The 114,337-nt window shown below is 54.0% G+C and carries 108 protein-coding genes, 1 tRNA gene, 1 other RNA gene, 2 pseudogenes and 1 riboswitch (1 of these 113 running past the window's edge); of the genes and pseudogenes, 55 read left to right on the top strand and 57 right to left on the bottom strand.

Annotated elements, in window-relative coordinates; all coding sequences use genetic code 11:
* Positions 1-307 precede the first annotated feature (307 nt).
* The 8 genes from CRO19_RS11980 (at position 308) to CRO19_RS11945 (ending at position 6,786) form a co-directional block, all read left to right on the top strand.
* Positions 308-1,870: a BglG family transcription antiterminator gene (locus tag CRO19_RS11980; protein ID WP_097095997.1), complete on the top strand. Its 1,563-nt coding sequence runs from the start codon at positions 308-310 to the stop codon at positions 1,868-1,870.
* 17 nt (positions 1,871-1,887) lie between these two features.
* Entirely contained in the window at positions 1,888-2,358 is a 471-nt protein-coding gene (locus tag CRO19_RS11975) for a PTS sugar transporter subunit IIA (protein ID WP_097095996.1), read from the top strand.
* A gap of 24 nt (positions 2,359-2,382) precedes the next feature.
* Positions 2,383-2,697, top strand: coding sequence for a PTS fructose transporter subunit IIB (locus CRO19_RS11970; protein WP_097095995.1), 315 nt, complete (start codon positions 2,383-2,385; stop codon positions 2,695-2,697).
* An 11-nt stretch (positions 2,698-2,708) separates the two neighbouring features.
* The gene (locus CRO19_RS11965) at positions 2,709-3,800 is read left to right on the top strand and encodes a PTS fructose transporter subunit IIC (RefSeq protein ID WP_097095994.1); all 1,092 of its coding nucleotides are present in this window, start codon (positions 2,709-2,711) and stop codon (positions 3,798-3,800) included.
* 9 nt (positions 3,801-3,809) lie between these two features.
* On the top strand, positions 3,810-4,658 hold the full coding sequence (locus tag CRO19_RS11960; RefSeq protein WP_097095993.1) for a class II fructose-bisphosphate aldolase: 849 nt from the start codon (positions 3,810-3,812) through the stop codon (positions 4,656-4,658).
* A 127-nt stretch (positions 4,659-4,785) separates the two neighbouring features.
* Positions 4,786-5,646, top strand: coding sequence for a ketose-bisphosphate aldolase (locus CRO19_RS11955; protein WP_097095992.1), 861 nt, complete (start codon positions 4,786-4,788; stop codon positions 5,644-5,646).
* Between the two features lie 218 nt (positions 5,647-5,864).
* Complete coding sequence (locus CRO19_RS11950; protein WP_097095991.1) at positions 5,865-6,446, top strand: NAD(P)H-dependent oxidoreductase; 582 nt, start codon at positions 5,865-5,867, stop codon at positions 6,444-6,446.
* A 31-nt stretch (positions 6,447-6,477) separates the two neighbouring features.
* Positions 6,478-6,786, top strand: coding sequence for a putative quinol monooxygenase (locus CRO19_RS11945; protein ID WP_097095990.1), 309 nt, complete (start codon positions 6,478-6,480; stop codon positions 6,784-6,786).
* A 36-nt stretch (positions 6,787-6,822) separates the two neighbouring features.
* Here CRO19_RS11945 and CRO19_RS11940 read toward each other — a convergent pair whose 3' ends face one another.
* The 6 genes from CRO19_RS11940 to nudF are packed head-to-tail and all read right to left on the bottom strand — an operon-like array spanning position 6,823 to position 12,233.
* The gene (locus CRO19_RS11940) at positions 6,823-7,722 is read right to left on the bottom strand and encodes a LysR substrate-binding domain-containing protein (protein WP_097095989.1); all 900 of its coding nucleotides are present in this window, start codon (positions 7,720-7,722) and stop codon (positions 6,823-6,825) included.
* A gap of 56 nt (positions 7,723-7,778) precedes the next feature.
* Positions 7,779-9,674 carry a DNA topoisomerase IV subunit B gene (parE, locus tag CRO19_RS11935; RefSeq protein WP_097095988.1) on the bottom strand — a complete coding sequence of 632 codons (1,896 nt, stop codon included), beginning with the start codon at positions 9,672-9,674 and terminating at the stop codon, positions 7,779-7,781.
* Positions 9,675-9,720: 46 nt separating this feature from the next.
* Positions 9,721-10,302, bottom strand: coding sequence for an esterase YqiA (yqiA, locus tag CRO19_RS11930; RefSeq protein ID WP_097095987.1), 582 nt, complete (start codon positions 10,300-10,302; stop codon positions 9,721-9,723).
* A 3-nt stretch (positions 10,303-10,305) separates the two neighbouring features.
* Positions 10,306-11,133 (bottom strand): 3',5'-cyclic-AMP phosphodiesterase, encoded by an 828-nt coding sequence (cpdA, locus tag CRO19_RS11925; RefSeq protein ID WP_097095986.1) that lies wholly within the window; start codon positions 11,131-11,133, stop codon positions 10,306-10,308.
* Between the two features lie 42 nt (positions 11,134-11,175).
* A complete protein-coding gene (locus CRO19_RS11920) occupies positions 11,176-11,601 on the bottom strand; it encodes a DUF1249 family protein (protein ID WP_008103400.1) in 426 nt (141 codons plus the stop codon).
* Complete coding sequence (gene nudF, locus CRO19_RS11915; protein ID WP_097095985.1) at positions 11,598-12,233, bottom strand: ADP-ribose diphosphatase; 636 nt, start codon at positions 12,231-12,233, stop codon at positions 11,598-11,600. The genes CRO19_RS11920 and nudF overlap by 4 nt, the downstream gene beginning before the upstream one ends.
* Positions 12,234-12,446: 213 nt before the next feature.
* Here nudF and tolC point away from each other — a divergent pair, with 213 nt between their 5' ends.
* From tolC to CRO19_RS11895, 3 genes are all read left to right on the top strand, one after another.
* Positions 12,447-13,919: an outer membrane channel protein TolC gene (gene tolC / locus CRO19_RS11905; RefSeq protein ID WP_097095984.1), complete on the top strand. Its 1,473-nt coding sequence runs from the start codon at positions 12,447-12,449 to the stop codon at positions 13,917-13,919.
* Between the two features lie 141 nt (positions 13,920-14,060).
* Positions 14,061-14,735 (top strand): DUF1190 family protein, encoded by a 675-nt coding sequence (locus tag CRO19_RS11900; protein ID WP_097095983.1) that lies wholly within the window; start codon positions 14,061-14,063, stop codon positions 14,733-14,735.
* An 8-nt stretch (positions 14,736-14,743) separates the two neighbouring features.
* A complete protein-coding gene (locus tag CRO19_RS11895) occupies positions 14,744-15,907 on the top strand; it encodes a glutathionylspermidine synthase family protein (protein ID WP_097095982.1) in 1,164 nt (387 codons plus the stop codon).
* A gap of 38 nt (positions 15,908-15,945) precedes the next feature.
* On the opposite strand, the gene ygiD is transcribed toward CRO19_RS11895, so the two are convergent.
* Positions 15,946-16,731, bottom strand: coding sequence for a 4,5-DOPA-extradiol-dioxygenase (gene ygiD, locus CRO19_RS11890; protein WP_097095981.1), 786 nt, complete (start codon positions 16,729-16,731; stop codon positions 15,946-15,948).
* Between the two features lie 332 nt (positions 16,732-17,063).
* Here ygiD and CRO19_RS11885 point away from each other — a divergent pair, with 332 nt between their 5' ends.
* Complete coding sequence (locus tag CRO19_RS11885) at positions 17,064-17,468, top strand: cell wall hydrolase (protein ID WP_097095980.1); 405 nt, start codon at positions 17,064-17,066, stop codon at positions 17,466-17,468.
* Between the two features lie 32 nt (positions 17,469-17,500).
* On the opposite strand, the gene ribB is transcribed toward CRO19_RS11885, so the two are convergent.
* The gene (ribB, locus tag CRO19_RS11880) at positions 17,501-18,157 is read right to left on the bottom strand and encodes a 3,4-dihydroxy-2-butanone-4-phosphate synthase (protein ID WP_097095979.1); all 657 of its coding nucleotides are present in this window, start codon (positions 18,155-18,157) and stop codon (positions 17,501-17,503) included.
* Positions 18,158-18,262: 105 nt separating this feature from the next.
* Positions 18,263-18,412: riboswitch (FMN riboswitch) on the bottom strand.
* A gap of 171 nt (positions 18,413-18,583) precedes the next feature.
* On the opposite strand from ribB, the gene ubiK reads away from it, so the two are divergent.
* Positions 18,584-18,889, top strand: a complete 306-nt coding sequence (gene ubiK, locus CRO19_RS11875; RefSeq protein WP_008103418.1) for a ubiquinone biosynthesis accessory factor UbiK — start codon at positions 18,584-18,586, stop codon at positions 18,887-18,889.
* 37 nt (positions 18,890-18,926) lie between these two features.
* On the opposite strand, the gene hldE is transcribed toward ubiK, so the two are convergent.
* The 3 genes from hldE to CRO19_RS11860 form a co-directional block, all read right to left on the bottom strand.
* Entirely contained in the window at positions 18,927-20,351 is a 1,425-nt protein-coding gene (gene hldE, locus CRO19_RS11870) for a bifunctional D-glycero-beta-D-manno-heptose-7-phosphate kinase/D-glycero-beta-D-manno-heptose 1-phosphate adenylyltransferase HldE (RefSeq protein WP_097095978.1), read from the bottom strand.
* Positions 20,352-20,442: 91 nt separating this feature from the next.
* Complete coding sequence (glnE, locus tag CRO19_RS11865; protein ID WP_097095977.1) at positions 20,443-23,301, bottom strand: bifunctional [glutamate--ammonia ligase]-adenylyl-L-tyrosine phosphorylase/[glutamate--ammonia-ligase] adenylyltransferase; 2,859 nt, start codon at positions 23,299-23,301, stop codon at positions 20,443-20,445.
* Between the two features lie 25 nt (positions 23,302-23,326).
* On the bottom strand, positions 23,327-24,637 hold the full coding sequence (locus CRO19_RS11860; protein WP_097095976.1) for a CYTH domain-containing protein: 1,311 nt from the start codon (positions 24,635-24,637) through the stop codon (positions 23,327-23,329).
* A gap of 204 nt (positions 24,638-24,841) precedes the next feature.
* Here CRO19_RS11860 and CRO19_RS11855 point away from each other — a divergent pair, with 204 nt between their 5' ends.
* Both CRO19_RS11855 and CRO19_RS11850 read left to right on the top strand, forming a co-directional pair.
* Positions 24,842-25,465, top strand: a complete 624-nt coding sequence (locus CRO19_RS11855) for a TIGR04211 family SH3 domain-containing protein (RefSeq protein WP_097095975.1) — start codon at positions 24,842-24,844, stop codon at positions 25,463-25,465.
* Between the two features lie 142 nt (positions 25,466-25,607).
* A complete protein-coding gene (locus CRO19_RS11850; protein WP_097095974.1) occupies positions 25,608-26,840 on the top strand; it encodes a multifunctional CCA addition/repair protein in 1,233 nt (410 codons plus the stop codon).
* A gap of 18 nt (positions 26,841-26,858) precedes the next feature.
* On the opposite strand, the gene bacA is transcribed toward CRO19_RS11850, so the two are convergent.
* A complete protein-coding gene (gene bacA / locus CRO19_RS11845) occupies positions 26,859-27,677 on the bottom strand; it encodes an undecaprenyl-diphosphate phosphatase (protein WP_097095973.1) in 819 nt (272 codons plus the stop codon).
* Positions 27,678-27,868: 191 nt separating this feature from the next.
* The gene (gene folB / locus CRO19_RS11840) at positions 27,869-28,228 is read right to left on the bottom strand and encodes a bifunctional dihydroneopterin aldolase/7,8-dihydroneopterin epimerase (RefSeq protein WP_097095972.1); all 360 of its coding nucleotides are present in this window, start codon (positions 28,226-28,228) and stop codon (positions 27,869-27,871) included.
* A gap of 107 nt (positions 28,229-28,335) precedes the next feature.
* On the opposite strand from folB, the gene plsY reads away from it, so the two are divergent.
* Positions 28,336-28,935, top strand: a complete 600-nt coding sequence (plsY, locus tag CRO19_RS11835; RefSeq protein WP_097095971.1) for a glycerol-3-phosphate 1-O-acyltransferase PlsY — start codon at positions 28,336-28,338, stop codon at positions 28,933-28,935.
* A 29-nt stretch (positions 28,936-28,964) separates the two neighbouring features.
* Here the strand turns inward: plsY and tsaD are convergent, their stop codons facing one another.
* Positions 28,965-29,978: a tRNA (adenosine(37)-N6)-threonylcarbamoyltransferase complex transferase subunit TsaD gene (gene tsaD, locus CRO19_RS11830; RefSeq protein ID WP_097095970.1), complete on the bottom strand. Its 1,014-nt coding sequence runs from the start codon at positions 29,976-29,978 to the stop codon at positions 28,965-28,967.
* A gap of 281 nt (positions 29,979-30,259) precedes the next feature.
* Here tsaD and rpsU point away from each other — a divergent pair, with 281 nt between their 5' ends.
* The 3 genes from rpsU to rpoD all read left to right on the top strand — a co-directional run bounded on the left by rpsU (position 30,260) and on the right by rpoD (position 34,557).
* The gene (rpsU, locus tag CRO19_RS11825) at positions 30,260-30,475 is read left to right on the top strand and encodes a 30S ribosomal protein S21 (protein WP_008103436.1); all 216 of its coding nucleotides are present in this window, start codon (positions 30,260-30,262) and stop codon (positions 30,473-30,475) included.
* Positions 30,476-30,593: 118 nt separating this feature from the next.
* Positions 30,594-32,339 (top strand): DNA primase, encoded by a 1,746-nt coding sequence (gene dnaG / locus CRO19_RS11820; RefSeq protein ID WP_097095969.1) that lies wholly within the window; start codon positions 30,594-30,596, stop codon positions 32,337-32,339.
* A gap of 376 nt (positions 32,340-32,715) precedes the next feature.
* Positions 32,716-34,557 carry an RNA polymerase sigma factor RpoD gene (rpoD, locus tag CRO19_RS11815; RefSeq protein WP_097095968.1) on the top strand — a complete coding sequence of 614 codons (1,842 nt, stop codon included), beginning with the start codon at positions 32,716-32,718 and terminating at the stop codon, positions 34,555-34,557.
* 48 nt (positions 34,558-34,605) lie between these two features.
* On the opposite strand, the gene CRO19_RS11810 is transcribed toward rpoD, so the two are convergent.
* The 3 genes from CRO19_RS11810 to CRO19_RS11800 form a co-directional block, all read right to left on the bottom strand.
* The gene (locus CRO19_RS11810; protein ID WP_097095967.1) at positions 34,606-35,364 is read right to left on the bottom strand and encodes a substrate-binding domain-containing protein; all 759 of its coding nucleotides are present in this window, start codon (positions 35,362-35,364) and stop codon (positions 34,606-34,608) included.
* Positions 35,365-35,453: 89 nt separating this feature from the next.
* A complete protein-coding gene (gene mug, locus CRO19_RS11805) occupies positions 35,454-35,969 on the bottom strand; it encodes a G/U mismatch-specific DNA glycosylase (RefSeq protein WP_097095966.1) in 516 nt (171 codons plus the stop codon).
* A complete protein-coding gene (locus CRO19_RS11800) occupies positions 35,966-36,553 on the bottom strand; it encodes a TetR/AcrR family transcriptional regulator (RefSeq protein WP_097095965.1) in 588 nt (195 codons plus the stop codon). The genes mug and CRO19_RS11800 overlap by 4 nt, the downstream gene beginning before the upstream one ends.
* Before the next feature lie 133 nt (positions 36,554-36,686).
* On the opposite strand from CRO19_RS11800, the gene CRO19_RS11795 reads away from it, so the two are divergent.
* From CRO19_RS11795 to CRO19_RS11785, 3 genes are all read left to right on the top strand, one after another.
* The gene (locus CRO19_RS11795) at positions 36,687-37,472 is read left to right on the top strand and encodes an SDR family NAD(P)-dependent oxidoreductase (RefSeq protein WP_097095964.1); all 786 of its coding nucleotides are present in this window, start codon (positions 36,687-36,689) and stop codon (positions 37,470-37,472) included.
* Positions 37,473-37,659: 187 nt separating this feature from the next.
* Positions 37,660-37,735: transfer RNA gene (locus CRO19_RS11790), tRNA-Ile, on the top strand.
* 179 nt (positions 37,736-37,914) lie between these two features.
* Positions 37,915-38,796, top strand: a complete 882-nt coding sequence (locus CRO19_RS11785) for a hypothetical protein (RefSeq protein WP_097095963.1) — start codon at positions 37,915-37,917, stop codon at positions 38,794-38,796.
* Between the two features lie 97 nt (positions 38,797-38,893).
* Here the strand turns inward: CRO19_RS11785 and CRO19_RS26095 are convergent, their stop codons facing one another.
* The gene (locus CRO19_RS26095; RefSeq protein ID WP_097095962.1) at positions 38,894-39,139 is read right to left on the bottom strand and encodes a hypothetical protein; all 246 of its coding nucleotides are present in this window, start codon (positions 39,137-39,139) and stop codon (positions 38,894-38,896) included.
* Here CRO19_RS26095 and CRO19_RS11775 point away from each other — a divergent pair.
* From CRO19_RS11775 to CRO19_RS11760, 4 genes and pseudogenes are all read left to right on the top strand, one after another.
* A pseudogene (locus CRO19_RS11775) lies at positions 39,082-39,534 on the top strand (tyrosine-type recombinase/integrase); the annotation flags it as partial. The gene CRO19_RS26095 and the pseudogene CRO19_RS11775 overlap by 58 nt on opposite strands.
* Positions 39,535-39,545: 11 nt before the next feature.
* Complete coding sequence (locus CRO19_RS11770) at positions 39,546-40,160, top strand: hypothetical protein (protein WP_320204477.1); 615 nt, start codon at positions 39,546-39,548, stop codon at positions 40,158-40,160.
* Entirely contained in the window at positions 40,160-40,597 is a 438-nt protein-coding gene (locus tag CRO19_RS11765) for a hypothetical protein (RefSeq protein ID WP_320204476.1), read from the top strand. The genes CRO19_RS11770 and CRO19_RS11765 overlap by 1 nt, the downstream gene beginning before the upstream one ends.
* A gap of 259 nt (positions 40,598-40,856) precedes the next feature.
* Positions 40,857-41,735: pseudogene (locus tag CRO19_RS11760) on the top strand (glycosyltransferase family 17 protein); the annotation flags it as partial.
* Between the two features lie 117 nt (positions 41,736-41,852).
* Here CRO19_RS11760 and CRO19_RS11755 read toward each other — a convergent pair.
* The 4 genes from CRO19_RS11755 to CRO19_RS11740 form a co-directional block, all read right to left on the bottom strand.
* Positions 41,853-42,557 carry an MgtC/SapB family protein gene (locus tag CRO19_RS11755; RefSeq protein WP_097095959.1) on the bottom strand — a complete coding sequence of 235 codons (705 nt, stop codon included), beginning with the start codon at positions 42,555-42,557 and terminating at the stop codon, positions 41,853-41,855.
* 334 nt (positions 42,558-42,891) lie between these two features.
* On the bottom strand, positions 42,892-44,262 hold the full coding sequence (locus tag CRO19_RS11750; protein WP_320204475.1) for a TolC family protein: 1,371 nt from the start codon (positions 44,260-44,262) through the stop codon (positions 42,892-42,894).
* Positions 44,263-44,284: 22 nt separating this feature from the next.
* Positions 44,285-45,526, bottom strand: a complete 1,242-nt coding sequence (locus CRO19_RS11745) for an HlyD family type I secretion periplasmic adaptor subunit (protein ID WP_097095957.1) — start codon at positions 45,524-45,526, stop codon at positions 44,285-44,287.
* On the bottom strand, positions 45,523-47,784 hold the full coding sequence (locus CRO19_RS11740; RefSeq protein WP_097095956.1) for a type I secretion system permease/ATPase: 2,262 nt from the start codon (positions 47,782-47,784) through the stop codon (positions 45,523-45,525). The genes CRO19_RS11745 and CRO19_RS11740 overlap by 4 nt, the downstream gene beginning before the upstream one ends.
* 244 nt (positions 47,785-48,028) lie before the next feature.
* Here CRO19_RS11740 and ddlA point away from each other — a divergent pair, with 244 nt between their 5' ends.
* Positions 48,029-49,123 (top strand): D-alanine--D-alanine ligase, encoded by a 1,095-nt coding sequence (ddlA, locus tag CRO19_RS11735; protein ID WP_097095955.1) that lies wholly within the window; start codon positions 48,029-48,031, stop codon positions 49,121-49,123.
* Positions 49,124-49,139: 16 nt separating this feature from the next.
* Here the strand turns inward: ddlA and CRO19_RS11730 are convergent, their stop codons facing one another.
* The 4 genes from CRO19_RS11730 to CRO19_RS11715 all read right to left on the bottom strand — a co-directional run bounded on the left by CRO19_RS11730 (position 49,140) and on the right by CRO19_RS11715 (position 54,355).
* Positions 49,140-50,561: a GGDEF domain-containing protein gene (locus CRO19_RS11730; protein ID WP_097095954.1), complete on the bottom strand. Its 1,422-nt coding sequence runs from the start codon at positions 50,559-50,561 to the stop codon at positions 49,140-49,142.
* Positions 50,562-50,854: 293 nt separating this feature from the next.
* Positions 50,855-52,324 (bottom strand): SulP family inorganic anion transporter, encoded by a 1,470-nt coding sequence (locus CRO19_RS11725; protein ID WP_097097646.1) that lies wholly within the window; start codon positions 52,322-52,324, stop codon positions 50,855-50,857.
* A 2-nt stretch (positions 52,325-52,326) separates the two neighbouring features.
* Positions 52,327-52,965: a carbonic anhydrase gene (locus CRO19_RS11720; protein ID WP_097095953.1), complete on the bottom strand. Its 639-nt coding sequence runs from the start codon at positions 52,963-52,965 to the stop codon at positions 52,327-52,329.
* Between the two features lie 580 nt (positions 52,966-53,545).
* Entirely contained in the window at positions 53,546-54,355 is an 810-nt protein-coding gene (locus tag CRO19_RS11715) for a 5'-nucleotidase, lipoprotein e(P4) family (protein ID WP_097095952.1), read from the bottom strand.
* Positions 54,356-54,464: 109 nt separating this feature from the next.
* On the opposite strand from CRO19_RS11715, the gene CRO19_RS11710 reads away from it, so the two are divergent.
* Positions 54,465-55,184: a purine nucleoside phosphorylase YfiH/LACC1 family protein gene (locus tag CRO19_RS11710; protein ID WP_097095951.1), complete on the top strand. Its 720-nt coding sequence runs from the start codon at positions 54,465-54,467 to the stop codon at positions 55,182-55,184.
* A gap of 29 nt (positions 55,185-55,213) precedes the next feature.
* On the opposite strand, the gene CRO19_RS11705 is transcribed toward CRO19_RS11710, so the two are convergent.
* The 4 genes from CRO19_RS11705 to CRO19_RS11690 form a co-directional block, all read right to left on the bottom strand.
* Positions 55,214-56,533, bottom strand: a complete 1,320-nt coding sequence (locus tag CRO19_RS11705; protein ID WP_064738443.1) for a gluconate:H+ symporter — start codon at positions 56,531-56,533, stop codon at positions 55,214-55,216.
* Positions 56,534-56,613: 80 nt separating this feature from the next.
* A complete protein-coding gene (gene idnO / locus CRO19_RS11700) occupies positions 56,614-57,378 on the bottom strand; it encodes a gluconate 5-dehydrogenase (RefSeq protein ID WP_097095950.1) in 765 nt (254 codons plus the stop codon).
* Between the two features lie 9 nt (positions 57,379-57,387).
* Positions 57,388-58,419: an L-idonate 5-dehydrogenase gene (gene idnD / locus CRO19_RS11695; protein ID WP_097095949.1), complete on the bottom strand. Its 1,032-nt coding sequence runs from the start codon at positions 58,417-58,419 to the stop codon at positions 57,388-57,390.
* Between the two features lie 171 nt (positions 58,420-58,590).
* Positions 58,591-59,292: a response regulator gene (locus CRO19_RS11690; RefSeq protein WP_097095948.1), complete on the bottom strand. Its 702-nt coding sequence runs from the start codon at positions 59,290-59,292 to the stop codon at positions 58,591-58,593.
* A 661-nt stretch (positions 59,293-59,953) separates the two neighbouring features.
* Here CRO19_RS11690 and CRO19_RS11685 point away from each other — a divergent pair.
* A complete protein-coding gene (locus tag CRO19_RS11685; protein ID WP_097095947.1) occupies positions 59,954-61,957 on the top strand; it encodes an NADPH-dependent 2,4-dienoyl-CoA reductase in 2,004 nt (667 codons plus the stop codon).
* On the opposite strand, the gene rlmG is transcribed toward CRO19_RS11685, so the two are convergent.
* A complete protein-coding gene (gene rlmG / locus CRO19_RS11680; RefSeq protein ID WP_097095946.1) occupies positions 61,958-63,076 on the bottom strand; it encodes a 23S rRNA (guanine(1835)-N(2))-methyltransferase RlmG in 1,119 nt (372 codons plus the stop codon).
* An 81-nt stretch (positions 63,077-63,157) separates the two neighbouring features.
* On the opposite strand from rlmG, the gene CRO19_RS11675 reads away from it, so the two are divergent.
* A complete protein-coding gene (locus tag CRO19_RS11675; RefSeq protein WP_097095945.1) occupies positions 63,158-63,658 on the top strand; it encodes a M48 metallopeptidase family protein in 501 nt (166 codons plus the stop codon).
* Here CRO19_RS11675 and CRO19_RS11670 read toward each other — a convergent pair.
* Complete coding sequence (locus CRO19_RS11670; RefSeq protein WP_097095944.1) at positions 63,655-65,343, bottom strand: chloride channel protein; 1,689 nt, start codon at positions 65,341-65,343, stop codon at positions 63,655-63,657. The genes CRO19_RS11675 and CRO19_RS11670 overlap by 4 nt on opposite strands.
* Before the next feature lie 138 nt (positions 65,344-65,481).
* On the opposite strand from CRO19_RS11670, the gene CRO19_RS11665 reads away from it, so the two are divergent.
* From CRO19_RS11665 to sstT, 3 genes are all read left to right on the top strand, one after another.
* The gene (locus CRO19_RS11665; protein ID WP_097095943.1) at positions 65,482-66,468 is read left to right on the top strand and encodes a Gfo/Idh/MocA family protein; all 987 of its coding nucleotides are present in this window, start codon (positions 65,482-65,484) and stop codon (positions 66,466-66,468) included.
* Between the two features lie 256 nt (positions 66,469-66,724).
* The gene (locus CRO19_RS11660) at positions 66,725-67,696 is read left to right on the top strand and encodes a TerC family protein (protein WP_097095942.1); all 972 of its coding nucleotides are present in this window, start codon (positions 66,725-66,727) and stop codon (positions 67,694-67,696) included.
* A gap of 229 nt (positions 67,697-67,925) precedes the next feature.
* Positions 67,926-69,167, top strand: a complete 1,242-nt coding sequence (gene sstT / locus CRO19_RS11655) for a serine/threonine transporter SstT (protein WP_097095941.1) — start codon at positions 67,926-67,928, stop codon at positions 69,165-69,167.
* A gap of 72 nt (positions 69,168-69,239) precedes the next feature.
* Here the strand turns inward: sstT and CRO19_RS11650 are convergent, their stop codons facing one another.
* The 3 genes from CRO19_RS11650 to uxaC are packed head-to-tail and all read right to left on the bottom strand — an operon-like array spanning position 69,240 to position 73,601.
* Complete coding sequence (locus tag CRO19_RS11650; RefSeq protein ID WP_097095940.1) at positions 69,240-70,730, bottom strand: UxaA family hydrolase; 1,491 nt, start codon at positions 70,728-70,730, stop codon at positions 69,240-69,242.
* Positions 70,731-70,734: 4 nt separating this feature from the next.
* Positions 70,735-72,183, bottom strand: a complete 1,449-nt coding sequence (locus CRO19_RS11645; protein ID WP_097097645.1) for a tagaturonate reductase — start codon at positions 72,181-72,183, stop codon at positions 70,735-70,737.
* 2 nt (positions 72,184-72,185) lie between these two features.
* Complete coding sequence (gene uxaC, locus CRO19_RS11640; protein ID WP_097095939.1) at positions 72,186-73,601, bottom strand: glucuronate isomerase; 1,416 nt, start codon at positions 73,599-73,601, stop codon at positions 72,186-72,188.
* A gap of 370 nt (positions 73,602-73,971) precedes the next feature.
* Here uxaC and CRO19_RS11635 point away from each other — a divergent pair, with 370 nt between their 5' ends.
* From CRO19_RS11635 to CRO19_RS11585, 11 genes are all read left to right on the top strand, one after another.
* Entirely contained in the window at positions 73,972-75,273 is a 1,302-nt protein-coding gene (locus tag CRO19_RS11635; protein ID WP_097095938.1) for an MFS transporter, read from the top strand.
* An 89-nt stretch (positions 75,274-75,362) separates the two neighbouring features.
* Complete coding sequence (gene exuR / locus CRO19_RS11630; protein ID WP_097095937.1) at positions 75,363-76,136, top strand: transcriptional regulator ExuR; 774 nt, start codon at positions 75,363-75,365, stop codon at positions 76,134-76,136.
* Between the two features lie 334 nt (positions 76,137-76,470).
* The gene (locus CRO19_RS11625; protein WP_097095936.1) at positions 76,471-77,142 is read left to right on the top strand and encodes a DedA family protein; all 672 of its coding nucleotides are present in this window, start codon (positions 76,471-76,473) and stop codon (positions 77,140-77,142) included.
* Positions 77,143-77,144: 2 nt separating this feature from the next.
* A complete protein-coding gene (gene mzrA / locus CRO19_RS11620) occupies positions 77,145-77,513 on the top strand; it encodes an EnvZ/OmpR regulon moderator MzrA (RefSeq protein WP_097095935.1) in 369 nt (122 codons plus the stop codon).
* Between the two features lie 174 nt (positions 77,514-77,687).
* Positions 77,688-78,059 (top strand): DUF1090 family protein, encoded by a 372-nt coding sequence (locus tag CRO19_RS11615; RefSeq protein ID WP_141400238.1) that lies wholly within the window; start codon positions 77,688-77,690, stop codon positions 78,057-78,059.
* A gap of 35 nt (positions 78,060-78,094) precedes the next feature.
* Positions 78,095-78,400 carry an ElaB/YgaM/YqjD family protein gene (locus tag CRO19_RS11610; RefSeq protein ID WP_008103512.1) on the top strand — a complete coding sequence of 102 codons (306 nt, stop codon included), beginning with the start codon at positions 78,095-78,097 and terminating at the stop codon, positions 78,398-78,400.
* A gap of 2 nt (positions 78,401-78,402) precedes the next feature.
* Positions 78,403-78,801 (top strand): phage holin family protein, encoded by a 399-nt coding sequence (locus CRO19_RS11605; protein WP_176519205.1) that lies wholly within the window; start codon positions 78,403-78,405, stop codon positions 78,799-78,801.
* The gene (locus CRO19_RS11600) at positions 78,798-79,082 is read left to right on the top strand and encodes a YqjK-like family protein (RefSeq protein ID WP_097095932.1); all 285 of its coding nucleotides are present in this window, start codon (positions 78,798-78,800) and stop codon (positions 79,080-79,082) included. The genes CRO19_RS11605 and CRO19_RS11600 overlap by 4 nt, the downstream gene beginning before the upstream one ends.
* A gap of 206 nt (positions 79,083-79,288) precedes the next feature.
* Positions 79,289-79,699 carry a DoxX family protein gene (locus tag CRO19_RS11595; RefSeq protein ID WP_097095931.1) on the top strand — a complete coding sequence of 137 codons (411 nt, stop codon included), beginning with the start codon at positions 79,289-79,291 and terminating at the stop codon, positions 79,697-79,699.
* A gap of 81 nt (positions 79,700-79,780) precedes the next feature.
* Positions 79,781-80,755 (top strand): glutathione S-transferase family protein, encoded by a 975-nt coding sequence (locus CRO19_RS11590; protein ID WP_097095930.1) that lies wholly within the window; start codon positions 79,781-79,783, stop codon positions 80,753-80,755.
* 163 nt (positions 80,756-80,918) lie between these two features.
* Positions 80,919-81,977, top strand: a complete 1,059-nt coding sequence (locus CRO19_RS11585) for an NAD(P)-dependent alcohol dehydrogenase (RefSeq protein ID WP_097095929.1) — start codon at positions 80,919-80,921, stop codon at positions 81,975-81,977.
* A gap of 36 nt (positions 81,978-82,013) precedes the next feature.
* Here the strand turns inward: CRO19_RS11585 and CRO19_RS11580 are convergent, their stop codons facing one another.
* The 5 genes from CRO19_RS11580 to rsmI all read right to left on the bottom strand — a co-directional run bounded on the left by CRO19_RS11580 (position 82,014) and on the right by rsmI (position 85,466).
* Entirely contained in the window at positions 82,014-82,973 is a 960-nt protein-coding gene (locus CRO19_RS11580) for an AraC family transcriptional regulator (RefSeq protein WP_097095928.1), read from the bottom strand.
* 93 nt (positions 82,974-83,066) lie between these two features.
* The gene (mdtI, locus tag CRO19_RS11575; RefSeq protein ID WP_097095927.1) at positions 83,067-83,396 is read right to left on the bottom strand and encodes a multidrug/spermidine efflux SMR transporter subunit MdtI; all 330 of its coding nucleotides are present in this window, start codon (positions 83,394-83,396) and stop codon (positions 83,067-83,069) included.
* Entirely contained in the window at positions 83,383-83,733 is a 351-nt protein-coding gene (mdtJ, locus tag CRO19_RS11570) for a multidrug/spermidine efflux SMR transporter subunit MdtJ (protein ID WP_097095926.1), read from the bottom strand. Before mdtJ ends, mdtI begins: the two co-directional genes overlap by 14 nt.
* A 457-nt stretch (positions 83,734-84,190) precedes the next feature.
* Positions 84,191-84,569, bottom strand: an RNA gene (rnpB, locus tag CRO19_RS11565) — RNase P RNA component class A.
* A 33-nt stretch (positions 84,570-84,602) separates the two neighbouring features.
* Positions 84,603-85,466 carry a 16S rRNA (cytidine(1402)-2'-O)-methyltransferase gene (gene rsmI, locus CRO19_RS11560; protein ID WP_097095925.1) on the bottom strand — a complete coding sequence of 288 codons (864 nt, stop codon included), beginning with the start codon at positions 85,464-85,466 and terminating at the stop codon, positions 84,603-84,605.
* A gap of 62 nt (positions 85,467-85,528) precedes the next feature.
* Here rsmI and CRO19_RS11555 point away from each other — a divergent pair, with 62 nt between their 5' ends.
* From CRO19_RS11555 to dolP, 4 genes are read left to right on the top strand one after another with little or no spacing between them, the layout of a single operon-like run.
* Positions 85,529-87,559, top strand: a complete 2,031-nt coding sequence (locus tag CRO19_RS11555) for a penicillin-binding protein activator (protein ID WP_097095924.1) — start codon at positions 85,529-85,531, stop codon at positions 87,557-87,559.
* Positions 87,517-87,912, top strand: a complete 396-nt coding sequence (locus CRO19_RS11550) for a YraN family protein (protein WP_097095923.1) — start codon at positions 87,517-87,519, stop codon at positions 87,910-87,912. Before CRO19_RS11555 ends, CRO19_RS11550 begins: the two co-directional genes overlap by 43 nt.
* A 14-nt stretch (positions 87,913-87,926) precedes the next feature.
* Positions 87,927-88,514 carry a DnaA initiator-associating protein DiaA gene (gene diaA, locus CRO19_RS11545; RefSeq protein ID WP_007890352.1) on the top strand — a complete coding sequence of 196 codons (588 nt, stop codon included), beginning with the start codon at positions 87,927-87,929 and terminating at the stop codon, positions 88,512-88,514.
* A 14-nt stretch (positions 88,515-88,528) separates the two neighbouring features.
* Entirely contained in the window at positions 88,529-89,101 is a 573-nt protein-coding gene (dolP, locus tag CRO19_RS11540) for a division/outer membrane stress-associated lipid-binding lipoprotein (RefSeq protein WP_097095922.1), read from the top strand.
* Between the two features lie 41 nt (positions 89,102-89,142).
* On the opposite strand, the gene CRO19_RS11535 is transcribed toward dolP, so the two are convergent.
* On the bottom strand, positions 89,143-89,844 hold the full coding sequence (locus tag CRO19_RS11535) for a pirin family protein (RefSeq protein WP_097095921.1): 702 nt from the start codon (positions 89,842-89,844) through the stop codon (positions 89,143-89,145).
* Positions 89,845-89,973: 129 nt separating this feature from the next.
* Here CRO19_RS11535 and CRO19_RS11530 point away from each other — a divergent pair, with 129 nt between their 5' ends.
* A complete protein-coding gene (locus CRO19_RS11530) occupies positions 89,974-90,873 on the top strand; it encodes a LysR family transcriptional regulator (RefSeq protein WP_097095920.1) in 900 nt (299 codons plus the stop codon).
* A gap of 66 nt (positions 90,874-90,939) precedes the next feature.
* On the opposite strand, the gene CRO19_RS11525 is transcribed toward CRO19_RS11530, so the two are convergent.
* From CRO19_RS11525 to pmbA, 11 genes are all read right to left on the bottom strand, one after another.
* Complete coding sequence (locus tag CRO19_RS11525; RefSeq protein ID WP_097097644.1) at positions 90,940-92,850, bottom strand: BglG family transcription antiterminator; 1,911 nt, start codon at positions 92,848-92,850, stop codon at positions 90,940-90,942.
* 23 nt (positions 92,851-92,873) lie between these two features.
* Positions 92,874-93,611: a 2-dehydro-3-deoxy-phosphogluconate aldolase gene (gene dagF, locus CRO19_RS11520; RefSeq protein WP_097095919.1), complete on the bottom strand. Its 738-nt coding sequence runs from the start codon at positions 93,609-93,611 to the stop codon at positions 92,874-92,876.
* Entirely contained in the window at positions 93,608-94,729 is a 1,122-nt protein-coding gene (locus CRO19_RS11515) for a DgaE family pyridoxal phosphate-dependent ammonia lyase (RefSeq protein WP_097095918.1), read from the bottom strand. The genes dagF and CRO19_RS11515 overlap by 4 nt, the downstream gene beginning before the upstream one ends.
* Positions 94,713-95,846: an amidohydrolase/deacetylase family metallohydrolase gene (locus CRO19_RS11510; RefSeq protein ID WP_097095917.1), complete on the bottom strand. Its 1,134-nt coding sequence runs from the start codon at positions 95,844-95,846 to the stop codon at positions 94,713-94,715. The genes CRO19_RS11515 and CRO19_RS11510 overlap by 17 nt, the downstream gene beginning before the upstream one ends.
* A gap of 91 nt (positions 95,847-95,937) precedes the next feature.
* Positions 95,938-96,585 (bottom strand): DUF4310 family protein, encoded by a 648-nt coding sequence (locus CRO19_RS11505; RefSeq protein ID WP_097095916.1) that lies wholly within the window; start codon positions 96,583-96,585, stop codon positions 95,938-95,940.
* Positions 96,586-96,597: 12 nt separating this feature from the next.
* Positions 96,598-97,374: a DUF4311 domain-containing protein gene (locus tag CRO19_RS11500; protein ID WP_007892190.1), complete on the bottom strand. Its 777-nt coding sequence runs from the start codon at positions 97,372-97,374 to the stop codon at positions 96,598-96,600.
* A 59-nt stretch (positions 97,375-97,433) separates the two neighbouring features.
* Positions 97,434-97,730: a DUF4312 family protein gene (locus CRO19_RS11495; RefSeq protein WP_097095915.1), complete on the bottom strand. Its 297-nt coding sequence runs from the start codon at positions 97,728-97,730 to the stop codon at positions 97,434-97,436.
* A 2-nt stretch (positions 97,731-97,732) separates the two neighbouring features.
* A complete protein-coding gene (locus CRO19_RS11490; RefSeq protein ID WP_009087404.1) occupies positions 97,733-98,089 on the bottom strand; it encodes an SFCGS family glycine-rich protein in 357 nt (118 codons plus the stop codon).
* 17 nt (positions 98,090-98,106) lie between these two features.
* Positions 98,107-98,445, bottom strand: coding sequence for a glycine dehydrogenase (locus CRO19_RS11485; protein WP_097095914.1), 339 nt, complete (start codon positions 98,443-98,445; stop codon positions 98,107-98,109).
* A gap of 254 nt (positions 98,446-98,699) precedes the next feature.
* Positions 98,700-99,089, bottom strand: coding sequence for a cytochrome b562 (gene cybC, locus CRO19_RS11480; RefSeq protein WP_097095913.1), 390 nt, complete (start codon positions 99,087-99,089; stop codon positions 98,700-98,702).
* 72 nt (positions 99,090-99,161) lie between these two features.
* Positions 99,162-100,502 (bottom strand): metalloprotease PmbA, encoded by a 1,341-nt coding sequence (pmbA, locus tag CRO19_RS11475; protein ID WP_008103558.1) that lies wholly within the window; start codon positions 100,500-100,502, stop codon positions 99,162-99,164.
* A 116-nt stretch (positions 100,503-100,618) separates the two neighbouring features.
* Here pmbA and yjgA point away from each other — a divergent pair, with 116 nt between their 5' ends.
* A complete protein-coding gene (gene yjgA / locus CRO19_RS11470) occupies positions 100,619-101,161 on the top strand; it encodes a ribosome biogenesis factor YjgA (protein ID WP_097095912.1) in 543 nt (180 codons plus the stop codon).
* A gap of 86 nt (positions 101,162-101,247) precedes the next feature.
* Here the strand turns inward: yjgA and mpl are convergent, their stop codons facing one another.
* A complete protein-coding gene (gene mpl, locus CRO19_RS11465; RefSeq protein ID WP_097095911.1) occupies positions 101,248-102,603 on the bottom strand; it encodes a UDP-N-acetylmuramate:L-alanyl-gamma-D-glutamyl-meso-diaminopimelate ligase in 1,356 nt (451 codons plus the stop codon).
* A 166-nt stretch (positions 102,604-102,769) separates the two neighbouring features.
* On the opposite strand from mpl, the gene fbp reads away from it, so the two are divergent.
* Positions 102,770-103,777: a class 1 fructose-bisphosphatase gene (fbp, locus tag CRO19_RS11460; RefSeq protein WP_097095910.1), complete on the top strand. Its 1,008-nt coding sequence runs from the start codon at positions 102,770-102,772 to the stop codon at positions 103,775-103,777.
* Positions 103,778-103,846: 69 nt separating this feature from the next.
* On the opposite strand, the gene CRO19_RS11455 is transcribed toward fbp, so the two are convergent.
* Positions 103,847-105,415, bottom strand: a complete 1,569-nt coding sequence (locus CRO19_RS11455; RefSeq protein ID WP_097097643.1) for a methyl-accepting chemotaxis protein — start codon at positions 105,413-105,415, stop codon at positions 103,847-103,849.
* A 170-nt stretch (positions 105,416-105,585) separates the two neighbouring features.
* Between CRO19_RS11455 and CRO19_RS11450 the strand changes: the two genes are divergently transcribed.
* The 3 genes from CRO19_RS11450 (at position 105,586) to ppa (ending at position 107,156) form a co-directional block, all read left to right on the top strand.
* The gene (locus CRO19_RS11450; protein ID WP_097095909.1) at positions 105,586-106,002 is read left to right on the top strand and encodes a lysozyme inhibitor LprI family protein; all 417 of its coding nucleotides are present in this window, start codon (positions 105,586-105,588) and stop codon (positions 106,000-106,002) included.
* 73 nt (positions 106,003-106,075) lie between these two features.
* Positions 106,076-106,525, top strand: coding sequence for a DUF441 domain-containing protein (locus tag CRO19_RS11445; RefSeq protein ID WP_007892168.1), 450 nt, complete (start codon positions 106,076-106,078; stop codon positions 106,523-106,525).
* A gap of 100 nt (positions 106,526-106,625) precedes the next feature.
* Positions 106,626-107,156 (top strand): inorganic diphosphatase, encoded by a 531-nt coding sequence (ppa, locus tag CRO19_RS11440; protein ID WP_007892166.1) that lies wholly within the window; start codon positions 106,626-106,628, stop codon positions 107,154-107,156.
* Between the two features lie 107 nt (positions 107,157-107,263).
* Here ppa and CRO19_RS11435 read toward each other — a convergent pair whose 3' ends face one another.
* From CRO19_RS11435 to tamA, 3 genes are read right to left on the bottom strand one after another with little or no spacing between them, the layout of a single operon-like run.
* Positions 107,264-107,617: a gamma-glutamylcyclotransferase family protein gene (locus CRO19_RS11435; RefSeq protein WP_097095908.1), complete on the bottom strand. Its 354-nt coding sequence runs from the start codon at positions 107,615-107,617 to the stop codon at positions 107,264-107,266.
* 2 nt (positions 107,618-107,619) lie between these two features.
* Complete coding sequence (gene tamB / locus CRO19_RS11430) at positions 107,620-111,390, bottom strand: autotransporter assembly complex protein TamB (protein ID WP_097095907.1); 3,771 nt, start codon at positions 111,388-111,390, stop codon at positions 107,620-107,622.
* The gene (tamA, locus tag CRO19_RS11425; protein ID WP_097095906.1) at positions 111,387-113,126 is read right to left on the bottom strand and encodes an autotransporter assembly complex protein TamA; all 1,740 of its coding nucleotides are present in this window, start codon (positions 113,124-113,126) and stop codon (positions 111,387-111,389) included. Before tamA ends, tamB begins: the two co-directional genes overlap by 4 nt.
* Positions 113,127-113,566: 440 nt before the next feature.
* Between tamA and paeA the strand changes: the two genes are divergently transcribed.
* Positions 113,567-114,337, top strand: the 5' portion of a protein-coding gene (paeA, locus tag CRO19_RS11420) for a polyamine export protein PaeA (protein WP_097095905.1). Its footprint extends 567 nt past the window's final position; only the first 771 of its 1,338 coding nucleotides appear in the window; its start codon is at positions 113,567-113,569; its stop codon lies off the right edge, out of view.

The raw sequence follows: 114,337 nt of genomic DNA, 5'->3' as shown, positions 1-114,337 counted from the left end.
GGTGCAGCGAAAAGATTCCTGCGGCGCTAAATAACGTGATATCGCTTAGAAAAATAAAAGGGGATGCGAGCGACATCACACTTAATATCGCCAATGTTATGTGAGCAAGCTCGCAATTAATTTCCTTTTTCGTTTTGCATATTAATTATGTCCTGTCACGCGGACAACATTTAGTATTGTTGCTTACGCCTGACTCTCCTAAATTCATACTCCACAAGACCCACACTTTTGCGCTTCTGATTTCTGGCATGGAATAAATATAAACATCACGTCGCCATTAACGTATTGCCAAAATAAGGGTGAACGCATGCAAATACTGACTTCACGACAACACCGATTAGTAAAATTGCTGCTGCATCATGCCGCTCCGCAGCCCAGTAAAGCGTTAGCGTTACAGCTTGGCGTGTCTGAGAAAACCATTCAGCGCGATTTGCAGTGGCTTGAGAGCTGGCTCAGCAACTGGTCGCTGCAGCTGGAAAAAATGCCGGGACGCGGCGTACGCCTGCGGGTGGATGATATCCAACTGCGCTTGCAGCTTGAGCAGCAGCTTACCGGCGATGAGAGCAGCGCCGAAGCGCTCAGCCACAATAGCCGAAGAGTGAAGATTGCCTCGCAGTTATTGAGTGATGCGCCGCGCGCCACCTCGATCAGCAAGCTTTCGGAACGCTACTTTATTAGCCATGCGTCTATCGTGAACGATCTGAAGGTGATTGAAGAGTGGCTGCAACCGCTGGGGTTAACTTTACAGCGCGGCCCCAGCGGCACCCATATTGAAGGCAATGAGCAGATGCTACGCCAGGCGATGGTGTCGCTGATTAATGATGTGATGCAGCAAAATGTCGCTGGCACACCGCTGCTGCCGCGGCTCGATCCCGGTAGTCAGCAGGCGCTGGTGCACTATTTTGGTGATGAAGATGTGGCGTTTGTGCAGCGGCTCCTAAAGCACATGGAGCAGCAGCTGAGTTATCCGCTGGGCGATGCGTGGTATCTCAACCTGTGCACTCATATTCTGATCATGATGCATCGAATGGCGCAGGGTAATGCACTGGCACTGGAAACGCTAACCAGCGCGCACGATCTCGATCAGCGCATTCTCACTATTGCGCAGCACATGGTGACGCAGATTGAGCAACGGATGTGCTGCGCGCTGCCAGCGGATGAAGTGGGCTTTATTTATCAATATATCGTTTCGTCCGGCATTGTCGTGGAAGAACGCGGTGACAATACACTGCTGCATAATCAATTTTCCACTGCAGAATCAGTAAAAATCACCTGTGAATTGATCGATCGCTTTTCATCTTTTATTCAGCAGGACTTAGCGCAAGACCGTTTATTATTTGAAGGATTATTGGTCCATATAAAGCCCTTATTAAATCGACTCAAATACCATATTCATATTCGTAATCCGCTGCTGGAGGATATTCAGCAGGAAATGAAAGAAATATTTTTCCTGACTAAACAGGCAATGCAATTAACCGCGCGCAGCCAGGGACTTTCATCGGTGGCGGATGACGAAATAGGCTATTTGTGTGTGCATTTCCAGGCCGCGCTGGAGCGGCAAATCGCCCATAAACGCATCCTGGTGGTGTGCTCCAGCGGGGTGGGTACATCGCATTTGCTCAAGAGCCGCATCCTGCGCGCCTTCCCGGATTGGGAAATTGTTGGCGTGGTATCGGCCAGCAATCACGCGGCTTTCTGCCAGCACCAAACGGTGGATCTGGTGATTACCACCATTCACCTCAACGCCGCGGCAATTCCGTCGGTGTATGTCAGTGCCTTCTTTAACGATGACGATATTCGGCGGGTGACTGACGCCATGATTGGCAGCCAGCTACCTGACGGCGCGTCCTGCGCGTTGGCTGAACATTAATTGAATGAGGATTCACCATGGATATTTCCCGCATTCTCACGCCACGCCGCGTTAACCTGGCGCTAACCGCCACCAGCAAAGAAGAAGCGATTCATGAGCTGACCGATTTGCTCTACCACGATGGTGCCATCAGCGATCGCGCCGCATTTATCGAAGATGTCTGGCTGCGCGAGGCCGAAGGTTCCACCGGCTTCGAAAATCACATCGCCATCCCGCACGGTAAATCTGCGGCGGTGAAGCACACCACGCTTGCCATCGGCCGCACCCAGCACGACATTCCGTGGGAAACGCTGGATGGCAGCCAGGTGCGCTGCATCATCCTGTTCGCCGTGCGGCTGGAAGATCAGAACACCACCCATATTCGCCTATTGTCGCAGGTGGCCAGCGCGCTGGCCGATGATGAGGTGATAGCCCAACTGCTGGTAGAAAACGATCCCAGCAATATCATCCGGCTGTTTAGTCAGTACGCCGAAACCGATCTCTGTTAACACCCTAACGCTTTGAGGTGACACATGAATATCGTCTGTGTAGCAGCCTGCACGGCAGGCATCGCGCATACCTATATTGCGCGCGAGAAACTGATCAAAGGCGCGCACGCGCTGGGCCACACCATCCACGTGGAAACGCAGGGCACTATTGGCACCGAAACCGCGCTGAAGCAGGAGGACATTGCCGCCGCTGACGTGGTGATCCTTGCGGTCGACGTGAAGATCAAAGGCGAAGAGCGCTTCCAGGGCAAACCCATTGTGCGAGTGAAAACCGAAGTGGTGATTAAGTCACCGGTGAAATTCCTCGAAAAAGTGGCGGATTCACTGGCGCGCGCCTGAGGAGATCCATCATGAGTGATAACAAACGTCAGTACGGTCAGGAGATCAAAGGCCATCTGCTCACCGGTATTTCCTGGATGATCCCGCTGATCGTCGCCGCCGGGATCTGTATCGCCCTTGGCCAGGTGATCGGTGGGCCGGACGTCGGCAAACATACCGGCACCCTCGCCTGGATGCTTAATCAGATCGGCGGCTGGGGCATGGGCCTGATCGTACCGCTGATTAGCGCGGCGATCGCCTATTCGATCGCCGATCGTCCCGGCTTTGCGCCCGGCCTGATCGTCGGCTTTATCTGCGGCCAGATCGGCACCGGTTTTATTGGCGGCATTTTCGGGGGTTTCCTCGTCGGTTACACGGTGCTGCTGCTGCGCCGCACCATCAGGCTGCCGAAATCAATGCAGGGATTAATGCCGATTATGGTGCTGCCGGTGCTCAGCACCGTTATTGCCGGACTACTGATGATGACCTTTATCGGCCAGCCGATTGTCTGGCTGCAAAAGGCGCTGATTGCGCTGCTGGAATCGATGCAGGGCGGCTCAAAGTTTGTGATGGGCGCGATTCTAGGCGCGATGGCCACCTTCGACTTCGGCGGACCGGTGAACAAAACCATGTCACTGTTCGCCGACGGCATGCTGGTTGACGGCATTTACGGGCCGGAAGCGGTGAAGTTTGTCGGCTCAATGATTCCGCCATTCGGTATCACGCTGTCGTATCTGCTGAGCCGCAACAAGTACACCAAAGCGGAAAAAGAGGCGCTGAAAGCCGCCTTCCCGATGGGCATCTGCATGATTACCGAAGGAGTGATTCCGATTGCAGCACGTGACCTGTTCCGCGTGGTCGGCAGCTGTGTTGTGGCCTCGGCCATCGCCGGTGGGTTGATTATGGTGTGGGGCGTGGGCGCGCCGGTGCCGCACGGCGGGATGTTTGTGGTGCCGCTGTTCAATAAACCCTGGCTGTTCTGCTTAGCGCTCGGCATCGGCACCACGGTGTGCGGCGTGATGCTGTCGGTGCTGAAAAAACCGGTTACCCAGGCGGATGAAGAGTTCGATGACGTGGAAGCACCCGGCGTCCGCGATGAAGAGATCAAATTCACTCTGGAATAAGGAGCCACTATGTTTGCCATGATGAATGACCTGATTCAGGCCGCTGCCCAACAGCGCTACGCGGTGCTGGCGATCAACTGCTTCAACCTTGAAACCGCGCGTGCCGCCATTCAGGCCGCTGAGCAGCAGCGCGCCCCGCTAATTCTGAATGTTTACCAGGGACATAGCACACACTTTCCGCCGGCGGTGGCGGTGCCATTGGTAAAAGCGCTGGCCGAATCGGCTCGCGTGCCGGTGGCGCTGGCGCTCGATCACGGCAAAGCGTTTCCGCTGATTGGCCAGGCATTTCGCGCCGGCTTTACCGGACTGATGATTGATGCTTCATCTGAACCGCTGGCAGAAAACATTTGCCAGACTGCCGCCGTGGTGAAGATGGCACATACTGCGGGCGTTTGCGTGGAAGGCGAGCTCGGACATATCGCTGATGCGCCGACCTATGAGCTGGCCGATGCCTCGGTGAAGATGACGCAGGTGGCGGACGTGCTGCCGTTTATCGAACAAACCCATATCGATCTGCTGGCGATTTCGGTCGGCACGGCGCACGGACTTTATCCGGCAGGGGTGAAGCCGAAGATCGATTTCCAGCGCTTAGAGGAGTTGCACGCGGTCTCCACTCGGCCGCTGGCGCTGCATGGCGGTTCAGGCACGCCCGCGGAGGATATTCGTCGCGTGAGCGAGTTTGGCGTCGCCAAGATCAACGTCGGTGCGGCGGTGTTTGAAGGCGGAAAAAGGGCCGTCGAACAGGCGCTAAAGCATCCCCACGCCGAGTTAGCCGATCTGCTTGGGCTCATGGAATCTGCCTGCCGTGAGGTGGTGGCTGAGTATCTGAGCTGGTCGGGATCGGCGGGCAAGGTTTAGCCATCAGTTGATTGGCGGTCGCCATGAATGGCGACCCTACATCGCATAATCAATTTCACATTCATATCCATCATCGGGTCGGCGCGCGCGTCGGCTCCGGTAAACATCACGCTGAGGAAAAATTAACATGTTGATTTCAATGAAAGAAATGTTGGCACCGACTCGTGAACACCGCTACGCGATTGGCGCATTTAACGTGGCGGACAGCTGCTTTATTCGCGCGGTAGTCGAAGAAGCCGAAGCCACGCATACGCCAGCCATCATCTCTATCCACCCGAGCGAGCTGGAGTTTGTCACTGACGAATTCTTTGGCTATGTGCGTGAACGTACGCTCAAGAGCAAGGTGCCTTTCACTATCCACCTCGATCACGGCGCCTCCATCGCTCAGGTGCTGCGCGCCATTCAGTGCGGTTTCACCTCGGTGATGATCGATGGTTCCCTGCTGCCTTATGAAGAGAACGTGGCGCTGACTAAAGAGGTGGTGAAGCTGGCGCATTCTGTAGGCGTTTCGGTGGAAGGTGAACTGGGCACCATCGGCGATACCGGAACGTCGGTAGAAGGCGGCGTGAGTAAGGTGATCTACACCGAACCGGCGCAGGCGGAAGATTTTGTACAGCGCACCGGCGTGGATACGCTGGCGGTGGCGATCGGCACCGCGCACGGCATCTACCCGAAAAATATGAAGCCAGAATTGCAGATGCATATCCTGAAAGACATTTCGCAGCGCCTCACCATCCCGCTGGTGCTACACGGCGGTTCGGCCAATCCAGATGCAGAGATCGCCGAAGCGGTGACGTTGGGCGTAGGTAAAATCAATATCTCTAGCGACATGAAATACGCCTACTTCGCTAAGCTGCGTGAGATTCTGGCGCGCGAAACCTGGTGGGATCCCAACGTGATTTACCCCGATGCCATCACTGCGGCGAAGGAAGTCATTCGCTACAAAATGAATCTGTTTGGTGGGTTGGGTAAGGCGAGTTTGTACTGATCGTTCTGCTACCTTGCGCAATAAATTGCGCCGCTACAGAAAATGCGAGTGTAGCGGCGCGGTTTATCGCGCATTTTTTTGCCATTCCGCTTGCTCGGATTGTTTCATAACCTGCCGCATTATTGCTTTTTTGGCAAAAGTGTTGTGATCAATCACGCATTTTTCTCTTTCCTGCGCGCGCGTAGAGTGTGCGCCATCAACGAGAAACGGAGCGAGTTATGAGCAATATTTTAATTATCGACGGCGGCAAAACCTTCGCCCATTCGAAAGGCGAGCTGAACCACACTTTGACAGAAGTTGCTGCCAGCCAGCTGCGCGACCTTGGCCACAAGGTGCAAGTGACCATTGCCGACAGCGATTATAACGTGGCAGAAGAAGTGCAAAAGTACCTCGATAGCGATGTGGTGATCTACCAGATGCCGGGTTGGTGGATGGGTGAGCCGTGGACCGTAAAAAAATACATCGATGATGTCTTCACCGAAGGTCACGGTTCGCTGTATGCCAGCGATGGTCGTACGCGCAGCGATGCCGGTAAAAAATACGGTTCTGGCGGGTTAATCCAGGGCAAAAAATATATGCTGTCATTGACCTGGAATGCGCCGCTGGAAGCCTTTAACGATCCAGAGCAGTTCTTCGAAGGCGTTGGCGTGGATGGTTTGTATCTGCACTTCCACAAAGCCAATCAGTTCCTGGGGATGGACGCTTTGCCGACCTTTATCTGTAATGATGTGATTAAAATGCCGGACGTGCCGCGCGATATTGAACGTTATCGGACTCATCTCAGCCAGATTTTTGCTTAACTGTAAGCACCCAGGGAAAAGAGGAAGCACTATGTTAACCGTCGTTGCAGAAATTTGTGTGAAACCAGGCCGCCGCAAGGTCGTGCTGGATGCCATCAACAAACTGATTCCTACCGTGCTGGAAGAAGAGGGGTGCCATCAATACGATGCACTCGTCGACCACCAGGCGCAGGTGCCGTGGAAACAGAATTCGCCTGACTCTATTTTTATGCTGGAACAGTGGGAATCACTGCGTCATCTCGAGCAGCATCAGCAGATGCCGCACATGGATGCCCATCGCTCAGTGATTAAAGACGACGTGGTGGATGTGAAAATCCTCGTGCTGGAACCCGTGGGCTAATGCGCTTAGGCCTCTGCCCGGTGCAGAGGCTTTTTACTAAAGTAGCTGATTTTCTTCAATTTTCTCACGCAGAAAATCGAGAAAGCAGGTAATGCGCGACGTCAGAGATTGATTGCGGTAATAGACAGCATGAATCGGTAGACGAAGCTCACGCGTCTCCTGCTCCAGTACCTGCACCAGCTTTCCTCGCTCACGATCCTCACGACTGACAAAATCCGATAATCGTGCAATGCCCTGCCCGGCCAACGCCAGCTGACGTAACGTTTCGCCGCTTGACGCCGAGAGCGTCGGTTTTATCTGCAAAAACTCGCCTTCGCGCTGCCATACCGGCCAGATGTTATGTGCATCCAGCTGGCTAAAACCGAGCAGCTGGTGGCTGGACAAAGCGGCAACGCTCTCCGGTGCGCCATGCTGTTGCAAATAAGCCGGGCTGGCCACTAAACGCGTGGCGCTGCTGCCCAGCACGCGAGCGCGTAGCGTTGAATCACGCAGTTCCCCCACACGAATGGCAATATCGGTTTGCTGCTCCAGCAGATCGATCATGATGTCGTCGGTATTCAGTTCCAGCAGGATTTGCGGATAACGCTGACGGAATTCAGCCACCAGCGGCACAATCACATGCAGCATAAACGGCGCGTTGGCGTTTACCCGTAATCTTCCGGATGGGATCTCACGGCGCTGGGCGATCTGCTCTTCGGCTAGCTCGACGGCGGAGAGGATCTGGCGCGCATGATCGAGAAAAATCAGGCCTTCTTCCGTGAGCGCAAGGCGACGGGTAGTACGATGTAAAAGCGTGGTTTGTAACTTACCTTCGAGGCGGCTCAGCGCCCGACTGATACCTGAACTGGTTTGATCAAGCTGATCGGCGGCAGCGGTAATCGATCCGCTATCCACTACCGCGACCCAGGCGCGTAACTCTTCCAGTGTGATTTTCACGTTCCCTTCCCCGGCGAATAGCAAAATAATAAAGGACGCCGCAGCGCCCCTTATTGTTAGACTTCGAGGTCGGCTAAATCGCCTTTCTCTTGCAGCCAGTTGCGGCGGTCTTCCGAACGTTTCTTCGCCAGCAACATATCCATAACGCGTAGCGTTTGCTCCACATCATCATCGCTCACCGTCAGCTGGACCAGACGACGCGTGTTAGGGTCGAGCGTGGTTTCACGCAGTTGCAGCGGGTTCATTTCACCGAGGCCTTTAAAGCGCTGCACATTTGGCTTGCCTTTCTTGCGCTTCAGCTGCTCAAGCACGCCCTCTTTCTCATCCTCGTCCAGCGCGTAATAGACTTCCTTGCCGAGATCGATGCGATAGAGCGGTGGCATCGCCACATACACGTGGCCGTGCTGCACCAGCGAGCGGAAATGCTTCACAAACAGCGCACACAGCAAGGTCGCAATGTGTAAACCATCCGAGTCCGCATCCGCAAGGATACAGATCTTGCCGTAACGCAGCTGGCTCAGATCGTCACTGTCGGGATCGATACCGATCGCCACAGAGATATCATGCACTTCCTGCGAGGCCAGCACTTCATCTGAAGAGACTTCCCAGGTATTGAGGATCTTACCTTTCAGCGGCATGATCGCCTGATATTCACGATCGCGCGCCTGTTTGGCCGATCCGCCGGCGGAATCCCCTTCCACGAGGAACAATTCCGTCTTGTTCAGATCCTGCGCGGTGCAGTCCGCTAGTTTGCCGGGCAATGCCGGCCCGCTGGTGAGTTTTTTACGCACGACCTTCTTCGCTGCACGCATACGGCGCTGGGCGCTGGAGATCGCCAGCTCGGCCAGCATTTCAGCTGCCTGCACGTTCTGGTTCAGCCACAGGCTAAAGGCATCTTTCACTACGGCTGAGACAAACGCCGCACACTGACGTGACGACAAGCGTTCTTTAGTCTGACCGGCAAATTGTGGATCCTGCATCTTCACCGACAGCACGTAAGCGCAGCGATCCCAGATATCTTCCGCTGAGAGCTTTACGCCGCGCGGCAGAATATTGCGGAATTCACAAAACTCGCGCATCGCATCCAGCAAACCCTGACGTAAGCCGTTGACGTGCGTGCCGCCTTGCATGGTCGGGATCAGGTTAACGTAGCTTTCTGTCAGCAGTTCACCGCCTTCCGGCAGCCACAGCAGCGCCCAATCTACCGCTTCAACATCGCCAGCAAAGCTGCCGACGAACGGTTTTTCCGGCAGCGTTGGCAGGCCATCGACCGCTTCGCGGAGGTAGTCAGTCAAACCATCCTGATACATCCACGTCTGTTCGGTGTCGTTAACCTTGTCTTTAAAGACAATCTCCACGCCTGGGCACAACACGGCTTTGGCTTTTAACAGATGCGATAAGCGGGAAACTGAGAAGCGCGGGCTATCGAAGAAGCTGGCATCTGGCCAGAAATGCACGCTGGTGCCGGTGTTACGTTTGCCAACGGTGCCGGTAACCGTAAGATCCTGTACTTTGTCGCCATTTTCAAAGGCGATCTGGTAGATTTCGCCGTTGCGGCGCACGGTGACTTCGACCCGCTTAGATAAGGCGTTAACCACCGAGATCCCCACGCCGTGTAGACCGCCGGAGAACTGATAGTTTTTATTGGAGAATTTGCCGCCCGCATGCAGCCGACAAAGAATCAGCTCAACCGCAGGCACGCCCTCTTCGGGATGGATATCCACCGGCATGCCACGCCCGTCATCAATCACTTCCAGCGACTGATCAGCATGAAGAATCACTTCCACGCGTTTAGCATGACCCGCCAGCGCCTCATCGACGCTGTTATCGATCACTTCCTGGCCTAGATGGTTCGGGCGCGTGGTATCGGTGTACATCCCCGGACGACGACGCACCGGTTCAAGGCCGGTCAGGACCTCAATGGCATCGGCATTATAGCTTGATTGGCTCATCGTAAATGTCTGATTAGCAATAAGAAAATGGCCCCACTCCGCGAAATTACTGAGCGTTTAATCCCAGAAAATCAATAATTTGTGCGAAATGGCGTTCGAATCCGATATAGGCATGATTGCCGCCCTCTTCAACCGTCTGGCGGCATGCGCTGTAATACTCTAGCGCCTGGCGATAGTCGAGTATTTCATCGCCGGTTTGTTGCAGCAACCAAAGTAAATCGGGCGCTTCAAGAGGGTCAATCTGCATGACTTTCAGATCGTAAATGTGGCGAGACTCTAACACATATTGCTGGCCGGTGTAGGGATTACGATTTTCGCCCAGATAATCCACCAGCAGCTCAAACGGGCGCACGGCGGGATTGACCACCACCGCGGGCAACATAAAACACTGCGACAGCCAGGTAGCAAAATAACCGCCGAGCGACGATCCTACCAACCCCAGCGGTTCACCCGCATATTGCATCACCAGATCTTCCAGCATACTGGCTGCTTCCGCCGGGAAAGCCGGCAGCTGTGGCACCATAACCTGAAGCTGCGGATGCCGCTCGCTGAGCCATTGTTGCAGCTGGGTGGCTTTCGCCGATTGCGGTGAACTGTTGAATCCATGCAGATAGATCAGCGCCGCCATCGCTTAGTAGCCCTCAGAATCAAGATCGGGGCGGAACATGTCACTTTGCAAGCGGTTCACTTCGGTTTCCAGCGTGCCGTCCGGTTGCAAGGTCAACCAGCGCCAGCCAGGGGCGAGCGTATCAATGGTGAAGTTGGTGCAGTGAGGTTTGAACTGTACGCAGGTTGACGGCGAAGCCAGCACGCGACGGCCATGCCAATCGAGATCGAGTTCCTGATGAATATGACCGCACACCAGATTTCGCGCAAGGGGGAAGTGTTGCAACACCGCTTCCAGCTGATGAGGATTGCGTAAACTGTGCTGATCTAACCAGGTACAGCCGGAAGCGAGTGGATGATGGTGCAGCAGCACCAGCGTATGACGCTCCGGATATTTGCGCAGAGCGCTATCCAGCCACTCCAGTTGATATTCACTCAACATGCCGTGCGGCACGCCAAACACCTGGCTATCCAGCAGTACCAGCTGCCAGTGATCGCCTAATAAGACATGCTTGTCTGACTTAATGCCGGCATCAGCTAAGGTATCCACCATCGCTGGCTGAAAATCGTGATTACCCGGCAGCCAGACGCAAGGCTTTGGCAGACGTGAAATGCCCGCTACAAAGTGTTGGTAAGCTTCAACGGTGTGATCCTGAGCGAGATCGCCTGTGGCGATAATCAGATCATAGTTATGCTGCTGTGCCTCAATGGCGTCCAGCACGGCATCAAAACTCGACCAGGTATTCACCCCAAGTAGCGATTGATGTTTTCCAGCAAAAAGATGGGTATCCGTGATTTGTAAAATCCTGATATCAGACCCATCTACCGCAGGAAGAGTTAGCAGGCTATCCAAAGCGTTTCCTTAATCTCCACGCCATCGTTGCTTTTTACGCTATCAGCAGACCGGTACGGCCACAGCGCCGTGCGCCAGGCAGTAGCGCAGCCAATCCGCAAGGAACTGGTTAATCTGATGTTTTTCATCGCGCTGATGCAGTTTTTTATTAGGATAATCATAGCGCGCTTTAAAACGGTAGATCTGTTTAGTGGAACACACTTCAGCGACCATCGCATCATGATAGAGCCGCACGGACATGGATGGCAGGCTCCAGTAGCTCACCGCCGGCGCCACCTGGCGCACTTCAACCAGCGTGGTGTAGCGCGTTGATTCTTCGATGGTGAGCTGATAACTGGCGCCGTTCACCTGATAAATCACCGATGCGCCTGCTTCGTCATTACGCGGCAGCAGGCGGCGCAGCTGAGCGAAATTGGTTTCGCACAGACGCATCATTTCGGGAAAGTCAGGGGTGTAGCGCTGTTTCATTTTAGCTTCCACTCTTCTCGTAGTTTTTCATGGTGCAACGCCAGCCATTGCAAGGCGATGACAGATGCTGCGTTATCAATAATCCCCTCTTCCACCCAGCGATAGGCCTGTTCACGGCTTACCACATGGACAAGAATATCCTCATTCTCTTCCTCCAGCCCGTGATTTCCCTCTGCCAGGCTGGCATCCACTTCGCCCACCAGCACCGACAAACGTTCAGACGTTCCGCCCGGGCTGGCTAAGTAATTCACTATCGGTTTGACGCGACCAACCTTGAGGCCGGCCTCTTCTACCGCCTCACGGCGCGCGACATCTTCCGGTGTTTCACCGGTTTCGATAATGCCGGCCACCATTTCCAGCAGCCAGGGCGTTGGGCTGGAATCATAAGCCGGGATGCGGATTTGTTCGATTAGCACCACTTCGTCACGTAAGGGATCATAGGGTAGCAGCACGGCAGCGTGACCGCGCTCAAAAACTTCGCGTACCACTTCACCACTCATTTCGCCATTAAAACGGCGGTGACGAAAACGATAACTCACGATGGAAAAAAAACCATCGTAACGCGTTTCGCGTGCAATAATTTCTACATCGTTTTTTGTGAAAGTCACAGGGGATTTTTTTTCACTTACCATCGTCTGATTCCTTATGCAGATTGGGGTGGAGCAAAGAAAAGCCAAGCCCGCCGCTCCGTCCGAGTGGTTCTTTTTGAATTAATTGCGTAAATTAGGGGAAGAAGGCACGTTCAGCCAACTTATCTCTGACGCCGCCTCTGTAGAATCGGCGATTATTTTTTTGGCTTACCTGCAGCGCTACCAGTGCAATTTGCTGCAACAAAAGGAATGCAAATGAAAAAACTGCTCCCACTTTTTATTGGACTGAGCCTAGGCGGATTCAGCCTGGCCAGCCAGGCAGAAAACCTGTTGCAGGTCTATCAGCAGGCGCGCCTTAGCAACCCCGATCTGCGTGCTTCCGCTGCGGATCGCGACGCTGCATTTGAAAAGATCAATGAAGCGCGTAGTCCTTTATTGCCGCAGCTAGGCTTGGGCGCAGATTATACTTATAACAATGGCTACCGCGACAGCAGCGGACTTCATTCCAACACGACCAGCGCGTCTCTGCAATTAACTCAAACTATTTTCGACATGTCGAAATGGCGCGCGCTGTCACTGCAGGAAAAAGCGGCTGGTATCCAGGACGTCACTTATCAGGTTGCCCAGCAAGACCTGATTCTGAACAGTGCAACTGCCTATTTCAACGTGTTGAAGGCGATCGATACGCTTTCTTACACTGAAGCACAGAAACAATCGATCTACCGCGAATTGGATCAAACCACCCAGCGCTTCAACGTTGGGCTGGTGGCGATCACTGACGTTCAAAACGCCCGCGCGCAATATGACAGCGTACTGGCTAACGAAGTCACTGCCCGCAACAACCTCGATAACGCCGTGGAATCGCTGCGCCAGATTACCGGCATGGATTATCTGTCGCTGGCTTCACTGAATATCGATCGTTTTAAAACGGCGCGTCCCGATGCCGTTGCTGCGCTGCTGAAACAAGCTGAAAGCCGTAACCTGAACTTGCTTTCTGCACGTCTGAGCCAGGATCTGGCACGTGAGCAGATTCGTTCAGCGGAAACCGGCCACATGCCAACGCTGGATTTGACGGCCTCAACCGGTATGTCTAACAGCAAATATGGCGGCAGCCGCGCGAATCAGAGCGCAAGCAGCACCGACTCAATTACCGGTTCTAACCAGGTTGGCCTGAGCTTCACCATGCCGCTGTACAGCGGTGGTTCTGTGACTTCACAGGTGAAACAGGCGCAGTACAATTATGTTGCCGCTAGCGAGCAGCTGGAAGGCGCGCACCGTAGCGCGGTGCAAACCGTCCGTTCCTCATTCAACAACGTGAATGCGTCTATCAGCAGCATCGATGCCTACAAGCAGGCGGTTGTCTCTGCGCAGAGTTCACTTGATGCGATGGAAGCCGGTTATCAGGTGGGTACGCGGACGATCGTGGATGTGTTGGATGCCACCACCACGCTGTTCAACGCTAAACAGCAGCTTTCTGACGCACGTTACAGCTACCTCATTAACCAGCTGAATATTAAATATGCGCTGGGTACGCTGAACGAGCAGGATCTGCAACAGCTGAACAGTTCACTCGGCAAAGAGGTGACGACAGCACCCGAAGTTGTTGCACCGGAAAACAACCAGCAAGCCGCCCGCGTGGATAACGGTCCGCAGACGACAGCGCCTTCAAGCGCCGCACGAGCGCGTCCCGCTGCCGCCCGCAGCAGTGGAAATCCCTTCGGTAATTGATTTATAAAGGGGTCGCTTGCGGCCCCTTTCGCATTCAATCGTATAACAACGTAAAGATCCCCTCTCCCTCTGGCGTCACGCTTCATTTTCCACCACTCATCCCCTATCCTAACCCCCACCTTTGGGCACAGGATAAAGATAATGAAACGGACGAAAAATATTCGCCACGCCGCTTTCCGTAAAAGCTGGCAGGCACGCCACTTAACGCCGGTTGCATTTGCCGTTAGCGCAGTGTTTATGCTGGCAGGCTGCGAACAGAGTGACGAAACGGTTTCCCTCTACCAAAACGCGGATGATTGTGCAAAAGCCAATCCAGGCGAGAGCGCGCAATGTACCACTGCGTACAATAACGCCTTGAAAGAAGCCGAACGTACCGCGCCAAAATATGCCACGCGTGAGGATTGCGTTGCAGAGTTTGGTGAAAATCAGTGCCAGCAAACGCCGGCGCAGGCAGGCGTTGGTACCACCGCGAATAACGCGGAAGCACAGCAAAGCGGCAGCTTCTGGATGCCGTTGATGGCCGGTTACATGATGGGCCGGATGATGAGCGGCGGCGCAGGCTTTGCCCAGCAACCGCTCTTCTCACCGAAGAATCCAAATAGCCCAGCAAACGGCAAATTTGTTGATGCAGCGGGTAAAAATTACGGTAATGCCACCTCAGGCCGCACAATGAACGTGCCAAAAACCGCCATGGCACCTAAACCGGCAACCACCTCCACCATTACCCGTGGCGGTTTCGGTGACAGCGTGGCAAAGCAAAACACCATGCAGCGCAGCAGTGCCTCCGGCACCAGCAGCCGTTCGCTGGGAGGCTAAGCCGCAGCATGCAACGTATTGCAATCAGCGAGCGCCCAGACTGGCGTGAAAAAGCAGCGGAGTATGGCTTCCAGTTTCACACCATGTATGGCGAGCCGTACTGGTGTGAAGATGCTTACTATCAGTTCACGCTAGCGCAGGTTGAACAGCTGGAAGAGACCACCGCCGAACTGCATCAGATGTGTTTACAGGCCGTGGAAAAAGTGGTGAATAGCGAGGCGCTACTCACCCGTTTCTGCATTCCTAAGCACACATGGGATTTTGTGCGTGAGTCCTGGAAGCTACGTCAGCCTTCACTTTATTCGCGCCTCGATCTGGCATGGGATGGTAAAGGTGATGCCAAACTCCTGGAAAATAATGCCGATACGCCAACCTCGCTGTATGAAGCGGCATTCTTTCAGTGGATCTGGCTAGAAGATCAAGTTAAAGCGGGCAATCTGCCGCACGGCAGTGACCAATTCAACAGCCTGCAAGAGAAGTTGATTGATCGCTTTGCCACACTGCATCAGCAACACGGTTTTAACTGGCTGCACTTTTCTTGCTGCCGTGACACCGAAGAAGATCGCGCTACGGTGCAATATCTGCAGGACTGCGCTACCGAAGCCGGGCTGCCGAGTGAATTTCTCTATATTGATGAAATTGGGTTAGGCGAAAGAGGCCAGTTTACCGATGTAAACGATCAGGTTATCAGCAACCTATTTAAACTCTATCCGTGGGAATTCATGCTGCGCGAAGTGTTCTCTACCAAGCTCGCGGATGCCGGTGTCCGTTGGCTGGAGCCTGCGTGGAAAAGCATTATTTCCAATAAGGCGCTGCTGCCGCTGCTGTGGGAGATGTTCCCTAACCATCCTAACCTGCTGCCCGCCTATTTTGCAGATGACAAAAACGCGCCGCAGATGGATAAATATGTGGTGAAACCGCTGTTTTCGCGCGAAGGGGCCAATATTCGCATCATTGAAAATGGTCAGGAGATCGCGCGTGCCGACGGCCCGTATGGCGAAGAAGGCATGATTATTCAGCAGTTCTATCCGTTACCTAAATTTGGTGATAGCTACACGCTGATTGGTAGCTGGCTGATTGACGATCAACCTGCCGGCATTGGCCTGCGTGAAGATCGTGCCTTGATCACTCAGGATCTGTCTCGCTTTTATCCGCACACTTTTATTGAGTAAACGCTGCGCCGCCCGCAATCCTCGGGCGGCCAGAATAGTTAACCAACCTGCACTGACATCATACTGATCGCGCCCATCTCCATCCCTTCCACCGGGAGCGTAATCGCTTCATCAGCGGCGCGTGCGCCCAGAATATACAGCAGCGGCAGATAGTGTTCCGGCGTTGGGTTTGACTGCTGCGCATCTGGATGTTGCATAAAATTCACCAGAGGATGATCCGCCACCTCGCCCTGGAAGCTCAGGTTCTCACGTACGAACTGATTAAAACTCTCTGCCCAGGGATAAGCGGTTTCTGCTCCCTGCCAGCGCAGCATACGCAGATTATGTACCACGTTACCGCTAGCAACGATCATCACACCTTCGTCGCGTAACGAGGCTAGCCTTTGCCCCACTTCGTAGTGCCATGCGGCGGGTTTAGTGCCGTCGATACTCAGCTGCACAACGGGAATATCGGCAGCTGGATACATTTTTGCCAGCACGCCCCAGGATCCATGATCAAATCCCCACTCCTGATCGGCCTTGACTGCAATCGGCGCCAGTAAATCAATCACCTGCTGCGCTAAATCGGGCGATCCAGGCGCCGGGTAGCGCACATCAAACAGCGCTTGTGGGAAACCGCCAAAGTCATGGATGGTGCGTGGATTCTTCATCGCCGTCACGGCCGTACCCCGCGTATACCAATGTGCCGAAACGGCGAGAATAGCGCGCGGCCGCGGCAATGTGGCACCTAAATGCTGCCAGGCTTGGGTATAACGGTTATCTTCCAGGACGTTCATTGGGCTGCCATGACCAAGGAACAGCGCGGGCATACGGGTGTGGCTCATGATTAATCCTCTGGCGAATTGTAGCTTTGTTAACCGCTACGATACGCGCTTTCATGGCCGGATTAACGCTGATAAGCATGATGTTCTTCATCAGTTAATTTGAACAAATTTTCCATTGAAACGCCCATGGCTTTTCCCCTGACGTCAACACACCGGCTTAACCACTTTCCCTTTTCTTTTTGAAGCAAGATTCGTCGCAATCTTAACAATGACATCTTCAGTTATCAGGCACATAGCTTGCAGGCAGCGGCGAGCCAGACAGGTCTTGTTACATCGCCGAAATCTGATTCTTACACTCCACTCGGTTTAACAAACATGAAGGGTGGAACATTATGTTAATTGAGGCAGCAATATTGTGCCTGGCGATGAATATCTACCATGAAGCGCGTGGTGAACCGATTAAAGGACAAATAGCCATAGGTACGTTGACCATGAACCGGGCAAAAGGGGAGATCAAAGAGATCTGCCCTGTGGTGTACGCACCGAAGCAGTTCTCCTGGACGTCTCTCAGGAAAAAACCTTATCGTTCTCCGCCCAAAGAAGACAAGAACTGGCAGCAAGCCAGAAAGCTGGCGAAAAAGATCGTAAAGGGGGAATTAAAAGACGTGACGAAAGGAGCGACCTTTTTTCACGCACACGGTGCTAAACCGGCATGGCGTCATACGTTCCAACGCACAGTGGTGATTGGTAATCATGTGTTTTACGCCAAACGAGCACGCATAAAAAAAGCCGGATAGTGTCTCCGGCCCTTTCTATTATCATCATCCAGTTAGCTGGCCTGACGCGTCTCGCGCTGACGGCGATATGCAACCAGATCTTCGATGGTAACAACCGGCATATCATGTTGCTTAGCAAACACAATCGCTTCTGGCGCATGCGCCATGCTGCCATCATCGTTGGTCAATTCACACAGCACGCCTGCAGGCTTGAATCCTGCCAACGTCACCAGATCGATGGTGGCTTCAGTATGCCCACCACGTGTCAGCACACCGCCTTCACGCGCACGCAGCGGGAAAACATGGCCCGGACGATTTAAGTCAGAAGGCTTAGCGCCATCCGCTACCGCAGCACGAATAGTGGTGATGCGATCGGCTGCAGAAACGCCTGTTGTTACGCCGGCTGCAGCTTCGATTGTTACAGTAAAACCGGTGCCATAAGCGCTGGTGTTATCTTCAACCATCATCGGCAGTTCAAGCTGTTTGCGATGCTCTTCAGTGATACAGAGACAAACAATGCCGCTACCGTGGCGGATAGTTAACGCCATCTGTTCAACGGTCATGGTCTCTGCAGCGAAAATCATATCGCCTTCGTTTTCACGATTTTCATCGTCAAGCACCATCACACCGCGACCATTACGCAGCGCATCAATGGCGCGTTCTACACGCTGTTCAGGCGTGCCAAATTCAGAAAGAAGCGTCTGATTCATGGTAAAAAACCTTATAAAAATATGAGTTACCAGAACCAGGGCGTGCTTAGGAGTGCGTACAAAACACATGGCAATAACGTGATGCGGGCAAAGCCCGGCAGATGTCGTTACCCTCTCCCATCCGGACTCTAACCGTCGGCTCCGGAATCACACCGGATCTGCTGACCTATCACTTTGCAGTGATAGCGCTCGCGGGCTTTCAGCAGACGCTGATTTACCGCCGGTGGGGAATTTCGCCCCGCCCTGAGAATAAGCGGATAAACTATAACGCCAATCATCTGGTCGGGCAATCGACAAAAGTGCAAATGCTTTTGCATTTCCTGCGTTGCGGAATTCAGGTTTAACCTTTTCGTTTCAGGCATTACACTTAATAGCTATTAAGTCCGAACACGCACTGCTATCGGCCACCGTAATCAGGAAATCATCATGATCGACACGAAAAAAATTGAACAACTGGCTCGCCAGGTACATGAAGCTATGCCGAAAGGTATTCGTGATTTTGGCGACGATGTCGAAAAGAAAATCCGTCAGGTTTTGCAGGCGCAATTGACGCGCATGGATTTGGTCAATCGTGAAGAGTTCGACGTACAGACGCAGGTTTTACTGCGCACACGTGAGAAACTTGCCGCACTGGAACAGCGTTTGGCGAAGTTGGAAAGTGAGAGCCCAGCGGCACCGGCTCCAGCGATCATCACGCCCGATCCGGCTGGCAAAATCGATACTCCGCAGTAATGTATTTGGCGGGAGAGATTCTCCCGCCAGCTCAAGCTTAATGGCTGCGAATGGTTTTGATGATGTTGCTGGTTGAAATACCATCTTCAAAGTTGAGCACACGCACGTCGCCGCCGTTCGCCCACACTTCTTTGCTTCCCGCGATATCTTCCGGCTTGTAATCGCCGCCTTTCACCAGCAGATCGGGCAGGACTTCAGCGATGAGACGCTGTGGCGTATCTTCTTCAAACAATACCACCCAATCAACGGCTTCCAGCGCACCCAGCACAATCATGCGGTTTTCCTGCGGATTCACCGGACGCGTTTCGCCTTTCAGCCGCCTGGTAGAAGCATCGCTATTTACCGCCACAATCAGACGATCGCCTAACTTACGCGCATTGGCCAGATAGGAAACATGGCCCGCATGCAGGATATCGAATACTCCGTTGGTCATAACCACTTTTTCACCGCGCTGGCGCGCCTGCGCCACAGCGGCTTTCAGCTCTGACTCATTCATCACGCCAAAACCGCTTTCCGGACGAGCATGAATGGCGTTCTCCAACTCAACGGTGCTGACGGTGGAAGTACCCAATTTGCCTACCACCACACCCGCCGCCGCATTGGCGAGGAAACAGGCTTCCTCCAGGCTATCACCCGCCGCCAATACCGCCGCCAGCACACCAATCACCGTATCACCGGCACCGGTGACGTCATACACTTCCTGCGCCTGCGTGGGCAAATGCAGCGGCGCTTTGCCGGGTTGGAGCAGCGTCATTCCGTTTTCTGAGCGGGTAACCAGCAGCGCGGAGAGTTCGAAATCGGCAATCAGCTGCATACCACGGCTGACAATCTCATCAACGGTTTTGCATTTACCCACCACGGCTTCAAACTCAGACAAATTAGGTGTCAGCAGCGTCGCACCACGATAACGTTGGAAATCCGTGCCTTTTGGATCGATCAGCACGGGCACATTGGCTTCACGCGCCAGCTGAATCATGGTCTGTACGCTATTCAGCGCGCCTTTAGCGTAGTCTGACAGTACCAGCGCACCCGCCTGCTTCAGCGATTGACGCATGCGATCGTGAATCGGCTGCGGATCCACTTCCTCAAACCCTTCTTCGAAGTCGAGGCGAATAAGTTGCTGATTACGGGATAACACGCGCAGTTTGGTAATGGTCGGATGGCTTTTTACTGCTACAAAATCGCAGTCAACCTTCACTTTCTGCAGCGTTTCGCTTAACACTCGCGCGGCATCGTCAGCACCGGTCAGACCAATCAGGCGAGATGCAGCACCGAGCGCGGCAATGTTCATCGCAACGTTAGCCGCACCGCCCGGACGCTCTTCAATGGTATCCACTTTTACCACCGGTACCGGCGCTTCCGGCGAAATACGGCTGGTTGGGCCATACCAATAGCGGTCCAACATCACGTCGCCGACGACCAACACGGTGGCCTTGCCAAAGGTGGGCAGTGTTACTTTCATTCCAAAGACTCCAGACTACGGTCAAAATTATGCGCGGATAATACCATATACCCTTCCTACGTTAAGTTGCAGGGTTTCGAAGCCCTATGGCTTACTGTCCCGCGCGATCTGATTCGGCAACGTTCAACCAACGCTGCCAGCTGCTGTTTACCACCGCTCGCTCAGCGGCAAAGGCGTCGGGCGCAACATGTCCCGGTAATTCCTGTAGCGCAAGATGATGTAGCGCATCACGCAGCGTTACGTAGGCGTGCGTCAGTGCCTGTGCCTCATCTTCCGGCATGATGTTATGCCGGGCCATCAGCTCAAATATGCGCACGTTATCCGACCAGCGCGTCAATGCGGGCTGTGCAGCGGCGTAGCCTAAGACAAAGTATTGTGCGATGAATTCAATATCGGTGATACCGCCCTCATCGGTCTTAATCTCCCAGCGGCCTTTATGTTTATTGCTGAGATGCGCGCGCATTTTTTCGCGCATTTCGCGCACTTCTTTCTGCAACGTATCGCGCTCTCGCGGCAGGCAGAGAATACCGCGCCGGATATCATCAAAACGTTCGCAGAGCGCCGGCTCACCGAACACAATGCGCGCGCGCACTAATGCTTGATGTTCCCAGGTCCAGGCTTCGCTACGCTGATACTCGTTGAAGGCGGCAAAGGTGCTCACCAGCATCCCCGCGGCGCCAGAAGGACGCAGACGCGCATCCACCTCATACAAAATGCCGGAGGAGGTACGCGTGCTGAACAGATGCATCACGCGCTGTGCCAGGCGTAGATAGAACTGGCGGCCATCAATGACGCGTTCACCATCCGTTTCTGCATCATCAGGGCAATCGTGCAGGAAGACCAAATCGAGATCGGAGCTATAACCCAGTTCCCAGCCACCGAGCTTGCCATAGCCCACCACCGCGAAACCCCGTTCGCTATCGCTGGTGAGATGTGATGGACGCCCATAACGTTGCACCATCATTTGCCAGGCTTGCTGCACCACCGATTCAATTATCGCCTCCGCCAGCCAGGTTAAGTGATCGCTCACTTTCATGACCGGCAGCGTTTCAGCAATATCAGCAGCGGCAATGCGCAGATGCTGCGCCTGCTTAAATTGGCGCAGCGCTTCCAACTGTTGCTCTTCGTCATCGGTGGGGATGCGCAGCAGATACTGACGTAACTCATCGCGGTACGCATCGGTAGCGGTAGGTTGATAAAGGGTTGCCGGATCGAGCAGCTCATCCAGCAGCAGCGGATAACGCGCCAGCTGGCTGGCAATCATCGGTGATGCGGCGCAGAGGCGAATCAGATGGCGCAGCGCGCCATGATATTCGGTTAACAACTCGAGATAGGTACTGCGCGTCAACACGCCCAACAGCAGCGGCGTCAGGCGGTTCAGCAGCACATCCGCATCCTCGCGTGGGCAAACCTCACTGAGCAGACGCGGCATCAGCTGATCAAGCGCCAAACGCCCGCGCGGGCCAATAGTACGGCGACTCACATCCTGGCGAAAATTGTTTAGCGCATTGTAAAGCGCGTGACGCTGCGCATCATTCAGCTGCGGCACTACCGGAATAAGGTCGTTCTCTTCCAACGTGTCTTGCCATAGCCCGGCAAATTCAGCCAGCTGTGGCTGATCGTCAACGTCAGGCGCATCGTCACCAATCAACTCATCAAAGATGGCGCGCACGCCAGCCATGTGCTCTTCAAGCTGTACCATCAGCGCATGCCAGTCCACCGCGCCCATTGCCCAGGCTAAGCGCTGGCGATCGAGTTCATTTTCCGGCAGCGTTTGCGTCTGCTCGTCATTAATACTTTGCAGAAGGTTTTCCAGGCGACGCAGGAACAGATAGGCTTCACGCAGATGTTCAACCTGCTGCTGGCTAAGTAAAGTCAGTTCGCCAATCGCTTCAAGCGTAGGCAGCAAGGATCGTAATTGTAGTGAGCGCTCACGTCCTCCTCGAATCAGCTGGAATACCTGAACGATGAATTCTGTTTCACGGATACCGCCCGCACCGAGTTTGATGTTGTCTTTCAAGCCCCTTCGGCGCACTTCGCGGGCAATCATACCTTTCATGTTACGCAGCGACTGGATCACGCTGAAATCGATGTAACGCCGATAGACAAACGGGCGCAGCATTTGCTGCAATTCCTGGCTCCAGTGGCCACGGTCATCGCCCATCAGCCGGGCTTTAACCATCGCGTAGCGTTCCCAGTCGCGCCCCTGTTCCTGGTAATAATCCTCCAGTGCAGCAAAGCTCAGCACCAGCGGACCGCTGTCACCAAACGGGCGCAGGCGCATATCCACGCGATAGACAAATCCATCTACCGTCGGCTGATCGAGCACTTTGATCAGACGCTGGCCCATGCGCGTAAAGAACTGTGCATTGTCGAGTTCGCGCCGTCCGCCGTGCGTGACACCGTTTTCCGGCCAGGCAAAAATCAGGTCGATATCAGAAGAGAAGTTAAGCTCGCAGCCACCCAGTTTGCCCATACCCAGGATCAGCATCGGTTGGGCTTCTCCGGCGTCATTGCAGGGGGTGCCGAAATCACGGCTGCAATCCTGCCATACCCAATCGCGCGCTGCCGCAATCAGAATTTCCGCCAGCGTGCTGAGCTGCTGCAAGCTCTGTTCCGTGCTGGAGTGCTGCAGCGCCTGCATCCAGGCAATACGCACCAGCATATGCCGGCGGAACAGACGAAGTTCGCGCATCAGGGAGGATTCGTTATCAACCGCTTGCAGCGCGTCATTCAGCCAGCGGGCATAGTGCTGCCACTCATCTGGCGCGGGCGCTTGCTGCTGCAAATGCTGCCACCATTCCGGATGCTGCTGCAGGTTATCGAGGATAAAGTCACTAAAGGTCAGCGCACCAGCCTGTTCTGGCGTGAACGCTGAGAGTGGCAAACCAAGTCGCTCTGCCACATTAGCCAACTGCGCCTGCATCAGCGCTGGTAACGGTAACAACATCGTCTCTCCCTGATTGGATTTTTCGTTAGCGTTTGATTCCGCTATTGAGCCAGAACGGCGCGGGCCGAATAGCGAGATTAGCCAGATGAATTAAGCCTCGCTCCTGCTTTTCCCGAATGGCATGCTGCAATTCCTGCCACCCTTCCAGCCAGCTATTAACATCCTCGGCCGGATAGGCGCCCGCCAGCAAATTAACCGCCAGCAGCTGACGATTTAGGCGCGTCGCCTTATCCTGAAACTCATTGAACAGCTGAACGCCATCGAAGGTTTCTCTGAGGTCGGCTGCAATACGGCTCAGCATAATATCGCTGAAGCGTTTGAAGGATCCCTGCAATTTGCTGCGACTCTTATCGTCGAGCCAATTCTGCCACTGAGACTCAACCAGCCAGTGAGTAAGCGCTAACTGGGCTTCGACGGAGGTGAGTGAGAAGCAGGCTGCTTCCGCATTGTTCTCTTCATCAGCCAGCATCTCTTCAAGACGGGTCAACTTCTGACGCAGATCGCTGCTGGCCTTACGTGGAACCAAAGCACCAAACAGTGAAAAGGCCTGGCGCAGCGTTTCCAGCGCTTCAATCACCGACGCTTTGGCATTTTTATTGCCGCGCAGCCAAACTTCTTCATGATATTGCCAATGCGTCAGCGCGGCGGTCATGGCGTTGATCATGCCCTGCTCCACCGACGCTTTGGCGGCGATTTTCTGCAACGGCAGTGCACGCACTGGACGAGGCAGATTGCCTTGCGCCAGCTGATAGCCGCGCGCCGCTTTGCTCAGGCTGCCGAGGCGTAATCCACCCAGCGCAATCAAAGCATCAGCAAACTTCAGCAGGTCATCGCGCTGCCCGCTTTTAAGCTCAAGCTCAACTTCATACAACGGCTCACTGAGCTCACCCGCCGTCACCTCACCGCGATCAAACGCCACTTCAATTTCACTGCCGCCAAACTCCACCAGCCATGTTTCACGCTGGAAGTGGGTGCTAAACAGCGGTTGCAGTTGCGATTGCAGCGCAGTGATATCGGTGCCTGCTGGCCAGATTTCAGTGGGAAGACGCGCAATATCCAGCTGTGGCTCCGTGAGATCAACGTTGTACTCCGGACGCTGATGCAAGCCACCCACGGTTTTACCGGCGGCTTTCAGCGTCATTTCATAACGTTGATCAACGCCGCGAATGCGCAGGCCCATATCCCAGCGACGCAGCTGGTTGTCGTCGGTTTCATAATAGATGTTAGTCAGATCGCGCGCGGCGAAATGCTGATGTGGCCAGGCGGCAAGCTTTTCAGCCAGTTTTTCGGCGGCTTGCGGAGTGGCAATGAACTTTAATTCGATTTCAATGGTCATAATTTTTTATTCAATACGCTGCTGGCACTTACGAGTTTAATCTGGCGAAGAGTAATGCACCGGAAGCCCGCTGTCTCCGCTTTCTTGTGCTTTTACGACCCTTTTCGCACCAGATTGAGACCAGGATAGTTCTCATTCAGATTTATGAGAAGCGTCTCCAGACTGTGCCGGTAATTTTACGCCATTAAGAAAAAACGATATCGAATGAAAAAAATCACACTCGCTGCTCTTTCTTTGCTGGCTTTCAGCGCCATCACACCTGCCCATGCTGCTGACGAAAAGCGTTATATCTCCGATGAATTATCCACTTGGGTGCGCAGCGGCCCAGGCGATCAATATCGCCTGATTGGCAAGCTGAACGCCGGAGAGGAAGTCACCTTACTGCAAACCAACAGTGATTCCCAATATGGCCAAATCCGTGATGCAGAAGGTAAAACTAACTGGATTCCACTGTCGCAGCTGAGCGCCAATCCCAGCCTGCGCACTCGCGTGCCGCAGCTGGAGCAGCAGGTTAAAGACCTGACTGCGAAGCTGGCGAACATCGATAACAGCTGGAACCAACGCACCTCCGAGATGCAAAACAAAGTCGCCAACAGCGACGGCACCATTGACGGCCTTAAAGCTGAGAATCAGAAGCTGAAGAACGAGCTGATCGTCGCGCAGAAGAAAGTCAGCGCCGCGAATGTGCAGCTGGATGACAAACAGCGCACCATCATCATGCAGTGGTTTATGTATGGCGGCGGCGTGCTGGGCGTGGGCTTACTGCTGGGTCTGCTGCTGCCGCACATGGTGCCGCGCCGCAAGAAAAACGATCGCTGGATGAATTAACGCGCCATGTAGATTTGTTCTTTTATTCAAGGGGATCGTAAGATGCCCTTTTTGTCGTGCCCGATTTTTAGCCAAAGTATGCAACAATAAAGCAACAAGCGTGTTGTGCACGCAATTTCTGATTTGCTTCTGGAGTGGTTGAGTGAAGACGTTTCTGGTCGGTGGCGCAGTGCGCGATGCCTTGCTGCGTTTACCGGTAAAAGATAGAGATTGGGTGGTAGTCGGCGCTACAGCCGATACCATGCTGGCGGAAGGGTATCAGCAGGTAGGCCGGGATTTTCCGGTTTTTTTGCATCCGCGTAGCCGTGAAGAGTACGCGCTGGCACGAACAGAGCGTAAAAGCGGCAATGGTTACACCGGTTTTGTGACGCAATTCGCGCCTGACGTCACGCTGGAGCAGGATCTGCAGCGCCGCGATCTTACCATCAATGCCATCGCACAAGATGAAAGTGGTGAGCTAATCGATCCTTACGGTGGCCAGCGCGATCTGGCTCAGCGCCAGCTTCGCCATGTTTCTGCCGCTTTTAATGAAGATCCGCTGCGAGTGCTGCGCGTGGCGCGTTTCGCCGCCCGCTTTGCCCACCTTAATTTCCGGATTGCGGATGAAACCCTGGCGCTGATGCGTGAAATGGCCGCCAGCGGTGAACTGGCTCATCTCACGGCAGAACGCGTGTGGAAAGAGACGGAAAAAGCGTTGCTGACGCATAATCCGCAGGTCTATTTCCAGGTACTGCGTGATTGTGGCGCGCTGCACGTCTTGTTCCCGGAAATTGATAACCTTTACGGCATCCCTGCGCCAATCAAATGGCACCCAGAAATTGATACCGGCATACACGCGTTGATGACGCTGACGTTATCCGCCGCGCTCTCGGATCAGCTTGATGTCCGTTTCGCCACGCTCTTTCACGATGTCGGCAAAGCGCTAACGCCAGCGGACAAATGGCCTAGCCATCATGGTCACGGCCTGGCGGGAGTGCCCATCGTTGAAGCGCTGTGCCAACGCCTGCGCGTGCCGAATCACGTGCGTGATTTGGCGTTGGTCGTCACAGAATTCCACGACGTGGTGCACACCATTGAACGTCAGCCGGCCGATGCGCTCATCGCGTTGTTTGATCGCATAGATGCCTGGCGCAAACCCGATCGCGTAGAGAAAATGGCACTGACCAGCGAAGCCGATGCGCGCGGCCGAAGCGGCCTGGAAAGCATGGCTTATCCGCAAGGCGATTATTTGCGCCTGGCATTTACGCTAGCGCAAGCGGTGCCCACTAAAGAAGTGGTTGCGGCAGGTTTTAAAGGGGCTGAAGTACGGGAAGAGTTAACGCGTCGACGTATTGCGGTACTGCAGGCGGAATTGATTAACGCGCGGCCAGCGTAACCGGCCGCGCGGGATAACTTACATAAAGATGGCGTAAACCACGGCCGCGATAATGAAGCGGTAGATGGCGAAAGAGACGAACGAGATACGCTTAATCAGCTCCAGGAACACTTTGATTGCCAGCAGCGCCACAATGAAAGCGGTCACGAAACCTACCGCAAACATCGGGAGATCCTGCATCGTCAGGAATCCCAGACTCTTATAGAGATCAAGGCCGGTTGCACCAATCATCATCGGCACCGCCAGAATGAACGAGAATTCCGACGCCGCATAACGGCTTACGCCCATCAGCATACCGCCCGAAATTGTCGCTCCCGAGCGAGAGAAGCCCGGCCACAGCGCCAGACACTGGAAGCAGCCAATCATAAATGCCTGGCGATAGGTAATGTCATCCACGCCAACGGCTTTGGGTTGTTTTGGTTTGAAATACTCGGCCACCAACAGCAGCACACCGCCGACAACCAGCGCGTACATCACGTTAATCGGGTTAAACAACGTTTTGATTTGATCGTGCAGCAGCAAACCAATTACCACCGCTGGCACCATACCCAGCAGAATATGAATCAGCGTTAACCTTCCGGTCCCTACACCTTCGTGTTTGACCTCACCAAAGTGAATGCCGATTAAACCAAACAGTCGGCGCCAAAACATCACCACCACAGCCAGAATCGATCCCAGCTGGATCACCACTTCGAAGGTTTCGGCGGTCTCGCCTTCAAAACCCAGCAGGTGGCCAACAATAATCATGTGGCCCGTGGAAGAGACCGGCAGGAATTCCGTGAGGCCTTCTACAATCCCCAGGATTGCAGCTACCCAAAGCTGATGAATGTCTGCCATCAAAATTTATCCTCTATCCGTTTTAAACAGTAAAAAGGCGGTCGCAAAGGGCTACCGCCTGAAATTATGCCTGCGCTACGCTGAAGGAAACCTTAAGAAATTCAGGCACGATCGATTGGTCAGCGCAGCGGCCTCAAGTGAGACACACCATAATTTGGTTTGGTTTCATTGTGATGGCAATCACGGAAGATTTATTTCGGAATAGTCCCGCGCTCAATACGCACGCCAACGCTCGCAGCCTGGGCGATAGCCCCCGGTTTACCTACCTTTATGCGTACTCCCGGCGTTTTGAAACGATTCATCAACAGATCGGCGATTTCTTCCGCCACCCTTTCGACGAGGGCAAAACGCCGGCCTTGTAGGTGATTGAGGATCGCTTCGGTGACATCGGCATAGCTCAGACAATCATTCACATCATCGCTGGCCGCGGCCTGACGGTTGTCCCATGCCATTTCGACATCGAGCACCAATTTCAGTAGCATGCCTTGCTCCCAGTCGTAAACGCCAATGTGGGTGAACACGGTGAGTTGCTCGATAAATACGATATCCATGATGTCAGTCTCTGTTTTTGGCTAAGCCGGATACCACTTCCGGCGGATTATGCGTATTATCCACGCTTATCGAGAACAAAACGACCCAAAAGGAACGGTACGAAGCTATGAGTGCTATCGCGCTTGGTATGATTATTTTCGCGTATCTTTGCGGTTCGATTTCCAGTGCGATACTGGTTTGTAAACTGGCTGGTTTACCCGATCCGCGCACGCAGGGCTCAGGCAATCCTGGCGCTACCAATGTTTTACGCATTGGTGGTAAGGCTGCCGCGGCGGCGGTGCTGATTTTCGACGTGGCGAAAGGCATGATTCCGGTGTGGATAGCTTATCTGCTGCACGTTGCGCCACTCTATCTTGGCCTAACGGCAATTGCCGCCTGCCTTGGCCACATCTATCCGGTATTCTTCCGTTTTCGCGGCGGTAAAGGCGTGGCAACCGCCTTCGGTGCCATCGCACCGATCGGCTGGGATTTGACGGGTTTGATGACCGGCACCTGGCTGCTGACGGTGCTGCTGAGCGGTTATTCGTCACTGGGTGCGATTGTTAGCGCGCTGATCGCCCCGTTTTATGTCTGGTGGTTCAAGCCGCAGTTTACCTTTCCGGTGTCCATGCTCTCCTGCCTGATTCTGTTGCGGCATCACGACAACATCCAGCGCCTGTGGCGCGGCCAGGAAAATAAGATCTGGAAGCGGAAAAAGAAGAAATAAAAAAACCGGCGCGATGCCGGTTTTTCGTTTTAGATGGCGGGCAGTTCTGACAGCGGCCAGCGCGGTCGCACGCTGACGCCAAGCTCTCCACGCGTGCCACCTTTCAGTCGCACCATACCGGCATAGGCGATCATTGCGCCGTTATCGGTGCAGAATTCAGGACGCGCGTAAAACACTTCGCCGCTGCGCTTTTGCATCATCTCAGCCATGCGCTCACGCAGCGTGCGGTTGGCGCTGACGCCACCGGCAATCACTAAACGTTTAAAACCGGTTTGCTCCAGCGCGCGTTTGCACTTGATCATTAAGGTATCGACCACCGCATCTTCAAACGCGCGAGCAATATCAGCACGCGCTTGCTCGTCATCCTGATGCTCGCGAATGGTATTCGCCGCAAAGGTTTTCAGGCCGGAGAAGCTGAAGTCCAGCCCCGGACGATCGGTCATCGGACGCGGGAACCTGAAGCGGTTTGGCGTACCCTGCTGTGCCATACGCGATAACATCGGCCCGCCGGGGTAATCCAGACCGAGCAATTTGGCGGTTTTATCAAAGGCTTCACCGGCTGCATCGTCAATCGATTCACCAAGCAAAGTGTATTCACCAATACCGGTCACGCTGATCAATTGCGTGTGACCGCCGGAAACCAGCAGCGCGACAAACGGGAATTGCGGCGGATGCTCTTCCAGCATCGGCGCCAGGAGATGCCCTTCCATGTGATGCACCGGTACCGCCGGCACATTCCAGGCGAAGGCCAACGCACGCCCAATAGTCGCCCCAACCAGCAGCGCGCCAACCAATCCTGGCCCCGCCGTATAGGCAACGCCGTCAATTTGTTGCGGCTCAAGACCGGCTTCTTTCAGCGCGGCCTGAATCAGCGGCACGGTTTTGCGCACGTGGTCGCGCGATGCCAGTTCTGGCACCACACCACCGTAATCGGCATGCAGTTTCACCTGGCTATATAATTGATTTGCCAGCAGACCGGACGCATCGTCATAAATCGCGATGCCGGTTTCATCGCAGGACGTTTCAATACCCAGAACTCGCATAGCTTTTATCACCCTCTTCTTGCGGCGCGCAGTGTAGCACAGCCAAATCACAGCCCAGACACTTTGGCCAGGAAAAAGTGTTTTTCTGTCGCATAAAGAGTGCGCTATACTCCACGGCCTGAAAAAACCGGCAGCCGCGAAGGCATATGCCCCTGTTGGTTCTAAATTATACATGGTGCTTTACAAGTCGGCCGCGGCTGGAGTAAAATGCTGCACCATTTTGAAATGTGCTGGCGCCGCAGTCAGCAGCAAAAACCGAATTTTATCGAGGTAAGAGTTACATGCCGGTAATTAAAGTACGTGAAAACGAGCCGTTCGACGTAGCACTGCGTCGCTTCAAGCGTTCATGCGAGAAAGCAGGTGTTCTGGCAGAAGTTCGTAGCCGTGAGTTCTACGAAAAGCCTACCACCGAGCGTAAGCGCGCTAAAGCATCTGCAGTTAAGCGTCACGCCAAGAAACTGGCTCGCGAAAACGCACGCCGCACTCGTCTGTACTAATTTCTTGCGGAAGTTCGCTTCCGCCGCGTGATAAACGCAGACAGAGTCAAGTAAAAGGCCGTGCTTTCCGAAAGGAAGCGCGGCTTGTTGTCGTTTATGAGCTGAAAAATCGGGGCTTATGGCAGGACGAATTCCACGCGTATTTATCAACGACTTACTTGCCCGCACGGACATCGTGGATCTTATCGATGCCCGCGTTAAGCTGAAAAAGCAGGGTAAGAATTATCACGCGTGCTGTCCTTTTCATAACGAGAAAACCCCCTCTTTCACCGTCAGCGGTGAGAAGCAGTTTTATTACTGCTTCGGTTGCGGAGCCAAGGGCAACGCCATCGACTTCCTGATGAATCACGATCGTCTGGAATTTGTTGAGAGCGTTGAGGAGCTGGCTACGCTTCACGGCTTAGAAGTGCCGTATGAAGCGGGCAACGGCCCCAGCCAAATGGAACGCCATCAGCGTCAAAGTCTTTATCAGTTGCTGGAAGGCCTGAACGGCTTTTATCAACAGAGCCTGCGGAATCCGCAAGCGCAATCTGCTCAGAATTATCTCGCCACGCGCGGACTCAGCCAGGAAGTGATCGATCACTTCGCTATCGGCTATGCGCCCGCCGGTTGGGATAATGTACTGAAGCGCTTTGGCCAGCAAAAAGACGATCGCGAATCACTGATGGAAGCCGGCATGTTGGTCAGCAATGACTCAGGCCGCACCTACGATCGTTTCCGCGATCGCGTGATGTTCCCTATTCGCGATAAGCGTGGCCGCGTAATAGGTTTTGGTGGTCGCGTGCTGGGCAATGATACGCCGAAGTATCTGAACTCACCTGAAACACCCATTTTTCATAAAGGCCGCCAGCTGTACGGGCTTTATGAAGCACAAAAAAATCATCCTCAACCCGCGCGTTTGCTGGTGGTTGAAGGTTACATGGACGTGGTGGCGCTGGCGCAATTTGGCATCGATTATGCCGTTGCTTCGCTGGGCACCTCGACCACTGCGGAACACGTTCAGCTGCTGTATCGTTCAACCGATACCGTGATTTGCTGTTACGACGGCGACCGCGCCGGACGTGAGGCCGCGTGGCGTACGCTCGAAACCGCATTGCCATACATGAATGATGGTCGTCAGCTACGCTTTATGTTTTTGCCCGATGGCGAGGATCCAGACACGCTGGTACGCAAAGAGGGCAAAGAAGCCTTCGAAGCGCGGATGGAGCAGGCAACACCGCTCTCCACGTTTTTGTTCGATAGCTTAATGCCGCAGGTGGATTTGAGTACCCGTGACGGTAAGACCAAGCTGGCGACACTGGCGCTGCCGCTGATTAGTCAGATTCCTGGTGAAACCTTACGCATTTATATGCGTCAAACTCTGGGTAACAAACTCGGCATTCTTGACGATAACCAGTTAGACAAGCTGATGCCGAAGCTGGCCGAAAGCGGAGTGCTACCAACGGCGCCACCGTTGAAACGCACCACCATGCGCGTGTTGATTGCGTTATTGGTGCAGAATCCGCAATTTGCTTCCATCGTGCCTACACTGGATGGACTGGAGCAGTCGAAAATGGCGGGTTTACCGCTATTTGTGGAGTTAGTCAGTCGTTGTACAGAGAATCCTGGCCTGACTACCGGACAGCTACTAGAGTTATATCGCGGGACAAATTTTAGCCAGACCCTTGAAACACTGGCCACCTGGAACCACATGATAGTGGATGAAGAGGCGGAAGAAGTGTTTCAGGATTCACTGGCAAGTATTTATGATTCCGCGCTCGAACAGCGCCTTGAAGCATTAATCGCACGTGAGCGAACGGAAGGCCTAAGCGCCATCGAACGTCGCGAGTTCTGGGCTTTAAGCCAGGCATTAGCGAAAAAATAAGATTTTTACTGGGTCAGAACTGCAAGCACGTTAAAAACCGCATTTTGGCTCAGTCATTTCCGGATTATTAGACGCGATAAGCGAAGCCGGAAACATCACCCTATTAGGGCCGTAGGCGTCGAAGCCAGTTTCGTTACCGCCAGCGCGCAGCACCCGGAGCGTACTAAAGTACGTGAGGAGTGCGAGCACTGCCGGGGACGAAAATGGCAAGTAAGCCAGGCCCGGAAAGAACAAAAGCGGCTTAAGTGCCGAATATAGAAGGGCAAAAGCCCTGGCCGCGATGTAGGCAGCGGCAAAAACACAACGCCTTCACTGTTATAGTTGGCTCGCCGCCGACCGACACCAATCTAATTAACAGAAGTGTGGATACCGTCTTATGGAGCAAAACCCGCAGTCACAGCTTAAGCTACTTGTCACCCGTGGTAAGGAGCAAGGCTATCTGACCTATGCTGAGGTCAATGACCATCTGCCGGAAGATATCGTCGACTCCGATCAGATCGAAGACATCATTCAGATGATTAATGACATGGGTATTCAGGTCGTAGAAGAAGCGCCTGATGCCGATGATCTGATCCTGAATGAGAACAGCTCCGACACTGACGAAGATGCCGCAGAAGCCGCCGCTCAGGTTTTATCCAGTGTTGAATCTGAAATTGGCCGTACCACCGACCCGGTGCGCATGTATATGCGTGAAATGGGTACCGTTGAACTGCTGACGCGCGAAGGCGAAATTGACATCGCTAAGCGCATCGAAGACGGTATCAACCAGGTTCAATGCTCTGTTGCCGAATATCCGGAAGCGATCACCTATCTGCTCGATCAGTACGATCGCGTAGAAGCGGGCGACTCTCGCCTGTCCGATTTAATCATCGGCTTCATCGATCCTAACGCGGAAGAAGATATTGCGCCGACCGCAACTCACGTTGGTTCTGAGTTATCGCAGGAAGATCGCGATGATGATGAAGAAGAAGACGAAGAGGATGATGACAGCTCTGACGATGACAACTCCATCGATCCAGAACTGGCTCGCGAGAAGTTTGGCGACCTGCGTACGCAGTATGAAACCACGCGTACCGTCATCAAAGCCAAAGGCCGCAGCCACGCGGACGCCGTTGCTGAAATCCAAAATCTGTCTGAAGTGTTTAAACAGTTCCGCCTGGTACCGAAGCAATTCGATTACCTGGTAAACAATATGCGTGAAATGATGGAGCGCGTGCGTACGCAAGAGCGCCTGATCATGAAGCTGTGTATTGAACTGTGCAAAATGCCGAAGAAAAACTTCATCACGCTGTTTACCGGCAACGAGACCAGCCCAAGCTGGTTTAAAGCCGCACTGGCCATGAACAAACCATGGTCAGAGAAACTGCTGGAAGTCGAAGATGATGTGATGCGTTCGCTGTACAAACTGCAGCAGATCGAAGAAGAAACCGGCTTGACCATCGAGCAGGTGAAAGACATTAACCGTCGTATGTCTATCGGCGAGGCGAAAGCGCGTCGTGCGAAGAAAGAGATGGTTGAAGCAAACTTACGTCTGGTTATTTCTATCGCGAAGAAATACACCAACCGTGGTCTGCAGTTCCTCGATTTGATTCAGGAAGGCAACATCGGCCTGATGAAAGCGGTTGATAAGTTTGAATACCGTCGTGGTTATAAGTTCTCAACTTACGCCACCTGGTGGATTCGTCAGGCGATTACCCGTTCTATCGCTGACCAGGCGCGCACCATCCGTATTCCGGTGCATATGATTGAGACCATCAACAAACTCAACCGTATTTCGCGTCAGATGCTGCAAGAGATGGGCCGCGAACCGACGCCAGAAGAGCTGGCTGAACGTATGCTGATGCCAGAAGATAAGATCCGCAAAGTGCTGAAAATCGCTAAAGAGCCCATCTCCATGGAGACGCCGATTGGTGACGATGAAGATTCGCATCTGGGCGATTTTATCGAAGACACCACGCTGGAGCTGCCGCTGGATTCCGCTACCTCGGAAAGCCTGCGCTCAGCCACCCACGATGTGTTGGCTGGTTTGACAGCGCGTGAAGCGAAAGTTCTGCGTATGCGTTTCGGTATCGATATGAACACCGACCATACGCTGGAAGAGGTCGGCAAACAGTTTGACGTTACGCGTGAGCGTATTCGTCAGATCGAAGCCAAGGCGCTGCGTAAGCTGCGTCATCCAAGCCGCTCTGAAGTGCTGCGTAGCTTCCTCGACGATTAATCGATGTCGAGACGAAAAACCCCGGCTTGCCGGGGTTTTTTATTGCCATCAGTACGGCGTTAAACCTTTTTCCTGCATCATCTGGCGCGCTTTATCGCTTTGTAAATACTTCACAAACTGCGCCGCCGCTCGCTTTTGCTGCGTGTCACGCGTGATCACCGCGCCATACAGCGTATCCTGCTGCACAGCCTGCGGAATCAGTCCCACTATAGTAATGCCCTGCACCGCTTTTAATTCACTGTTCTGCTGAAAACCCAGTTCCGCTTTGCCCTGAGCGACAGCTTCACCGACCGGCGTTGCCGGGATCACCGCTATTTTTTTTGCGGTTTCAGCACCCAATGCCAGCTTACCCAGCATTTTGGTTTGGATATATTTGCCGCTAGCGCTATCGGACACCGCAATACTCGATGCCTCAGTCAGCGCCTGTTTGAATTTAGCGACGCTGCTGATATCCGGCTGCCCGCTGCCCAGCTTCACCGCCATGGCAATATACGAATGCGCCAGAACCTGATGGCTGTGGCTATCCACCCAATTGGCCTGCTCGAGCGGTTTGATAGCGTAATCAACCATCACTAACACATCGGCGCTATCGTGGCGTTTAAGACGATTGGGAATGGCTTGTGGCGTATCTCCCATGGAAGGCGCCGCTTCCAGCTGAATACTGTTACCGGTTTTTTGCTGATAATCCTGTTTCAGGCTTTCAATCACCGGATACATTCCGCCGGAACTGAACACCTTAAGCGTTGCGGCCTGCACACCGCTTTGTGTCGCCAGCAGTAGCGTTGCCAGCGCAATCATGTGTTTCATCTGCCCTCACCTTTTATTGCCATAAAGGATTGGGTTTAGACAGGTTCGCGGAGGGATACAACGCTCGGACCACACTTAATGGAGCGAGCTCACGCTTTTTTCTGTAACCAATCATGCAGTTGACGATAGGATGCAACCATCTCCTCTAGCGTTGCGCGGTTTAAGCCGCTCGGATTTGGCAGCACCCATAAACGCGTTGCGCCGAAAGTTTGCGGCTGCTCACCCCACTCCACTTTGCGCTGTCGAAACGCTTTCTGGAAAGCCTCTTTCCCCAGTACCGCCAACGCACGCGGCTGATAATGCAGGATCTTTTGCTGTAGCCGCGTGCCGCCGTCGCGCAGCTCATGACCATCAAGCTCATTCGCCTGCACCGTGGGACGCTCAACCAGCATTGTGATACCACAGCCCGTTTCCAGTAGCCGCTGCTCCTGCTCAGGCTTGAGTAGCTCACGCGTAAAACCGGCCTGATAAATCACTTTCCAGAAGCGGTTGCCTGGATGGGCAAAGTGAAAACCGGTGTGCGCCGAAGATTTGCCCGGATTGATGCCGCAAAACAGCACCTGTAAATCGGGGGCGACAATATCGCGAATATCATGCTCGCTCATATCGTCTCCAGACCAGCGCGTTGTTTCACCGAACGGCGGCTCATTGCCAGCAAAGTGCGCGCTTCATCGTCATCGGCGCAGGCTCGTGCCAGCGCCACAGCGCCAACCATTTCTGCCAGCATACTGGTGGCGACCTCATCCGCTTGCGGGTGATGCAACTCCTGCAGCGTCTGTACTAAACGCTGGCGCACCGCTTCACGTCGCTGGGAAAAAAGCGCGCGCGTATCCTCTGGCAAATGTGCCATTTCACTCACCAGCGCGGGCATCGGACAGCCTTCACCCGGCGTGCGGCAATGATGATCCGACAGATAGTTATCTACCAGCTGATTAAGCCGCTGTGCCGGATCCTGAAGCGCGGTGATATCCGCGAAGCGTCGCGCTGAGTCTGTAAACATCTCAGTGATGACGGCTTTCACCAGCTCCTCACGCGAGGCGAAGTGGGCATAAAATCCGCCGTGGGTTAACCCTGCGCGCTTCATCAGGGCCGCCACACCAATGCCTTCCGTCCCGCTCTCGCGCATCGCCACAGAGGCCTCATCCAAAATGCGCTGCCGCGTACGCGCTTTATGGCTCAGCTTTTCCATCTCATTTATCCGCTCATCGTTAGTGACAATCAGTGTAATTATTACGAGCATCATATTCTAGCTTGACGCCGAATATGATGGGCGTCATATTTAACCACGTAAATATGATAACCATCATTTCAAGGAAACCACTATGTCACACCAACTGGCTTTGATCACCGGCGCCTCAAGCGGTATTGGCGCAACCTATGCAAAACAACTGGCAGCACGCGGCGCAAACCTGATCCTGGTGGCGCGCGATGCGGCCAGGCTCAATGCGCTGGCCCAGTCTCTGCGCGATGAGCATGGCGTGGAAGTTAACGTATTGGCCGCAGACCTCACCCATCACGCTGACTTGCAGAAAGTTGACCGTGAAATCCATGAAAATACGCGGATTACGATGCTGGTGAACAATGCCGGTATGACGGTAGAAGGCGAATTTATTGAAGGTGACATTGCCCAGATCCAGACGATGCTGACATTAAATATCACGGCACTGACCCAACTCGCGCACAGTGCTGCGCAGGTATTTCGTGCTCGCCGCAGCGGCACCATTGTGAATATCGCTTCGGTATTAGCGCTGGTGAGTGAATCCGCGAACAGCGCCTATAACGCCAGCAAAGCTTACGTGCTTTCTCTGACGCGCAATATGAACCGTGAGCTTGTCGACAGCGGCGTGCGAGTGCAGGCGGTGCTGCCAGGCTTAACGCGTACCGAAATCTTCGAACGTGCAGGCAAATCTATCAACGATCTTCCGGCGGAGATGCTGATGGAAGTGGATGATTTGGTATCCGCAGCGCTCAGCGGATTAGATGCGGGTGAGTTGGTTACGATTCCGTCAGTAGAGGATATCAGCCTGTGGCAGCGCTACGACGAAGCACGCATTGCCATTTTACCGTATATCTCGCTGAACAAGCCTGCATCGCGCTATTTATCGTAATGGCGGCCTTTTTGCACCAGTTTGGTCTCAAAAAGCGATCAGGGCTGAGTGCTTAATGATCGATAGCGTGTGGGATAATGGATTTTTCTTTTTGAGATCAAAGAGTCAGCCATTGCTGTAATTTTCACCATCCAAATGGCGAACTCTGGATCACCCCATCAAGATACTCTATAATCCCCGCTCCGCTGGCCCCTTAGCTCAGTGGTTAGAGCAGGCGACTCATAATCGCTTGGTCGCTGGTTCAAACCCAGCAGGGGCCACCAAATTTCCCTCTTTTAATCAAGTAGTTACTCAAGAATAACCAAGATTTATTAATTAGATAAACCCCTTGGTGTCGCAAAAGTGTCGCACTGTTTTTAGCATCCTCTTTTGACAGATGCCCCTGCCCCACTCTCAAAGTGCATTTTGGCGTCACGTTTCTAACGGCTAGCAAGGAGAATTTATGGCAGATCCCTTTTCAACTATTTTGACTCAAATCACTAACCTTGTTTCGTTTAAATCATCAATAAGATTACTCATTATAGCGGCCTCAATAATCTTCTGTTGGGTTTACATACAACCGTTAATACTACCATTCAATATTCAAAGTGAACTCAGCACTGCCCTTATTTCGGTTATTGGCTTTGCAATTGGTGCTTTACTTTCATCAGCTTTATTCTTTGTTTACGACTACATTGCAGGAAGCATAAAAAATAAAATCGAAAATAACAAAAAGACAAGAGAGCGCATTCAAGAGGAGTTTAAAAAAGCAGAAGATGATTTTCGTAAAAATGAAATCCTAAAGAGTTCTTTTAATGATTACTCTGCGCAAGCTAAAAAAATATTACTTACTTTGTTAAAAAAAGATTCCACCATACAAATTGATGATTTGTACTCTGATGTTCACAAAAAAGCATTTTTAGGTTTACTGGAAAACAAGCTTGTTATCCCCTTAAACAGAATTGATAAATCAATGACTTTTTGCACTTTAAATCCAACTTTTAGGGAGACAATAAAAACGTTATTTGACAACAAGCATAATGCGGAAGTAGAAGAATTAATATCCTCTCAGGCAGAGGGGTTCGATAAATTGACATCAAAATTCAAAGATGATTCAAACGAAGATAATTTTATATTTGATATTGAGCACTCAGTTTATATAAATAGATATACCTACAGCCCCGTCATTCGTTTTGAAGAGTATGACGAGCATGAGTTTATTGATGATTGTAATATTCAATTCTATATTGAAGAACATTACCTTGAACAACTTATTAAAAATTTAGGGTTTAATTTGCGTGGATATATATTAGGTAAACATAACCCTGAAGGAGTCGCTAAGTAATTAGATAGAAGGTCTCTATCATTCGACTTTTAATTGAAAGCTAATATTCTTTCTAAGAGTGGGATGGCGAAAGTAAAAGTCGCCATTTGCAGCCACCTTAATCACGGTTGTAAAGTCGCGTGTATTTCGGCAGGCTGTCCCAGTGGTTTAGTGCGGCTTTCATGGCTTCATCCTCATTAGAAAAAAGTGCATCGGCCACGGGCAACCAGTTCAGTTTTCCATCCTCCACAGTTTTGTAGCGCACATCCCAGAACTCAGCGCGCAGCCATATTACATAGCGCTGGGATGGCCAGATGTTTTGATTCCAGATCGCGTCATAGGTCAGCTTTTCACCGCGCTCCATGGAGTGAAGCCGAAGGCTTGAAGGGCAACCAAATCCGCGCCGGTCAGATCATCTACGTGAAAACTAAAGGCAAGAAAAACCGCGCGGTGCCGATAACTGAAAAATTACAGGCTGATCTGCCATCAAGCAGGAAAGCACAGGTGCTCTTTGAACCATGCTATTCAGCTTTTAGAAAGGCCATGCAACGAGCTGGCATAGAGACACCTGCTGGGCAGCTTACGCATATTTTGCGCCACACCTTCGCGTCTCATTTCACGATGAATGGCGGCAATATTCTCGTACTTCAGCAGATACTGGGGCATACAGATATAAAGGATACAATGCGGTATGCGCACTTTGCACCGGATCACTTGCCTGAGGCTTTGAGATTTAATCCACTAAGTATTATGGACTGAAGAAGATGTTAATGGATAAAACAAAGTACAAATACAGTTTGCATGAAATTCTTTGTCTAAAGACTTATGCAGAAGCATTTGAAGCTTATCGAGTTGATGACTATGACAAAGAAATTACAGAATGGGCTGAGAGAGAAATAATAGAGGGGAATGGTTCAGAAACCATTTTGATTCTCGCCTCTCTTAATTTAGATAAAAAACCGGATCCTTATGAGGTAAAACATTACCTTTCAGCTTATATGCGCCAAGAGGGTATTTTCTTGCCTAATCTTAACGAAAGCTCTGTTGTATGGTTAAGAATTAAAACTTGGTTTTTACTTCATATTGAATCTATTGACGAAATCGAACTCAGATTACACCAAATACCTTCGTTCCCATTGGGTCCTGATTCTCTTTTGTCCAGCAAAATAACTTGGCGATACTATCATTTATACGAAGAATTGTTTGAAGATTGGGGACCAGATTATCCCTCCAAAGCGTCTAAAATGAGCGAGCCAGAAATAATTAACTACGTAAGGGACAGATTAAAACCGTTTTATCGAATCCTTACCAATAAAGATTGGATTGACTTATTATCTGGTAACTATCGTAATTCTCCTAAGATACGTAAACAGGAAATAAATTGATGGGCGTTGAATTTCATATAACAAGAGCAGAGTTTTGGGCTGAGAACGATGATAATCAAATCAGTTCTGATGAATGGTTCAATATCATAAATAGCGATCCCGAACTTAGTCTTTCCCCAAGAAATGGAGAGTTTAATGCCATATGGAATGGGGGTGGTTCGGACGGAGAAGACTGGCTTGATTGGTCTGAAGGTAACATTTATACCAAATGGCCACCAACTCCCCTCTACCGGAAAATGCTCCAAATATCTCACAAGCTGAACGCGAAAGTAATGGATGACGATGGCACGATATATGAAACTCCAGACGCTTGGCAATACAATCCAAAAAGCTGTGTAGCCACGGCTTCAGTTGATACTACAAATGGGAGAAAAATGGCAGAAGAGCGTAACGCTATTCAATGCTTCCTATCGCTGTTCGGACTAAAGAAAAGATAAAAAAGAGTGATTTACTGTTCTCACTCGCGTCGAATTGGGGTTGATAATCGCTTGGTCGCTGGTTCAAACCCAGCAGGGGCCACCAAATTTTACCTTTAAAATCATATCAATAAGCCACCTTGCATGAGGTGGCTTTTTTGTTTTTAAGCATCAGCGGCGCTCGAGATTTTCATCTTAAGCGCTGGAAAGTGTACGCAATTCCTCACTTAATCATTAAGAACTAGACAACAGATGTGTCATTTTGTAAACATGTAGATTCAGATGTTGGGACAACTACAGGGAATGCACTGTGATTTACGACTGTTTCTTATATTATGATGAAGATATGCTATTAGATATTAGGCTCAATACTCTTAATGATGTCGTAGATCGCTTTGTGATTGTGGAATCAACCCATACATTCACCGGGAAGCCTAAAAAGTTAAATTTTGATATTAATAAGTTTGAAAAATTTAAAGATAAAATAATTTATGTGATCTTTAATGAACGGCCTATATTTAAGCAGGAACACGCAGACCAATATGATGCATGGGCGAATGAAGCCGCGACTAGAAATGCAATCATGCGGGGTTTAAAAGATGCTGGTGACACTGATCTTATTTTAATTTCTGATGTTGATGAAATATTCAAGCCAGAAATTATTAAGGAAATAAATCCTAAGCAGCTATGTACAATACTGCATATGCCTTTTTATAATTATCAATTTAACCTTCAGGTTTTCAATCCTGATGGTTCTGCACGTCAATGCAGACTGCCACGCGCAACCAGCATGCGCAACTTACGAGATCATTTTGATAGCAAGCCAGAAACCTTCAGGAACATCAAAAAATCAGGTTTATTTGACGATTTTATTGCCAGAAATTGGTTTAAATTTCGTAGCAAGGTTATCAAAGATGCTGGCTGGCACTTTTCATGGATTATGACACCAGAAAGAATTTCTGAGAAAATGTCGTCAATTTCACATACCGAATATGATCTGCCGCATTTAAACAATAAAGAGCACATCATTAAATCTTTAATCGATGGAAAGGATTTGTGGAATAGAGATAGAAATCTCGTCAAACAAAACCTATCAGATGACAAGTTTCCAGCGTATTTGGTTTCGAATAAAGATAAATATAAAGAGTTTATTCTATAATGGTTTTAGATAATTCATAACACCAAAAAATAATAATATTAAAATCATATCAAAAAGCCACCTCGCTCAAGGTGGCTTTTTGTTTACTCAATCCAAAATAAACTGGCGTGCAATGATTCAATCGCGCTCCATCTCACTCACCTGCCACCTTACAGAGCTCACGCCTTTCTCGAGGCTGATGCGGCTTACCAGACTTTCCAGCTGATCGGTCAGTGTGGGATTCCCCATCACCTCCGCATTGACTTCCATGCGATGCGGCGGATCCAGGTCTTCGCTGTGCAGCGATTGCAGGCGCAGACCGCTGCCGCCCAATGTATGCAGCATCAGGCTGCGTACCTGTACTTCATCCTGCGCGAGACAGATGATTTGTACTTTGTAGTGCTGGATAGCCTCGGCAGCGGAGACAATGGTTTGGCGATTGATGCCAAGCGCCAACTCACGCAACAGGATATTGGCGCAAAGGATCACCATGCAGCCAATCGCGGCTTCGAGCAGTAATCCCATGCTGCACAGTACGCCAATCGCGGCGGTGCACCACAAGGTCGCGGCGGTATTCAACCCGCGAATGTTTAGGCCATCACGCATGATCACGCCGCCGCCCAGGAAGCCGATACCTGAGACCACATAAGCGGCAACGCGTGAGGCATCGCTAGCAATGCCTGGCACGCTTTGCGTCATCAAAACAAACAGGCAAGCGCCGGTGCTCACCAGCGCATTAGTGCGTAAACCGGTCATGCGCTGGCGGAGCTGGCGCTCACAGCCAATTAATGCGCCCAACACCAGCGCGACGGTAACGCGCAGTAAAAAGATTTTCCAATCCATAATAGACCTCACTCCGCCGTGCTTTTGCCTGCGGAACAACGGGGTTAATAATTGGATTACAGCTAGAGCCGTTACCGCTGTGGATCAGCAGCAAAACGCTAATGAGAAAGGGAGATTCTGGAAGGAAGTCCGCTGTCTTAACGCGCGGTTAAGACAGCGTGATAGCTATCTTACCGCAAAGGCCTGTTGTAATCGTTCGGGACAAGTGTCCAATGTCGTGATCCTCTTGGGTAAAAATTCGCCGCGATTTTAAAGCGCTCGCCGCCGCGTTGCCAACCGCAAAATCCACTTTGTTTAAGTTGGGTTATGAAAATGCCAGCCCGCCACGGCTAATTTAGCGTCCCGTCATCAACCAGTGGCTTAGCGTGCCGGCGTTGGCATAACCGTTAATAATGGCGGCATAGCTATCGAAACGGTTACTGACTTCATTAACCTGATTGTTATAGAGATCGCTTTCTGCAGTCAACACATCCAGTAATGAACGACGACCTAAGTGATACCACTGATCAAAAAAGTCTTTACGGATGCGATCGGATTCCACAATCAGGTTTTTATACAGTGCGGCACGTTCTGCGGTGGAATGTGCGTTCTGATTGGCCGTCCGCACGCGGTTTTCCAACTCACGCCGCTGTTCCTGCACCTGCTCGCGATTCGCTTCGGCACGCTTAATGGCGGCAATTTCCTGTGCGGTGGTTGAGCCGCCACGGAATAAACCCCAGCTAACGTTCAAACCGGTTTGCCAGGCTTGCTGACGGCCTAACTGATCTTCACGCGTGTTTTTACTGACCGTCCAGTTGAGCTTCGGCAAGCCCGAGGCTTTGATGGCTTCGGCTTCCTTAAAAGCCGCACGTTCTTCAGCGCTGGCGCGCAAGATCAGCGGATGCCCATCCAGACTCGAAAGCTGGCGATTTACGTCCGCAAAGGGAAGCGCCCACTTGTCGCTGGCCGGCAGAATTACCCGGCTATCGCCCAATAGACGATGCAGAGTGATCTCTACATCACGCGCGCGTGATTCCGCGTTTTCCAGATAGCTCTGCGCCTGCAGTAGCCGTCCTTTTGCCTGTGTGAGTTCACTGCGGCGGCCCGCATCCAACTGAACAATGCCGTTGAGCATTTTGGTCAGTTCTGCCATGCGCGCCAGATATTGCTTGCTGATGGCGATAACGTGCTGCTGTTTATCCCATTCAATCAATGCATTACTTACCTGCATGGCGAGCTCTTCGCGCTGAGCCTGAACCGTTTGCCGCGCAGACGTAACACGTTCCTGACGGCTTTCAATGGTGCTGCGGGTTTGGCCAAAATCGTACAAATTGGTTGCGACTGACAAGCCTAAAGAGGGGGTACTGTCCTGATATTGATAGTTTTTAACGCCGTTACCAAACTCTTTAGTGGCTGATGAGGCCGTAACGTCCACCTGCGGCCAACGCTGCCCCTTCGCATCTTCGACGTTGGCTTCGGCCGCCTCGCCCTGCGCCATATACGCCTTCAACGTCGGACTCATGCTCCAGCTAATACGCGCAGCGGCAAGGAATTTTTGGCGCAGCTCACTCGCTGCGACCGTTTCATTCTCCGGTCCGCTCAGGCTCACCCGAGCCCCCTCCTGCGAGATATCGCTGGATTCCGCCATCACATTCACTGCGGGAGTCAATAAGGCGGCGATACAAACCGCGCACACGGAGAAGTAACGCACTATTGCACGGTGCATCGTATTCTTTATTTTCATCATTTTAACGCTCGCGGAATGCTTCTTTAGCCTTCAGAACTGGCTTCAACAGATAATCGAGAATGGTTTTCTCACCGGTGCGGATCTCGACGGTGGCGATCATGCCTGGAATGATCGGCAGATCTTTATTGCCGGCGTGCAGCGTGCTTTTATCCGTCAGGATCAGAACGCGATAGTAGGTATCATCCGGGCGGCCACTGGCGGCTTTTTGCTCGTCTTTCAACGTATCAGGGCTGATGTACTCCACATGCCCATCAAGCCCGCCGTAAATGGCAAAGTCGTAGGCGGTAATCTTCACCTTGGCCGGTAAACCGGGATGGAGAAATGCCACGTCAGACGGACGGATTTTTCCTTCAACCAGCAGCTGTTCTTCCAATGGAACGATTTCGAGGATGTGTTCGCCCGGCTGGATCACGCCGCCGATGGTGTTAACGCGCACATTTTTCACCGTGCCGCGCACGGGCGCAGTCAGGGTGGTTCGCTCTACCACATCGGCGCGCCCCACCAGGTTTTCACTGACCTGGCTCAGCTCTAGCTCCAGCCGCGTCAGCTCTGCATGCGCTTCAGATTGATAGCGATTGCGACGCTCAACGATTTGCGCCTGGATGTCATTCGCCTGGCGCTGCATGCGCAGCAGCTCGACTTCAGACAACAGCCCTTTTGCAGCCAGCGGCTCCGCCAGGTGAATCTCGCGCAGAGATAAGGCGTAACTACGCTGCAGCGAGGTAATGCTGTCATTAAGCGCGCGCTTGCGCGATTCGTAGGCCTGGGTCTCTTGCGCAACGATGGCAGGATCGCTCTTCACCTGCTCATCAAACGCCAGCGGCAGCGAATAAGCCTCGGCGCGCAAACGCGCAATGCTGCCCTTCAGACCCACCACTTTACTCAGGACTTCGCGGTAGCTGGACTGCGCGCGAGTGGGATCGATCTTCAGTAATACATCACCGCGATTTACCACCGAACCTTCATGTACGTTCATCTCCGCCAGAATGCCGCCTTCAAGGCTTTGAATCACCTGTTCGCGGCTGCGCGAGATGACTTTGCCATCGCCTTTGGTAATCTCTTCAACCCGGGCGAAGTTGGCCCAGAGAAGCCCTATACCTAACACCGCAATAATCAGCCACATCACCAGCCTGGAACCGGGTGTGGTTTGCGACAGCAGTGAAGCCTGCACATCGTTCATAAACTCAGCGTCAGCAGCAGACAGAGGCTTGACGCGGTTACGCCATGGCAGCAACTTGCTCATACGGCTGCCTCCTGCCCGGCGGCCACCGGCGTGGAAGGCGTTAGCGCCTGGCGCGGCTGCGCTTTATTTTTCCCCTCCAGCGTGGCCAGCACCCGATCTTTGGGACCGTCCGCGACCACTTTTCCCTCTTCCACCACGATGATGCGATCGACCAGCGCCAAAATGGAGGGACGATGTGTCACCACAATCAACGTATGTCCTTCGCTGGCGTGGCGGAGATGCGTAAGAAACTGATTTTCAGTCATGCTATCCATGGCGCTGGTTGGCTCATCCATCAGCACAATTTTGGGACGCGTTAACAAGGTGCGCGCTAGCGAAACCAGCTGTCGCTGCCCGCCGGATAATCCTTCTCCGCCCTCGCCCACCATCAGGTTGATACCGCTCGGATGGCGCGCAGCCACCTGATCCAGGCCGGTAAGTTTTAGTACGCGCAGCAGCTCATTGGCGGTGGCATCCGGGCGGCCAATCATCACATTTTCACGCAGCGTGCCGTAAAACAGACGCGCATCCTGGCTAACAAACCCGACGGCTTTGCGCCAGTCCGCCGGATCGATCTGGTTAACGTCCAGGCCATCCGCCGCCAGCTGGCCTTTAATCGGCTGATAAAGCCGCGCCATCACACGTAACAAGGTAGATTTACCGCTGCCAATACGGCCAAGAATGGCGACGCGTTCACCCGCGTTAATGCTCAGCGAGATGTCCTGCAAAATCTCTGGATTGGGCTTCATTGGCGGAGCCGGATAAGAGAAGCTCACATTGCGCAGTGAGATCGCACCGCTCAGAGGGGGATCGGTCAGATAGGTTTTGCTGCTGTCGCGATCGACAGGCATCTCCATTAATTTGTTCAAGGACATCATCGCGGCTTTCGCCTGTTGATAGCGCACCGCCAGACCCACCACCTGCCCCAGCGGACCGGTTGCACGGCTGGCTAGCATCACGGTGGCGATCATGGCCCCCATGGTAAACGTGCCGGCATTAATCAGATAGACGCCCGCCACCACCAGCATCACCGTCTGAAACTGTTGCAGGAACGTCACCACGCCGGTTGCCAGCGTCGAATAGCGTTTAGATCTCATGGCGTTGGCTGATTGCAGCGCGCTGAAATTTTCCCAGCGACGCTGCATATGCGCTTCGCCGCCCACCGCTTTAAGCGTCTCCATGCCCTCGATCGATTCGATCAGCACGCCCTGCTTCAATGAGGCATCGCGCAAGTTCTCTTTCATGATGCGCGCCAGCGGCCACTGGATCGCAGCGCTGACGATGATGATCATCGGGATCATCATCAGCGGAATGATGGCCAGCGGACCGCTAATAAAGAAGATCACGCCAACAAACATCAGGATGAAGGGTAAATCGGAGATAGCCGCGAGTGTTGCTGAGGCCACAAAATCGCGTACGGATTCATATTCGCGAATCTGGTTAGCAAAGGTGCCCGACGATGCCGGCTTATGCTCCATCTGAATCGACAGAGCCTGACGAAACAGCATACTGCCCAGCACCAAATCGGCCTTCTTACCGGCCATATCCAGCAGGTGCGCGCGCACAAAGCGCGTTATCGCTTCGAAGATCATCGCAATCGTGACGCCAATCGCCAGCGACCACAGCGTAACGAACGCCTGGTTGGGGACTACGCGATCGTAGACATTCATGGTGAAGAAAATACTGGAGAGCGCCAGCACATTGATTAATACCGCGGCGATCGCGGCACTGCGATAGTAGCGGCGATAGCGCCACAGCGTGGTAAACAGCCAATGTCCTTTGACCTCCGGCAGCATGGCACTGGCGCGCTCGTCCAGTACCGCTGCCGGTTTGGCCAGCACGGCAAAGCCGGCATAGATCTCATTGAGCTCCGCGAGTGTCATCTCCACGGCTTTTTCGCTGACATCTGGCATCACCAGCTGGAAGCGCAGCTCGCGTTGATTCTCCGCATTGGTCTGTATTCGGCGCGAAAGCACAATGCAGCCGCCGTAGCCTTTGCGCAGCAAAATCATCGGCATTAACGGCTCTGGCAGCTCTTGCAGGCGGCGTTCGACCATGCCGCCCGTGATGCCGGCGTTTTCCAGCGCAGTCATGGCCTGCGAGGGGCTAAGAAATGTCGCTTTGGGCAAACCCGCCACCAGCGCATCTTCACTTTTTTCACGGTTGTAATGTTTGCAGATCCACGCCACGCTTTTTAACAGCGTGTCATCTACGGTGGTTTCTATTCGAGCAACAGAACGCGCATCCCGCTCCACAGCATCCTGCTTCTGGTCGACCATTTCCCGACTCCTGTAAACCTGACAAAAAAACGGCGGGCACATTGCCCACCGTTTCATCTGTTTGAAGGGGCAAAATTTTGACAGATGTCAGGTTTCAGAAAGTCTAAGGCTTGTCTCAAAGGGATATAACGATTTGTTTAACATTGGGAAGATGGCGTTTTGCAGGGTGAAAACCGGGGGCTGTTGATGCTCCTCATCTGCGTGTTATCTTACTGACTCGCTTGATAGCAATCGGAAAATAGCAATGGCAAAACAGCGCGTAGGTATCGTATTTGGTGGCAAATCGGCCGAACATGAAGTGTCGTTACAATCAGCCAAAAATATCCTTGAAGCCATTGATAAGAATAAATATGAAGTGGTGTTACTGGGGATTGATAAACAGGGCGAATGGCATCTGAATGATGCGTCGGGTTTTTTACTCAACGCTGAAAATCCGGCGTTGATTGCCCTCAATCGGTCTGGCGAAAATATCGCGCTGGTACCCGGCAGCGCCTCGCAGCAGCTGATAACACGCCAGCAGGCGCAGCCGCTGTCACAGCTGGATGTGATTTTCCCCATCGTACACGGCACGCTGGGTGAAGATGGCTCGCTGCAAGGTCTACTGCGCATGGCTAATCTGCCGTTTGTCGGTTCAGATGTACTGGGTTCCGCCGTGAGCATGGATAAAGATTTTACCAAACGTCTGTTGCGCGATGCCGGACTCAATGTCGCGCCGTGGCTGAGCGTTACGCAGGCACAGCGCGCCAAGGTCGATGCTCAAGCGGTGATCGCGCGCTTTGGCCTGCCGCTGTTTATCAAACCCGCTAACCAGGGCTCGTCGGTGGGCGTGAGTAAAGTTGATAGCCTGGAACAGTTTGATGCAGCGCTGGATCTCGCCTTTACTTTCGATCGCAAGGTGTTGATTGAGCAAGGCATTAAAGGTCGTGAGATTGAGTGTGCGGTGCTGGGTAATGATACGCCGGAAGCCAGTCCGTGCGGCGAAGTGGTGGTACACGATGCATTCTACTCGTATGACACCAAGTACATCAGTGAAAGCGGTGCCCACGTGGAGGTGCCGGCGGCAATCAGCGATCAAGAAAGTGATGCCATTCGCGCAGTGGCGATAACTGCTTTCCAGGCGCTGGAGTGTTTCGGTATGGCGCGCGTCGATGTGTTCCTGACGGATGCCGGGGAGATTATTGTCAATGAGGTGAATACGTTACCGGGTTTCACCAATATCAGCATGTATCCGAAGCTCTGGCAGGCAGCAGGCTTGAGCTACAGCGATTTAATATCGCGTCTGATCGTGCTGGCGCAGCAGCGCCATCAGCTCACCAGCCAGCTTAAAAGCAGCGTGTAACCGGCATGGACGTGGCTCAGGCCACGTCCATGATATTGCGCGGCTCCGTCGCCGGTGAGGTTTGATTGCGGCCGTTGCGCTTGGCGAGGTAGAGATTCTTATCCGCTGCCGATACTAAGCGGTTGATAACCGCCGGCCATTCCCGTTCGCTCTGGGCGCTGCCGCGCGCCAGACCTAAACTGGCCGTCACCGTTACCGTGTTGCCCTGAATCCAGAACTTCTCCTTCACCATAGCCTGACGCACGGTTTCGGCCAGCTGATACAGCTGGCTGTGATTGCAGTCAAATACCACCACCACAAATTCTTCGCCGCCGAAACGACACACCAGACCACGATTGCCAACCACCTGCTGAATACGGCGCGCAATCTCCTCCAGCACACTGTCGCCAGCATCGTGGCCGAAGTTGTCATTAATCGCTTTGAAATAGTCGACATCCAGCAACACGACCCCCGCTTCGCGCTGCAGTGAAAAGGGTTCATTCTTCAGGCTTTCATACAGGCCGGAACGGGAGAGCAATTGGGTGAGGAAATCATAATTAGCGCGCAGTGAAAGACGGTGATTGAGCTGCCTGATCGCATCCATACTCACCGCCACCAGCAACGGGCTGATCGCAACGGTGGCAACGCCAAGGCGTGCTGAGGTGAGATGGCTAATGGGCAGCAGCGCATCGTCGCCCTGAATATTCATAACGCCATGCGAAACCAAGACGATCTCGGTGATCCCTGTGATCAGAATAACCAGGCTGGTCAGCGGAATCGGCAACACAATGGCGCACCAGATCAGCGCCGGTACCGGAAAGGTCAGGCTGCCGGCACCACCAATTAATGCCCCAACGATCAACGACACAATGACCGCCGCCAGCGGCAGCAGTTTGCCGGGATGCAGTAAGGTGCGCGGCGCTACCGTGCGCAGCGGGCGCGCCAGCATCACCGGGAGCAACATCAGTGAAGTCGAAAACTGCTCGCTAAACCAGTCGCCCCACGCCACGATAAAGCGCGCGTTGAAGTCGACATCCTGCGCCCAGGCACCCCAGGTGGCGCAGGCCGCCGCGCCGAGGAAACAGGCAGGAAAAATGCGCATGGCATTAAACACCTGGCTATGCGCCGAAGGGCGCTGCAGATGTTTGATCAGCATGCTGACCGCCACGAGAATAAACAAAATATTGGCGAAATTGACGGTGAACGCTGGCAACGCCCAGCCGGAAAATACCATGTCGTTAAAGACCATGGCACTGAAACACACCAGATAACTCGAGGTGGTGTGCAAAAACGGGTTACGCACCATTAAACCGGCCACCAACGCATTTACCGGCCAGAACAGTGAAAACTCTTCGGGGATGCGTAAATGGCTACCGATAAAACAGAAAAACAACGTAATGAAGAACAGCGTGAGAGCATTCTTTTTTAAATTATTCTCTTCAAACAGCATAACGCGCATACGTCTGAATCCTGTAACCTGGAAATCGCTGCCATCAGCCATGGGCATCAGCAAGCATTAAACCTGAAATAACCGTGCGATGATTCGGTAATTAAGCAAGTGTTCGTCATCCTACTCTGCGGCTGGATGGCGCTCAATCTGCCATGAAAGCAGGATAGGGGCCAGGTGGTATTGCGGTAACGTCAGAGAAAAAGGATGCAACTGTGGCAATTATGCCCTGTAAATAAAAAAATCGGATATCCGAGATATCCGATTTTAGGGTGAAAAAATGACTTTCCCGCCGAGGATTGTTGCTATTTAACCGCAACGGGCCACTGGCTTAGCCGAATGCCACGTTCAGGGGCGCTTTCACCAAAATCCTGTAATACCGCTTTTACATCCGGATCCATATATTCGGCATTATCGTGTTCGACAATCACTACGCTATTTTCCGGAATCTCCGCCAGTAATCCCTGCAATTTGGGATTATGCATAAAAGTGAGGTTTTGCTGGAAGCGCAATACATAGTGATCGTCATAACGCGTGAGCTGCAAAGCATTACGATGACTTTTATAGATGCTGCAAAGGACCTGGGTGGCGATGCCAATCCCAATCCCCGCGAGCATGCCAAATACGATAATGCCGCCGATGGTGGCAAGGAAAGGCACATATTGCTGCGCGCCCATGCGCATCTGTTCAATGAACAGACGCGGCGTCGCCAGCTTATAACCGGTGTAAAGCAACACGGCTGCCAGGCTGGCAAGAGGGATGGCGTTTAGCAGATGGCTAAACCACAGGCCGCAAATCAGCAGCAGCACACCATGAATCAGAATGGAGAGCTTGGTTTGTGCGCCCGAGCTGACGTTCACCGAGCTACGCACAATCACCGCGGTAATGGGCATCGCACCAAGAAAACCGGCAGTGAGATTACCAATGCCCTGCGCAAACATCTCTTTATTCGGTGACGGCGCAGGATGCTGTGGGCGCAGCTTTTTCAGTGCTTCCTGACTCAGCAAGGTTTCAAGGCTCGCCACTAATGCCAGCGTTAGCGCCACCATCCACACGGAAGAATTTTGCCATGCCTGCCAGTCTGGCGTTTCAAGCTCTGCCGCCAGCGCGGATAGGCTATCGAATGCGGGCAGCGCAATACGCGGTAAATCTTCGGCCAGTGCGGGAAAAAGGCGATCGCCAAACACCGTCGCGACACAACCTATCAGCACGGCGACCAGCGGCCCGGGGATCCAGTTCAGCGCTTTAACTGATTTGATCAGCGGCGTGGTCCACAGCCATAAAATAGTCAGACCCGTGCCAGCCACCAGCATTGCACTGGCTGAGAACGCAAACTCGCCATTCACCAGCGAGATCAGCTCCACATCACCCTTTGCGCCAAAGGCCACAGGGATTTGCTGCATGATCAGTAAAATACCAATCGCTGCCAGCATGCCTTTAATCACACTTCCCGGAACCAATGAGATGAAGCGCCCGGCACGTAACACCCCCAACACACACTGCAGCACGCCCGCTAAAATCAGCGCGGTGAGAAAGGCAGAAAAGCTGCCCAGCGTGGCGATGGATGCTACCACAATGGTGACTAATCCAGCGGCAGGTCCACTCACCGCAAAGCGGGATGGGCTGAGCGCAGTGACCAGCAATCCACCGATTACGCCGGTAAGTAAACCCGCAAACGGCGGCAGTCCGCTGGCTTGCGCGATACCAAGACAGAGCGGCAGCGCAACCAGAAATACCACTAAACCCGCGGGAATATCCTGACGAAGGGTGCTCAGATTCATGGCGTAAATTCCTCTGCAGATTGCTGGATTAACTCTTTCAAATGGCCGGATTGCAAATCGTAGACGCAGCCAAAAACGTCCAACGCTTGTCCGGCTTGCCACGCCTGCCGAACCGGCTCGCTGGCCACGAGCTGCGCATATTGTGCCAGCACATTGGCTTCCACCAACCTGTTGAGCCTGGTACCCTCTTCTCCGGCATCGCTGGCGTGATACTCCACCAGCCCTTGCTGTAAACTCCTGCGCAGTGCAGCGATACGCCGCGCCAATGCCGAGTTCTCTGTGGCCAGCGGGCTGGCAGGTAAGCCCAGGGCAGCCTGCACGCCGCCACAGCCGTAATGGCCACATAGCACGATGCGCTGCACGCCCAGATAGAAAATGGCGTACTGCATAACACTCATCAGATTATCGTCATCCGGTACCACCATATTGGCGATATTACGGTGCACAAACAGTTCGCCCGGGTGCGAACCGGTGAGCACTTCCGCCGGCACGCGACTATCTGAACAGCCAATCCACAACGAGTGTGGTTTTTGCTGATGCAGGTATTTTTCGAAGTAATCGGGATTGCGCTCGCGGCGCTGCAAAGCCCAACTGCGATTTTTCGCTAATAAGGGTTTCAGTGTCGTCACAATAATCTTCTCTCTACGTTTAAAATATCGCTTTCAGGCAAATAGCGTCGCTATTAAACGCGGCTATGGAGAATAATTGAGGACGAAAGCAGAACTTCCTCACAGAAATTGTTTATAGACGCTTAAGCATGGCGTTGCATCATGAATATTTTCATGGATGACAAATCCAGACTATTTGTAAAATAAAATTCAGCAAACGTATGTAGAGAGTAAATTTACGCAAGCATCAGGAAAAAGAGAGCGTGAAGTAAAAACGCGGCACAACAAAGCATTAAGCACCTAACTTATTAATATATTCTTAATACCATTACAAAAATATACACGCAATTGCGGCAAGCCTTTAGCCGAGGTGGGAAATTTAAACCATTCGGGCTGGGAAGATTCCTAATTATAAAATTTATGATTAGAACGATTCACTGCTTTTATATTAATTCAGCGCTATTTTTCACTCAGTTCATACGAATAATTAAGCAAGAGATCAGGAATATAATGAGGAGAATAATAGTTTCGCAGAAAAGTAAATAAAGGTGGATCTAAAAAAGACGTTAACGCGCCTGCATTAGCAGGCGCTATTTCGCTTGACGAATTATTTACCGTTCCAGGCTTTCATACGCGCATCGCGCACCTGTAACTGCTGTTCCGGGGAGAGTTTGTTGTAATTCTCTGCCATACCGCTTTCCCAATCGCCATACAGTGGATTCGGCAGCACGATAAATTGCGTACCAAAATGCTGATGGTTAAGGCTGACGAATTGCTGACGCTGGGCATTCCCCTGATGCCAGGTGGCACCACCGAAGTCGTTCAGGTTGTCACCCACATACAACACCACGTTGTAACCCGCATTTTTCACCGCGTCGAAGCGCTCTTGCTTATTAGAATTACCGCTGCTTAAGCGCACGGTTTTGTCGTTCACGCCGGAAAAGCCCAACCTGGTGAGGTTCTCAACGGTCGCGGCATAATCCTTCCGATCGCGATTAGAGATATAAAACATGGTGCCGCCATGGCTGTTCACGTAATTGGCAAATTCCACCGCGCCCGGCACCGCCGTAGCCTGGCGCGCCTGGGTCCACGCTGACCAGGTTTTAGCGGAGAAGGGCTGCCCATTTTTCGCCTGCCACGCGCTATAAGCGCTGTTATCGATCATCGTTTCATCCAGATCGACGATCACCGCTTTCGGTTTTCCTGCCAGGGAGGGCGCCTGATCAAACGCCATGCGCGCGGTGTTAAATGCTTGCCAGCTCAATGCCTGATATTCGCCGGATTGCTGGAACCAGTTCACCGCCAGCACGGATTGCTGGCCGAGCTGCTGTTGGGCCTGCTGTTTTGACGGCTGGGCACAGCCCGCCAGGGCCAGCACGATGAAGCCAGACGCGGCCAGCCAGGTGGTGTTTTTCATCATTTCATCCTTAAGTGATTATGGTCAGTTTTTGTAAAGCTTTAAAAATGTAGCAGTTAACGTAAGCTGTGGGCAGCAGAATACGGCATTCAGGTTATAGGAGACACTTATGGTTCAGCACCTGCACCGCGGTCCACGTTCAGCGCTGTTAGAGGGCCTTACGTGGCTGGAATATGCGTTCCAGCCGGCGGGCCAACCGGCTCCGGCCAATGCGGCGTACGGTCAGCAGCGTCACAGCGCCAACGTGGTGCTGGCGAGTCAAAACCAGCCGCCGAAAAGTTGTGAATCTGATGGAGTGATTGGCGAACATCATCTGCCGGTCGCGGTATATACCGCCGATTGTTTACCGGTATTGTTTGCCGATCCGCAACAGCAGCAGGTTGCAGCGGTGCATGCAGGGCTGAAAGGTACGCTAGGTGGCGTATTAAATAACGCCGTGGATCGTTTGCTGGAACGGGGTGCCAGCCGCGAAACACTGCGTGTCGCTATCGGCCCAGCCATTGGTCCCTGCTGTTATGAACTGGGCAACGATCTTGTCACACAGATGCGGGATCGTAGCGATCTGCCACCGCTACAGTGGTCTACGCAGCAGCCACACAACGCGCAGGCAATTCGCCCACAGGCGCGTGCGCAGCAGCAAGGGATTTGGTTTGATCTGCCACATCTGGCTCGGAGTTTACTGTTACAGCGCGGTATTCAGGCGGAACATATTGAGGTCGTGAAGGTTTGTACTTACTGTATGGCGGAGCCGGGATCCAGCTATCGCTATAACACCCATTTTGCCAGCGGCTATCAGTCGCGCTTCTCGTGGATCCGTACCCGCGGCTAGCGGCTTCACGTCCTTGTGAAGCCGGTCGGTCAGTGAATCACTGCATTAAGGGCCAGCACGCCCGCCAAACCGAGAATCGAGATCAGCGTTTCCATTACCGTCCAGGTCTTCAGGGTTTCCACCACGCTCAGGTTGAAGTAGCCCTTAAACAGCCAGAAGCCGGGATCGTTAACGTGCGATGCGATAACACTGCCGGAGCCCACAGCCAGCACCATCAGTGCGGGATCGGCATGTGTCGCAGCGATAATCGGCGTGACGATACCAGCGGTGGTGATAGCAGCCACCGTGGCCGAGCCCAGCGCCACGCGCAGCATGGCGGCCACCGTCCAGCACATCAACAGCGGCGACAGTGATGATCCCTTCATCATATCGGCAATATAGTTACCCACGCCGCTGTCCACCAACACCTGTTTGAATGCGCCACCGCCGGCGATGATAAAGATGATCATGGCGATGGCAGCAATCGACTCGCCGCACATATCCATCACTTCTTCCATCTTCCGGCCATTACGCAAACCGAGGGTCAGCACCGCAATCACCACCGCAATAAACAGCGCCACCGCCGGGTTGCCGATGAACTCGAAGAACTGGCGCAACGCGTTTTCTTTTGGCGTGGTCAATTCAAAAACAGCGGCAATCGCCATCAGCACCACCGGAATAACGGCGGCAAAGATGCTGATACCGAAGCCCGGCATCTCCTCTTCGGTGAAGATTTTCGGGTTATACAGACCTTCTGGCGGCGACTTCTCAAAGCTCTTGAGGAATTTGGAGAACACCGGCCCGGCAATGATCACCGTCGGAATGGTGATGATCATGCCGTACAGCAGGGTGGTACCGAGATTGGCGCCAAAGATGGTGGCTATCGCCGTTGGACCCGGATGCGGTGGCAGGAAGCAGTGAGTCACCGACAACGCTGCAACCATCGGCACGCCGACGTACAACAGCGGTAAGCCCGCCGCCGCCACAATGGTGAACACCAGCGGCAGCAGCAGCACGAAGCCGACTTCATAGAACATGGCTAAACCGACAATCAGTCCGGTGACCACCAGCGCCCATTGCAGCCGCTCTTTACCGAAGGCAGCGATGAGCGTGGTGGCAACGCGCTGTGCCGCACCGGTATCGGAAACCAGCCGGCCGAGCATGGCACCAAAGCCGAGAATCATCGCTAATCCGCCCAGCGTCGAACCGATACCTTTTTGAATGGAGGCCATCACATTGAGTGGCGTCATGCCTTCGGCAATACCCACCACCGCCGACACAAACACCAACGCAATGAAGCCGTTGACCTTAAATACAATCATCAACACCAGCAGCAGTATCACACCCAGCACAATGATAGTGATTGGCATTTTTTATTATCCTTAGGAATACAGAGGGGTGATTAAGGTTTAGGCGCGAGCTGACGATAATGCCAGCCGCGCCCCCGGCATCACACGGCGACGCGCATGCCACCATCAACGAACAGCAGATGTCCATTAACGAAGTTTGATGCCCCCGAAGCCAGGAACACCGCCGCGCCAATCAGCTCTTCTGGCTTGCCCCAGCGCGCAGCAGGCGTACGCTTGGTTAGCCAGCCGGTAAAGGCGGGATCGTCCGCCAGCGCCTGCGTCATCTCGGTAACGAAATAACCCGGCGCGATGGCGTTTACCTGAATGTTGTGACGCGCTAACTCCACGCACATTCCACGCGTCAGCATGGTGACCGCCCCTTTTGAGGCCGCATAAGGCGTGATGGTGTCGCGTCCTAATTCGCTCTGCATCGAACCAATGTTGATGATTTTACCCTGCTGACGCGCCACCATTTTTTTTGCCACGGTTTGCGAAACCAGAAAGACCGCTGTCTGATTTACGGCGATGACGTCATTCCAGTCCTGCTCCGGGAATTCGAGGAAGGGGCGACGGCGCTGGATGCCCGCATTGTTTACCAGTACATCAATTGCACCCCACTCGGCTTCAATCTCCTCAACCGCCTGCTTAACCTGCGCTGATTGCGTCACGTCGAACGCTTTGGCATGCGCACGCAGTCCGCGCTCACGCAGCTGTGCCGCGCCCTTCTCAGCACCTTCACGGGTTGTGGCATTGATGATCACTTCGGCACCGGCTTCCGCCAGGCCTTGCGCCAGTAAAAATCCAATGCCACGCGCCGAACCGGTGAGCAGCACACGCTTACCTTCCAGGGAAAATAACTGACTCATCACAACTCCTTAAAAGGTTAACTGGACTTTAGCGGCGCGGGTTTTATCGCCGGCAAACTGCAATGCAGCATCAATGTCCTGCAAGGCATACTCCGCGCTGAACAGCGGCAATGGATCGACCACGCCGTTAGCCAGCCACTCAACGGCGGTGTTGAATTCATGGGTAAAGCGGAAAGAGCCAACCAAATTAATCTCTTTGGCAATCAACGCCATGATCGGGAAATCGGGGATGGTGCCGCCCATGCCAACCTGCACCAGCGTGCCTTTGGCGCACACCACATCCAGGCAACGCTGCAGCGAGGCAGGATGACCAGAGGCTTCAAACGCCACGTCGAAATAACCTTTATCGGCGAGATAAGGTGCAAAATCACCTTCGGCGGCATGAATGACCTGCGTCGCGCCCATTTGTTGCGCCATTTGAAGTGAACGCTCGCTGATATCACTGCAGACGATTGAGGCTGCACCGCGCGCTTTCGCAGCTGCCGCAATCAGGCAGCCAATCGGTCCTACGCCAGAGATAAACACGTTTTTACCGCTAAGGTCGCCGGCCTGCTGCGTCGCATGAATGCATACCGCCAGCGGCTCGGCAAACACCATCACCGTTTCATCCGCCGTTTGCGGGAAAGGTACGCATTGCGCGCTATCCACCACTTTGTACTGGGTAAAACCGCCGTCAACGTGTGGAACATACATGGCGCTGCCGAAAAAGCGCATTGAGGTGCACTGATTGCTCTGGTCGCGCTGGCAATATTTACATTCGCCGCAGGGTCTGGAGGGATTAACGGCCACTTTTTGCCTGGGCTGCAATGCCGGATCATCACTCTCAACGACATAGCCAATGACTTCATGGCCAAGCACCATCGGCATTTTGATGGCAAAACTGCCGACTTTACCTTCCTGATAGTAATGCAGATCGGAGCCGCAAATGCCGCCGCGCGTAATGCGTACCAGCGTGCCCTTTCCGTCCCATTTCACCTGCTGCTGTGCCACGCTGACTTGTTTTTTTCCGGTGATCACGCAGGATTGCGTTTCAATATCCATAACATCCCCCTAAGTGCTGTAACAATGGGGGTCATCAGACCGGGTTCTGCGGGTTAGAACTGTGATAAAGATCACTCTAAAACATGTTACGGCAGAGCTGTTACCGAGAACGTGATGTACACGCAGCGAAAGTGGGAAAAGGCGGTCATGGAGTGCCGCCCGGCGAGAAAATCAGTAACCTGACAACAGATCCTGGCTGTACTTGAATAGCTCTGAATCTGAGCGCAAACCGAGTTTTTTCAGCGCAGATTGTTTTTGCCCGCTGACGGTTTTACGACTGCGTTTAAATTTTACCGCGATTTGCGACACGCTGAGGCCATCAAGAAAACAGCGCACCACTTCCATTTCGCGTGGGCTGAGGGTCTTAACCCGTTCATAGATATTGCCTTTGCTACACGTTTCGAGGCTAGTATCCAGCGCGTCTTCACTCATTACATAAAGATTTTCGACTTCGTAAGCCACTTCCTTAGATAAAAACAATCGTCCCAGCGCGACCTGACGAATCGCATGAACAATCTCCGGCATATTGTGGCTCTTGCCGATAAAACCTTTTACGCCTGCGCTCAACACCATTTTGATAATGGCTGGACTTTCCATTGAAGAGGAGATCAAAATCTTTTGCTGAGGATAGTGATTACGCAGTTGCTTAACTAACGCCAGACCATCCAGTTCCCGCTCGCCCAAGAGAAAATCCAGTACCAACACATCAACAACGGTACTTTTTAACTGATTAAAGAGCTCATTACTCGAAGCCCAGGCGCCCACTAGTTGAATGTCGGGCTCATGTTTTAAACATAACTCGAAAACAGTACGGACCATCGGGTGGTCATCAAGGACAGCGACACGCACCTGTTTATTATGTGCATATACCATTTATTCGTTCCTTTATTACTGCATTAACTTTGTCCAATTCTGACTACCTCCTTATTTCAGATGAGCGGGTGAGATTTATAAATCAAAACCGTCATAGCTTTTTATTACCTGCTCACGTAAAAATGCGAAAAGTCTGACGTAACTCATCCAGAAGACCACACAAGAATCGTCTCAAAAAGGCATGATGAAGGTAACCAATTTAATAAGTTAAGTAATCACCTTACGGGTTTCTGACTCATCACTTTAGCTTCCTGTGCATTAATTAATGGCAAGTAAAAAAACACGTAAAGTATTAGCGCGTTATGATATTGCGCATTCCGTCTGGTAATGATGCGCAGGGAAAGAAAAATCAAGACCGTTCTTGGGGATTAATCAGGTTTGTACATGGCATGATGTGCTTCGTCCTCACCCGGGACTGTGTTTAAAAAGGTTGAGTTTTACGAAATTAATAACCATAGAGCTAATTAATTAGCCCCCAACTTCATGCTATTACAGGGCGAGCAAGTTTCTTCCCGTGCCTGGCGAGAGAAATCCACACTTTCGTCTGCGACTTGCCGCCCTGCTTTTTTTGATGTTTCTCACAGGCTGAACGCCGCACACTTTCTTCCCCGCAAAATCCCGCTAGAGTTCACTCATCCGACCACTTTCAGAGTATGTGATCATGTCTGAGCATTATGCCCATCTCTTCGCCCCGCTCGATCTGGGCTTTACCCAACTCAAAAACCGTTTCCTGATGGGTTCTATGCATACCGGACTAGAAGAACATGCTGATGGCGCAGAGCGTCTGGCTGCCTTCTACGCTGAGCGCGCACGTGAAGGCGTGGCGCTCATCGTTACCGGCGGCATCGCGCCTAACCCACAAGGCGTGGTGGCGCAGGGCGGCGCGATACTCAATCAGGAAAGCCAGTGCGAGTGGCATCGCATCATTACCGATGCCGTGCACGCGGAGGGAGGGAAAATTGCGCTGCAGATCCTGCATGCCGGACGCTACAGCTATCAGCGGGATCTGGTTGCACCTTCGGCATTGCAGGCCCCCATCAATCCCTTTACCCCGCAAGCGCTCAGCGATGCCGATATCCGACAAACCATTCAGGACTTTGCGCGCTGCGCCAAACTGGCGCAGCAGGCCGGCTATGATGGCGTCGAGATCATGGGCTCGGAAGGTTATCTGATTAACCAGTTCCTGGTCGCGCATACCAATCAGCGTGACGATGATTGGGGCGGCGACGTGGCACGACGCCAACGCTTTGCACTGGAGATCACTCAGGCGGTGCGTGACGCCGTGGGTGGCGATTTCATCATTATTTTCCGTCTTTCGATGCTCGATCTGGTCAACAACGGTAGCTCACTGGAAGAGACGCTAACGCTGGCAGAAGCTCTGGCGCAGCGCGGCGTTACGCTGTTTAACAGCGGTATTGGCTGGCATGAAGCGCGTATTCCGACCATTGCAACCTGTGTGCCGCGCGCCGGTTTTGCCTGGGTCACCCAACATCTACGCGATCGCGTATCGGTACCGGTTATCGCCACCAATCGCATTAACCATCCCGAAGTTGCGGAGCAGCTGTTGCGCGATGGCATTGCCGACATGGTCTCGATGGCGCGCCCCTTTCTTGCCGATGCCGCTTTCGTCACTAAAACAATGCGCGGCCAGCCCGATGCAATTAACACCTGTATTGCCTGCAATCAGGCGTGTCTCGACCAGATTTTTCTCGGCAAAGTCACCTCGTGCCTGGTGAATCCGCGCGCCTGCCACGAAACGCAGATGCCGGTGATCCCGACCGAACAGCCGAAAAAACTGGCGGTAGTGGGCGCTGGACCCGCAGGTATGGCATTTGCCCTTCAGGCGGCACAGCGCGGTCATCAGGTCACGCTCTACGAAGCGGATGCGCAGATTGGCGGACAGTTTACTATCGCCCGGCAGATCCCCGGCAAAGCCGAATTTAGCGAAACGCTGCGCTATTTCCGTCACCAGCTCGCCGCAGCAGGGGTGACGATAAAAACTGAACATCGGGTGAGCGCCGATGAGTTAATCACGGCGGACGACGTGATCATCGCCACCGGCATCGTACCGCGCCAGCTGGCAATCCCCGGCATCGACCATCCCAGCGTGCTGAGCTACCTCGACGTGATACGCGATAAAAAACCGGTGGGAAAACGCGTAGCGATTATCGGTGCTGGCGGCATTGGTTTTGATACCGCGGAGTATCTGCTGCATCAATCCGACCACGAGGATTTTTATCAAAGCTGGGGCATCGATCGCAGCTTGCAGGCACGCGGCGGTTTGATTGCACCGCAGCCGCTGCCTGCCGACCGGCAAATCTGGCTGCTGCAACGTAAATCAGGCAAACCGGGCGCAGGTCTGGCAAAAACCACCGGCTGGATCCACCGCGCCAGTTTGCAGGCGCACGGCGTGCAGTTGTGGGGTGACGTTGAGTATCTGAAGATTGACGATGCTGGGCTGCATTTGCGTCATCAGGGCGAAGATATGACGTTGGCGGTAGATAATGTGGTGATTTGTGCCGGTCAGGAGCCGCTGCGTCAGCTAGCGGACGAGCTTAGCGCGCGAGGTAAAGCGGTGCGGGTGATTGGTGGGGCGGATGTGGCGCAGGAGCTGGATGCTCGCCGCGCCATTGCTCAGGCAACAGAACTGGCGCTGAGCGTATGATCAGCGCAGTTTGACCGAACGCAACACCACAAACTTGGCATTGGACGCCACCAGTTCACAGTTGCCAAACAGCTTTTTCATTTTGACGTGATAACCGAGGTGGCGGTTGCCGACAATGCGCAATTCGCCACCGTACTGCAGGCAGCGCTTGGCATCACGCAGCATTTGCCATGCCAGATGATCGGTCACCGCGTGCTGCTGGTGGAACGGCGGATTACACAGTACCGCATGCAGGCGATCCGACGGGAAACCGCTCAACACGTTGTTAACGCGGAACTGGCAGCGCGCCATATCCTGCGGGCGGTTGACTTCCACATTCAGCTTGCTCGATGCCACTGCCATGTAAGATTCGTCATAAAACAGCACATCGGCGTTAGGATTTTGTTCCAGCGCCAGTAAGCCAATCACGCCATTACCGCAGCCCAAATCAAGAATCTCACCTTCAATATCATGAGGCAGATGCTGCATAAAGAAGCGCGCGCCCACATCCAGCGAGGCGCGAGAGAAGACGTTGGCGTGGTTATGGATCTGATATGGCGAGTCGTCGAGCGGCCAAACGGTGGTCGCCGCCTGTTCCGCTAACGCAGGTGCGCTGTAATGGCTATAAATCAGACGCGCCTTTTTCCACGCCAGCGAGGTTTTACTTTCACCAAGGATGCGCTCAAACAGTTGCAGCGTGGAGTTATGAATATCTTTGGCTTTCGCTGCCGCTAAAATCAGCGTCTCCGGCGTCACCACTTCGCGCAGGGCGCGCAGTTGATGCTCAAGCAGCGCCAGCGCTTTCGGGATTTTGATCATCACCACCGCTGGCGCAGCGGGTAATGGTGCCAGGCTGTCGATAAAGTGCACCTGATCTTCATCCATGTCGTTGAGACGCAGGTTCTGCTTTGCCGCCTGTTCGCTCAGCAGCGAATCGCTCACGTGCCATACCGGACGCGCGCCCAGACCGCAGGTCAGCGCACCAAAGCTGTCGTTGAACACCAGCACCGGTCCCTCTGGCAGTTCTTGCTGCAACAGGTATTCATCGGCGGAATCCCACGCCTGTAGCGGGCTTTCCTCGCGCATAGGCGGGAAGCGGTGCAGCGTCAGCGTGCGATTGGTCAGTTCAAGTTGGCTCATGGAATCTCCGGCGTGGTACACTTTGCGCGATTTTCGCCCTAAAAAGGGGGCGCAGTATACTGTCTTTCGTCGGGAATCCCAATGTCATTAATCTATCTGCAGGGTTACCCTGAAAACATCCTCGAACAGGTGCAGACGCTGATCGATCATCAGCGATTAGGCACCTTTCTCCAGCAGCGCTATCCCGATACCCATAATATCGTCAGCGACCGCGCGCTTTATGACTACACGCAAGCGCTTAAAAACCGCTATATGCGCAGCGCGCCGCCGGTAAGCAAAGTGATTTGGGATAATAAAATCAAGGTGATGAAGCACGCACTTGGGCTACACACCGCGATTTCACGCGTGCAGGGCGGTAATCTAAAAGCCAAAGCCGAGATCCGCATCTCGACCTTTTTCCGTCTCGCACCGGAAGCCTTTTTGCGCATGATCGTGGTGCACGAGCTGGCGCATCTTAAAGAGAAAGAGCACGACAAAGCCTTTTATCAACTCTGCTGCCACATGGAGCCGGATTACCACCAGCTGGAGTTCGATGCCCGCTTATGGATGACCGACCAGGCGATGCGCGGCAACGCGGCTTAAAGAAACTCCTGCGCTTTTTGAATCAGGCTGGTTTTCGTCAGTGCGCCCATAAAACGGCGCTCCTGCGGATTATTCAGCACCGGCAAGCGCTCAAGCGTGACGCGGGCAAAAGCCTCCCATCCTTCACGCATGCTTTGATTCTGATAAATACAGGGAAAGTTGTTGTCCATCACCTGACTTACCGGTGAATGCAGGGTGATCTCCTGTGCCAGCACCTTGCGCGAGATGTCATGAATCGACACCACGCCGAGAAATTGCCCTTCACTATTTATGACGTAGACATAACGCTCACGTTTGAGTGAACTCACCGCCAGCGCCTGCCCTACCGACTCTTCCGGCTGCAGCGCCGCGCCGGGAATGATCAGCTGATCAACCCGCATATTATCGAAATCATATTTGGCTTCGGCGCGGCTGAAATGCGTGCTCACCACCGGATAAGTGCTGGAAGACTGCAGGCGATACACCACCATTGATGCCAGCACCGAGGCAATCATCACCGGGAACAAGAGACTACTGTTGAGCGTCATCTCCAGCACCATCAGCATCGCCATCAACGGTGCCTGGCTCACCGCCGCCAGCACGGCCGCCATGCCGATGGCCGCATACAGCAGGGTATCGCCTACCGGTAAATGCAGCATCGCGCCAATCTGGGCTAGCGCCACGCCAAGCAGTGCACCTATCAATAATGAAGGGGTAAACAGCCCGCCGACCGCGCTTGAGCCGACCGAAAGCGTCGTTGCCAGCGTTTTCAGCACCAGCAATCCTAACAACCCCATTAAGACATAGTGACCATCAATGATGTTAACGATCACTTCATAACCGTTACCGAGAATATCGGTGGAAATAAGCGCCAGAAAACCCACGGCTAACCCACCCGCGCCTAAACGCAGCGGCAGCGATCGCACGCGACTAAACAACACCTTGCTGCGCGCAATCAGTTTGATCAGTATCCAACCGGCAAATCCGGCAACCAGACCAATCAGCAGCGTCATCAGCAAGCTGCTGATATCCATCTGGAACAGCGCTTCAGATAAGGGATAAAGCGCGCTGCGGAATCCCAGTGACCACATGGTCATTACCGCGACCGCCGAGGAGACAATCAACGGGATCAGCCGTTGCAGCGCCGAGATGCCGAAGGCGATTTCGGCAACAAAAATCGCCGATGCGAGTGGCGCGTGATACACCGAAGAGAGGCCTGCGGCGGCGGCCATCGCCACGATATCGCTATTGCGTAAATTGAGCGATGCGGGCAACCAGCGTCCGATTAAACTGCCGCTTAGCGCCGACAGCTGCACCATCGGCCCCTCTTTACCAATCGACGCCCCGCTGCCGATACTGGCAATTGAGGAAAGCGCACGAAACAGTGAGGTTTTGGTCGGCACCGCATCGAGGCGCGCATTGATCACTTCCAGATAATCGGTTTTTACCGTTTCCTGCTGCTCTATCGCCACCGCATAGCGCAGAAACCAGCCGGCCAGCACGCCGCCTGATCCCACCAGCAGTGGCCAGAAGATCCACGGCCAAACGTGCATCGCCACGGTGATTTCATTATCACTGTTGAACAGCAGGTGGTTGATCAACTCAATCACACCGCGAAATGCCAGCGTGACCAGCGACGCGACGAATCCCACGGGAATGGCGATCAGCAATGTGGTCCAGTTCAGAGCATGTTTACTTCCACTCACCGCGCGTCCCCGCTTAGTCGGTTAAAAAATTGTGCGACATCATCATATTGGAATGCGGATCTCAGGATCAAATTTCGCCTGCCTGCCGATTCGCTGAACATGCTACTCTGCCGCTTTACTTTAGCAGGAGAACAGCTCGTGATTCGTTTCGCTATTGTGGGAACCAATTGGATTACCTGTCAGTTTATCGATGCCGCACATGAAACCGGCAAGATGAAGCTGAGCGGCGTCTATTCGCGTAACCAGCAGCAGGCCGAGGCTTTTGCAGAGGATTATCCCTGCAAGCTCACCTTCACTTCCCTTGAAGCGCTCGCTAGCAGCCGTGAAATCGATGCGGTGTATATCGCCAGCCCCAATGCGTTGCACAGCGAGCAGGCAATACTGTTCATGTCGCACGGCAAGCATGTGATTTGCGAGAAGCCGATGGCGTCCAATCTGCGTGAAGCCGAGGCGATGATTGCCTGCGCACGCCAGCATCAGGTGGTGCTGTTCGAGGCCTTTAAAACCGCCAGCTTGCCCACCTTTCTGCAACTGCAAAGCACCTTGCCGCAGCTGGGTAAACTGCGCAAAGCGCTGTTTAACTATTGCCAGTATTCGTCGCGTTATCAGCGCTATCTTGATGGTGAGAACCCTAACACCTTCAATCCGCGCTGGTCGAACGGTTCCATCATGGACATTGGGTATTACTGCCTCGCCGCAGCGGTTACGTTATGGGGCGCGCCGCAGCAGGTTAAAGCGCAGGCTTCGCTGCTGGAAAGCGGCGTTGATGCGCATGGCGTGGTGGTGCTGGGCTATGGTGATTTTGATGTCACCCTGCTGCACTCCAAAGTGAGTGATTCAGTGATCCCGAGTGAGATTCAGGGCGAAGCGGGCGCGCTTGTCGTGGAAAAGATCTCCGAATGCCAGCAGCTGCGCTTTATCCCGCGCGGTGGTGAAAGCCAAAATCTGACGCAGCCCCAGCACATCAACACCATGCTGTACGAAGCAGAGACCTTTGCCAGCCTGGTGGAGGCCGGTGAAGTAGACCATCCGGCGTTAGAAACCTCGCGCATCACCGCCCAGCTGCTCACCGAAATTCGCCGCCAGACGGGCGTCGTGTTTCCGGCAGACCAGGCTGGTGTGTAAATATTGCAGAATATTTCACGTTGCCTCTTGAAACCGCACGCCATACTCCGTATGTTTGCCGCTGCAAAGGGGAGTAACTTGTAAGCTGATTGATCGTCATTACGATGCGTAACGCATCCGGTCGTCAGGCAACCCGGAATCTATTCTGAGTTGTAAGTGAGACCTTGCCGGAAGGCGAGGTTTGCTTGCAGCACGATCAAAGCGGCTGACGTCTTCTGACTTCAGCCGTTTTTTTATGTTCAGAAAAGGATACGCCATGCACTCTGTAGGCACACCGTTACTTTGGGGCAGCTTCGCTGTCGTTGTGCTCGTCATGCTCGCGATCGACCTGCTATTACAGGGCCGACGCGGCGCGCAAACCATGTCATTCAAACAAGCGGCTGTGTGGTCGCTGGTTTGGGTTTCCGTTTCGCTGCTATTCAGTGCGGCCTTTTGGTGGTATCTCGAAGGCACGGCTGGACGTGAAGTCGCTACCGCACAAACCCTCGCTTTCCTCACCGGCTACGTATTAGAGAAAGCGCTGGCGGTCGATAACGTCTTCGTCTGGTTAATGCTGTTTAGCTACTTCGCCGTTCCGGCCAATCTGCAACGTCGCGTGCTGGTTTATGGGGTATTAGGCGCGATTGTGTTACGTACTATCATGATCTTCGCCGGTAGCTGGCTGGTGGTACAGTTCAGCTGGATTTTGTATATCTTTGGCGCTTTCCTGCTGTTCACCGGTATCAAAATGGCGCTGGCCAAAGAAGAAGAGGATAGTGCGGTAGGCGATAAGCCGGTGGTGCGCTGGCTGCGCAAGCATCTGCGCATGACGGATAGCCTTGAAGGCGAGAAGTTTTTTACCCGTAAAAATGGGGTACTGTTTGCGACACCGCTGCTGCTGGTGCTGATTATGGTGGAGCTAAGCGATGTGATTTTCGCCGTGGATAGCATTCCCGCCATCTTCGCGGTCACCACCGATCCGTTCATCGTATTAACTTCCAACCTGTTTGCCATTCTCGGCCTGCGCGCCATGTACTTCCTGCTGGCAAATGTGGCGGAGCGTTTCTCAATGTTGAAATACGGTTTGGCTATCGTGCTGGTGTTTATCGGTATCAAGATGCTGATCGTCGAGTTTTACCATATTCCGGTGGCGATCTCGCTGGCCGTTGTCGGTGTGATTCTTGGCGGTACGCTGCTGATCAATGCCTGGGTGAACCACAGAAACGACCAGAAGAAGATCTCACAATAATCGTCTGCAGGGGCGCTAATCGCCCCTGCTTTGTTTCGCCAGTCGCAATCTTCGCCTTTTATATGTCTGTCACACTTCCCATCATCAGCAGATCAAAAAACCGATCTGCTGCGCACGCACAGAATTATCTCTTTCCTCGATAGCTCTTTTCCTTATACTCCGCCGGGCAAACCGTTATGCGCGGCAGAACCGCGCACAACACTCATGACCACAATAAAAAGACCGTACTATGCAAAACAACGTTATTGGACGTCTGGGCGCGCTGTTCGCAGGAAGCCTGGTAAAACAAATCATGATCGGCCTGGTGGCCGGCGTCGCGCTGGCGTGGTTCTCACCCGATGCCGCGCTAGCCGTTGGCCTGCTGGGCGAGCTGTTCGTTCGCGCGCTAAAAGCCGTCGCGCCGCTGCTGGTTCTGGTGCTGGTGATCTCCTCCATCGCTAATCATCAGCAAGGGCAGAAAACCAACATTCGCCCAATTATCATGCTCTATCTGCTCAGCACCTTCTTTGCGGCGGTCGTTGCGGTGATCTTCAGCCATCTGTTCCCACAGACGCTGTCGATGAACGTGGGCGCCACACAGATCACCCCGCCGTCGGGCATTGGCGAAGTGCTGCACGGCTTGCTGATCAGCATGGTATCGAATCCGATTGAGGCACTGATAAATGCCAACTACATCGGTATTCTGGTGTGGGCATTGGGCTTAGGGTTGGCGTTTCGTCATGCCAGCCCAGGCAGCAAAGCGTTTCTCAATGATGCATCCAGTGCCGCAACCTGGGTGGTGCGCTGTGTGATTCGCTGTGCGCCGCTGGGGATTTTTGGTCTGGTGGCGTCGATCCTCGCTTCCACCGGTTTTGATGCCATTTGGGAGTACGCCAATCTGCTGACGCTGCTGCTCGGCTGCATGCTGATTATGGCGCTGGTGATCAACCCCATGCTGGTGTTGCTGAGGATCCGTCGTAATCCTTATCCGCTGGTGTTTACCTGCCTGCGTGAAAGCGGCGTTACTGCGTTCTTCACCCGCAGTTCGGCGGCCAATATTCCAGTGAATATGGCGCTGGCTAAGCGTCTCAATCTTGATGAAGATACCTATTCCGTGTCGATTCCGCTGGGCGCCACCATCAGCATGGCCGGTGCATCGATCACCATTACCGTACTGACGCTGGCCGCGGTGCATACGCTGGGCATTTCGGTGGATGTGCCAACCGCTATTCTGCTGAGCCTGGTCGCATCGCTATGCGCCTGCGGTGCATCAGGCGTCGCCGGCGGTTCGCTGCTGCTGATTCCGGTAGCCTGTAATATGTTTGGTATTCCAAACGATCTGGCGATGCAGGTAGTTGCGGTGGGCTTTATTATCGGCGTACTGCAGGATTCCGCCGAGACCGCGCTGAACTCATCGACAGATATTCTGTTTACTGCGGCCGTTTGCCAGGCGGAAGCCGAGCGCGCGCCGCGTCGTACGGTTTCAGAATAACTATCGCTCCAGGTCGCCATACATGGCGACCTCACGTGAATCCGTAGGGTGCGCATTCATGCGCACCGGGTTTTATAGCGTTACACCACTTTTAAAAATCGCCAACTCGCGAAAATCATTGGTTTCATTCCGCGCCGGTTGGCCATTGGCAATCGCCACAATCATATCGACGAAATCCGCCAGCATCTCCGCCATGCTCATGCCTTCAATTAAACGTCCGGCATTAAAATCGATCCAGTGCGGTTTTTTCTCGGCCAACTGCGTATTGGTGGCAATCTTCACCGTGGGTACAAACCCGCCATAGGGCGTGCCGCGCCCGGTAGTAAACAGCACCATATGACAACCTGCGCCCGCCAGCGCGCTGGTCGCCACCGCATCGTTACCCGGCGCACTCAACAGATTGAGTCCCGGCGTGTGCAAACGTTCGCCGTACTTCAACACATCCACCACCTGGCTTTGGCCGGCTTTCTGCGTACAGCCGAGCGACTTCTCTTCCAGCGTCGTGATGCCGCCCGCTTTGTTGCCGGGCGATGGATTTTCGTAAATCGGTTGCTGATGATCGATAAAGTAACGCTTAAAGTCGTTGATCATCGCCACGGTTTTTTCGAAGGTGGCCTCATCGCGGCAGCGGCTCATCAGAATGCGCTCCGCACCAAACATTTCAGGCACTTCCGTCAGCACGGTCGTACCGCCGTTGGCAATCATCTGATCGGAGAAACAGCCCAGCATCGGATTGGCGGTGATGCCGGAAAAACCATCGGAACCGCCGCACTCCAGACCAAACTTCAGCTCGCTGAGTTTGCCTGGCTGACGTCGATCTGCACGCATCACCTGGTAGAGCGCGTGCAGACGTTCCAGCCCCGCTTCCACTTCATCATCCTGCTTCTGACACTCCATAAACTGCACGCGATCGCTGTCGAAACCGCCAAGCGTGTCGCGGAATACATCAACCTGATTGTTCTCACAGCCAAGGCCAATCACCAGCACCGCACCGGCATTCGGATGGCGCACCATATTTTGCAGCATGGTGCGGGTGTTTTCATGATCCTGACCGAGCTGCGAGCAGCCGAACGGATGGCTGAACAGGTGTACGCCGTCAATACCTTCGGCATCATTGCTCTCTTTCATAAAGCGCGCGAGGATTTGCCGCGCGATTCCATTGACGCAACCAACGGTAGGCAGGATCCACAGCTCATTTCGTATCCCCACTTCGCCGCTGGCGCGACGGTAGATCTGTACCTCACGATCGCCCGCTTGTGGCGGCAATTCGAGGAACTCGGGCCGATAGTCGTACTCATCCACATCGCTCAGATTGGTGCGCGCATTGCTGGAGTGAATCATCTCTCCAGCAGCAATCGGCTGCGTAGCATGGGCAATCGGCAAGCCGTATTTGATCACCAGCGCCTCGTTGGGCAACGGCTGCAGAGCAAACTTATGGCCACGCCCAACGTCCTGTTGCAGGGTAATCAGTTGGTGATTGATTTCGACCTGGGTATTGGCGGGCAAATCGCGCAGCGCCACGGCAACGTTGTCGCGTGAATGTATTCTTATCGCATCTTGCATAGCGTTATCTCAGTTGGGTCAACGCCGTCCGCATCCCGTGGACGATGATGTTTTGCAGGTGTTGGCTTACTGCGGCCACTAATCCTGGCCGCTGGGTGAGATCTTCGCCCCAGTGATGAGCATCGCTAAGTACCGCGCGCACCAATTGTTCCGGGGTCTGTTTATCGTGCTGCACGGCGGGCCACAGCTCAGCGAAACGCTGCAGCCAGTGTTCGTCGTCCTGAAGCGGCCAGTGACGATCGCCCTCTTCACCGCGGTAAAACGCCAGCAGCGCGGCAAAGGCGAAGGTCAGGCGTGCAGGCCACTGCCCATTTTGCTGCTGCGCCAGCAACAGCTGCGGCAGTAAACGGGTGCGGAATTTGGTCATGCCGTTGAGTGCGATAGAGAGCAGCGCATGACGAATAAAGGGATTGCGGAAACGCCGCTGCACCGCATCAGCGAAGGCGTGCAGCTCATCGCGCGGCAGATCCAGCGTTGGGATCACCTCGTCACGCAGCAGGTCATCCACAAAGCCAGCAATCTGCGCGTCTTCCATCGCGTCACCCACGCTTTCCAGCCCGCACTGAAACGCCACCGGCACCAGCGCAGTATGTGCGCCGTTGAGGATCGCCACCTTCTGCGCTTTGTACGGCGTGATGTCATCCACCCGCTTCACTTCCGGCGCCAGCGTGTTGAGCTTCAGCTCCTGCGCTAATGCGGCTGGCCCCTGAATCACAAATTGGTAATAGACTTCGCCCGCCACCAGATAGCGATCCTCATAGCCAAGCTGCGCCTCGATCGCCGCGCTGTCGGCGGGATAACCGGTAACAATGCGATCCACCAGCGTGTTGTAGAAAGCGCAGTGATCCAACACCCAGCGCGCAAACTCCGGCGGCAGCTGCCAATGTTTGATGTAGTGCAGCACCAACTCACGCAGCGTGTCGCCGTTATAGTCAATCAGCTCGCACGGCACGATAAGCCAGCCTTTATCGCTGGCACCGGCAAAGTGGTTAAAGCGCGTCCACAGCAGCTGCGTCAGCTTTCCGGGAAACGAGGATGCTGGCGCATCGTCCAGCCGATCCTGCTCAACAAAAACAATGCCGGCTTCGGTGGTATTAGAGAACACAAAACGCATCTGCGGCGCGCGGGCCAGCGCAAGGAAATCGTCAAACTGTTGATACGGCTGAATTTCACGATTCAGGCTGCGGATCAGGCGGGTTTCACTCACCTGTTCACCTGCCGCGTTGAGACCACGTATCAGCGTAGTGTATAAGCCATCTTGCTGATTCAACGTCTCTTTCACCACGCGGTTGCGGGGCCGTACCACCACTACGCCAGCATCCGTACCTTGATGCTGATTAAGCCAGTCGAGCTGCCAATCGATAAAGGCGCGCAGAAAGTTGCCTTCACCAAACTGAATAACGCGATCGCTATACTGCGCGCCCGGAAAATTGTGACGATTGAGTCGCTGCATCATCAGGCTCCCAGCTCAATGCCGAAGTAATCGCGCGCATTGTTAAAGCTGATGTTCTGTACCATCTGGCCTAATAACGCCTCGTCAGCGGGCGCTTCACCCCGCGCTACCCAGTTGCCGATCATTTGACACAGCAGGCGGCGGAAATATTCGTGGCGGGTGTAGGAGAGGAAACTGCGGCTGTCGGTTAACATGCCAACAAAGCGGCTCAGCAAACCAATTTGTGCCAGCTGCGTCATCTGACGCTGCATGCCATCCAGCTGATCGTTGAACCACCATGCCGAACCGAACTGCATCTTGCCCGGTTCGCCTTCGCCCTGGAAATTGCCCGCCATGGTGGCCAGTACTTCGTTGTCGCGCGGGTTGAGGCAATAGAGGATGGTTTTGGGCAGGGCATTCTGACGGTTTTGCGCATCCAGCAGGCGTGCCAGCGGCATCGCTAGCGGCGCATCATTAATCGAATCGAAGCCAACATCCGGACCGAGGATATCGAACTGGCGGCGATTGGCATTGCGCAGCGCGCCAATGTGATACTGCTGCGCCCAGCCACGGCGTGCGTATTCGCTGCCAAGCCATACCAGCACCGCGGTTTTAAATTGCGCCGTTTCTTCTGCTGAAGGTGCAGCACCTTGCAGGCGACGTGCCAGAATGCCGTCCAGCGTGGCGTCATCGGCCTCGGCAAACACCACCACATCCAGCGCGTGATCGGAGATTTTGCAGCCATGGGCAGCGAAATGATCGAGCCGCTGACTCAGGGCGCGTCGTAAATCTTCAAAGCGTTGCACGCTAACATCCGCCACTTGTTCAAGGCGCTGAATCCATGGCAGGAAGCTCTCCAGCTCAATGTTGAACGCCTTGTCCGGACGCCAGCTCGGCAGCACTTTCACGTTAAAACGGCTGTCTTCAGCCACCGTGCGGTGATGCTGCAAGTCATCAAGCGGGTCATCCGTGGTGCCGACCATCTTTACGTTCATCTGCTGCATGATGCCGCGCGCGCTAAACGCGTCCTGCGCCAGCAATTCATTGCACTGCTGCCAGATACGCTCGGCGCTCTGTTCATTTAGCAGTACATCGGTAATGCCAAAAGGCCGACGCAGTTCGAGGTGCGTCCAGTGATAAAGCGGGTTGCCGATGGTATGCGGCACGGTGCGCGCCCAGGCAGCAAATTTATCCCGGTCGCTGGCATCACCGGTACAGAGCGCTTCCGCGACGCCGTTGGCTCGCATCGCACGCCATTTGTAGTGATCGCCTTTTAACCAGATGTCATAGAGGTTGCTGAAGCGGTAATTTTCGGCAATTTGCTGCGGCGGCAAGTGGCAGTGATAGTCAAAAATCGGCTGATCTTTTGCGTAGTCATGGTACAGACGACGGGCGAACTCGGTGTCGAGAAGGAAATCTTCACTCATAAAACGCGACATACCTGCTTCCTCATTTTGGAGCCATCCGGCTTTTACTAAAAGTTATCATACCAATTTAAGCGACCGGAAAAATTGTTTGCGATCTCACTCACAATAATCACAGTTTTACTGTGGACATATGGACATTCTTGTTGCGGATATTGTGTTAAATGGCTGTTTTATCGATCTTTAACGCTAACACACACTACGGACATGGTTTATGTGATGGCATTCAACTTTTCAAGATGTATAACAAGTTAACCTCTCGCTCCGTTGTAAACGAACTTATGGCACAGGCAAGGAAATGCGGGGGTGAGAAGTACGTTTCACACTATCCCGCTCCAGATAACTACAGCGGCAAACCGCAACGACAAACTGGACGAGGTTAATAATGCGTAAGATCAAAGGGCTACGCTGGTACATGATTGGGCTGGTGACGCTGGGCACCGTGCTCGGTTACCTGACGCGCAATACCATTGCCGTTGCGGCGCCGACGCTGGAAACCCAGCTAGGCATTACCACCCAGCAATATTCCTACATCGTGGCCGCCTATTCGGCGTGCTACACCATCATGCAGCCGGTGGCCGGTTATGTGCTGGACATGCTCGGCACCAAAATCGGCTATGCAGTCTTTGCCATACTTTGGGCGATCTTCTGTGCCGCGACGGCGATGGCCGGCAGCTGGGGCGGTTTTGCCCTGGCGCGCGGTGCCGTGGGCGCAGCCGAAGCCGCAATGATTCCCGCAGGCCTGAAAGCCAGTAGCGAATGGTTCCCCGCCAAAGAGCGTTCGGTCGCGGTGGGCTATTTCAACGTAGGATCGTCAATTGGTGCGATGCTGGCGCCCCCGCTCGTGGTGTGGGCGATCGTGGCACACAGCTGGCAAATGGCATTTATCATCACCGGCGTGCTGAGTATGGTGTGGGCGATCTGCTGGCTGGTGTTTTACAAACATCCTAAGCAGCAAACCAAGCTGAGCGATGAGGAGCGCCACTACATCATTGCAGGACAAGAGTTGCAGCATCAAACCGGCAACAACAAGAAAATGTCGGCCCGCCAGATCTTGCGCAACCGTCAGTTTTGGGGCATCGCGTTGCCGCGTTTCCTCGCCGAACCGGCCTGGGGAACGTTTAACGCGTGGATTCCGCTGTTTATGTTCAAAGTTTATGGCTTCAACCTGAAAGAGATCGCCATGTTTGCGTGGATGCCGATGCTGTTCGCCGATCTTGGCTGCATCGTTGGCGGTTATCTGCCGCCGCTGTTCCAGCGCTGGTTTGGCGTCAATCTGATCGTTTCGCGCAAGCTGGTGGTCACGATGGGCGCGGTATTGATGATTGCGCCAGGCACCATCGGTTTATTCACCAGTCCATATGTAGCAATTGCGCTGCTGTGCGTGGGTGGCTTCGCTCACCAGGCGCTCTCTGGCGCATTGATCACCCTCTCTTCTGATGTATTTGGCCGTAACGAAGTCGCCACTGCCAACGGATTGACCGGCATGGCGGCATGGACGGCGAGCACCATGTTTGCCCTGGTGGTGGGCGCGCTTGCCGATACGCTGGGCTTCAGCCCACTGTTCGCGGCGCTGGCGGTGTTTGATCTGTTAGGTGCGGTTGTCATTTGGACGGTACTGAAAAACCAACCGGTTTCCGAGCTGGATGAGCAACCTGCCGGACAGGCAGCTCCGGCACGCTCCTGATCTCTTCGGGCTGGCGCAGGCCAGCCCATTTCCACTACGCGGCTGAAGTGGTATAACAACTCAACTTTGATCCCACAGCGGACCCCGTAATGGACCTGACCGAATCTCGTCGCCTGTATCAACAGCTCGCCAGTGAACTCAAACGCCGCATAGAAGCCGGTGACTACGCCGTTGGCGATAAGCTGCCTGCTGAACGTCTGATCGCCGAAGAGATGCAGGTAAGCCGTACCGTGGTGCGTGAAGCGATCATCATGCTGGAAGTGGAAGGTTACGTGGAGGTGCGCAAAGGCTCCGGCATTCATGTCATGAGCAACCAGCAGCAGAACCGCGTGATGACATCCAGCCAGCTGGAGTTTGCCAATTTCGGTCCGTTCGAGTTATTACAGGCGCGCCAGCTGATTGAGAGCAACGTTGCCGAGTTTGCCGCCACCCAGGTGACGCGTCAGGATATTGTGGCGCTGATGGCGATTCAGGAAAAAGCGCGTCAGGAAGATCATTCACGTGACTCAGCATGGGATATGGAATTCCACGTGCGCATTGCGCAATCGACGCAGAATAGCGCGCTTGCCGCCATCGTCGAGAAGATGTGGCTACATCGTTTACACAACCCCTACTGGCTCAAGCTGCACGAACACATTGATGCCAAAAATATCACCAGCTGGTGTGACGATCACGACCAGATTCTAAAAGCACTGATTCGCAAAGATCCCGCCGCCAGCAAGCTGGCAATGTGGCAACATCTGGAAAATACTAAACAGATGCTGTTTAACGCGACGACCGACGATTTTGAATTTAATGTCGACCGTTACATGTTTGCGGAAAATCCGGTCATCCTGCCTGAAGCTAGCGATACGCCGCGCTAAATCTGCTGGTTTTTCCGGCATTTCGCCGCTGAAAAGTCAGTTAGTCTGCAATAGTGTCAGCTCATGTAAAGCTCCTTTGGACCCTCTGCGTGTAAAGGTAAAACTCCTGTGCGGCAGGCACTTTCCCCTGTCTGCATAACGTTATTTTTGTTACAGTTATCGCCCTTTTATTACCCTTTGCGACAGGGCTTTTAAAAGTCGCTGATTTAACAATCAATTCTGGAAGGATCCGGAAACTCCTGCTCAGGCTGCTTATCTAACAATGTATAAACAATGCCAGTCTGCGCCTAAGCCCCTTAAGGGCACGATTAACAATGATGTTCAGGAATGATTGATGGATATTTTGCAAGCATTGCTGCATGCCTTATGGCAGCAGGATTACGAAATGCTCTCCGACCCAACATTGGTTTGGGCCATTTATGGCGTGCTGTTTATGATTCTGTTTCTGGAAAATGGGCTGCTACCCGCCGCCTTTCTACCCGGCGACAGTTTGCTCATTCTGGTTGGGGTGCTGATTGCTAAAGGCACCATGGGCTTCCCGCTTACCATTCTGATTTTAACTACCGGCGCTAGCCTCGGATGCTGGGTGAGCTACATTCAGGGCCGATGGCTGGGCAATACGCCCACCGTGCAAAACTGGCTTTCGCATCTGCCGGCGCAATACCACCAACGCGCACATAGCCTGTTCCATCGCCACGGTTTATCGGCTTTGCTGATTGGTCGCTTTATCGCCTTCGTGCGCACATTGCTGCCGACCATCGCCGGGCTCTCAGGCCTGAGCAATGCACGCTTCCAGTTTTTTAACTGGGTGAGCGGATTCTTGTGGGTGCTGATTCTTACCGTATTAGGCTTCGCGCTGGGTAAAACCCCGATCTTCCGGCGTTATGAAGATGAATTGATGTTGTGCCTGATGCTGCTGCCGCTAGTGCTACTGGTCGTTGGTCTGGTCGGTTCGTTAGTGGTGCTTTGGCGCAAACGTCAGTCAACTCGTAACGGGAATCCATAATCATGTTCAAATTTAATGGATTCCCAAGGCGCTTCCTGCCTTGGGCGCTGGGTGGCGCGCTGGCGCTGCTGGTTGTCTGTTCTGTCCCGACGCTGATGCAGCACGAAACCGTGGTTAAAATCCGCGTGGCAAACAACGGCACCAATCTGCCAGATGGTTTCTATCTTTATCAGCAACTTTCGGCACAAGGCGTGCGTATCAAAAGTATTACGCCTTCTGGCGATGCGTTGGTCATTCATTTTGAGAATGAAGAGCAGAGCCTGGCAGCGCAGAAAGTGCTGAAACGCCTGTTGCCACAAGGGTTCGTCGTGGCTGCTGGGCCGCAGGCTTCGCAGCAATACCCTGACGCAAATCGGCCAACGTACAGTTAATCGTCACCGCCTGACAATAAGCCAGGCGGTGAGTCAATCCTCGCTATCCCCGCGTCTTCTTTGAATTTTTTCGTCTGCTGTCTATCCTTAGAGGTAGCGTAAGCCTAAGACATGCTGGGAAGCTTCTCCTGTCTGCTCTCAGGCAGGTCATCAACAATGGAAGGTCACTACCTGATGAAACATCAATTACTGCTAGGTGCTATTCTTTTCTCACTCTCGGGTTCGCTGCTGGCGGCTGAATCGCTCTGTCAGCAAAAAGAGCAGGATATCCAGCACGAAATCGATATGGCGAAGCAGCATAACAACCAGCGCCGTGTCACCGGCCTGGAACGCGCTTTAACCGAAGTGCGTGCAGGCTGCACCGACGAGAAACTGAAATCTGCGCATAGCGAACGCATCACGGCGCAGAAACACAAGGTTGCTGAGCGTGAACGTGAGCTTAAGGAAGAGCGTCAGGACGGCGACAAAGACAAAATTGAGAAGCGCGAGCGTAAGCTTGAAGAAGCCCAGCACGAATTGAAAAAGCTTGAAGCAGAACCTTATTAATCGGACTTAACTCAATGCTGTAAAAGGAGATTTCCATGGCTAAAGAATCAACATCTGAACATCTGCGCGCTGAATTGAAAAATCTGGCTGATACCCTGGAAGAAGTGCTGAGCAGCTCAGCGGACAAATCCAAAGGTGAGCTGGATAAACTGCGTCACAAAGCGCGCGGCGCTATCGAAAGCTCCCGTGAACGCCTTGGCGATTCTGGCGAACGTATTGCACAAACCACGCGTGAAGCGGCGGAAAAGGCGGATGAATACGTACGCGATAATCCATGGCACGGCGTCGGTATCGGCGCGGCGGTAGGTATTTTAATCGGCATTTTAATCTCACGGCGTTAATGATGAGTGATAGTCAGCAAAGCCACGGCCCCGGCAAAGGGGTCTTTAACATTGGGCAGCGGATAGTTACCACACTGGTGAGCATGGCCGAGACACGCGTCCGTCTCGCCATCGTGGAACTGGAAGAGGAAAAGGCAAACCTGATTCAGATGCTGATGATGGTGGGCCTTACCATGCTGTTTACTGCTTTCGGACTTATGAGCCTGATGGTGCTGATCATCTGGGCGGTGGACGCACAATATCGCCTGATGGCGATTGCCATCACCACCGGCGTGCTGTTTGCGTTGGCGCTGATTTTCGGCTTATGGACGCTCTACAAATCGCGACAGTCAACGCTGTTGCGCCATACGCGTAAAGAGCTGGATACCGATCGTAAATTGCTGGAGGAGCATCGCTCATGAGCCGCCGCGAACGTGAAGCTCGCATTCACGAGCTGCTAAATCAGGTGCAGCAGCAGCGGCTCGACCTCAGTGCCGATAGCCGCGACTGGCTAACCAGTACCGCACAGTACGATCGCGGCTGGCTCACGCTTATCGGCATGCGCCGCTATCTGGCGATTGGCAGCAGTGCATTGGCGATTTGGTCGATTCGCAGCCCCAACCGTCTCCTGCGCTGGGCCAAACGTGGCTTCGGCGTCTGGAGCACGTGGCGCATGATTAAATCGACGTTAAATACACGCTAATTCCTCTCTCTAAAACCGGATCGGATTGATTCGGTTTCGTTCCCTCAAATTTCCTGAATAACACTGACAGTTTATCTCGCTTACAACTCTTTCAAGCTGCGATTATCATCTCCCTCCATCAACCCAGTGAACTGAAATAAGCGGTTCAACGGGATTCAAAACCCGCAGGCCAACAACCTGCAACAAAAACCTTGTTGGAGTAGATGATGAAAAAATTCGAAGACTCAGGCCTGCTGGTAGCACGCGTATTAATGACCATTCTGTTTATCACCGCAGGCTGGGGCAAAATCACCGGTTACGCCGGTACCGCGCAGTATATGCAATCCATGGGCGTCCCGAGCTTCATGCTGCCGCTGGTTATTTTGCTTGAGTTCGGTGGCGGCCTGGCAATCCTGTTCGGTTTCCTGACGCGCTTTACCGCGCTGTTCACCGCAGGCTTCACTCTGCTGACCGCGTTCCTGTTCCACAGCAACTTCGCTGAAGGTGTTAACCAGCTGATGTTCATGAAGAACCTCTCCATCGCTGGTGGTTTCCTGGTGTTGGGTCTGGTAGGTCCAGGCGCTTACAGCATTGACCGTCTGATTCGTCAGCGCGTCCAACCGGCGACCGCACGCTAAGCAGCACAAGCGTCACAGAGCACATATACTCAATTGCAGGGGCGGGGATTTTCCTCGCCCTCTTTTTTTTATGGAGGGCTTATGGGACAGCTGATTGACGGTGTCTGGCATGACACCTGGTACGACACGAAGTCAACCGGAGGCCGCTTCAAACGCACAGAAGCCGTTTGGCGCAACTGGATTACAGCCGATGGCAGCGCCGGCCCAACCGGTAAAGCGGGCTTCGCCGCCGAACGCGATCGCTATCATCTCTATGTCTCACTCGCCTGTCCGTGGGCGCACCGCACGCTGTTGATGCGCCAGCTTAAAGGATTGGAAGAGATGATTTCGGTTTCAGTGGTGCATCCGCTGATGCTGGAAAACGGCTGGACTTTCGACGATGACTTCCCCGACGCCACCGGCGACTCGCTGTATCAAAATGAGTTTCTCTATCAGCTTTATCTGCACGCCGACGCGCAATACACCGGACGCGTCACCGTACCAGTGCTGTGGGACAAAACGCAGCACACCATCGTTAGCAATGAATCCGCCGATATCATACGCATGCTGAATAGCGCGTTTGATGCGCAAGGCGCACGCGCCGGTGATTACTATCCACCGGCACTGCGCGACAAGATCGATGAACTGAACGGCTGGATTTACGATACCGTGAACAACGGCGTGTACAAGAGCGGCTTTGCCACTTCGCAGGCGGCCTACGATGAGTCGGTGACATCACTGTTCCACTCACTGGCGCGCCTGGAGCAAATTCTTGGCCAGCATCGTTATCTCACCGGCGACAAGCTTACCGAAGCCGATCTGCGACTCTGGACCACGTTAGTGCGCTTCGATCCGGTGTACGTTACCCATTTCAAGTGTGACCGCCATCGCATCAGCGATTACCGTAATCTCAGCGGTTTCCTGCGAGACATTTACCAAATGCCTGGCATTGCCGATACGGTCAATCTGCCGCATATCCGCCATCACTACTATTGCAGCCACAAAACCATCAACCCAAGCGGCGTGATTTCGCTGGGCCCAGCGTTTGACTGGGACGAGCCGCACGGGCGTGGCTGATGCCCTTTTCCTTCTCCCGCTTGCGGGAGAAGTTTCGGATGAGCGGAACGGCTTCACCGATTTCCCCCAAGAGAAACAGGCAATCATCAGGCAGAATCAGACTCACTCCTTCATCCCTTCACTGGCTACAGTTAAACGACTCTCACCGTAAACTGGAGCGACTATGAAAACCTACGGTTATGCTGCACTGAGCGCTGATGCGCCGTTAACCCCGTTCGCCTTTGAACGCCGCGCGCTGCGCAATAACGATGTGGCCATCGAAATCGTCTACTCGGGCGTCTGCCACAGCGATCTACATCAGGCAAGGAATGACTGGCAAGAGTGGGGACCGACCGTTTACCCACTGGTACCAGGACATGAAATCATTGGGCGCGTTATTGATGTCGGCAGCGACGTTCAACGCTACACAACAGGACAATGGGTGGCGGTGGGTACTATTGTCGATAGCTGCCAGATATGCGATCAGTGTCGCCGTCATGAAGAGCAGATGTGCCGCGAATTCCCGACGGTGACCTATAACGGTCGCGATCGCCTCACTGGCGACATCACTTATGGCGGCTATGCCAAACATGTGGTGGTGCGAGAGGAATTTGTCCTCAATCTGCCGGAGGGACTCGATCCTGCTCGCGCCGCGCCGTTATTGTGCGCCGGTATCACCGTATACTCGCCATTACGTACCTGGAACGTCGGGCCGGGATCGCGCGTCGGCGTAGTGGGCATTGGCGGATTGGGGCATCTGGCGGTGCGACTTGCCGCCGGCCTTGGTGCGGAGGTGACAGTAATCACCCGCAGCGCGGGCAAGGCCGAAGAAGCACATCAACTCGGTGCTGAACATGTGTTGCTTTCAACCTCGGACGAGGCAATGCAGCAGGCAGCATCCTCATTTGACGTGATCATCGATACCATTCCGACCCGCCACGATGTCTCGCCTTATGTACAGCTGCTGGATGTGGAAGGCGCATTGGTGATTGTTGGTGCGCTCGGCAATATGGAGGCATTCAGCTCGTTGCCGCTGATTATGGGGCGTCGCCGCATTACCGGTTCGCCGTCCGGTGGCATTGCCGAAACGCAGGAGATGCTGGATTTCTGTGCGCGTAAAAACATCCATCCGGATTGCGAAATCATTAATATGCAGCAGATTAATGATGCGTTTGAACGCATGGAACGCGGTGATGTGAAGTATCGCTTTGTGATTGATATGGCCTCATTAACCGCGGCCTGATAAGCGTCTACTATCAGCCGGTGCATCCGGCTGGTATTAGCGCACCGCCATCGCCAGATTCCCTGTCCCCGCCAGCAGCTGCGCTTTGTCCTTAATCGGGGTGGCGCCAAACATGCGCTTATATTCACGATGAAATTGCGTCACGCTCTCATAGCCGACGCGAATCGCCGCGCTTGATGCATCGATCTCTTCCGCAATCAGCAAACGGCGCGCTTCATACAGCCGTAAATGCTTCTGAAATTGCAGCGGGCTCATGGTGGTCATGCGTCGGAAATGGTGATGGAGCGTCGATACCCCCATTCCTGCCCGCTGTGCCAGCGCCTCGACGCTCAACGGTTGCACATAATTTTCTCGTAACCAGTTAATGGCAATCGAGACGCGCTGGCTACTGGTTCCGGTTAAAACGGTCTCACGAAATACGCTGCCCGCTTCACTGGTTAAGATGCGATAAAGAATTTCGCGCTGAATGAGATCGCTGACATAACTGCTGTTGTGTGATGAATCATGATTAGCGAGATAGCGCAGCACCGCATTCAGCAAAGAACAATCTGCCGCGCCCAACGACATGCCGCTATTCTGCGGATTCACACGGCTGCCGTGCTGCTCCATATCGGCGATCACTTCGAGCGCCAGTGGCAAATCCAGCGTGATGAGTAGCGACAGAAACGGTTCTTCCGCACTCGCCTGCGGCACTTCGGCAATGGTAGGCAAATTAACGGCGGTAAGAAAAAAGCGCGACTCATTATAAGTGTAAGTTGTATCACCAAGTGACACGCGCTTTTCACCCTGAATAATTAGCGAAAGACTGGGTTCATAAATATAGGACATTGGTGGAGTGGGCTCATGCAACTCCGCCATCATCATCCCAGGAAAAGGCTTCACAATATTGGGCCGGCTACCGGTGTACGTCTGCAAGCGAGCGGCAATCTCGCGACGCAACGCTGCGGTTTGCTGGCGCAGGGCGTTTGGCCAGCGATCAATCGGCTGAAGATGCATGCTATTTTCACCTGTGACGAAACAGAGCGGAATGATCGCTAGCCTAAACTATCCCGCCCCGTATGTTGAGGTGGATTGTGCGCCGGTAAGTTATTATGCGAACTTAATTAGCACCATACCGATTAATAACAGTGCCACACCCAGCCAACCCGTGCGGCTCAGTCGCTGGCCGAATAAAATCCAACCCGCCGCTACCGTAGCAACTAATCCCAACCCGCCCCACAGCGCGTAGGCGACGGTCAGGTCGATGCCTTTCACCGCCTGCGCCAGCGCGCTAAACGCCGCCAGCACGGCAACCAGCGATAACACGCCATAAAGGGGACGGCGGAAGCCATTGGAGTATTTCAGAAAGATATTGGCGACAATCTCCAGCCCAATCGCCAGCGCCAACCATGCGATATGCAGCCCATTAAACGTTGCCATGGCGCAGCTCCTTACGACTCAGCGTGCCCGTTTTAATCAAGACGATGCCAGCGATTAATGTCAAAAGCCCGACGACTTTCACCGCAGATAAAGCTTCCTCGAATAGCAGCACGCTAAACAGCGTAATGAACAGAATACCTACGCCTTCCCACATGGCATACGCCACGCCAAGCGCAATACGCTTAATGGCAAAAGAGAGGAGAATATATGAGAGTGCAATCATCACCAGCATAAAAATATAACCGGCATTGCCACCGTTAACGCTGGCCCATTTCATTGAGACAGTACCGATAATTTCCGCGGCGATCGCCAGCGCTAATAAAATCCAATACAACATGATTTCTCTCCTGAACGAGAAATAAACGCCGTCCACGCCAAAAATAAGCGTGTTAGCAAAGTTAAATTAAAAAATCAGAAAAGGAGAGAACGGAACTATAGCGCGAAGCGCCAGTGCTGATCGCAGATTGGGCAGTTTGACTCAGGAAAAGAAGAAGAGATAAAAGTGTTAATTGGCGCAAACATTTTGTCCATAAAATTACAACTTATCCACGTTGTTGCTTCTCGTCAGTGTGGATTAAATTTGTCCTCAGTAGTTAAACACCCGCATATTCTGGCATAGCCGTAATAATGTTTTGCGAGATTTTCATTTCTTTACGTGGGCGAGACTACGTAATTTTTCGCGCATTAATACCCTCACCCATTGGGAGAGGGAACCGTTGGTGGCAGTTTGACAGCTCGCGCGATCGGTCCCCAGAAAACACAAAACCCGCCGAAGCGGGTTTTGTGTTGAAAAAAGTCGAAACTGACCGATAAGCCGGGTTCTGTCGTGGACAGTCATTCATCTAGGCCAGCAATCGCTCACTGGCTCAAGCAGCCTACCCGGGTTCAGTACGGGCCGTACCTTGTGAACCCCTATTTGGCCTTGCTCCGGGTGGAGTTTACCGTGCCACGAACTGTTGCCAGCCGCGCGGTGCGCTCTTACCGCACCCTTTCACCCTTACCTGATCCCATTACTGGGCCATCGGCGGTTTGCTCTCTGTTGCACTGGTCGTAGGCTTGCGCCCCCCAGGCGTTACCTGGCACCCTGCCCTATGGAGCCCGGACTTTCCTCCCCTTTGCCCGTCTCCCCCCGAAAGAGGACGACGACAAAGCGGCGACTGTCTGGTCAGCTTCGGCGCGGGATAATAGGCGATCCGCCGCCGTTTGTCACGCCTCTTGCTGATCCAGCGCGTACTTATAGAGCGCGTTCTTCTTAACGCCATGAATTTCCGCCGTCAGCGCAGCAGCTTTCTTTAACGGCAGCTCTTTTTGCAGCAGCGCCAGAGTACGCAGCGCTTCAGCGGGTAGCGCTTCTTCATCCGCTTTATGGCCTTCAACAATCAGCACCATCTCGCCCTTGCGACGGTTTTCATCTTCCAGCACCCACGCCAACAGCTCGCCCACCGGCGCACCGTGCAATGACTCCCAGGTTTTGGTCAACTCGCGCGCCAGCACCACGTAACGTTCGGCACCCCACACGCTGACCATATCCTGCAGGCTATCAATCAGGCGATGGGTGGATTCGTAGAAAATCAGCGTACGCGTCTCTTCACCCAGCGCGTGCAGCACATCACAGCGCCCTTTGCTTTTGGCCGGCAGAAACCCTTCGTAACAGAAACGATCGGACGGTAATCCCGCCGCGCTTAATGCTGTGATCGCCGCGCAGGCGCCTGGCAACGGCACCACGCGCACGCCGGCTTCTCGGCAGCGACGCACCAAATGGTAGCCCGGATCGTTGATCAACGGCGTGCCCGCATCGGAGACCAGCGCAATGCTCTGGCCCTCTTGCAGCCTGGCTAACAGCACCTCGGCTTTCTGCTGTTCGTTGTGGTCGTGAAGTGCGAAGAGTCGCGCATTGATGGCGAAATGTTGTAGCAACAGCCCGGTATGACGTGTATCTTCCGCTGCGACTAGATCGACGCTTGAGAGCACCGTCAACGCTCGTTGAGTGATATCACCCAGGTTACCGATCGGGGTAGGAACGATATAGAGCGTGCTGGCAGAAATCTCTGCCCGATCGAGTTGTTTCATTGTTTCATCCGAATTGCCGATTTAATATTGAGCATCTTGAAAAAAACATCACTGGATACAGTATGCTTCCTTCAAAAGTCGTACGTCATAAAGCAGGACGCTTAGTACCTGTTCTTCTCGCTGGGCTGATTTTAGCCGCTTGTAGTGGTCAGGGACCGCAACAAACCTCTAACGTCAATATTCAGGGTCCTGCGACTGGCCGGTCTGACTATTATCTGCAACAGGTGCAGCAAAGCAGCGATGATAGCAAGACCGACTGGCAATTACTTGCCATCCGTGCCCTGTTGAAGGAAGGAAAATATCCACAGGCCGCCGATCAGCTGAAACAACTACCGCAACAGCTCAGTGATGTGCAACAGCAAGAACTGCTGCTGCTGCGTGCGCAGATGCAGATTGGTCAGCAGGATTTCGGTGGCGCGCAACAGTTACTTGGCCAGGTGAAAACCGGCGATCTGTCGCAGGATCAACAAGTGCGCTACTACGCGCTGCAAATTGCCGCAGCGCAGAATCGTCCATCGCTCGCGCTGCTGCGCGCCTATATTGCACAGGAACCGCTGCTCAAAGCGGCCGATCATCAAAGCAATATCGATGCCACCTGGCAAGCGCTGACGCAGATGACCCAAGATCAGATCAACAGTCTGGTGATCAATGCGGATGAAAATACGCTGCAAGGCTGGCTGGATCTGCTGAACACCTGGCGGGCCAATAGCCAGGATCCGCAAATGCTGAAAGCCGCAATAAAGGACTGGCAGACGCGATATCCGCAGAACCCAGGCGCAAAAACGCTGCCAACCCAGCTGAGCCAGGTGCAGAATTTCACCAAAGCCTCCACCAACACCATTGCGTTGCTGCTGCCACTTAACGGCCAGGCGCAGGTATTTGCGAGCGCGATTCAGAAAGGCTTTACGGATGCGCGTAACGGCGTGCTGAATGCTCCGGCACCACAAGCAGCGCCCGCGCCTGCTGCGGCCGATAATAATGCCCAACCGGCTACAGACGCGAATGCCGAGGCGAATAGCGTGGTGAGCCCGGCGATGGCGGGTAACACACCGCAGCAAACGGAACAGCCGCAACCCGCCGCTCAACCGGCAGCAGCCCAGGGCGACAGCAGCGCGCAGGTGAAAGTGTATGACACCAGCAGCCAGCCCATTGCCCAGGTCATGCAGCAGGCCCAGCAGGATGGCGCCACGTTGGTGGTTGGCCCCCTGCTCAAAAACGATGTGGAACAAGTGGTGAACAGCCAAACAGCGCTTAACGTATTGGCGCTGAATGAGCCGGAACAGATCCAGAACCATCCGAATATTTGTTATTTTGCGCTTTCTCCTGAAGACGAAGCGCGCGATGCCGCGCACCATATCTACGAGCAGGGCAAACGTCAGCCCTTGCTGTTGGTACCGCGCAGCAGTTATGGCGATCGCATCAGCAAAGCCTTTGCGCAAGAGTGGCAAAAGCTGGGGGGGTCAACCGTGCTGCAGCAGCGTTTTGGCGGCGTCGCGGAGTTGAAGCAAGGCATCAACAGCGGTGCGGGTATTGCGTTAAGCGGCACTCCGCTGAACGTCGAGCCTGATCAATCACAGAGCGTAGCGATTGCCGGCCTGACGATTCCTGCGCCACAAACCAGCACACCGGCGCCTGTGGCGGATACCAGCGGCGGCAGCGTTGATGCTGTCTATATTGTCGCCAGTCAGGATGAGCTGCAGCTGATCAAGCCAATGATTGCGATGCGCACCAGCAGCCGCAGCAATACTGCACTTTACGCCAGCTCGCGCAGTGCCCAGGCTGGCGCTGGCCCGGACTTCCGTCTGGAGATGGATGGCCTGCAGTTCAGTGATATTCCGCTGCTGTCTGGCAATAATCCTGGCCTGATGCAGCAGGCGGCAAAGTCGTTTAACAACGACTATTCGCTGGTTCGTCTTTACGCGATGGGCATTGATGCCTGGACGCTGGCGAATCACTTTAACCAGATGCGTCAGGTGCCGGGCTTTGCCATTGATGGCAACACCGGCAAGCTGAACGCCGACACGGATTGCGTGATCAACAGGAAGTTGGCATGGAACCAGTATCGTCAGGGACAGATCGTTCCGGTGCAGTAAATCGTCAGCGCATTGGCGCTGAGCAGGAACAACTGGCGCGCCGCTATCTGGAGCGCGCCGGGCTGCAGTGGTTCGCCAGCAATGTGCGCTGTCGCGGCGGGGAAATTGACCTGATTATGCGCGATGCCGATTGCTGGGTATTTGTTGAAGTGCGCTATCGGCGCGATGCGCGCTACGGCGGAGCCGCCGCCAGCGTGACGCGCCAGAAACAACAAAAGTTGCTGCGTGCTGCCGCGCTCTGGTTGCTGGCAGGCGGCGGCAGTTTTGATACGGTGAATTGCCGTTTTGACATCATTGCCATTACCGGGCGTGAGCTGGAGTGGCTACCCGATGCCTTTAATGCCGATGGATAGAACCAGGTGGTCTTGTGCAGGACAGAATTAAAGCGTGTTTTACCGAGAGTATTCAGACACAAATCGCCGCAGCCGAAGCGCTGCCCGATGCGATTTCTCGTGCGGCGATGACGCTGGTGCAGTCGCTGCTGAACGGTAACAAAATCCTGAGCTGCGGTAACGGTGCGTCATCCGCCAACGCGCAGCATTTTGCCGCCAGCATGATTAACCGTTTTGAGACGGAGCGCCCAAGCCTGCCTGCGCTGGCGCTGAGTGCGGATAATGTCATGCTGACAGCGATTGGTAACGATCGCCTGCATGACGAAATTTACGCCAAGCAGGTTCGAGCGCTTGGGCAGGCTGGCGATGTGCTGCTGGCCATTTCTACCCGTGGTAACACCCGCGATATTGTCAAAGCGGTTGAAGCTGCGGTTACTCGCGATATGACCATCGTTGCGCTAACCGGCCATGACGGCGGCGAGCTGGCGGGCCTGCTCGGTCCGCATGATGTGGAAATTCGCATTCCATCACATCGCAGTGCTCGCATTCAGGAAATGCATATGCTGACCCTGAACTGCCTGTGCGATTTGATTGATAACACTTTATTCCCACACCAGGAATGACTGAAGGAGCTCAAATGAAAGCATTGAACGCTGTCGCCATTCTATTAACCGCCATGCTGCTGCAGGGCTGTGTCGCCGTGGTTGCTGGCAGTGCCGCCGTGGCCACGAAAACCGCCACCGACCCGCGCACCGTGGGCACGCAGGTGGATGACGGGACGCTGGAGCTGCGCGTAACTAACGCGCTGGCAAAAGATGAACAAATCAAAAACCAGGCGCGCGTAGTAGTGACAGCCTATCAGGGCAAAGTGCTGCTGACGGGTCAGTCTCCAACACCGGATCTGGCAAGCCGAGCTAAACAGATTGCAATGGGCGTGGATGGCGCCACCGAGGTGTATAACGAAATCCGTAGCGGCCAGAAAGTCAGCTTCGGCACCTCGTCGTCAGATACCTGGATCACCACCAAAATTCGCTCGCAGCTGCTGGGCAGCGATCAGGTGAAATCCTCTAACGTGAAAGTGACCACAGAGAACGGTGAAGTGTTCCTGCTGGGTCTGGTAACGCCAGAAGAAGCGAAGGCGGCGGCCGATGTTGCCAGCCGTGTGAGCGGCGTGAAGCACGTCACTACGGCGTTCACGATTCTCAAATAAGCGTTAAAGCACATCATCAGGGCGACTTCGGTCGCCCTTTTTTATGCCGGAAGATCAATCACCAGCGCGCGCAGCGGCGTTCTGGCTTGCAGGCTGATGTGGTGTTCATCACTGAGAAACGCGCCATCACCGCAGCTGAGCGGCTGCTGCTGCGCGCTACTCGCCTGCACATCCAGCGAACCATGAATCGACTGCAAATAAGCGCGCGGCCCGTGCAATTTCACCGTATGCTGCTCGCCCGGCGCTAATGTCACCTGATGCACCCACACTTGCTGGCGTAGCTGCAGGCTGCCATCCACGCCATCGGGCGACGCAATCAGCACGCTGGTTTTTTGCGGTAACTCGCGCTTTTGTAACAGCGGATTCTCACGTTCTGGACATGCCGCTAACCACAGCTGCATGCGGGTTAACGGGCGATCTTTACTGATGTTGATTTCACTGTAATTCACGCCTGGCCGCGTAGAGAGCAGCATCGCTTCGCCTTCCCGGGCGATAAGATGATTGCCTTCGCTATCGCGATACTCTGCTTCACCCTGCAACACCAGATTGAGCACATCAACCTGCGGGTAGCTGCGCGGCTGGAAGGCGGCGCCCGGTGCCAGGATTTCCTGGTTAAGCACGCGCAACGAAGCATAGCCCATCAGTTTTGGGTCAAAATAGTGGCCAAACGAGAAGCTGTAACGCGCCTGCAACCAACCGAAATCGGCCTGGCCACATGCGGACGCGCAGCGGGTTGTCATCATGATAATCCTCCGAGGCGCTGCGGTGAGATTCGACCGCAGGCTTAATAGGATCATGGTAAAAGTCTGGACGCCGGATTGTAAGCCAGTTAATCTGCCTGGCATGTTCAAATTTACTGACAGAGAATCGGGATGGCAAAAGACCGCGCGTTAACCCTGGAAGCTTTACGTGTGATGGATGCTATTGACCGTCGTGGCAGTTTTGCCGCCGCGGCCGATGAACTGGGTCGCGTCCCTTCCGCGCTGAGCTACACCATGCAGAAGCTGGAAGAGGAGCTGGATGTGGTGCTGTTTGACCGCTCCGGCCACCGCACCAAGTTCACCAACGTGGGACGTATGCTGCTGGAGCGCGGTCGCGTACTGCTGGAAGCGGCCGATAAACTCACCACCGATGCTGAAGCGCTGGCGCGCGGTTGGGAGACGCATCTCACCATCGTTGCCGAAGCGTTGGTTCCTACCGAACGTCTGTTTCCGCTGGTGGATAAGCTGTCAGAAAAAGCCAATACCCAGATTTCGCTAATCACCGAAGTATTAGCGGGTGCCTGGGAGCGCCTGGAACAGGGGCGCGCAGATATTGTTATCGCCCCGGATATGCATTTTCGCGCTTCTACCGAGATCAACACCCGCAAGCTCTACAGCGTTATGAGTGTGTATGTTGCCAGCCCGGATCACCCGATTCATCAGGAAGCCGAGCCGCTGTCAGAAGTGACGCGCGTGAAATACCGCGGCATTGCGGTGGCAGACACTGCGCGTGAACGCCCGGTACTCACGGTACAGCTGCTGGATAAACAGCAGCGTCTAACGGTAAGCAACATGGATGACAAACGCCGCGCGCTGTTGGCAGGTTTGGGCGTTGCAACCATGCCGTATCCGATGGTGGAACAAGATATCGCAGAAGGCCGTTTACGCGTGGTGAGCGCGGAATATACGCGCGAAGTAGACATCATTATGGCGTGGCGCCGCGACAGCATGGGCGAGGCGAAATCATGGTGTTTGCGTGAGATTCCGAGATTGTTGGCGAAGCGCGGGTAGGATTGCACGTCGCGCGGTTTTGTAGGGTCGGCATTTATGCCGACCGGGTCAAACGCCGCATAACCATCACAGCCGGCTCAAACAATCGATCGCCACCGCTTTAAAGCTGATAAAATCCGCGCAATCGCGTAGCCGCGTTGTCGCTCTTTCACGCAGGAAAGTGACGAACAGATCGTAAATCGCCATCGCCTCTTCGTATTCACTCTTGCTGATGGCCAGCAGGAAAATCACTGACGCCGTCTCCTCGCCCCAGCTAACGCCGTGCGGCGCCAGCACCGTATACACCACGGTTTTCTTTGCCAGCAACCCCAGTGAGTGCGGCAGCGCGATGCCTTCGCCAAGCAGCGTGCTGACAATCGCTTCACGCTCCTCAACCGACGGATTGAAATCCGCATCAACATAGCCTTCGCTCTCCAGCTGCTGACACAGTAAACGGAACAGATCCGCCTGCGCCATGGGCTTATCCAGCACCATAAAGTGCTGCGCGTCGAAGTACTTCTCCAGCATGTAGGGCCGCGTACGATCCACCAGCACCAGCTTGCCTACCTGCTCCAGCTGGAATTCGGTGGGGAAAGGCGACATCACGGCAATCGGCTTGTTCTTCTCGGTTAACCGCGCGGTAGAAATCACGAAATCTTCGTCGATTTGCTCTCGTAGCTCGTAATCACGCTGCGACAGCCGCGCCGTTACCACCAGCTGGGGGTATTTACGTAGCAACAGCGCTTCAATCATGCGCAGCGTCGAGTTACCGCTGTCACACACCAGCAGCACCTGCGGATGGCGCTGGTAGCCAACGTCATAATGCCTCTCCAGCCCGACGCCGATGTGCAGCACCAGAAAACCGATCTCGTTCTCACTGATGGTGTAAGGCGTGTATTTGCCCCAGCTGGTAACTGCCGCCAGCGTCACATCGTAGGCCATGGGATAGTGCTGTTTGATGTTACTCAACAGCGGATTAGGTATGTGGATTTGGTAGCGCACCCGGGTGATCATGGTTTTGATATGGGTGAGCAGATCGGCGCGCAGCTGCTCATCGTGCTGCAGCCGATAGTTGTAATGGGTGTTGATGTAATTCAGCAGGTAATCGACCAGCGCATCAGCATCATCGGCGTTGATGGTGCTGGGTGCCAGCGCCTGAATTTGACGCGCGGCGATGTTAACGCGCAGCCAGTTCTCTTCCGCCTGCGAAATTGGCTTGCCGACCAGCGGACGCATCAGATTAACCAGATCGTGAGCCGCCTCGCGCACCTCATCGCCCACATCTTCCGCACCCGGATCGTTGAGGGGAAAGCCTTCGCTGATACGTCGCACCGCCACCGCGCAGTAAATTTGCAGATAGCGATCGCCTTCATCGCTGAGACGAATCGCGTGCTGGGCAAAGCACTGTTGCAGCAAGGGCTCGAGCTGCGCCAGAATGCCGCTGTGTAGCGCCTCCACCGTCAGCAGCGGGCTGTCCGGCGTTTCCTGATCAATCTGCCACAGCAAATCGGTTAAGCAGGTGCGGATCGCCGCCTCGCTGCCAAACAGCTTCATGCCGTAATGCGGTTTGGTTTCGATATTGAGGTGATAGCGGCCGAGCCATTCGCGAACGATCGCCATATCGCTTTGCAGCGTGGCGCGACTGACAAACCACTCCTCCGACAGATCTTCCAGCTTGATGGAATAAGCGGCGGTGAGAAACCGCGTCAGCAGGTAGCGCACGCGTTCCTGCGAGGTGCGCGGCACGCGCAGCGGCGTGGCGCTCTCTTCCTGCAGCCGGCCAAAGCGCGCCGCATCATCAATTTTGAGTTGATATCCCGCGCCGCGCGCCAGCACAAACTGCGCGCCGTGCTGCTCCAGCAGCGCGTTCAGCGCGGTGATATCGGTGCGCACCGTGCGCGTCGAAACGGAAAAGCGGCGTGCCAGCTCATCCTGCGGCAGCGTTTCATTTTGCAGCGCAGCGAAAAGCTGGGTCAGACGCTGATTGGGAAATCTCACGGAGCTCACCTGTTACTCATTTGTTACAGCAGTTTCTTGCACGTTGCCAGAAGCTGACGCACGTCGTCAATGCGCGTGTCGCCGCTTGCGCTATCAATAATCGAACTGTAGACGTGCGGGATCACTTTGCTTACGCCTGCATCAAGCGCAATACGTACAATCTCTTCGAAGTTGTTAAGATCGATGCCGCCGGTTGGCTCCAGCCAGAAGTCGTGATGCGCACAGGCTTCCGCCACCGCGCGATACTCATTCACCGCCTTCAGGCCGCCCATTGGGAAGTATTTCACCGAGCTGCCGCCCATGTCCTGCAGCATGGCGATGGCGCTGTCGATCGGCACAATCGCGTCGGCGCTCTTTGAGCTGCGCGGTCCGGTGGAGATTTTCACCATACCAGGCGTGCCGGTAGGTGAAATCAATCCATTCACCACGGTTTGGCTCTGGCCGAGCAGTGCGCGGCTGGTCGCCACGCCGGTGAACACCTGATTAACGTGCTGCGGCTGCAGCACCGCCGAGATTTCGCTCACCATCGTCGACTGATTGGGATCGCCCGCGCCCAGCCCAACTGACAGCGCGTTGTCGATCAGCGCCGCATACTCACGCATATCGGCAATCGCGTCTTCATTACTGGCATAGTTTTTCGATAACACGCCGACCAAAACATGGCCTTCGGCCGCCTGCCAGATTTCTTTGGCATTCTGTTTGGAACCGGCCAGTACGTTAAGGCACAGGCGATCCTGATAAAAATTCGGGTTCAGACTCATGCGCGTTTTCCTCCGCTGATCAACGCCTGGATAGCGCTAAAGATGATGTGCAGCTGTTCGGCGCTGACGCTGCGCACATCGGCTTCGATAATGCCTTCGTTGGCTTTGTAGCCACGGAAATAGATGGCGATGTCGCCGGTTTTCAGCGCCTGTACCAGCTCGCCGGTCGGCCAGCCGGTGACCGCTTCATCGAACTTGATTTCGGCACGCGCAATATCGCGCCCTGCCGCATCCCACACCACGCGCGCGCTCACGCCGTTCAGCGTGTTGAGGTTGTCGATAAACGGCGTCATGTTAGCCACCATCTCGGCACCGCTGGTTTTTGGCTGTACCAGATAGTTTTCAATTGCCTGCGTCAGGCCGAGGATGCCCTCTTTGCCGACTTTCATCGCGCGGCCAATGCCGTTGCTTTGACGTTTCACCCACTCAACGTACTGCGTGCGGCCAATCACCAGACCGCTGGTTGGCCCTTCAATCGCCTTGGCACCGCTGTAAATCACTAAATCAGCGCCCATTTTGTAATAGCACTGCAAATCTTCTTCAGCTGCGGCATCCACAATCAGGGGAATACTGTGTTTGCGCGCCACGACGGCCGCCTGCTCAACGCTCAGATGGCTTTTCTGTACGCAGTGGTGCGATTTGATATACATCAGTGCCGCGGTGGTGGGCGTGATCGCCGCCGCCAGCTGCTCTGGCGAACATTCGTTGCTGTAGCCCGCTTCGATCAGGCGACCACCACCCAGCGCCACCATGGTGCCGACCGGTGCGCCGAAGTTCACGTTGTGCCCTTTTGGCACCACGATATCGTGCGGTACGTTAAGCGGCGCGGCGTGCAGATTTTCCAGCAGCCAGTCGTTGTCTTTAACGATCACCGCCGCCACGCTCTGCGCGATGCCCGCCGAGGCGCAGGACACCACTACTGCGCTTTCCACGTCCAGCAATGTGGCGATGTAAGCGCCGGTCTTGTTGACCAGATCTTTCATCTCGAAATAGTGATTCAGACCGTAGCCTACGGTGTCTACCACATCCGCGGACGGCGTGGACACGCCTAAAATCGTCATGCGGCCCGAGGCGTTGATGACCTGTTTCAGGTCATATTTTTCATAAATCGAAGACATGATTGGCTTTCCCTTCATCAGTCAGATGCCAGTGACCGCCGATAACTACGGCCTGCGGCAGCAAATGTTGTTCACCCAAAACCTGGTCGCCTTCAGCATCGACGAACGAGCGGGTTTCCTCTTTGACGGTAAAAATGGTCAGGTCGGCGTCATAACCTTCGGTTAAGCGCCCTTTGCCCGCCAGACGCAGGCCAGCGGCGGCATTGGCGGTGACGCATGCAATAATTTGCGGCAGCGTCATGCCAATACTGAAGAATTTCGACATCACGTGCGCCAGGCTATGCACCGGTCCGTTGAGGCGGTTGCGGCAATAAATGTCGGAGCTGATGGTGTCAGGCAGAATGCCCTGCGCGATCGCCTCGCGTGCCACTGCAAAACTGAAGCTGGCGCTGCCGTGACCGATATCCAGCTTCACGCCGCGCGCGATGGCATTTTTCACTGCGGCTTTGAGCTCGCCCTGCGGAGACAAGATACGGTTCGGTTTGCCGTTGAAGCAGTGCGTGATGATGTCGCCGGAGGTCAGCAGATCGGCAATCTCCTCCAGCACCGGCGGATTGTTACCGATGTGTACCATCAGCGGCAGATTACCTGCTGCCTGCTGAATGGCTTTGGCGCGCACCAGCGGCTGAATGCCGTTTTCGCCCACTACGCTGCTGCTCATGCGCGCTTTCAGGCCAACGATAAAGTCGGGACGGCGTTTTACCGCCTGCACCACCGCATCGCCATCGATCTGCGCCATATCGGCCAGCTCGTTTTGCGTCACAATACCGGTGCGTGAAATGTTAATCAGCGCGCGAACTTCGGTGGTTGCCGTACGCGTGAGCTGATAGAAGTCGTCGATGTCATCCGCGCCGGTGCTGCCCGCATCAACCACCGTGGTGACGCCTTGCGCCATGCCAATGCTATCGGCTTCATCGTGATAAATCGGGGATTTGGGATAACAGTGCACGTGGCTATCAATCCAGCCAGCGCTCACGTAGAAGCGCCCCGCCAAATCGCGCTCCTGCTGCGCCGTGCCATTCACTTCACCGACGGCGACAATTTTGCCGTGCTGGATGGCGATATCCACCAGCTGTTCGTCGCACAGACGTGCGCGGCGCAGAATCAGATCAAACATGCTCACTCCTTTACTGCGATTTTTCAGGTGCGCATGAATGCGCCCCCAACATGTAGGGTCGCCATTAATGGCGACCGTCCAATCAGCCGCATTACAGCGAAATCGGGAACAGCGCGCCCAGCACCATGGCACCCAGAATTGCGCCGCCGGTAATCGGCTTGTTCCACAGGTAGAACAGCAGCGCGCCCACCAATGAACCCAGGCCGATAGGAATGGATGCGGCCATCGCAGACAGGATAATCAACGGCCCCAGGAAGCGACCTGAAGCGTTACCCGCGCCCATCATCACGTCCGCACCGTAGGTGGAGTCGCTTTGGTTAATGGTGAACTTACGCGCCAGAATAATCAGATATCCAATCGCTAAACCCACCACCAAACCGGTTGCCAACGACGCGGCGAAGTTCGCCACCGGGAAAACAATACCGGCACCCAGCAGCAGCGCAGGCACACCGAGGCCGACGCCAGTCTGGATCGCACCGCCAATATCGAGAATCCCCACCAGCGAACCTTCGATAATGCGTGCGAACAGGAAGCTGGCGCCAAACGCCGCTACCGCGCCATACACGCCGGTTTCCATACCGGAACGCAGCATCGAAACGAACGCCACTTCGTTGAAGGCACCAATGCCATACAGGTAATACATGTGCGTACCGGCAAATACGCCGGAAGAGAGCAAACCGACAAAAATCGGGAAAGACCAGTCGGCGTACCAGAACCCTTTGTTTACGTTCTCGTTCATGCTGATGGCTCCTTATTTGCCGCTGACGCTGTTGTGGATCATATCCAGCCAGCCCGGAATACCCAGCTGGAAGGATTGCAGCAGTTTCATGTCGAATCCGCGGAAGAAGCCGCTTAACGCAAACAGCAGCACGATGGCGAACATCATCACTTTAGTGACCTTATTCCAGCCGCTCTCTTCCACGCCTTTACCAATCAGAATACCGAGCACCAAACCTGGCACCGCGTTCCCCATAATCAACTGCGCCAGACCGCCAAAAATGGTGGCCCAGAAGCCTGATTTCTTACCGGCATCAATCGCCGCCAGCCAGAAGATCACCGGCATTACGGTGTTCACCAACAGATTCGCTGCCGGTACCAGCACTTTCACTGCCGTAACCTGCAGTGCCGCAGGAACCGCTGAGGCGGTGCTATTGAGGAAGGCCACCACGATCATGCCGATGATGCCGCAGGCAATCGCCATGCGTTTCGGGTTGTGCAACGTTTCCGCTACGTTGCGATTTTTCACCATCAAGGCGGCCGCGCCCCAGTTCGGCAGAATGCGGTGATCGACGTCCTGCGTGAAAGAACCTGCTGCGACGGATGATGCCCAGGCGTTAAAGAAGAAGCCGAGACCAAAGGAGAAGTGCGATGCCGGATCGCCTTCGCAGGAATTGAGTTCACCCAGGGTACGGAACGCGCCCATACCTTGGGTGGTTGGTGCGTGGAACATGCGCGCTGCGCCCGCTCCTACCCCAACGCCAACCAATCCGCCAATGATTAACGACTTAAACAAAATGATTAAAAACATGTTGTTGACCCTTTGTTGTCGTTTTTTTACCCAACACAGTGCGATGCCGGGCAGTTCTTTTAGGTCGCCGTAAATTCAACTTTCTCGGTGTCGATCACGGTGACGCTAACGGTAATTTCCAGCTCAACGCTGTAACTCCGTCGCTCGCGCGCGAGGAAAAAGAATAGAAACTTCTCCCTTCGCACGCTCTCCTGCGCGCGCAGCACCCGCACATCTATGGGTTCAATGCGCAACAGAATCTTTTGGCTGGTGCGCAGCACTTGCTGCTGCACCCTGCTCAGCGCATCGGCAAAGGCTTTTGCTTTACTCTCGCCTTTGCCCTGCACCTTTACCTGCATCTCGTATTGCTGTTTCATACTTAGCTGCCGTGTTTTTTATTCCAGGCCTGTACCAGCCGCTCACCCAGCTCTTCTTTATCCATAAAGCCGAAGCCCAGCACGGTGGCACCTTCGTTGATGGCGGTAACGCCTTCATCGATAGAGCGCATGCCGTGTTTGGCTTTGTAACCATATTTGTTCTGCGCGGTGATGGCGCCAGCGCCGCCGCTGCCGCAGAAGGAGATGCCGAAGTCGGCATTTTCCGCTTTCATCACGTCGCCCAGCTTCATGTCAGCAGCCACGCCCGGCACCACCACCGCACGGCCACCGGCTTTCTCGATGCCCGCTGCCACTTTCTGACCTTTACCCAGACGATCGCCAATCACTACAGTTACCATGTTCATTTCCTCGCAATTCATGCTTCGTTCGATTTCGCCACTTCGATATGGACGGATAACAGCCAGGCTTCTTCTTTTGGCAGATTGCCAAACAGATCAACGACCTGCTGCGCCAGCGCCATGGTTTCTGGCGAGATATCTTCAAACAATTCAGCTTCAACATCCGGCAACGCTTCGCCAGTAAGCGATCGCGATGCCATCGCCCGTACATGTGACGCCAACATCTGCTGCTGAACGGCATTGGCCTCAATATGGTGCGCGGCGTAAATCGCCGCTATTTGGCTCATCACCTTATCCGCCAGTGCCTGAATTGCCTCCGGCGTGCTCTGTTTCAGTGGGACAGCTTCACTCCTCACCTTGTTACTCCTGTTTACAGCGGACAATTACAGATAATTCTTGTTGTTAAGAAAGTTACGCGTTCCTCTTAAAGCTGTTGAGACGCTTCTTTTCCACCTGGAAGTGGAAATAGCGCGGGCGAGTGTGCGCCAGATCTCAGGACGCACGAAGTGTGCGAAATGGGTCACAAAATGCGAAAAATGATGGATTTATGCGGGATAAAACGGAGAGGCGACAGGAAACAATAAGGCCAGCCGCAGGGCTGGCCGGTTTATCAGCGGAATTTCTTATGGTTGGCGTTGCGAATATCTTCCAGTTTCTTCGCTTCGGTTTTGGCTTCGTCCAGTTTGTTGGCTTGCGCCAGCTGATCAACCACATCGATCTGTGCAATCAGTGAATCCAGACCGGCGTGAAAATCCTTAATCTGCGCGCTATCGGCCGGCTGCCCCTGCAGTTTTTCCGGCGTGGATTGCTTCGCATCCGTTGCCGCCTGACGCATCTTGCCCAGCGCGGTGTGCATTTCCTGCGCGTCAGAGGTTTTTTTCACCACGCTCAGACCATCCTTAAGCGTATCCATATCTTTTTCCAGATCGGCCGCAAATACGCTAGCCGAGGAGAACAACAGCGACAAAGACAACATTGCGATCAAATGCTTATTACGCATTGGTATTTCCTTTTATTATTGTCGGGCGAAAAAAAAGCAGCCTCATGGGCTGCTTTCAGAAAGCGATGACTCTTATTGTCCGGCGATTTTCATCTCCGGCAGCAGCACCGAACCGCATTGTATATTGCTGCGCGTTTCAATGTCGTTACCGACAGTTACCATATTGAGCCACATATCCTTGAGGTTTCCGGCGATTGTGATCTCGCTCACAGGATATTGAATCTCACCGTTTTCGACCCAAAAACCTGACGCACCGCGTGAATAGTCCCCGGTCATGCCGTTGATGCTGGAACCCATCATCTCGGTTACCACTAAACCGGTGCCCATCTGCTTCAACATGTCGTCAAAGCTGTGGCCCTGTCCGGCGATGCGCCAGTTGTGGATGCCGCCCGCATGGCCGGTGCTCTGCAAGCCCAGCTTACGCGCCGAGTAGCTGGTCAATAACCAGTTTTGCAACACGCCGTCTTTGATGATGTCTCGCGACTGGGTGCGCACGCCTTCGCTGTCGAACGGCGTGGAGGCCAGGCCTTTCAGCAGATGCGGATGTTCTTCAATCGTCAGCCACTCCGGCAGAATTTGCTTGCCGAGTGAATCCAGCAGGAAGGTGGATTTACGATAGACGCTGCTGCCGCTGATCATGCCAACCAGATGGCCAAACAGGCCGGTGGCGACTTCCGGCGCGAAGATAACAGGCGCTTTCATGGTGGAGAGCTTGCGCGGTGCCAAACGTGCCAGCACGCGACGCGCGCACTCTGCACCGACCCAATCCGCGCTTTTCAGATCGTCAAATGAACGGCCAATGGTGTACGCGTAATCGCGCTCCATATTGCCGTCCTGCTCCGCAATGACGCAGCTGGAGAGCGAATGGCGGCTCGAGCAATAGCTCTGCAACATGCCGTGGCTGTTACCGAAAACTTTAATGCCGACGTGGCTATTAAAACTGCCGCCTTCGGTATTGGTGATGCGCTTGTCGGCCTGCAATGAAGCCTGTTCCGCCTGCGCCGCCAGTTCGATCGCGCGATCGGCATCGATCTCCCATGGGTGGTAGAGATCGAGATCCGGCGCTTCAAATGCCAGCAGTTCGGGATCGGCAGGGGCGCCAAAAGGATCAACCGAGGTGTAACGCGCAATATCGATCGCCGCCTGCACCGTGCGTTTAATCGCATCCGGGCTAAGATCGGTTGATGAAGCGCTGCCTTTGCGGTTTTGATGGTAGACGGTGATGCCGAGCGCACCATCGCTGTTGAATTCGACGTTTTCCACTTCGCCATAGCGGGTGCTGACGCCGATGCCGGTGGTTTTCGTGACCGCCACTTCAGCGCCATCGGTGCTGGCTTTTGCCAATTCCAACGCCTGCGCGACAGCCTGTTCCAACACTTTACGTTGTTCTGCAACCTGAGTAGATACGTTCATCGACCTGCCGTCTAATCTTAAGTATGAATGAATTGAGTCTATCAGACTCAGAGAACAATTTCGCAGTCGCCCGATAAACTGGTAGGATTAGCCTCTTTTTTTTAGGGAGCCAAGAGATGACCAAGCAGCCCGAAGACTGGCTCGACGATGTGCCGGATAATAATGACGAAGAAGATGAAGAGATTATCTGGGTCAGCAAAAGCGAAATTAAACGCGATGCCGAAGAGCTGAAACGCCTTGGTGCCGAGTTAGTTGACCTGGGGAAAAACTCCCTCGACAAAATCCCCCTCGACGAACAGCTGCGCGACGCGATTGAACTGGCGCAGCGCATCAAGAAAGAAGGCCGTCGCCGTCAGCTGCAGCTGATTGGTAAGATGCTACGCGCACGTGATGAAGATCCGATTCGTCAGGCGCTGGATAAGCTGAAGAACCGTCACAACCAGCAGGTTGCGCTGTTCCACAAGCTTGAGATTTTGCGCGATCGTTTGATCGAGCAGGGTGATGACGCGGTAGCCGAAGTGTTTAACCTCTACCCGCACGCCGATCGCCAGCAGCTGCGCAGCATGATCCGTAACGCGCAGAAAGAGAAAGCCACCAATAAGCCACCAAAATCTGCACGCCAGATTTTCCAGTATTTGCGCGAGCTGGCAGAAGCGTAAGTTTTCAGCGGACATGAAAAAGGCCGGCATGAATGCCGACCTTACGATGTACCGTTGTAGGGTGGCCATTGATGGCCACCGCTAAATCAGCGCCCTAACCGCTCCAGCAGTTTCTGGTGAATGCCACCAAACCCGCCGTTACTCATTACCAGAATCGAATCGCCTGGCTGGGCTTTTTTCGCCACCATCTCGACCAGCGTATCAATATCCGCGCTCCACTGCGCCGGTTGGATGCACGCTTCCGCCACATCAGAAACCTGCCACGGAATATGGTGCGGCTGGAACAGGAACACTTCATCTGCGCGCCCTAAAGAAGGCGCCAGCTCATTCTTACTCACGCCCATTTTCATGGTGTTGGAACGCGGCTCCAGTACCGCCAGAATGCGCGCCGTGCCGCCCACTTTGCTGCGCAGCGCCGCCAGCGTGGCCAGAATCGCCGTAGGGTGATGAGCAAAATCGTCATACACTTTGATGGCATTCACTTCACCGCGCAGTTCAAGACGACGACGGGCATTAATGAAGCTGCTCAGCGCTTCACCGGCATCCACCGGTTTCACACCGACATGGCGGGCAGCTGCAATCGCCATCAGGCCATTATGCATGTTGTGTTCGCCAACCAGCGCCCAGTTCACTTCGCCCACTTTCTCGCCATCGAGCCAGATTTCCCAATGTGAGGAGTCAGGCGTGAGCTTTTTCGCCTGCCAGTGACCGTTATCACCCACGCTTTCCTGCTCACTCCAGCAGCCCATCGCCATCACCTGCTTGAGGTTGTTGTCGTGTTCCGGCAGCAGGATCTTGCCCTGGCCCGGCACGATGCGGATCAAGTGATGGAACTGCTTCTGGATCGCACGCAGATCGTCAAAGATATCGGCGTGATCGAATTCGAGGTTGTTGAGGATCAGCGTGCGCGGGCAGTAATGCACAAATTTGGAACGCTTGTCGAAGAACGCGCTGTCGTACTCATCCGCTTCGATGACGAAGAATGGACTTTTTCCTAATTTTGCCGAAACCTCAAAGTTTCCTGGCACACCACCGATGATGAAGCCTGGTTCAAGGCCGCAAGCCTCGAGAATCCACGCTGCCATGCCGGCTGTGGTGGTTTTACCGTGCGTTCCGGCAACGGCCAGCACCCAACGATCGCGCAGCACGAAATCGTGAAGCCACTGCGGTCCAGAGAGGTAAGGAATGTTACGTTCCAGTACCGCTTCCACACACGGATTACCGCGCGTCATTGCGTTGCCAATGATCACAAGATCCGGCTGCGGATTAAGCTGACTAACATCGTAACCTTCAGTTAATTCAATGCCTTGCTGTTCCAGTAACGTGCTCATCGGCGGATAGACATTGGCGTCTGAGCCGGTAACTTCATGTCCCAGCGCGCGAGCGAGCATCGCCAGGCCACCCATGAAAGTGCCACAAATCCCGAGGATGTGAATACGCATAAAGAGATCCATTACTCAAAAGTTCGGCGCACAGTGTAACGCCGAGTTGAGAGGGAAGAAACGGATTAGGACTATGGTTTTTAAAGTTCAATCGGCTAAACTGCGCTCATACGTTGGTAGCTTGTTACAGCTGCTGCCACTCCATCGTAGATTCAGGGAATGTGTTATGAAAACGTTAGGCGAATTCATCGTCGAGAAGCAACACGACTTTCCACACGCCACAGGTGAACTGACGGCGCTGATTTCTTCCATTAAGCTTGGCGCTAAAATTATCCACCGCGATATCAATAAAGCGGGTCTGGTGGATATTCTGGGTGCCAGCGGCGTGGAAAACGTGCAGGGTGAGCAGCAGATGAAGCTCGATCTGTTCGCTAACGAAAAGCTGAAAGCCGCTTTGAAAGCGCGTGGCGTGGTGGCCGGTATCGCCTCGGAAGAAGAAGATGAGTTTGTCATCTTTGAAGGTTCAGAGAATGGCAAATACGTGGTGTTGATGGATCCGCTGGATGGTTCTTCGAATATCGATGTTAACGTCTCCGTGGGTACCATTTTCTCCATCTATCACCGTATCAGCGAGCCTGGCACGCCGATTACCGAAGCCGATTTTATGCAGCCGGGCAACAAGCAGGTTGCGGCCGGTTACGTGGTGTACGGCTCCTCGACCATGATGGTGTATACCACTGGCGTGGGCGTGCATGCGTTTACTTACGATCCGTCACTCGGCGTGTTCTGCCTGAGCCACGAGCGCATGACCTTCCCAGAGAAGGGTTACACCTATTCGATTAACGAAGGTAACTACATTCGCTTCCCACAGGGCGTGAAGAAATACCTGAAGTTCTGTCAGGAAGAAGATATCGCCACCAAGCGTCCGTATACCTCGCGCTATATTGGTTCACTAGTGGCCGATTTCCATCGTAACCTGCTGAAAGGCGGCATCTATCTTTATCCAAGCACCGCCAGCCATCCGCAAGGCAAGCTGCGTCTGCTGTACGAATGCAACCCAATGGCCTTCCTCGCTGAGCAAGCGGGCGGTAAAGCCAGCGACGGTGCCAATCGCATCCTTGATATCCAGCCAGAAACGCTGCACCAGCGCTGCCCGTTCTTCTGCGGCAACGATGCGATGGTAGGCGACGTTGAACGCTTTATCCGTGAGTACCCGGACGACCATTCAGCGTAAGTTGCGAGCCTGATGCAATGAAGCCCGCCTCCGTGCGGGCTTTTTATTGCTGCGTATGAATGCGCCTCCTTACGAAGGCAGAGCAGCAACCACGCGGAAATGCGCCATCGAATCCTGCAACTGCTGCGACTGCGCTTCCAGCGATTGCGTAGCGGCGCTGGCTTCTTCCACCAGTGCGGCGTTTTGCTGGGCGGCTTCATCCATCTGCGTCACCGCCTGATTCACCTGCTCAATGCCGCGACTCTGCTCTTGCGAGGCGATGGAAATCTCTTTCATCAGCGAGGTCACGCGCATCACTTCGCTAGAGATTTCATCCATGGTTTCACCCGCGCGCGTAGCCATGTCGCTGCCCTCTTTTACGCGCGATTGCGATTCCGCGATCAGCTCACGAATCTCTTTGGCCGCAGTAGCGCTGCGACCCGCCAGCGTGCGCACTTCATTAGCGACCACGGCAAAACCGCGCCCTTGCTCACCAGCCCGTGCCGCTTCGACCGACGCGTTCAGGGCGAGGATGTTGGTCTGGAAGGCAATGCCATCAATCACGCTGAGGATGTCGCCAATACGGTTAGAGCTTTGCGTGATTTCCTGCATTTTCTCCATCACATAGCCCACCACTTCGGCACCGCGATCGGCGCTGTCGGATACATTGCTGGCAAGCTGATTGGCCTCTTTGGCATTGCTGGCGTTGAGGCGCACGGTGGCCGTCAGCTGCTCCATGCTGGCGGCGGTTTGCTCCAGCGAGGCGGCGGACTCTTCAGTACGCTGGGAAAGATGCACGGTGCCCGCCGCTAACTCGCGACTGCCCACGTCAATTTGCAAGCTGGCTTCACGCACCGAGCTCACCGAGCTGCTCAGGGCCTGCTGCATGTTGGCCAGCGCCTGATTAAGACGACCCAGCTCATTTTTCCCGGCTTCAGGCAGCGGCTGCGATAAATCGCCCGCGGCAATCTGCTCAAGATGCTGAATCGCACCATCGAGCGGCCGTAGCAGTGAACGACGCAACAGTTCCCAGGCCAATGCGATCAGCAGCAATGTCAGCGCCATCGCTACACCAATCATGATCTTCATCTGCGTTTCATTGCGCGCCGCCTGCGCCAGACGGGCAGCGGAGATGCCGTCGGCGTAGAGGCTAAAGTCATTGACGGCTTTGGCATAGTTGCCCGCTAGCATCGAAAGATTGCCCTCCAGCACCTGGTAATACTCATCGGTGTACTGTTTTTCCAGCGCATCCATCATCGGCATAATCGCGCCCTTGTGATACGCCGCAAACGTCGCCGCTACAGCATCGGCGAGGGTTTTTCCCTGCGCCGTCACCGTTCCCGCGTCAATAAAGGCGTTGAGATGGCGCTGAGAGCTTGCCACATCCGCCTGCGCCTGTTTGGTGACGCTGCTGCCTTCATCCAGTAAGCCAATTTCAATTTTGCGCACCGCCAATGCTGCGCTCGCGCGCGCGCGCATCAGATCGGCATTGCTTTGGTACAAACTGTTCAACTCAATCCCCTGAATACGATTAATGGTATCAAGTGATTGATTGCCAGAGTTAATAGCAGAAATGCCCATGGCGCTTACCACCAATAACAGTAGCGTCATAAAAGCCAGGAGCGTGAGTAATGCAGTACGAATTGATAGCTTTTTGATCATGATTGTCCCCGTTTGCACGAAAAGGCAGAAATCCGCTGGCCCTAAAACGGAGAGATTATCGGCAGTGTCGCTGTGAAACTTTATCCTTTGTTGATGGTCAATCTGCTCACTAACGCCTACGCTTCACTTTTGTTGAAGTCCGCTGCAGAAAATTAAGGAAGGAAATGATGAAAAAATGGCTCCCGGTCGCGTTGTTACTGGTGAGTGGTTTTGCCTCGGCGCAGCAGCAAAACCCCATCGATCAGCAGCTCGACCAGTGTATGAACAAGGAATCTACCACCCTCGGTATGTCGAAGTGCTACGACACTGCCAGTAAGGCGTGGGACAAAGAGATGAACGTGCAGTACACGCAAGCGATGAAAAAATTAACCGGCGACCCTAAAGACAAATTGCGCAGCGCCCAGCGCGCCTGGCTGGCGTATCGCGACAGCTGGCTTGATGCCAGCCGCAGTTATTTCCTGAGCAGCCAGGGCAGCATGGCAGCGCTATCGGTGGGTGCCCAAGGCGTGAGCCTGGTTCGGAATCAGGCGCTGATGTTGCAATCAATTAACAAAGGCAGTTGCGCCAACCCCGGCGATTGTTGATTAATGGAGGCGTTAAAATAACGCTGAGCGCTGGCCACTTGTCAGCGCGCCCATCACTCGTCAGGGAGAAACCATGGCTGCTTATGCCTCCACCATCATTCTTGTTTGCCTCGCCGTCCTCAGTTACTTCGTCCATAACAGCGCCGTTACCATTTCTATTCTGATTTTGCTGGCGATTAAGCTCACGCCGCTGTCGCAGTTCTTTCCCTATGTGGAAAAACAGGGCATTCAGATTGGCATTATTATCCTGACCGTTGCCGTGATGGCGCCGCTGGCTAGCGGTACGCTGCCGGCCTCTTCGCTGCTGAAATCGTTCGCGAATTGGCAATCGATTGTGGCCATTGTGGTGGGCATTTTTGTCGCCTGGCTGGGTGGCCGCGGCGTTAACTTTATGAGCGTGCAGCCGTCGGTAATTGGTGGATTGTTAATTGGCACCGTGATTGGCGTGGCCTTCTTCCGCGGCGTGCCGGTCGGACCACTGATTGCTGCCGGTATCGTCTCGCTGTTTGTCACCGCGAAGTAGCAGGTTGGAGCATTCTGAAACGCCAAAAAGGGGGCATACTTTCAGAGTCAGTTGGCTATAATAGCCGTCACTCAACATATGACTAATGAAGGAAAGCCAGATGAGTTTGAACCAGGTGCCTGCAGGTAAAGAGTTGCCAGAAGATATCTATGTTGTCATCGAGATCCCGGCTAACGCCGATCCGATCAAATATGAAGTCGACAAAGAGTCTGGTGCCCTGTTTGTAGACCGTTTCATGTCTACCGCCATGTTCTATCCGTGCAACTACGGTTACATCAACCACACGCTGTCTCTGGATGGTGACCCGGTTGACGTACTGGTGCCGACCCCGTATCCGCTGGTGCCGGGCTCAGTGATTCGCTGCCGCCCAGTTGGCGTGCTGAAAATGACCGACGAGTCTGGCGAAGATGCCAAGCTGGTTGCGGTTCCGCACACCAAGCTGAGCAAAGAGTACGATCACATCAAAGATGTGAACGACCTGCCAGAACTGCTGAAAGCCCAGATCACCCACTTCTTTGAGCACTACAAAGATCTGGAAAAAGGCAAATGGGTGAAGGTTGACGGCTGGGATAACGCGGAAGCGGCCAAAGCTGAAATCATCGCTTCGTACGAGCGCGCACAGAAGAAATAAGCAAGCCTGGTGCGCATGAATGCGCGCCCTGCTTTCCCTGTAAGGTCGTCATTCATGGTGACCGGTTTGCAGATAAAAAAACACCGTCCAATGGACGGTGTTTTTATTTATGCTTCTGTTTCGTCATCACGCCGTAGCCAGTCGCCGCTCGCGATGCGCGTACGCCCCGCGATTGAGCGTTGATAGACATACAGCCAGGCACTGCCGTAAGGCGTCTGGATGAGTTGGCGTTTGTATTCGCCATTTTTAGTGCGCAAGGCATCAAGCTCGCCGAGCGTGCTGACGTCGATGCGATAAACCTCGCAAGAGACGTTTCCTTCGCCTGCAACCACGCCCGGATAGTGACCCAGATTGTAGAGATCAAACCCAACAATCTGATGGTCACCTAACCATTGCGCATTCGTCATCCAATGACTGTTTCCCTGTTTGCGCCGTAAACTACCATAGACAATTATTCGCATTGCTAAAACTCAAACTGATAGAGCAAATCCAATGCCTGGTCGAGACCCGACACGGCTTCTAAATAGAGTTTGGGCATCAGGCGATAACGCAAGGTTAAAGTCGCCAGTGAATCAAATATGCCAACACCGTATTTTACTTGTAGACCTGGCAGCACATAACCACTGACCTGCACTTGCTGGCTGTCGCCCACGCCTGCGGTGTCAACTGCGAGGTTACTGACGCCGAATGTCTCGCCGATTTTACCCACAACCTGACCACTTTGTGCAACCCCCAAACCTACCAGCGCTGAAGTTAATGCATTACTGTCACCATCGCTGCCCAGTCCCTGACCGCGTAATAAGTAAGAAAGTGCTTCCTGCTGAGACATAGCCGGATCGGAGAACACTTCCACTTTCGGCTCATCCGCCAGCCCCGTCACGCGCAGGCCCGCTGTCACGTCATCCTCAGTGGCTTCCGGATTACGGATCGCTTCCAGGTTGACGTAAGGTTGATCCGGCGGCCCCGCAAATTGCAGCTCACCTTTACGCACCACCAGATCCTGACCATAGGCGTGGAAACGGCCGGATGGAATATTGATTTGCCCGTTCAGACCAAGGCCATTTTTATCCTGCACCAGCTTCAGATCGCCATTCAGCTTGGCTTTCAGGCCAAATGCTGAAAGGCGTACATCGTTGCCCACGTGGATAATCAGATTGCTGTTGATCGGAATAGCAGCCGTTTTTGGCTGAATCGGTTTGAGATTTTCATCCAGCATCACTTCATCCGAGGAGACGCCGGTGGCGCTTTCTGGCACTTCCTGCACGGTGATGCGCGCCCACGGAATATCCACTTTACCGTCCAGATTGAACGCGGCTGGCGTGGCTTCAAACACCAAATCTGGCGATACATCCATGCGCACCATCGGCGGGACGGTGACGCGTACGCGACTGCCCTGCGCCGCCACGCGGGCTCGCCAGTTATCCAACTGGCTCCAGTCAGCGTCACCGCTCAGATTGATATTGCCCTGCGCCGTCTGGATCAGGCCGTTGAGCGTTGAGCTCATACCGTTGAACACCATATTGAGGTTGGCAGCGGTGAGATCGACCGGCATAAAGCTGCCGTCGACATCCACATCCCTGAGCCCCAGCTGGCCAAACACCTGCGGCTGCTGCAGCGTACCGCCAAGGCGCAGATTGCTGTTCAGGTTGCCTTTGATCTTCTCACCTGACATCAGCGCGGGATTGAGCATCGCCAGCGAAATATTGCTGATGCCGATGTTGCCCGACAGCTGCCGGCGGTTCTGCGGATCGGCAATTTGTACGTTACCGCTTAGCTGCCCGTTATTAACGATATGGATCAGCCAATCCAGCTGCGCACGACCGTTACGCAGCGCCGCATTCAGATTCAGCGTATCGAAGGCGATGGGTAAGCTGTTGCCTTGAACATCCTGCTCCACCTTAACGCCATTACCTTTCAGCGAAACGGAACCGGTTGGCAACGCGCCGTCAGCCGTCCAGTTGACGCGCGCATCACCGCTGAACACCCCGTTCAGTTTGGTGGCATCAGTGAGGAACGGTTTGATCATCGCCAGATCGAAGCGATTAAGCACGACGTGTGCATGTCCACTGGCGCCTGCTTCAATCGGTTCCGGCACGCACAGCTGCGCATTAGGATTCTGCCAGCAGTGCGGCCCAATGGTCGCCGTCTGTTTACTGTTGAGGTAATCAATGGCCATTGCGCGCGTCAGGCGCCATTCGCCTACCGGCGTGTCAAAGCGGGTGTTGTTAAGATTGCCCTGCCAGCGCTCAGTTTTGCGATCGAAACTGCCGTTAAGCGCCAGCTGACCGGAAACCGGTTCGCCCTCAACATTGAGCTTCAGCTGATGCTGATGCTCATTACCATCGGCATTCAGCGTCAGCAGATTCACTTTCAATGCATCTTGCTGCAGCTGTTCCACGCGTAATTGCAGCTTCCCGGCCACCTGATCGCTGGATTTCACATCTCCCAGCAAGGCGATGCGCCGGATTTGCAGCTGCTGCCAGCGCAAGCCGGTTGCCGTGAGATCGGCCAGCAGCTGCGGTGCCTGCAGAGTGCCACGCGCTTTAAGGGTGCCTTTCGCTACGCCGCCAAGGCCAGGTAGCGCGTTGTTCAACTGCGGCGCATCAAGCGTGGCATCAAGGTTGAGGCTATCACCCAGCTCGCCCTTCACGTCCAGATGGTTACGTCCCAGCGCCAGATTCAGGCCGGGAATTTTCCACTGGTTGTAGCTGTTGCCGGTTAACGTGCCGTTGGCACTCAGCGCGTTCTGTTTCACGTTACCTTTCAGCGCTAGCTGCGGCACGCTGAGCTGCCAGCTTCCGCCGTACAGACTCCCGCGCGTGGCTATTTTGCCATCCAATTTCGCTGGCCAATCCGGATACTGTTTGGCGGTGTTAATACCTGACAGCGTCAGCTCGCTGCGCCAGCTGATGGCTTTACTCCAGTCCACCAGCGCGGTCAGATCGATATTGCCCTGCAGCGCCGCGACGCGCAGTTTATCGAGATTGAACTGCTGCTCGTTGCCTTTGCCGTCCAGTGCAATCGTCGCCGGTGGCACTCCTTCGCCTTTCACTGCGGTGCGCAGCGACATCACGTAGTCGGTGGCTTTGCCCTTGAACTGATAATCCAGATTATCGGCCTGATACTGCACCGGGCCGGTTAGCGGCCAGCGCAGCTGCGGACTGGTGAGATGCAACGCCAGCGGTAAACCGGCGACCGCAGGTTGGGCACTGGCATCAAGCTGCGCGCGCACCGGGCCAGAGAGATTGAGCCCCAGCTTCAGCTCCTCGCGCATTGCGCCACCGAGGTTCATTTTGATCTTCTCACCCTTAATGGGATCGAGATTGAGCGTGCCGTTCAGCGCAAAATTCACCGGCCAATTATCGGCAAGGGTGGCTTCACCGCTGGCGTTTACCTGCCCGTGCGGCGAATCAACATCGAAGGTTTCTAACTGCAAATGGCGATCGGCGGTTTTCGCTTTGAGCAACAAGCGTGTAATAGAGACATCGGTATCGCCGGTAATACGCAGCTGTTCACCCAGCAGCTCCTGTACGGTGATATCCAGCGGCAGCTGGAAGTCAGGCATTTCGGGCAGCAGCGGCTTAGCAAACATCTCCTGTAGCGTTTCACCGAGGGGTTTTTCCAGCGGCTGTGGCTGCTCCACTTTAGGCTGCACCACTTGCTCATCCACCACTTTGGCCGCTTTCGGTAGCGCAATCAGCAGGCTTTGGATATGGGTGGGCGTCAGCGTCAGCGCACGATCTTGCCACTGCAGGCCGGTGGTAAAATCAAGCAGGGAAATCGCGGTGTCATCGACCTTAACGTTGATGTTATGCAAACCCACTTTGCTTAGCGTAATGGGATAAGGCGTGCTGAGATTGGTGCTGCCGCTCTCCTCTTCCGGTGGCGGCGCGCTGGCGGGGGCCATTTTTTTGCTATCCACCACCACGCTAACATCCTGCAAGGCGATATCATTCACACACACAGAGGAGTGCAGCAAACAGTTGAGATTCAGCGCCAGATGGAAGCGCCCGGCATCCACGCTGACGCCTGGCATTTCATACTTCACACCGCTCAGCGTGAGATCGCGCCAGCCGCCGTCAACCTGTTTGATCGATAAGCCCGGCACCCAGCGATCGGCGCCTTTCAGCAGCAGATGCAAACCGGGCGTGGTGCCAACCAAAAACGCGATGCCGCCAAGCAGCAGCACTAAAAAAATAGCGATACCAATCAGGACCTTTTTCCATAGCTTCATAGTTCAGGCCCCAATCCTACGTAAAATTGCAATCCATGCTCCTTGTCATCGCCAATCGGCCGTGCGATATCAAACTTGATCGGCCCCACCGGAGAAGACCAGCGCACGCCGAAGCCCGCGCCGGTTTTAACGTTGCTCTGCTTAATGTCGTTAACGGCTTCACCGGAATCGACAAACACCGCGCCCCACCATTTTCCGGTCACGTTATATTGATATTCGAGCGAGCCGGTGGCCATTTTTGAGGCACCGGTCAGCTTGCCATTATCATCACGCGGCGAGATGTCTTTATATTTGTACCCACGAATACTGCGATCGCCACCGGCGAAGAAGCGCAGGTCCGGCGGCACTTTGTCGAAATTGTTGGTTTCAATCCAACCAAGATTGCCGCGCGCCACGAAGCGATGCTTGTCGGCGAGGGTACGAATCCAGACGTTTTGCGCTTGCAGGATCATGAAATCAACGTCCGATCCCCAGGTGGTATCCGATACATCCACCGAATAACGCTGTGAATCGCCCCACGTTGGCATCAACCCACCGCGCGAACGGGTGCGGTTCAGACTCACGCCCGGATAGAGCAGCATGGTGGTGTTGGTGACGCTGGCCTGAGTAAAGTGATCGAGGCTCCAGCGCAGGTTGATCGCCTTCTGCCAACCGCTGCTGCTGTCCCAGTTGCGCGACATCGCCAGCGTAGTGGTATCGGCTTTAGTGTCATTGAGATCGGTGCGCTTCACGCCACCGGAGAAGGTGTAATACTGCTCCAGCGGACTTTTCAGCAGCGGCACTTTATAGCTGAGATCGAGCTGCTGCTCAGGTCCGGAGACGTAGGCGCTGGCAGCCAGGCTGTGGCCGCTACTGTTAATCCACGGTTTTTTCCACGTGCCTTTCAGACGCGGACCGACGTCAGTGGAGTAACCCACGCCGGTTTCGATGGTATTTTCCACCCGTGGCGATACGGCGGCGCTGAGCGGCAGGACTTTGGTTTGACGGCCTTTATCAAACTCCGGTGCCACCACCACCGAGTTAAACCAGCCGGTGGCGGATAAACGGCGGTTGAGCTCAGCTAGATCCCGCGAACTGTAGTGATCGCCTTTTTTAAACGGCACCAGATTCTGCAAGTAGGCTTCGTTGATTTGCGAGCCCTCGAAGCTGACGTCACCAAAACGATAACGCGGACCGCTATCGTAATTGATGTCCCAGAACGCTTCGCGGCGCTCGACCGATACGCCAAGCTGGCTTTGCTTAAAGTCACCGTCAAAGTAACCGTTACGCAATGCCAGGCTGGAGAAACCATTTTTGAATTTGTCGTAGGCGCCGTGATTCAACTGCGTGCCGACTTTTGGTGTGCCCTGTTTAACCCAGGCTTGGTAGTCCTCGTCGGTTTTCGCCTCACCTTCTATCACGATGTTACTGCCACCAATCTTTACCGGTTCGCCAGGCGTAACGTGGGCAATCAACACCGGACGACCACCCTGCGGGGGCGCCGGGCGCGATTCGAAATCGATCTGCGGTTCGTAGTAACCTAGCGCGCGCAGGCCTTCTTTAATCGCCACTGAGACACGAGCCTGGAAACGGCCGTCGTTTGACACCTCGTCACTGCCAATGGTGGACAAGCGTGCCCTGACGTTCTTTTGCAAATCCCCGGTCAGGCCTTCCAACTGCAAGCGCACCTTGGCTGCCTCGACGACAGGTGCAGCAAGCAACAGGCTGGCCAAACAATAAATATGAAATCGTGGCACACGTACTCCTGTTAATAATGCCGGCCCCTATTCCGCAGGGGCGTTTATTCATTCGAAGGGTATCACCACCGCCGTGTACCCATCAGCATAGCCGCTCTTTTTACCCACAACGGCGACGACGCCAAATTGTGGGCTATTGTCGGTAAATGGGGGAAACGATACAACAGCCAGGCACGTCTTCCGCCTCTGGCACGCACGCACTCGGATTAATCCGAGCGCACAGTGCGCCCCTCTGGCGGCATGATAAGCGCTGCTGCTATAATCAGCGACCAGCAGGCTTCGCCTGCACTCTTTTCTGCCCCGACGTTAACCTTATCTTGTCGATATGGCGCAGACATTTTTGGCACGGATAGCCTGTTTGACTGGCGAGTACCGGATGTACGCCCACTCCCGCGCTGCCCAGGCCAAAAATGACAAGTGATTAACCCAACGGATCTCTTATGCTCGATAGCTTACTTGTCATTCTTTTACTGATTCTCATCAGTTCATTTTTTTCTCTTTCGGAGATCTCGCTGGCGGCTGCCCGCAAGATCAAGCTGAAGTTACTGGCTGACGAAGGCAATATCAACGCACAGCGCGTGCTGAAAATGCAGGAACAACCCGGCATGTTCTTCACCGTGGTGCAAATTGGCCTCAATGCCGTGGCTATCCTCGGCGGTATTGTCGGCGATGCGGCTTTCTCTCCTGCCTTCAATGGCCTGTTTAGCCGCTTTGTGGCCCCAGAACTCGCAGAACAACTCAGTTTTATCTGCTCTTTTACCATTGTAACCAGCCTGTTCATTCTGTTTGCTGATCTCACACCAAAACGCGTAGGGATGATTGCACCGGAAGCGGTGGCGCTGCGTATCATCAACCCAATGCGCTTCTGTTTAGTGGTGCTGCGCCCGTTGGTGTGGCTATTCAACGGTTTAGCCAACGTCTTCTTCCGCATGTTCAAATTGCCGATGGTGCGTAAAGACGATATTACCTCCGACGATATTTATGCAGTGGTAGAAGCGGGCGCCTTGGCCGGCGTGCTGCGTAAGCAGGAACATGAGCTGATTGAAAACGTTTTTGAACTGGAATCACGCACCGTGCCGTCATCAATGACCTCGCGCGAGAACGTGGTGTGGTTCGATTTACACGAAGATGAAACGACCCTCAAAACCAAAATCGCTCAGCATCCGCACTCCAAATTTATCGTGTGCGATGGCGATATTGACCATATCGTC

The organism is Candidatus Pantoea floridensis (assembly GCF_900215435.1).
In the GTDB taxonomy this organism is placed as follows: Bacteria; Pseudomonadota; Gammaproteobacteria; order Enterobacterales; family Enterobacteriaceae; genus Pantoea; species Pantoea floridensis.
This window is presented reverse-complemented; position numbering and strand designations above follow the sequence as displayed.

Bases quoted from the DNA above. Each gene is read 5' to 3' on its own strand.
- CRO19_RS11980 (WP_097095997.1), top strand. From the start codon at position 308: ATGCAAATACTGACTTCACGACAACACCGATTAGTAAAATTGCTGCTG.
- CRO19_RS11975 (WP_097095996.1), top strand. From the start codon at position 1,888: ATGGATATTTCCCGCATTCTCACGCCACGCCGCGTTAACCTGGCGCTA.
- CRO19_RS11970 (WP_097095995.1), top strand. From the start codon at position 2,383: ATGAATATCGTCTGTGTAGCAGCCTGCACGGCAGGCATCGCGCATACC.
- CRO19_RS11965 (WP_097095994.1), top strand. From the start codon at position 2,709: ATGAGTGATAACAAACGTCAGTACGGTCAGGAGATCAAAGGCCATCTG.
- CRO19_RS11960 (WP_097095993.1), top strand. From the start codon at position 3,810: ATGTTTGCCATGATGAATGACCTGATTCAGGCCGCTGCCCAACAGCGC.
- CRO19_RS11955 (WP_097095992.1), top strand. From the start codon at position 4,786: ATGTTGATTTCAATGAAAGAAATGTTGGCACCGACTCGTGAACACCGC.
- CRO19_RS11950 (WP_097095991.1), top strand. From the start codon at position 5,865: ATGAGCAATATTTTAATTATCGACGGCGGCAAAACCTTCGCCCATTCG.
- CRO19_RS11945 (WP_097095990.1), top strand. From the start codon at position 6,478: ATGTTAACCGTCGTTGCAGAAATTTGTGTGAAACCAGGCCGCCGCAAG.
- parE (WP_097095988.1), bottom strand. From the start codon at position 9,674: ATGAGCCAATCAAGCTATAATGCCGATGCCATTGAGGTCCTGACCGGC.
- yqiA (WP_097095987.1), bottom strand. From the start codon at position 10,302: ATGGCGGCGCTGATCTATCTGCATGGATTCAACAGTTCACCGCAATCG.
- CRO19_RS11920 (WP_008103400.1), bottom strand. From the start codon at position 11,601: ATGAAACAGCGCTACACCCCTGACTTTCCCGAAATGATGCGTCTGTGC.
- nudF (WP_097095985.1), bottom strand. From the start codon at position 12,233: ATGGTAAGTGAAAAAAAATCCCCTGTGACTTTCACAAAAAACGATGTA.
- tolC (WP_097095984.1), top strand. From the start codon at position 12,447: ATGAAAAAACTGCTCCCACTTTTTATTGGACTGAGCCTAGGCGGATTC.
- CRO19_RS11900 (WP_097095983.1), top strand. From the start codon at position 14,061: ATGAAACGGACGAAAAATATTCGCCACGCCGCTTTCCGTAAAAGCTGG.
- CRO19_RS11895 (WP_097095982.1), top strand. From the start codon at position 14,744: ATGCAACGTATTGCAATCAGCGAGCGCCCAGACTGGCGTGAAAAAGCA.
- ygiD (WP_097095981.1), bottom strand. From the start codon at position 16,731: ATGAGCCACACCCGTATGCCCGCGCTGTTCCTTGGTCATGGCAGCCCA.
- CRO19_RS11885 (WP_097095980.1), top strand. From the start codon at position 17,064: ATGTTAATTGAGGCAGCAATATTGTGCCTGGCGATGAATATCTACCAT.
- ribB (WP_097095979.1), bottom strand. From the start codon at position 18,157: ATGAATCAGACGCTTCTTTCTGAATTTGGCACGCCTGAACAGCGTGTA.
- ubiK (WP_008103418.1), top strand. From the start codon at position 18,584: ATGATCGACACGAAAAAAATTGAACAACTGGCTCGCCAGGTACATGAA.
- hldE (WP_097095978.1), bottom strand. From the start codon at position 20,351: ATGAAAGTAACACTGCCCACCTTTGGCAAGGCCACCGTGTTGGTCGTC.
- glnE (WP_097095977.1), bottom strand. From the start codon at position 23,301: ATGTTGTTACCGTTACCAGCGCTGATGCAGGCGCAGTTGGCTAATGTG.
- CRO19_RS11860 (WP_097095976.1), bottom strand. From the start codon at position 24,637: ATGACCATTGAAATCGAATTAAAGTTCATTGCCACTCCGCAAGCCGCC.
- CRO19_RS11855 (WP_097095975.1), top strand. From the start codon at position 24,842: ATGAAAAAAATCACACTCGCTGCTCTTTCTTTGCTGGCTTTCAGCGCC.
- bacA (WP_097095973.1), bottom strand. From the start codon at position 27,677: ATGGCAGACATTCATCAGCTTTGGGTAGCTGCAATCCTGGGGATTGTA.
- folB (WP_097095972.1), bottom strand. From the start codon at position 28,228: ATGGATATCGTATTTATCGAGCAACTCACCGTGTTCACCCACATTGGC.
- plsY (WP_097095971.1), top strand. From the start codon at position 28,336: ATGAGTGCTATCGCGCTTGGTATGATTATTTTCGCGTATCTTTGCGGT.
- tsaD (WP_097095970.1), bottom strand. From the start codon at position 29,978: ATGCGAGTTCTGGGTATTGAAACGTCCTGCGATGAAACCGGCATCGCG.
- rpsU (WP_008103436.1), top strand. From the start codon at position 30,260: ATGCCGGTAATTAAAGTACGTGAAAACGAGCCGTTCGACGTAGCACTG.
- dnaG (WP_097095969.1), top strand. From the start codon at position 30,594: ATGGCAGGACGAATTCCACGCGTATTTATCAACGACTTACTTGCCCGC.
- rpoD (WP_097095968.1), top strand. From the start codon at position 32,716: ATGGAGCAAAACCCGCAGTCACAGCTTAAGCTACTTGTCACCCGTGGT.
- CRO19_RS11810 (WP_097095967.1), bottom strand. From the start codon at position 35,364: ATGAAACACATGATTGCGCTGGCAACGCTACTGCTGGCGACACAAAGC.
- mug (WP_097095966.1), bottom strand. From the start codon at position 35,969: ATGAGCGAGCATGATATTCGCGATATTGTCGCCCCCGATTTACAGGTG.
- CRO19_RS11800 (WP_097095965.1), bottom strand. From the start codon at position 36,553: ATGGAAAAGCTGAGCCATAAAGCGCGTACGCGGCAGCGCATTTTGGAT.
- CRO19_RS11795 (WP_097095964.1), top strand. From the start codon at position 36,687: ATGTCACACCAACTGGCTTTGATCACCGGCGCCTCAAGCGGTATTGGC.
- CRO19_RS11785 (WP_097095963.1), top strand. From the start codon at position 37,915: ATGGCAGATCCCTTTTCAACTATTTTGACTCAAATCACTAACCTTGTT.
- CRO19_RS26095 (WP_097095962.1), bottom strand. From the start codon at position 39,139: ATGGAGCGCGGTGAAAAGCTGACCTATGACGCGATCTGGAATCAAAAC.
- CRO19_RS11770 (WP_320204477.1), top strand. From the start codon at position 39,546: ATGGATAAAACAAAGTACAAATACAGTTTGCATGAAATTCTTTGTCTA.
- CRO19_RS11765 (WP_320204476.1), top strand. From the start codon at position 40,160: ATGGGCGTTGAATTTCATATAACAAGAGCAGAGTTTTGGGCTGAGAAC.
- CRO19_RS11755 (WP_097095959.1), bottom strand. From the start codon at position 42,557: ATGGATTGGAAAATCTTTTTACTGCGCGTTACCGTCGCGCTGGTGTTG.
- CRO19_RS11750 (WP_320204475.1), bottom strand. From the start codon at position 44,262: ATGCACCGTGCAATAGTGCGTTACTTCTCCGTGTGCGCGGTTTGTATC.
- CRO19_RS11745 (WP_097095957.1), bottom strand. From the start codon at position 45,526: ATGAGCAAGTTGCTGCCATGGCGTAACCGCGTCAAGCCTCTGTCTGCT.
- CRO19_RS11740 (WP_097095956.1), bottom strand. From the start codon at position 47,784: ATGGTCGACCAGAAGCAGGATGCTGTGGAGCGGGATGCGCGTTCTGTT.
- ddlA (WP_097095955.1), top strand. From the start codon at position 48,029: ATGGCAAAACAGCGCGTAGGTATCGTATTTGGTGGCAAATCGGCCGAA.
- CRO19_RS11730 (WP_097095954.1), bottom strand. From the start codon at position 50,561: ATGCGCGTTATGCTGTTTGAAGAGAATAATTTAAAAAAGAATGCTCTC.
- CRO19_RS11715 (WP_097095952.1), bottom strand. From the start codon at position 54,355: ATGAAAAACACCACCTGGCTGGCCGCGTCTGGCTTCATCGTGCTGGCC.
- CRO19_RS11710 (WP_097095951.1), top strand. From the start codon at position 54,465: ATGGTTCAGCACCTGCACCGCGGTCCACGTTCAGCGCTGTTAGAGGGC.
- CRO19_RS11705 (WP_064738443.1), bottom strand. From the start codon at position 56,533: ATGCCAATCACTATCATTGTGCTGGGTGTGATACTGCTGCTGGTGTTG.
- idnO (WP_097095950.1), bottom strand. From the start codon at position 57,378: ATGAGTCAGTTATTTTCCCTGGAAGGTAAGCGTGTGCTGCTCACCGGT.
- idnD (WP_097095949.1), bottom strand. From the start codon at position 58,419: ATGGATATTGAAACGCAATCCTGCGTGATCACCGGAAAAAAACAAGTC.
- CRO19_RS11690 (WP_097095948.1), bottom strand. From the start codon at position 59,292: ATGGTATATGCACATAATAAACAGGTGCGTGTCGCTGTCCTTGATGAC.
- CRO19_RS11685 (WP_097095947.1), top strand. From the start codon at position 59,954: ATGTCTGAGCATTATGCCCATCTCTTCGCCCCGCTCGATCTGGGCTTT.
- rlmG (WP_097095946.1), bottom strand. From the start codon at position 63,076: ATGAGCCAACTTGAACTGACCAATCGCACGCTGACGCTGCACCGCTTC.
- CRO19_RS11675 (WP_097095945.1), top strand. From the start codon at position 63,158: ATGTCATTAATCTATCTGCAGGGTTACCCTGAAAACATCCTCGAACAG.
- CRO19_RS11660 (WP_097095942.1), top strand. From the start codon at position 66,725: ATGCACTCTGTAGGCACACCGTTACTTTGGGGCAGCTTCGCTGTCGTT.
- sstT (WP_097095941.1), top strand. From the start codon at position 67,926: ATGCAAAACAACGTTATTGGACGTCTGGGCGCGCTGTTCGCAGGAAGC.
- CRO19_RS11650 (WP_097095940.1), bottom strand. From the start codon at position 70,730: ATGCAAGATGCGATAAGAATACATTCACGCGACAACGTTGCCGTGGCG.
- CRO19_RS11645 (WP_097097645.1), bottom strand. From the start codon at position 72,183: ATGCAGCGACTCAATCGTCACAATTTTCCGGGCGCGCAGTATAGCGAT.
- uxaC (WP_097095939.1), bottom strand. From the start codon at position 73,601: ATGTCGCGTTTTATGAGTGAAGATTTCCTTCTCGACACCGAGTTCGCC.
- CRO19_RS11635 (WP_097095938.1), top strand. From the start codon at position 73,972: ATGCGTAAGATCAAAGGGCTACGCTGGTACATGATTGGGCTGGTGACG.
- exuR (WP_097095937.1), top strand. From the start codon at position 75,363: ATGGACCTGACCGAATCTCGTCGCCTGTATCAACAGCTCGCCAGTGAA.
- CRO19_RS11625 (WP_097095936.1), top strand. From the start codon at position 76,471: ATGGATATTTTGCAAGCATTGCTGCATGCCTTATGGCAGCAGGATTAC.
- mzrA (WP_097095935.1), top strand. From the start codon at position 77,145: ATGTTCAAATTTAATGGATTCCCAAGGCGCTTCCTGCCTTGGGCGCTG.
- CRO19_RS11615 (WP_141400238.1), top strand. From the start codon at position 77,688: ATGAAACATCAATTACTGCTAGGTGCTATTCTTTTCTCACTCTCGGGT.
- CRO19_RS11610 (WP_008103512.1), top strand. From the start codon at position 78,095: ATGGCTAAAGAATCAACATCTGAACATCTGCGCGCTGAATTGAAAAAT.
- CRO19_RS11605 (WP_176519205.1), top strand. From the start codon at position 78,403: ATGAGTGATAGTCAGCAAAGCCACGGCCCCGGCAAAGGGGTCTTTAAC.
- CRO19_RS11600 (WP_097095932.1), top strand. From the start codon at position 78,798: ATGAGCCGCCGCGAACGTGAAGCTCGCATTCACGAGCTGCTAAATCAG.
- CRO19_RS11595 (WP_097095931.1), top strand. From the start codon at position 79,289: ATGAAAAAATTCGAAGACTCAGGCCTGCTGGTAGCACGCGTATTAATG.
- CRO19_RS11590 (WP_097095930.1), top strand. From the start codon at position 79,781: ATGGGACAGCTGATTGACGGTGTCTGGCATGACACCTGGTACGACACG.
- CRO19_RS11585 (WP_097095929.1), top strand. From the start codon at position 80,919: ATGAAAACCTACGGTTATGCTGCACTGAGCGCTGATGCGCCGTTAACC.
- CRO19_RS11580 (WP_097095928.1), bottom strand. From the start codon at position 82,973: ATGCATCTTCAGCCGATTGATCGCTGGCCAAACGCCCTGCGCCAGCAA.
- mdtI (WP_097095927.1), bottom strand. From the start codon at position 83,396: ATGGCAACGTTTAATGGGCTGCATATCGCATGGTTGGCGCTGGCGATT.
- mdtJ (WP_097095926.1), bottom strand. From the start codon at position 83,733: ATGTTGTATTGGATTTTATTAGCGCTGGCGATCGCCGCGGAAATTATC.
- rsmI (WP_097095925.1), bottom strand. From the start codon at position 85,466: ATGAAACAACTCGATCGGGCAGAGATTTCTGCCAGCACGCTCTATATC.
- CRO19_RS11555 (WP_097095924.1), top strand. From the start codon at position 85,529: ATGCTTCCTTCAAAAGTCGTACGTCATAAAGCAGGACGCTTAGTACCT.
- CRO19_RS11550 (WP_097095923.1), top strand. From the start codon at position 87,517: ATGGAACCAGTATCGTCAGGGACAGATCGTTCCGGTGCAGTAAATCGT.
- dolP (WP_097095922.1), top strand. From the start codon at position 88,529: ATGAAAGCATTGAACGCTGTCGCCATTCTATTAACCGCCATGCTGCTG.
- CRO19_RS11535 (WP_097095921.1), bottom strand. From the start codon at position 89,844: ATGATGACAACCCGCTGCGCGTCCGCATGTGGCCAGGCCGATTTCGGT.
- CRO19_RS11530 (WP_097095920.1), top strand. From the start codon at position 89,974: ATGGCAAAAGACCGCGCGTTAACCCTGGAAGCTTTACGTGTGATGGAT.
- dagF (WP_097095919.1), bottom strand. From the start codon at position 93,611: ATGAGTCTGAACCCGAATTTTTATCAGGATCGCCTGTGCCTTAACGTA.
- CRO19_RS11515 (WP_097095918.1), bottom strand. From the start codon at position 94,729: ATGTCTTCGATTTATGAAAAATATGACCTGAAACAGGTCATCAACGCC.
- CRO19_RS11510 (WP_097095917.1), bottom strand. From the start codon at position 95,846: ATGTTTGATCTGATTCTGCGCCGCGCACGTCTGTGCGACGAACAGCTG.
- CRO19_RS11505 (WP_097095916.1), bottom strand. From the start codon at position 96,585: ATGAACGAGAACGTAAACAAAGGGTTCTGGTACGCCGACTGGTCTTTC.
- CRO19_RS11500 (WP_007892190.1), bottom strand. From the start codon at position 97,374: ATGTTTTTAATCATTTTGTTTAAGTCGTTAATCATTGGCGGATTGGTT.
- CRO19_RS11495 (WP_097095915.1), bottom strand. From the start codon at position 97,730: ATGAAACAGCAATACGAGATGCAGGTAAAGGTGCAGGGCAAAGGCGAG.
- CRO19_RS11490 (WP_009087404.1), bottom strand. From the start codon at position 98,089: ATGGTAACTGTAGTGATTGGCGATCGTCTGGGTAAAGGTCAGAAAGTG.
- cybC (WP_097095913.1), bottom strand. From the start codon at position 99,089: ATGCGTAATAAGCATTTGATCGCAATGTTGTCTTTGTCGCTGTTGTTC.
- pmbA (WP_008103558.1), bottom strand. From the start codon at position 100,502: ATGAACGTATCTACTCAGGTTGCAGAACAACGTAAAGTGTTGGAACAG.
- yjgA (WP_097095912.1), top strand. From the start codon at position 100,619: ATGACCAAGCAGCCCGAAGACTGGCTCGACGATGTGCCGGATAATAAT.
- mpl (WP_097095911.1), bottom strand. From the start codon at position 102,603: ATGCGTATTCACATCCTCGGGATTTGTGGCACTTTCATGGGTGGCCTG.
- fbp (WP_097095910.1), top strand. From the start codon at position 102,770: ATGAAAACGTTAGGCGAATTCATCGTCGAGAAGCAACACGACTTTCCA.
- CRO19_RS11450 (WP_097095909.1), top strand. From the start codon at position 105,586: ATGAAAAAATGGCTCCCGGTCGCGTTGTTACTGGTGAGTGGTTTTGCC.
- CRO19_RS11445 (WP_007892168.1), top strand. From the start codon at position 106,076: ATGGCTGCTTATGCCTCCACCATCATTCTTGTTTGCCTCGCCGTCCTC.
- ppa (WP_007892166.1), top strand. From the start codon at position 106,626: ATGAGTTTGAACCAGGTGCCTGCAGGTAAAGAGTTGCCAGAAGATATC.
- CRO19_RS11435 (WP_097095908.1), bottom strand. From the start codon at position 107,617: ATGCGAATAATTGTCTATGGTAGTTTACGGCGCAAACAGGGAAACAGT.
- tamB (WP_097095907.1), bottom strand. From the start codon at position 111,390: ATGAAGCTATGGAAAAAGGTCCTGATTGGTATCGCTATTTTTTTAGTG.